The sequence below is a fragment of the Aurantiacibacter luteus genome, from assembly GCF_001010945.1.
In the GTDB taxonomy this organism is placed as follows: Bacteria; Pseudomonadota; Alphaproteobacteria; order Sphingomonadales; family Sphingomonadaceae; genus Alteraurantiacibacter; species Alteraurantiacibacter luteus.
In genome coordinates this window covers 1-113,420 of the sequence record NZ_LBHB01000003.1, presented here as the reverse complement: position 1 = coordinate 113,420, position 113,420 = coordinate 1, and the positions used below count along the sequence as shown (strand labels likewise).

Below are 113,420 nucleotides of genomic sequence, written 5' to 3'. Positions count from 1 at the left end.
CAGCAGGTATTCGCGCGCCTCGTCGCGGCTGACGGGTTCCAGCTCGCGGCCGGTGGCATCGATCAGCATCAGCCGGTCGGGACGGGCAAGCACGGCGTGGGGCTGGCGCTCGACGATATCGACGCGCAGGGTGGCGGGCAGCTGGCGCGAGACGCGCGCGTCCCTGACCCACGGCAGGGTCAGCAGCTCGCCGCGCAATCCTTCGAGATCGACGTGCGTCATGGCGAGATCCTGCTGGCCCAGGGCGCGTTCGTAGATAGTGGCGACGTTCATGCGCTCGACGCCGCTCGGCTGCACGTACTGCACCTTGAAGCCGGCATTGGCGGCCATCAGGCCCATGCGTTCCGACATCACCTCGGTCGCGCCGGAAACCTTTGCGACGACCACTGCCAGCACCAGCGCGCCGCCCAGGATCAGGACGACGAAGGTCTTTTGCAGCTGGTCCTCGGTAAAGGGCAGCAGGGCCAGCGCACTGCCGAGCAGCGAGCGGCCGCGGCTCCGCGCACCCGCCACCCGCCGCTGCGTGCCTTGCGCGCGGGCCTGCCGGCGCACGCCGGTCTGCTTGCGGGTGACCTTGCGCGCCACGTGACTAAAGCTTTCCGGCGCGGCGCAGCGCGTCCTCGACAATCATCTCGCACAGTTCCGGGTATTCGATGCCGCAATGCCGCGCCTGTTCGGGCACGAGGCTGAGTGGCGTCATGCCGGGCTGGGTGTTCGTCTCCAGCACGAACAGCCCGTCTTCGCCGCGCTCGTCGTCCCAGCGGAAATCCGTGCGGCTGGTGCCGTGGCAGCCCAGCACCTTGTGCGCGCGCACGGCGTAGCGGCGGCACAACGCGGCGATGTTGTCGGGAATGTCGGCGGGGAAGACGTGGGTGGTCTTGCCGTCGGTGTACTTGTGCTCGAAATCGTAGAAGCCGGTGTCGATGATGAGCTCGGTGACGCCGAGCGCGCGCACGCCCTCCTCGGTGTCGATCACGGCGGCGGTCAGCTCGCGCCCGCGGATGTAGGGTTCGGCGAGCAGGCGGTCGAACTGCTGCCACGGCCCCCTGGCATCGCGGGCGATGGGGTTGCCGACGTTGCTGTCCGCCGTCACGATGGCGACGCCCACGCTGCTGCCTTCGTTCACGGGTTTCAGCACATAGGGCCGCGCGATGGGGTCGGCTTCGTACAGCTCCTCGCTCGTCACGATGCGGCCGCCGGGCATGGGCACGCCGTGGGGGACGAGCGCCTGCTTGGTCAGCTCCTTGTCGATGGCGACGACCGAGGTGGCGAGGCCCGAATGGGTATAGGGCACGCCCATCAGGTCGAGCATGCCCTGCACCGTCCCGTCTTCTCCCGGCACGCCGTGGAGCGCGTTGAAGACGACGTCTGGCGCCGCCTCGGCGATGCGCGCGGCGACGTCGCGGTCCATGTCGAGCCGGGTGACTCGGTGGCCTGCGCTCTCCAGCGCATCGGCGACGCCGTTGCCGGACATGAGCGAGACCTCGCGCTCGTTCGCCCAGCCGCCCATGAGGACGAGGACGTGATATGCACGATCAAGCAACATTTAGAGATTTCCGCTCAGGCTGAGCTTGTCGAAGCCCTGCCGTTCTTTCTTGAGGTCACAACGCCATGCAAGAGAAAGGCAGCCCTCCGACAATTTCAGGGTAATCGGTTTCATTTTACCTACCATCAGGGCCGCCCCACCCGCTGGATTTCCCATTCGAGCGCGACGCCCGTCGCCTCGCTCACGCGGCGGCGGACTTCCTCGCCCAGCCCTTCGATGTCGCCGCTGGTCGCATCGCCCGTGTTGATGAGGAAATTGGCGTGCTTCTCGCTCACCTGCGCGTCACCTTTCTTCAGGCCCCGGCATCCGGCCGCATCGACCAGCTGCCACGCCTTTTGTCCCCCGGATGATTCAGGGGGTGGGTTCTTGAATGTGGAGCCGCCGGTCTTGGTGCGCAGCGGCTGGGAATTCTCGCGTGCTTCGGCGATCCGGTCCATTTCCGCGCCGATTTCCGCCGGATCGCCCTTCGTGCCCTGAAAACGGGCGGAAACGACGATTGCGCCCTCGGGCAGGCGCGAGTGGCGGTAGGTGTAGTCGAGGTCGCTGACGGGCAGGTTGATGGAGTTGCCATCGGGCAGCACCACGTCGCAGTCGATCAGCACGTCGGCGACCTCGCGCCCGTAGGCGCCGCCGTTCATGCGAACGAAGCCGCCGACCGTGCCGGGAATGCCGCGCAGGAACTCCAGCCCGGCGATGCCTGCGTCACGCGCCTGGCTGGCGACGAGGATGCCGGGCGCGCCGCCGCCGCATTCGATCACGCAGTCGCGCTTCACCTCGACGCCTGCAAAGGGCTTGCCCAGCCGCACCACCACGCCGGGCACGCCGCCGTCGCGGATGATGAGGTTGGAGCCGAGGCCCAGCGCCATCACCGGCGTGCCGGGCTCCAGCGCGGAGAGGAAGCTCGTCAGGTCCTCGATATCGGCGGGCTCGAACAGCCAGTCAGCCGCACCGCCGCTCTTGAACCAGACCAGCTTGGCGAGCGGGGCGTTGCGCGTGAGCGAGCCGCGCGCGCCCTGCGGTACCCAGCCGGAGGTGCCGGCGGGCTCCTCGTCGCTGCCGGGTGCTTCGGCCATCCATTGGTCGTCGTTCGGCTGATACGGCATCAGGCCGCTCCCGCCCGGCTGCGGAATTCGGTGACGTCGGCGGCGAGGGTTGCGGCCCACTTGGTGATATCGCCTGCGCCCAGGCACACGACCATGTCGCCCGGCGAGAGCGTTTCGCTCAGTTTCTCGGCAAGGTCTCCGGGGCCGCTCACGGCCTCGGCCCGGCGATGACCGCGCGCCTTCAGGCCGGAGACGAGCGAGTGCTCGTCCACGCCCTCGATCGGATCTTCCCCGGCAGGATAGACCGGCGCGGCATAGACGAGATCGGCGTCGGCAAAGGCGCCCTGGAAGTCCTCCAGCAGGTCGCGCAGGCGGGTGTAGCGGTGCGGCTGGACCACGGCGACGACCCTACCCTTGGCCGCATCGCGAGCGGCGGAGAGGACGGCGCGGATCTCCACCGGATGGTGGGCGTAGTCGTCGATCACCTCGACGCCCACCCCTTCGCCCATGTCGATCTGCCCGACGCGGGTGAAGCGGCGCTTGACCCCGCCGAAGCGGGCGAAGCCGGTGCGGATGGCATCGTGGTCGACGCCCATCTCCAGTGCCACGGCGATGGCGGCGCAGGCGTTCTGCACGTTGTGGCGGCCGGGCATGGGGAGCGCGATGTTGTCGATCCGGACCTCGCTGCAGTCGCGCGCGGTCTGCACCGCGTCGAAATGCGTGGTGCCGCCGTCAGGGGAGACGTTCTCGGCCCGCACGTCGGCATGGGGGGAGAAGCCGTAGGTGATGACGCGCCGGTCGCGCACCTTGGCGATGACGTTCCTGACCTCGTCATGGTCGAGGCACAGCACAGCCGCGCCGTAGAAGGGCACGTTTTCGATGAACTGGACGAAGGCATCCTTCACCGCGTCGAAGCTGCCGTAGTGGTCGAGATGTTCGGGATCGATATTGGTGACGACGGCGATGGTGCCGTCGAGGCGCAGGAAGCTGCCGTCGCTCTCGTCGGCCTCCACCACCATCCACTCGCTCGCGCCGAGCCGGGCGTTGGAGCCATAGCTCTCGATAATGCCGCCGTTGATGACCGTGGGATCGACCCCGCCCGCATCGAGCAGCGCGGCGACCATGCTGGTCGTCGTGGTCTTGCCGTGCGTGCCCGCGACCGCGACCGTCTGCTTGAGGCGCATGAGCTCGGCCAGCATTTCCGCGCGGCGCACCACGGGCACGCGCGCGTCGAGGGCGGCGGCTACTTCCGGGTTGGTGCGCTTGACCGCGGTGGAGGTGACGACGACCGCCGCATCGCCCAGGTTCTCGGCGGCATGGCCGATGGCGACGGGAATGCCCTGCGCGCGCAGGGCCTCGACCCGGGCGCTGGCACTCATGTCGGAGCCTTGCACGCTGTAGCCAAGATTGTGCATGACCTCGGCAATGCCGGACATGCCGATGCCGCCGATGCCGACGAAGTGGATCGTGCCGATCTCGGTGCCGATGGCTTTCATCGGGCGCTCTCCCTGGCAGCACCCTGCCCGACTTCCGCGCCCTGGCTGGCCCCGCGCGCATTGTTCGCGCCCACGCGGATGACCTCCATCATGTCCGCCCCGCCGAAGCTCTCGACGAGGTCGGCGAGGTCGCTGGCGGCCTGCGGACGGCCGCAGTTCCACGCGGCGTGGGCGGCGGTGGCGAGGGTGTCGGGGCGCAGCGCCATCGCGTTGATCTGCTTGGCCAGCTCCTTCGCCTCGAACCGCGACTGGCGGATCGAGCGCGCCCCGCCCGCCTTCACCATCTCGCGCGTGTTGGCGGCCTGGTGATCGTCGGTGGCGATGGGCAGCGGCACGAGGATGGCCGGGCGGCCGACGGCGGTCAGTTCCGCGATGGTCGAGGCTCCCGCGCGGCCGATGAACAGGTGCGCGTCCGCCAGCGTGGCGGCCATGTCCTCGAAATAGGTCGCGAGTTCGGCGGGGATGCCGTGGCTGGCATAGCGATTGCGGACCGCCTCGAGGTCTTCCGCGCGGCACTGCTGGGTGACCTGCAACCGGCTCCTGAGCGCGGGCGGGAGCATGGAGAGCCCGTCGGGCACCACCTCGCTCAGGACGCGCGCGCCCTGGCTGCCGCCGGTCACGAGCACGCGAAAGATGCCGTCTTCCATGAACGGCGGAAACGGCTCGTCGCGCAGCGCCAGAACGCCGGGGCGCACCGGGTTGCCGACGAGGTGGACCTTGGCACTGTGCTTCGTCTTCAGGCGGTCGACCTCGCCATAGGCGGTAGCTATCGCGTTCACGCGGCCCGCGAACAGGCGGTTGACCCGGCCCAGCACGGCGTTCTGTTCGTGGACGACGGTGGGAATGTCCATCGCCTGCGCGCCGAGCAGCGCGGGCACCGCAGGATAGCCGCCGAACCCGATGACGGCGCTGGGCTGCACCGTCTCGTAAAGCCGCTTCGCCATCGCCCGGCCCTTGAGCACGGCCATGATCGCCCTGGGCCAGCCGAGCGGATTCTTGCCGAAGCGGCCCGCCGGCAGGACGTGGGCAGTGAGGAAATCGGGCTTGCCGGGAATATTCGCCCCGCGCTCGTCGGTGACCAGCGCCACGTGGTGGCCGCGCCGCTCCAGCTCGTGCGCCAGCGCGAAGGCGGGCGTCAGGTGCCCGCCGGTGCCACCGGCTGCCAGCACGAAATGGCGCGAACTGCGAGGGACTTCGGCGCCGCTCATGCCTGTTCCTCCCGCTCGAAACCGGCGGCGAGGTCGAAGGGCTCGCGCTCCAGGTACGGGTTGCGCCGCGTCACCGCCAGCAGCATGCCCACGGTCAGGCAGATGGCGATGGTTGAGCTGCCGCCATAGCTCACCAGCGGCAGCGTCATGCCCTTACTGGGGAACAGCTGCAGGTTGACGAGGATGTTGATGAAGGCCTGCCCGCCGATCAGCGCGGTCAGGCCACTGGCGGCGAGGATCATGTAGAGCCGGTCCTCGTCGACCAGTCGCACCAGCACGCGCAGCACGATGGCGAGGTAGAGCACCACGATCAGACCGCAGGCGATCAGACCGAATTCCTCACCGATGACGGAAAAGATGTAGTCGGTATGGGCTTCGGGCAGGCGCAGCTTTTCCCGGCCCAGCCAGAAACCGGTGCCGAACCAGCCCCCGCCGCCCAGCGTGCGGCTGGCGAGATCGACATGGTCGTAGGCGGTCGGCCCGCCGAGGAAGGTGTCGATGCGGTTGCGGGCGTTGTCGTAGAACAGGTAGGCCAGCACCAGCAGCCCGACGCCCGCGCCCGAGAGGTAGCCAAGCCGTTGCAGCGGCAGCCCGGCGACCACCACCATCACCATCCAGCAGCCCGCGAACAGGATGGCCGAGCCGAGGTCGGGCTGCATCATCAGCAGCACCCCGATCAGGCCGACGAAGGCGGCGGTGATGGGCATTACAGGCAAGGTCTCGTCGCGCACCTTCCACGACAGCACCCAGGCGAGGATCAGCGCGAAGGCGGGCTTCAGGAACTCGCTCGGCTGGAGCGAGAAGCCGAGGTTGAGCCAGCGCCGCGCGCCGTTGATCTCGCTGCCCACGACGGGCACCAGCAGCAGGCCCACCAGCATGGCCGCGCCCAGCAGGATCGCACCGCGCCTGAGTTCGCGGCTGGCGACCATCGAGGTGCCGAACAGCACGATCAGCCCGACGAATTGCCAGCGCAGGTGCGCCCAGAAGAAGTAGAGCGCGGGCAGGGTCGTCTCGTCGGTGGACAGGCGGTGGGCGCTGGCGGGCGAGGCCGCGGCCACGGCCAGCGTGCCGGCCGCCATCAGCGCCAGCACCAGCCCCAACAGCCAATGGTCGATCTCGCGCCACCAGATCCTGAGGTCGCGGCGCCAGTCGCGGGCAAGGCGCGGCTGGCCGGAGGGGCCCTTGCGCTCGCCCGGACGGGGAATGAAGATCGGCCTGCCGCTCATGCACTTGCCCCTGTCGTCGCGGTGTCAAGCCCGCAGGCGGCGCGGTCGCCGCCGCAGCCGAGCTCGGCCACCAGCTCGCGGAATGTCTGCCCGCGTACCTCGAAGTCGCGGAACTGGTCGAAACTGGCGCAGGCGGGGCTGAGCATCACCACGTCGCCCGCCCTGGCCCTGCCCACCGCCCGGCGCACCGCCTCGGCGAGGAATTCGCAGCGTTCCACCTCGACACGCGGCTCGAGGATGCGCGCGAACATCTCCCCCGCCTCGCCGATGGTATAGACCGCCGCGACGTTGCCCAAGTAGGGCTGGCAGTCGTGGAGGTTGTCCTCCTTGGCGAGGCCGCCGGCGATCCAGTGAATGCGCGGGTGTCCGCCCTCCGGCGGAAAGGCGGCCAGCGCGGGCGCGGTGGAGGCGGGGTTGGTGGCCTTGCTGTCGTTGACGAACAAGATGCCGCGCGACGTCGCCACCCGCTCCATCCGGTGCGGCAGCCCGGCAAACGTCTTGAGACCCGCGTGGACCGCCTCGCGCGAGACGCCCATCTCCTGCACAAGCGCGGCGGCGATGGCGGCGTTCTGCAGGTTGTGCGGGCCCTGAAGGCTCGGCCAGTCCTTCTGCCAGGCGGACCAGGCCCAGCTGTCGACGCACACGGCGCGGCCCGGCGCGCGGCGCGCGGCTTCGGCCTGCTGCACGGCGCTGGTGGGGGCATCCTCGCAGCCGAACACGGCGAATTGCCCGCTGCCCTGCATCGCCATCAGCCGCCCCTTGGCAAAGGCATAGGCCGCGAAATCGTCGTAGCGGTCGAGGTGGTCGGGGGTGATGTTGATCAGCGCCGCCGCCTCGCAGGCGAGCGAGCGGGTGAGGTCGATCTGGTAGCTCGACAATTCGAGCACATAGACCCCGCCTTGCTCCAGCGGCTCCTCGCCGAGGATGGGCAGGCCGATGTTGCCGCCCAGCCGCGCGGGGACGCCCGCCTGCGCCAGCAGGTGATGGACAAGCGCGGTGGTGGTCGACTTGCCGTTGGTGCCGGTGATGCCGATCACCCGGTGCGGCGGCAGGTCAGGCCGGGCGAGCGCGAAGAGTTCGATATCGCCGACGATCGGCACGCCCGCGGCCGCCGCCCGCTCGCGAAGAGGATGAGTGTTGAGCGGCACGCCGGGAGAAACGACCACGCCGTCGAACCCGGCAAGGTCGATTTCCAACGGATCGGCCAGGGTGACGCGGCCAGCCAGCTCCTCTCGTGGCTCGACACGGCGATCCCAGGCGGTCACCTCGGCGCCGCTCGCCAGCAGGCTTTCTACCGCGGCCATGCCGGACCGCGCGAGGCCCAGCACGCAGTAGCGCTTCCCGGCAAAGGCGCTGCCGGTAATCACCGCAGCTTCAACGTGGCGAGGCCGAGCACGGCGAGCACGATGGCGATGATCCAGAAGCGGATCACCACCTTGCTCTCCGACCAGCCGAGCTGCTCGAAGTGGTGGTGGATCGGGGCCATGCGGAAGACGCGGCGGCCCGTGCGCTTGAACCAGAACACCTGAATGATGACGCTCGCGGCCTCGAGCACGAACAGGCCGCCGATGATGGCGAGCACGATCTCGTGGTGGCTGGCGACCGCGATGGCCCCCAGCGCGCCGCCGAGCGCGAGGCTACCGGTATCGCCCATGAACACGGCGGCGGGCGGGGCGTTGAACCACAGGAAGGCCAGGCCCGATCCCATGATCGCCGCGCACATGATGGCAAGCTCTCCCGCCATCGGCACGTGCGGGATGCCGAGGTATCCGGAAAAGTCGACGCGGCCGACGAGGTAGCAGATCAGCAAGAATGCGCCCGCCGCGATCACCACCGGCATGGTGGCAAGGCCGTCCAGCCCGTCCGTCAGGTTCACCGCGTTGCCCGCTCCCACGATCACGAAGGCGGCGAAGACGTAGTAGAACCAGCCCATCGGAATCGCCTCGTTGAACACGAAGGGGACGTAGAGGCTGGTGCTGATGTTGCTGACGATGAGGTAGCTGGCGACCCCCGCCACGGCGAATTCCAGCAGCAGGCGGACCTTGCCCGATACGCCGCGATGGCTGCGCTTGGTGACCTTGTCGTAATCGTCGAGGAAGCCGATGAGACCGAAGCCCATCGTCACGGCCAGGCAGGCCCAGACGAAGGGGCTGGCAAGGTCCATCCACAGCAGCATGGAAATCGTCAGCGCGGTCAGGATCATCAGCCCGCCCATGGTCGGCGTGCCGACCTTGGCGAGGTGGGTCTGCGGGCCGTCCGTGCGGATCGGCTGGCCCTTGCCCTGCCGCACGCGCAGGATGCGGATGAAGCGCGGACCGATGACGAGGCCGATGATCAGCGCCGTCATCATGGCGGCACCGGCGCGGAAGGTCTGATATCGGACGAGATTGAGGATACCCTCGAAATCCAGCATCTCGGCGAGGAAATAGAACATCGGCCCTGGGGTCAGCCTTCCCTGGCGGCAAAGTGGTCCACGACGCGCGAAAGCCCCACCGAATTCGATCCCTTGACGAGCACGACGTCTCCGCCGGCAAGGCCGAACTCCTGCAGTGCCGCAATGGCTTCGCCCGCGTTTTCGCAATGGGCGTAGGAAAAGCGATTGCCAAGCGTATCGCGGGGAAGTTTCCCCATCTCGCGTGCCAGCGCCAGCATCTCCGGGCCCACCAGCACCGCGTAGTCCACGCCCGCATCGGCCACGGGCGCAGCGAGCTGGGCGTGGAAGCGATCGGCGAAGTCGCCCAGCTCCTTCATGCTGCCGAGCACGGCGACGCGGCGGGTTGCGGGCGTCTGGCCGAGCTGCGCGAGCGTTGCGCGCATGGAGGCGGGGTTGGCGTTGTAGCTCTCGTCGATGACCAGCGCATGGCCGCCGGGAACCTTTGCACGCAGGCGCGCACCTCGTCCTTTCAGGCCGCCCATCTCGGCGAGCGCGAGGCCGGCAGCACCCAGGTCTCCGCCCGCGGCATGGACCGCGGCCATCACGCACAGCGAATTGTCGATCCAGTGCTCGCCCGGCTCGGCGACGGTGTAGCAAAGGCGAAGGTCGCCCATGGCGGCGGTGACCAGCGCCCCGCCCTCCACGCGCGGAATGGCATCGAGCAGGCGCATGTCGGCATGCGCGCCGCGTCCGAAGGCAACGACCTTGGCGCCCTGCGCCTTGGCCGCATCGCGCAGTCGCTCGAAATGCGGGCTGTCGGCGGGGATGACGGCCGTGCCGCCCTTCTGCAGCCCGGCGAAGATTTCCGCCTTGGCATCGGCGATCGCTTCCTCGCTGCCGAGGTTCTCGATGTGCGCGGGCGCGATGGTGGTGACGACGGCGACATGCGGGCGCACGTGGGCGGTCAGCCCGGCGATCTCGCCCGCGTGGTTCATCCCCATCTCGAACACGCCGAAGCGGCTCTTCGCGGGCATCCGCGACAGGCTGAGCGGCACGCCGACGTGGTTGTTGTAGCTGCGCACGCTGCGGTGCGCGGCGCCTCGGCTGGAACGCTCGAGCGCGGTGAAGATCGCCTCCTTGACCCCGGTCTTGCCCACCGAGCCCGTGACGCCGACGACGCGAGCCGTGGCCCTCTCGCGCGCGGCGCGGGCGAGCGCGTGGAGCGCTTCGGTCGTATCCTCTACGAGCACGTGCGGAAAGTCGACCGGGCGATCGACCAGCGCGGCGGCGGCGCCATTGGCAAAGGCCGTATCGACGAAGCGATGGCCGTCCATCGCCTCGCCCTTCAGCGCCACGAACAGGTCGCCCGCCACCACGTCGCGGCTGTCCATCTCCACGCCGCTAACCTGAAATTCACCATAAGCGGTGCCGCCGGTAGCGGCCGCGATCTCGGTGGAGGTCCAAAGGGCGAGGCGCTGCGCATCGTCGCGCTTGCGCGGCCAGCGCAGGGTCTTCGCGAGCGCGCTCATCGCTTCACCGCCAGTTCGGCGGCGCATTCGCGCGCCACGGTCACGTCATCGAAGGGCAAAACCCGCATATTCTCTCCCGAACCCACGATCTGTCCCTGTTCGTGTCCCTTACCCGCGACGAGCACGATGTCGTCTTTGCCCGCCTCGGCCACGGCGGCGGCGATGGCGGCGCGGCGGCCTTCGACCTCGCGCGCGCCCGCGGCGCCCTGCATCACGGCCCGGCGGATGGCGGCGGCGTCTTCGCCGCGCGGATTGTCGTCGGTAACGATGACGAGATCGCTGCCTGCCACGGCCGCCTCGCCCATCGGCGCGCGCTTGCCCTGGTCGCGGTCGCCGCCCGCGCCGAACACGGTAATGAGCCGGCCCGAGACGTGCGGGCGCAGCGCGGCGATGGCGGCAGCGAGCGCATCGGGCGTATGGGCGTAGTCAATGTAGACCGGCGCGCCGGCCTGGGTAATGACGGCCCGCTCCAGCCGCCCGCGAACGGGTTGCAGCCGGGCGACGGCGTCGAACACCTGCGCCGCGGGTGTGCCGGTGACGAGCGCGAGACCCGCGGCGACCAGCGCGTTCGCCACCTGGTAGGCGCCGATCAGCGGCAGTCGGATGGCGTGGGCCTGGCCGGCGTGGACGATCTTCAGCTCCTGCCCCAGAGGGCTGGGCGTACGGGCAATGAGATTGATCCCGCCCGCATCCGCGGCGCCCTTCGCGCCCACGGTGAACAGCCGGAGACCGCGCGTCTTCGCCACCTCGATGGCGCGGGCCGACCATTCGTCGTCGGCCCAGATCACCGCACTGCCGCCGTCGTCGACCACCTCGGAGAACAGCCGCATCTTGGCGGCGAAGTAGTCCTCCATGTCCTTGTGATAGTCGAGGTGATCGCGGGAAAGGTTGGTAAAGGCCCCGGCCATCACCGGCAGGCCCTCGTTGCGGTACTGGCTGAGGCCGTGGCTGCTGGCCTCGTAGGCGACGTGCGTCACACCCTCGCGCGCGAGGCCGGTGTTGTTGCCGAGGAAGGTGACGATGTCGGGCGTGGTGAGGCCGGTGGAAACGCTCTCGTCCGGCGTGGTGACGCCGAGCGTGCCGATGCTCGCCGCGCGTTCTCCCGCCATGCGCCAGATCTGCCGGGTCATCTCGACCGTGGAGGTCTTGCCGTTGGTGCCGGTGACCGCCACGACGACCTGCGGCGTCGGGCGGTAGAACCGGCTCGCGAGCCGCGCGAAGAGCTGGCGCGGGACTTCGCCCGCGAGGTGCAGCGCACCCTCGACCCTGGCTTCGGGCCGGGCGACCACGGCGACCGCGCCGCTGGCGACGGCGGCTTCGATGAAATCTTCCCCGTTCACCGCCGCGCCCTGGAAGGCACCGAACACGTTGCCGGGCGCGACCTTGCGGTGATCGATGGCGAAGCCGGTGATCGGCGTGTCGCCGCCCGGCCCCGCGTCGATCCCCAGCTCGCTGGCGAAATCGGCGAGGCGCATCAGTCGGTATCCCCGACGAGCGGCTTGAGATCGGTCAGGTCGATGTCGCGGTCGGCATCGGGAAGGACGCCGAGCTGCGGTCCGATGCGCGGCACGAGGCGGCCCACGATGGGCGCGGCGTTCCAGGCGGCGGTGCGCTGGAAGCTGCTGGCGACGGTGCCTTGGGGCTCGTCGAGCATGGCGATGACGACGTAGCGCGGATTGTCCATCGGGAAGGCCGCGGCAAAGGTGGAAACCAGCGAGGAGCGGGCATAGCCGCCGCTCGAGGGCTTTTCCGCGCTGCCCGTCTTGCCGCCGACGCGGAAGCCCGGCGCATCGGCATTGCGGCCCGTGCCGTAGACCGCGATCATCCGCAGCAGCTGGTTCATGCGGGCGCTGGTGCTGGCCTTGAACACCCGGCGGCCGCGCGGCGCCTCGCCCGGCGCAAGCTTGTGCAGCGTGGCCGGACGCCAGACGCCGCCGTTGACCATCGCGGCATAGGCGGATGCGAGGTGCAGCGGAGTTACCGCGATGCCGTGGCCGTAGCCCACCGTCATGGCGCGGATGCGCGGCCAGTCGCCGCTCGCCCAGATCGGGAAGCCGCGCGCGGGCAGCTCGATGTACGGCCGCTCGTTCATGCCGAGATCGACCATGTAGCGCCGCAGCGTCGCCGGGCCCATGTCGTCGACCACATGGGCGGTGCCGATGTTCGACGAGTGTATCAGGATTTCGGGAATGTTGAGCGACGCGCCGAGCGGGTGCGAATCGCGGATGGTGAAGCCCGCCACCGGCAGCGGTGCGGCGTTGTAGCGCTTGGCGAGGTTGGTCACCGCGCCGCTGTCGATGGCGGCGGCGACCGTCAGCGGCTTGAAGGTGGAGCCGAGCTCGTAGACTTGGTTGGTCACGCGGTTGAAGGCACGCGGTACCTCGCCCCTCGCGTGCTGCTCGTTCGTCACGCGCACGTCGGCGCTGGTAACGGCATTGGGATCGAATTCCGGCAGCGAGGCGAGCGCCAGCACTTCACCGGTATCGACGTCGAGCACGATGCCCGCAGCGCCCACCGCGTTGACCGAGCGCATCCCGCTCGCCAGCTCGTCCTCCAGCGCGCCCTGCACGCGCATGTCGATCGAGAGCGCGACCGGCTCGCCGCGCGTGGCGGGATTGCTCAGGCGCTCGTTCAGCACCTCTTCCATACCCACGCGGCCATTGTCGTCGGCGCCGACGTAGCCGAGCACGTGCGCGGCGAGCGAGCCCTGCGGATAATGCCGATCCTCTTCCTGCGGCAGCTCCAGCGCCAGCTCGCCGATGGCCATCACCTTGTTGGCATCCTCGGGCAGCACGCGGCGGCGGATGTAGCCCGCGCGTCCCGATGCGAGCTGCTGCGTCACCTCGTAGGTGTCGAGATCGGGGAAGATGGCGCGCAATTCGGTGGCGATCTGCTCGGGCGTCTTGACCAGCGGTGGGCCGCCGTCGCCACCCTCGCTCATGGCATCGGGGTTGAACCACAGCGCATAGGCAGGGAACGCACGCGCGAGCGGCACGCCGTTGCGGTCGGTGATCTCGCCGCGCGGGGGCAGCAGCGCATCGGCCATCGAGCGCACCTCGTGCCCGGGCTGCGCCACGCCGATCCAGGCGATCCGCACCAGCGCTATGAAGGCGACGAGCAGGAAGCCCGCCGCCACCATCAGCACGCGCAGGCGCGCCATCAGCAGCGAGCGGCGACGGAAGTCGAGCGTTCCGCCGGTGGCGGGAACGAGCGTGCTGGGGACGGCGAGACTGTTCACCGGGCGGCGACCTCCGTGACGGCGAAATGCGGGCCCACGATGGGCATCCGCAGCGGGCCGGGCGCGACGGTCACGGCGAGGTGGCTGCCGCCGTCCTCGTCCGCCTCGGTGCCGAGCACGTCCTCGTCGACCGGGCGGCCGGTCAGAGGCGAGACCAGCCGCGGGAATTCCGGCACATCCTCTCCCGAGCGCAGGCCGGCAAGGCGGATGGGTTCGGGCGCGTCGGCCCCGCGCGGCTTGCCGAAGCTGGCGAGCTGGCGGTTGTCTTCGATGAACTGGCCAGCCTCGGGCGACTGGAAGCCGAAGTCCACGCGGTTCCACGCCGCCAGCTGCAACTGGTTGGTGCGGGTCAGGAATTCCGTCTCGAGCAGCAGGTTGCTTTCCTCCAGCGCCACGATGCGCCGCTCGGCATTTACGACGTCGGCGCGCACCGCGTTCACCTTGACGTGCAACACCGTGTAGAGCGCCAGGCATACCGTGAGCACGGCGATCCAGCCGATGCGGCGAATGCGGGATGCGGGCGTCATGCGGCATACTCCTTGGAGGCGGCGGGGGCGGCGGTGCGGGTGGCGGCGCGCAGGGTGGAGGACCGCGCGCGCGGATTGCGCTCAATCTCGGCGGCGGAAGGGCGGATGGCCTTGGTCACGCTCTCGAAGCGCGCGGGCGTCGCGTCCTGCATCTCGGGCAGGTAGCGCGAAGCGCGCGGGTTCAGGTTCGCCGCGTCGCGAAAGAACTGCTTCACGATGCGGTCCTCCAGGCTGTGGAACGTCACCACGGCGAGACGGCCGCCGTCCTTCAGCAGTGCCTCGGCGGCGGACAGCCCGGTCTCGAGCTCGTCCAGCTCGCCGTTCACGTGGATGCGGATCGCCTGAAAGCTGCGGGTCGCGGGGTCCTTCTTGTCGCCGGGACGAAAGCCCAGCGCCTTCCTGACCACCTGCGCCAGTTCGCCCGTGGTCGCAAGCGGGCGCGCGGCGACGATGGCGCGGGCGACGCGGCGCGACTGCCGCTCCTCGCCGTAGCGGTAGAGGACGTCGGCAATCTCGTCGGCCTCGGCCTCGTTGACGAAGTCGGCCGCCGTGGGACCCGAGCGGCTCATCGTCATGTCGAGCGGGCCGTTCGAGGAAAAGGCGAAGCCGCGCTCTGCCTGGTCGAGCTGCATGGAGGACACGCCGATGTCCATCGCGATGCCGTCGACGCGGGCGATGCCGGCCTCGGCCATGCTGGCCACCATTTCGGAAAAGCGGCGCGGGTGGAGGACCAGGCGCGGGGATTCGCCCCTGGTCTCGGGCCACTCGCGGCCGGCGGCGATGGCGTCCGGATCGCGGTCGAAGGCATGGACCGTCGCCCCGGCATCGAGAAAGGCGCGGGTATAGCCGCCCGCGCCGAAGGTCGCGTCGATGACGACGTCGCCCGGCTGCGGAGACAGCGCGGCGACGACTTCACCCAGTAGGACGGGAATGTGCGGGACGGCGGCGGTCACTTGCCCTTCCCCTTCGCGCGGGCGGCGGTTTCCAGCGTGCGGCAATTGGCCTGCGCCTGTTCCCAGCCGGTGCCCATCTGCGCCAGCCGGTCGGGGTTCCACAGGGTGAGGAACGGCGTGCCGCCCTGGAAATACAGCGCATCGCCCACATCGCCGAGGTCGGCGATGTGCTCGGGCAGCACGAAGCGGCCGCTGGCATCGAAAGGCACCTCGACGAAGCCCCACAGCTGCATACCGCGCAGCTCGCGGTCGAAGTCCTGCTGGCGGCGCAGCGCGGCCTCTTCCTCGCGGTCGAGCATCTGTTCGAAGGTTTCGGTCAGCGAGAGGCTGAAGCCCTTGAGGCAGGGCCAGCGCTCATGCTTGGCGAGGCAGAGGACGCGGTCGTCGCCCTTGTCGGCGAAATCCTTGCGGAAGGCCGGGGGCAGGACGAAGCGATCCTTTTCGCCGCGAAGCGAAAAGCCCTGTCCTCCATATCCCGTAGGCCGCTGCGCCACCCGCCAAGTCCCCGCTTCGCACTTCCCCGTGAACACGCCTTCCCCGTCGCGAGCCGCGCGAATACGCGGCCCGGTCGCCTCGCATGGAGACGCGACCCGGCAGGCTTGTCCGATGAGTTAACGTCATAACCCCGCACAAAGCGGGATGGAAGGGGAATTTGCGGGAATTTATGGGATAACGTGGTAAATCGCTGTTTGTTTTTGCCTATCCCGGAGACCGTTTCCGTCCATCGACGCTTTCCCCGGCGTCGGAAATCGGCGGAATCTCGTCGTTTTCGCCGGCGCCTGCGGGCGTTTCCCCGGCCCGTCCCGCAATTTCCCCGGTATCGCTCGCAAGCGCGGGGAAGATGTGCCGCATCAGCGACTCGAGGGCGCTTGGCGCACCTGCTGGAGGCGAGGCGATGTCGAGCAGCGCGGCGTCGGCCACCAGCAGCGCTTCGCCCGTGCCGATGGCGCAATGGGCCAGCAGGCCGTCGCCTACCACAGCGCATTCCTCGTGCCCGTCGATCCCCGCAAAGGTCCCGCGCATGTTGACCGGGATCGTCTCGCCCAAGTGATCGACGCTGGCAGGGCCGTCGGGCTGCGAAGCGTCGAATCTCAGTTCCAGCCCCCAGTGTGTGAGGATCGGCGAAAGCAGCGTCACGTCCTGCGGCCTGCGCCGGTCGCCGAGGTGGAAGCGCGATTCGCCGGTCATCAGCGGGTCGGCGAACAGCAGCAGGCGACCGCCGCCTCTTACCCAGGCATCGAGCGCGACGTTCTCCTCCCCCGTAAGCCCGCGCGGCTGGGCCATGACGAGGTAGCGGTACGGCGCGAGCGCCTTCGCACTCAGGTAGTCGAGCGGGACCGGATGGCCGTGGCTCTCGATCACCGCGCGAGCCCAGTGGACCGGCGCGGTGCCGGTTAGCAGTTCGTCGAAATCCCCCGCCTCGCCCCAGTAGAGCGGAACGGTGCCCATCAGCGCGATTTCGGCGCGCCCGGGCTCGGCGGCAGGGCCTGCGTCCTGCGCGGCGGCGGGCACGCAGGCGAGCAGCGCGGCAGCCGCGGCGGCGAGCAGACTATTGCAACGGCGCATTCTGTCCCGTCCTCGGCACAGCCGGTGCGGGCGCGGCGGGCGCGGTACCCGGCTCGCCATCGGTCGCCGGCACTTCGGGCGCGACACCGGCATCGACGAGCGGGTCGCGCGGGATCGCCGTCTCCGTCGCCTCGACCGTGGGCGCGGCCTCGGGCACGGCGGCGGCTTCGGTCATGGCGAGGCGACTGGTGACCACGTCGGCCAAGCCCACCAGCAGGACCATGGCAAGGATACCGAACACGCCGATCTGCAGGCGCTGCAGGCGCTCGGCCCGCGTGCCGCCCAGCGGCGTGCTCGGCGTGGTTTCATCGTCGCCCGCGGCGCGCTTGAGGATTTCGAAGGGGTCGAGGGCCATGCGCGCAGGTCTAGTGGATCAGGATGAACGTAGCCAGTCGAAGACCGGCAGGCCCTTCTCGCGCAGCCACTCGGCGTTGTAGAGCGTGGAAAGGTAACGGAAGCCGGTGTCGCACAGGATCGTCGCCACGCGCGGATCCTCGCGCCCTTCGGCCACCAGTTGCCGCCCGAGCATCACGGCGCCCGCCACGTTGATGCCGCTCGACAGGCCCAGGCACAGCCCCTCCTCGCGCAGCAGCCGGGCGACCCATTGGAGCCCCTCCTCGTCGGAGACGCGGAACTGGGTGTCGACCTCCAGCCCTTCCAAGTTGGCGGTGATGCGGCCCTGCCCGATACCCTCGGCGACCGAGCTGCCCTCGGCCTTGAGCTCGCCGTGGGCATAGTAGTTGAACAGCGCCGCGCCGTAGGGGTCGGTCAGCGCGATGCGCACGTTCTCGTCCTTTTCGCGCAGGCCCATGCCCGTGCCCGCCAGCGTGCCGCCGGTGCCGACCGCGCAGGTGAAGCCGTCCACCCGGCCTTCCAGCTGCTCCCAGATTTCGGGCGCGGTGCTTTCGATATGGGCGCGGCGGTTGGCGACGTTGTCGAACTGGTTGGCCCAGATGGCGTTCTCGGTCTCTTCCGCGATGCGGCGACTGGTGTGGACGAAGTGCGCGGGATCGGCGAACTTGGTCGGCGGCACGGTGACGAGCTCCGCGCCCAGCGCCCGCAGGGTGGCCATCTTTTCCTGCGACTGGTTGTCCGGCATCACGATCACGCACTTGTAGCCGAGCGCGTTGGCCACCAACGCGATGCCGATGCCGGTGTTGCCCGCCGTGCCCTCCACCACGGTGCCGCCGGGTCGCAGCTCGCCGCGCTTCTCCGCGTCGCGCACGATCCACAGCGCCGCGCGGTCCTTCACCGATGCGCCGGGGTTGGCGAATTCGCACTTGCCCCAAATCTCGCACCCCGCCGCCTCGCTCGCGCCCTCGAGCAGGACGATGGGCGTATTGCCGATGAGATCGAGGGCACTGGCGCGGGCGGGAGGCGAGGTCATGGCGGCAGAGTTAGGAGCGGGCGATTCGCCGCGCAACCTAATCCTCCTTGGGCAGACCCCGCTGCCAGCTTTAGTCCTCTTCGGCGATCCGCACCTTCAGCCCGTCGAGGGCGTCGGTGAAGGGGATCTGGCACGACAGGCGGCTGGTCGCGTCGCGGTGGTCGCTGGAATCGAGCAGGTCGTCCTCGTCCTCGCTCATCGGCGGCAGGCGGTCGGCGAAGGCCGGATCGACATGGACGTGGCAGGTGGCGCACGAACAGCACCCGCCGCACAGCGCAAGCAGCTCGTCGAAGCCGTTGTCGCGGATGGCTTCCATTACGGTCAGGCCGCTGGCGACATCGAGCGTGGATTCCTCGCCTGCGCGGGTGACGACGGTGAGTTTGGGCATGGCAATTCCTCTGGCGCTGCTGTGAGCGGCTGCTAGGCAAGCGCGCCGCAGTTGGCAAGAAGGCGCGCATGGGTCTCACGGCAGAACAGATTCGCACCTCGCTGGATGAGGTCGCCGTGCGCGAGCCCGCCATCGCGCGCGCGCTGGCGCTGGCCGGATACCCCGAACCGCGCATCCGCCCGACCGGGTACATGACCATGCTGCGCACCATCGTCGGCCAGCAGGTGAGCGTGGCGGCGGCGGCGAGCATGTGGAACAAGCTGGAGGCGGAACTGGGCGCGGGTTTCGCGCCCGCCGCCCTGCTCGAACGCGATTTCGACACCTTGCGCGCCTGTGGCCTCTCGCGCCAGAAGCAGGGCTATGCACGCAGCCTGTGCGAGCTCGTCCACGCGGGCGAGGTCGATTTCGACGACCTGCCCGACGACGACGAGGAGGCCATTGCCGAGCTCGTGAAGATCAAGGGCATCGGCCGCTGGTCGGCGGAAATCTACCTGCTGTTCGCCGAGGGCCGCCCCGACATCTGGCCTGCCGGCGACCTGGCCGTAATGGCCGGGATCGGCCGCATTCTCGGCCTGCCGGATCGCCCCGACGAAAAGGCCACCCGTGCGCTGGCCGAACCGTGGCGGCCGCATCGCGGGGCCACCGCGATCTTCACCTGGCATTGCTACAACAACCCCGCGCTGTAGAACCCGCCCCATGCCCGCCACGATCACCATCGCCACCGGGGCGCCGCTGTGCCGCAATCCGCGCGTGGTGAAGGAGGCGGGCGCGCTGGCGGAGGCAGACTACCGCGTCACCGTGCTGCGCCCGGTATTGAGCGCCGACTGGGCCGCGCGCGATGCCGAGATCGCAGCGAGCGCAGCCTTTGGGGTCGTCACCACGGCGGACCTCACCTCTCCAGCGCCAGCCCCGCTGGCCTTTCGCGCCGAGCGGTTCGCGGCCATGCGCGGCTTTCGCCAACTGCCTGCGCTCGCGCCGCGCGCACTGGGTTATGGCGTGAAGCGGACGGTGCGACTGGCACGGCAGCTGGGTGCGGACCTCACCATCGGGCACCAGGAAGTGGGGCTCGCCGTCGCCGACGCCCTCGCCCGCGACGGTCTTCGCACGGGTGTCGATATCGAGGACTGGTATTCGCAGGACCTGCTCCCCGAAGCGCGCCTGCATCGCCCCGTCGGCTGGCTGGCGCGCGCGGAAAGGGCCGCCGTGCGCCGGGGCGGCATGGCGGTCACGACCTCGCAGGCGCTGGCAGGCGCGCTGGCCGAGGCGAGCGGCGGGCCGGTGCCGGGCGTGGTCTACAACGTCTTTCCCTGGTCCGACCGCGCGGCGCTCGACGGGCTGGCAAGGGACCGGGCGGAGGGTGACGGGCGCCTGCCCTCGCTCCACTGGGTCTCCCAGACCATAGGGCCCGGCCGCGGACTGGAGGCGCTGTGCGATGCGCTGGCGCTGGTCGTGACGCCGGTGGACCTGCACCTGCGCGGGGACGTATCCGCTGCCGACGAGGCCTGGCTGCGCGCCCGCTTCCCCGCCGCACGCGGCCACCGCCTCCACCTGCACGGCCTCGTCCCGCCCGGCGAACTGCTCAGCCGCATCGCCGAACACGACATCGGGCTGGCGCTGGAGGCGACCGACCCGCCCAGCCGCGACCTGACGGTGACCAACAAGCTGTTTCACTACCTGCTCGGCGGGCTGGCCGTCGTCGCCACGCGCACGGCCGGTCAGGCGGAGATCGCCAGCGCGGTGCCCGATGCCATCTCCACCTGCGAGCCGGACGATGCCGCCTCGCTCGCCGCCGCGATCGAGGGGCTGGTGCAGGACCCCGCCCGCCTCGCCGCCGCCCGCGCCGCCGCGCTAACCGCCGCGCGCAACACCTTTTGCTGGGAACGCCAGCAGGCGACCGTGCTGGACCGCGTCGCCGCCGCGCTCGCCGCGCCGCCGGTTGGAAACCGGCGCCACGCTTCCTAACTGTCCGGGCGGGACCAGCCCCACCGGGCCGACAGGGAGACCCCATGACCGATCTCGACACCACGCCGCTCATCCCCCGCGATCACCTGTTCGGCAATCCCAGCCGCTCCGGCGGCAAGATCAGCCCCGATGGCAAGTGGGTCAGCTGGATGGCCCCGTGGCAGGGGGTGATGAACGTGTTCATGGCGCCTTTCGATTCCATTGGCGCCGACGACGAGAGCGACGTGCGCCGCATGACCGCCGCCGAGGGCCGGCCCATCCCGCAGTATTTCTGGGCGCCCGACAGCGGCAGCCTGCTCTACATCCGCGACCGCGACGGGGACGAGAACTACCTGCTCTACCAGGTGGGCCTGGAAGGCATTGAGAACGGCGGCGAGGAAAAATGCCTGACCCCGTTCGAGAACACGCGCGTGCAGGTGGTCGGCGGATCGGAAACGCAGCGCGACAAGCTGCTGATCGGCCTCAACAACCGCGACCCTCGCTTTCACGACGTCCACCTTCTCGACTTGAACACCGGCGAGACCACGCTGGTCTTCGAGAACAACGAATGGGCCGGGTTCGAGGCGGACGACAGCCTGACGCTGCGCTGGGCCGTGCGCCAGAACGCGGCGGGCGGCAACGACATGCACGAGATCACAGGCGGCGTGGTGGCCGAGGAGCCCCGCGAGACGACCGGTCTCGAGGACGCGCTCATCACCGGCATGGCGGGTTACACCACCGACGGCAGCACGCTCTACTGGACCGACAGCCGCGGGCGCGACACCGCGGCGATCTATGCCGAGGATGTCGCCACCGGCACACGCACGCTGATCGCCGAGGACGCGCGCGCTGATATCGGCCATACCCTGCGCCATCCGAAGACCGGCGTGATCCAGGGCTGGACCGCCACCTATCTGCGTACCGAGCACCACTTTCTCGACGAGGACCTGAAGGCCGCCTTCGCCTTCCTGCGCGAACAGTTCGAGGGCGACTTCGGCGTGCAGTCGCGCACCGACGACGACCGCCGCTGGCTGGTCTGGAACGACCCGCTGACCGGCCCCATCGCCAGCTACCTGTTCGACCGCGACGCGATGAAGCTGACGAAATTCTACGTCACCAAGCCCGAACTGGAAGGCGCGCCGCTCCAACCCATGCACACGGTGGAGATCCCCGCGCGCGACGGGCTGACGCTGCCGAGCTACCTCACCCTGCCGCCCGGCTGCGATGCCGACGGCGACGGTGTGCCGGGTGCGCCCGTGCCCATGGTGCTGCTGGTCCACGGCGGGCCCTGGGCGCGCGACGGATATGGGTTCAACCGCCAGCACCAGTGGCTGGCCAACCGCGGCAACGCGGTGCTCAGCGTCAACTTCCGCGGCTCAATGGGCTTCGGCAAGGCTTTCGTGAACGCGGCCAATCTCGAATGGTCGGGCAAGATGCACGACGACCTGCTCGATGCCGTCGACTGGGCGGTGGAGCGCGGCGTGGCGAGCCGCGACAAGGTGGCAATCATGGGCGGCAGCTACGGCGGCTATGCCACGCTCGTTGGCCTCGCCATGACGCCCGAGGTCTTCGCCTGCGGGGTGGACATCGTCGGCCCCTCGAACCTCGAGACGCTGCTGGAAACCATCCCGCCCTACTGGGAGCCGCTGGTGAAGCAGTTCCACGAACGCATGGGCGACCCATCCACTCCCGAGGGCCTGCAGGCACTGAAGGACGCGAGCCCGCTCTACCGCGCCAAGGACATCGTGCGCCCGCTGCTGATCGGCCAGGGCGCCAACGACCCGCGGGTGAAGCAGGCGGAGAGCGACCAGATCGTCGAGGCCATGGAGCGCGACGGCGTGCCCGTCACCTACGTGCTGTTCCCCGACGAAGGCCACGGCTTCGCCCGCCCGGAAAACAACATCGCCTTCAACGCCATTACCGAGAACTTCCTCGCCGAGGTGCTGGGCGGCCGCGCCGAGCCGGTGGGCGACACGCTGGCAGCCTCCACGGCGGACATCCGCACGGGGCGGGAGTTCGTGAAGGGGTTGTAGAAAACCCAGCCGTCCGCCCTGCCCAGCTCACCCTAAGCCCCCACCCCGCTCACCCTAAGCCCCCAACCCGCTCACCCTGAGCTTGTCGAAGGGTCGTCCTTCTCCTTCGATGGACAAAAGAGGAAAGCAGTCCTTCGACAAGCTCAGGACGAGCGGGTAATGGGAATGCCGAGCGGGAGACTGGCATTGCAGCAAAAGAGCATCTTCATCACCGGCGGCGGATCCGGCATCGGGCGGGCCATCGCAATCAGGTTCGCCGCCGAGGGGTGGCTGGTCGGCATCGCGGATCGCAACCAGGCGGGGCTGGACGAGACGAAGGCCATGCTGCCCGAGGGTCGCTGCCACGCCTACCGCTTCGACGTCACCGACCGCCAAGGCTGGGACGAGGCGCTCGGCCAGTTCGCGGCGTTCAACGAGGGCCGCATCGATGTGGTCGCCAACAACGCCGGCCTGCCCTCGGGCGGCCCCTTGAGCGAGGTGACGCACGAGGAGCTCGACCTGTTGCTCGACGTCAATCTGCGCGCGGTGTTCTACGGCGCCAAGGCCGCCTTCCCATACCTGATGAAGGCCGCGCCCGGATCGTGCCTGCTCAATACCGCCAGCGCGGCGGCCATCCACGGCATGGCCAACCAGTCGATCTACGGTGCGACCAAGGCCGGGGTGCGCTCGATGACCGAAAGCCTCGATGCCGAATGGGCGCCCTACGGCATTCGCTCGCGCTCGTTGATGCCCAGCTTCATCGACACGCCGCTGCTGCAGGCCGCGCCCAACCGCAGCCGCAACACGCCGATCCGCGATGCCGTGGTGCAGGCGGGGCTGGAGTTCACGCCGGTGGAGGTGGTCGCGCAGGCGGCGTGGGACGCGGTGCACTCCGAGCGGCGCACGCATTTCCTCGTCGGCAAGACGGCGCGCAAGCTCGCCCGCGTTGCCAAGTGGATGCCTTGGCTCCTGCGCCGCCGCGCGCGCGCGCTGGCCGACGCGCACGAGCACAGCGAGGGGCGTGCCGCGAGCGGCTAGCCGCTCACCGCATCAGCGCATCGATGGCGCTCGCCAGTTCGAAGTCGCGGTGGGAAAGCCCGTCGCAGTCGTGCGTGGTCAGTTCGATCTCCACGCGGTTGTAGACGTTGGACCACTCGGGATGGTGGTCGGCTTTTTCCGCCAGCAGCGCCACGCGGTTCATGAAGCCCCAGGCCTCCACGAAGTCGGCGAACTTAAAGAAGCGGCGGATGGCCTCGCCTTCTCGGCTGAACTCCCAACCCTCGAGTGTCGCCATCTCGCCCTCGGCCTCGGCCCGGGTCAGCCTTGTCACGCTCATTGCAGGTCCTCCGCGTCGATCGCGCCGAAATGGGGCTCGCCGCTGGCCCGCGCAAGCAGAAGGTAGCCCGCCCACAGCGCGGCCGACAGCACGAAGCCGGCGAGCGAATACCACGGGTCCTGCGCGATGAAGATGACGAGCAGCGCCACCAGCACCAGCTGCGCCGCCCAGATGGAAACCGGGTAGAGCGGCACGCGGAACGGGCGCGGCAGGTCGGGCTCGCGGCGGCGAAGCGCGATGACCGCGGCGTTGACGAGGATGAAGACCACCAGCCACACCGTCTGCGCGAGGCTCACGAGCTCGCTGTAGCTGCCCGTCAGGATGAAGACCGACGCGGCGATGACCGGCAGCAGCATGGCGCGGATGGGGGTGCCATTGCGGCTCACCGTGGCGAGCGCGGCCGGCAGCAGGCCGGCTCTCGCAAAGGCATAGGTGAAGCGGGTGTAGTTCATCACCATCAGGTTGGTGATCGCCCCCACCGACAGCACGCCGAAGCAGGTCAGCGCGAAGTCCGCCTGCTCCCCGAACATTGCCCCCGCGGCATCGGCGGCGACGAGGGTGGAGCCGGCCATCTGCTCAGGCGTCAGGACGTGCAGCATGGCGAGGTTCACGAGGACGTAGATCACCGCCACACCCAGGATACCGCCGAACAGCGCGCGCGGGATGGTGCGGCCCGGGTCCTTCACTTCCTCGCCGTACATGACGACGTTCCACCAGCCGTCGTAAGTCGTCAGGATGACGAGCAGCGCCGTGCCGATGGGCAGCCAGCCGCCGCGCAGCACCTCGCCGCCCGCCTCCACCGTGGCACCGGGGCTGGCGAAGAGCACGATGACGAGGCCGATCAGCACGAGCCCCTTGACGGTCGAGAGCAGCACCTGGCTCGCCCCGCTGATGCGCGTGCCGAGCGCGTTGACCAGCGCGAACAGCGCCAGCGCGGCGATGCCGAACCACTGCGGCTCTATCGCGCCGCCGCCTACGCCGAGGCGGACGAGGAATTCTCCGACCACGAAGGCGAGGTAGGCGAGGCTGGAATAGAGCGCGACGAACATGATGCAGGCGACCAGCAGCGCGGTCTTCGGCCCGAAGGCGCGGCGCGCAAAGGCAAAGGGTCCGCCCGCCTGCGGTATGGCCGCGCCGAGCTCGGCGAAGCCCAGCGCCAGCAGGCAGTTGAGCAGCGCGCCCGCGATCCACAGCGCGACGATGAGCGTCTCAGACCCCGTCGCTTCCGCCACCACGCCGGGCGAGCGCAGGATGCCCTGCCCGATGACCGATCCGACCACGGCGGCAAGGCCGAAGACCACGCCCAGCACGCGCAGCAGGTGGCCTCTCGATCGCACGTTTTCGCCGATCGTCGTTGTTTCGTTGTCCATCGCGCCTTGGTGCGGCGCAGAGCGGGCTTTGGCAAGTAGGGTGTACTGGCACCGCTTGGCAGTTCGGGCGCGGCTCTCTATCGCTGCCGTGCATGGATGCCTGCCTTTCCGCGCTCGATCTCGCATGCCGCCGCGGCGACCGGGTGCTGTTTCGCGGGGTTTCGTTCGCGCTGGAAAGCGGCAAGGCACTGCACGTGACCGGACCCAACGGCTGCGGCAAGTCGAGCCTGATCCGCATCCTCGCCGGTCTCTTGCGGCCATTCGCTGGCAGCGTGGAGCGGGCGGGCGCGGCGGCGCTGGTCGACGGCCGCCTGGCTTTCGACGAGCACCTGCCGCTGGGACGGGCGCTGGCCTTCTGGGAGCGGCTCGACGGCGGCTCAGCGGACCTTGAGGCGCTCGGTCTTGCCGACCTCATCGACGTGCCGGTGCGCTACCTCTCCACAGGCCAGCGCAAACGCGCCGCGCTCGCCCGGCTGACCGGTCAGGGCGCACCCATCTGGCTGCTCGACGAGCCTCTCAACGGGCTCGACGCTGCCGGCGCGGCGCTGGTGGAAGCAATGGTGGCCGAGCACCTCGGCGCAGGCGGGGTGGCGGTGATCGCCAGCCACCAGCCCTTCGCCCTCGCCTCGGGCCGAACCTTCCACCTGCCGGACCACGCCGCATGACCACGGCGCTCACCCTGCTGCGCCGCGACCTCGTGCTGCTGCTGCCCGGCAGCGGGAGAGGGAGCACGCTGCTGCCGCTGCTGTTCTTCCTCGCCGTTGCCATGCTCTTCCCCTTCGCCGTGGGGCCGGATGCCGCTCTGCTGGCGCGCACCGGCGGCGGGGTGATCTGGGTCGCCGCGCTTCTCGCCGCAATCTTGCCGCTGGACCGCCTCTTCGCGCCCGACCTGGGGACCGGCTTCGTCGACCAGCTGGCCTTGCGCGGCATATCGGAGGAACTGGCGGTGGCGGTGCGGATGCTGGCCCACTGGCTCAGCTTCGGGCCCTTGCTCATGCTGGCGGCGCTCCCCGCAAGCGCCCTGCTCGGCCTCGATGGCGCGACGCTGCGCGTGCTCGAACTGGGCCTGCTGGCGGGCACCCCCGGCCTCGCTGCCATCGGCGTCATCATCGCCGCGCTGACCGTTGGCCTGCGCGGCGGGACGGCGCTCGCCGGGCTGCTGGTGATCCCGCTGGCGGTGCCGTTGCTGGTGTTCGGCGCAGGTGCGCTGGCGACCGGCGGCCAAGGTGGGCTGACGCTGTGCGCGGCGATCAGCCTGCTGCTCGCCGCCATCGCACCGTTTGCGGGCGGCGCGGCGATCCGTGCGGCGCGCGAGGGTTAGGCGGGGACTTCCTCTTCGCCGGTCGCCCGGCCCACCGCGACACCTGCGCTGAGGCCGTGGACGAAGGCGGAGACGACGATGGTAAAGGCCACCGTCGCCCATAGCGCGCCCTCGTCCACTAGCTCCACGTGGTGGCCAGCGTAGGCAAGGTAGTAGATCGAGCCGATGCCGCGGATGCCGTAAAGGGCCACGGTCCATCGCTCGCGCGTCTTGAGCCCCGCGCCCGCCAGCGACAGCCAGCCGAAAATCGGACGGATGACGAAGATAAGCGCCAGGCCGATCAGCGCGTGGCTCCAGTCGAGGTATGGCCACAGCAAGGGGATCGCCGCGCCCAGCGCGACGAGGATGATGGCGGTGAGCGTGTGTTCGAGCGCCTCGGAGAAGCTGTGCAGCCGCTCGTGGAAATGGTCCTCCGATTCCACCCGGCGCAGAACCAGTCCGGCCACGAAGGCGGCGATGAAGCCGTAGCCCTCGATCAGTTCGGTCATGCCGTAGGCGAAGATCACCCCGGCAAAGGCGATGACGCCCGATTGGGTCTGCGAGAGCGCGTTGGAGCGCGGCCAGAAGAACAGGATGCGGCCGAGCAACCAGCCCGCCGCCGCACCGCCCAGCGCGCCCACGGCGATGCGGTAGGCGACGTCGATCAGCGCCCATTCGGCCAGCAGCCCGCCGGTCACCGCGCCAGCGGTGGCGATCGCCACGCCGAGGTGGACGAACGGAAAGGCGAGCCCATCGTTGAGGCCCGCCTCGGTCGTCAGCGCATAGCGCACCGGATGCTCGCCGCCCTCGAGCGGGGGGCCGACCTGCACGTCGCCCGCCAGCACCGGGTCGGTCGGGGCGAGGATGGCGCCAAGCAGCAGCCCGCCTGCCAGCGTCATGCCCGCCGCCCACCATCCGAACAGCGCCAGCGAGATGATGGTGAGCGGCATGCCCAGTATTAACAGCCGCAGGGTTGGCGTCCACAGGCCGTGACCGAACAGCTTGTCGATCCTGAGGCCCACGCCGAACAGGCCGATGATGACGGCGAGTTCCGCCGTCACCTCCCACACGCGCGGGTTTTGCAGCGGGTCGATGGCAGCGGGCATTCCGGGTACGAACAGGAACAGCAGCAGGCCCGTCAGGATCAGCACGGGCGCGGCGGCCGGCTCACGCCCGGAAAAGAAGCGCGGCAGCCAGTAGGACGCGATGATGATCGCGCCGGCACCGGCCAGCAGAATGTGATAGCTGTCGAATTCGTACATGGAACCCGGTCAACGCCGGGCCCACGACTAAGTGCCGCGCGCGATCAATAAGGCGGCTGGTGCAGCCCCTTGGCGCTCTGCGTAAAGATCTCGCAGCCTTCGTCGGTGATGCCGATCGAGTGCTCGAACTGGGCCGACAGGCTCTTGTCGCGGGTCACCGCGGTCCAGCCGTCGTTGAGCAGCTTCACCGCCGGGCGGCCGAGATTGATCATCGGCTCGATGGTCATGAACATGCCGGGCTTCAGTTCGGGCCCCGTTCCCGCGCGGGCGGCGTGGACCACCTCGGGCGCGTCGTGGAACAGGCGGCCGAGGCCATGGCCGCAGAAATCGCGCACGACGCCGTAGCGTTGGCGCTCGGCATGGGCCTGGATCGCCGCGCCGATATTGCCCAGCCGCGCCCCCGGCTTCGCCTCGGCGATACCGATCATCAAGCATTCGTAGGTCACCTCGACCAGCCGCTTCGCCTTGATCGAGGGCTCGCCAGCGAAATACATGCGGCTGGTATCGCCGTGCCAGCCGTCGAGCAGCGGGGTCACGTCGATGTTGACGATGTCGCCGTCCTTCAGCCGCTTGTCGCTGGGGATGCCGTGGCAGACCACGTGGTTGATGCTGATGCAGCACGAGTGGGTGTAGCCACGGTAGCCGAGCGTCGCGGGCACGGCGCCGCCATCGAGCGTCATCTCGCGCACCTTGCGGTCCAGCTCCTCGGTGCTGACGCCGGGCTGCACCATGCCGGCCATCTCGTCGAGGATGGCGGCGGCGAGCTGGCCGGCCTTCCTCATCCCCTCGAACCCCTCGGGCCCGTGGAGCTTGATGGTGCCGTCGCGGTAGATGGAGGTGTCGGCGGTCACGTGCTGGTATTGCGTCATGCCCGCCCATGTAGGGCAAGAACGCGGGAAATGCGAGTGGCGCCGGAAGAGCGGCTCAATTGCGCTGGGCGAAGGCCTCGCGGTATTCGGGTCGCACGATGGCAAGGATATCGTCGTCGACATCGAAGCTGAAGTCGTAAGTGCCCTCGGCCCAGGGGCCGGCGATATAGGGCGCGATCTGGATGCCGATGCGGTCGAATTTCTCGCCGCTTTCGGACCCGAGCAGCACGTTCGTCTCGTCGGGGGTGACGCAGGCATTGAACAGGTCGTCCGTCCCCTCGGGCACGGCATCGCGGCGACGCCGGGCGCGCTCGGCGTTCAGTTCCTCGCACAATCGCTCGCCCAGAACTCCGTCGAGCGCCTCGGCGGAGGTGAAGAAGCCGATCGGCTCCAGCGCCACGTTGCGGGTCTTGTCCCATACCATCGTGTCATAACCGAAATTGCCGTGCGCCCCGCCCTCGTAGCTGGACAGTTCGGCCGACATGCTAAGCCAGCCGGGAATATCGGCCACCACGGTCCACTTCGTGTCGGAGGAATACTGGTTGAACGGGAAACCGTTGCCGCGCGCCGCCTCGCGCCCGCGCCGCGCGTCGTTTGCCAGCTGTTCGCGCTTCCGGTCGAGCCTAGTCTGCAGCCACTGTGCCAGCGCCGGGATTTCGCCCGCCTCGGTCGGCCAGGAATATTCGAACAGGAAGGTGTCGGTTTCCTCGCGCACCTGCTTGGCACCGTCGACGCTGGCGGTCGCGGCGGCGGAAGCGGAGGGTGTGGGCGCGGCGCTGGGAGAGGGCGTGGCGACGGGATCGGGCGCGGTGCCGAACAACCGGTCGCAGCCACCCAGCGAGGCGGCAATGGCCAGCAACGGGGGAACCGCCAGCCAGGTGAATCGTCGCGAGGTCACGTCCGCACCCTTTCCAAAGCGCAAGGAAAACGGCAAGCGATATTCCATGAGCCGAGACACCGACCTGATCCAGCCCGACCGTGGGCAGGACGCCATCGCCATCCACCTCGTCAACAAGGACAGCTTCGATGCCTTCGCCAAGGGCCTGAGCGGGCCGCAGCGCGCGGCACTGGCGGCGCAGAAGTTCAACGGCGGCGGCTACCAGGTCGGCATCGTGCCCGAGGGAGAGGGCTGGTTCGCGGTCGGCGGCGTCGCCAATCCGGACGAGCTTTCCAGCTGGTGCCTCGCCCGCCTGGCGGAAGAGCTGCCCGCAGGTACCTACCGCCTCGAAGGCACCCAGCCCGGCCCCGGCCTGTTCGGCTGGCAGACGGCGCAATACCGCTTCACCCCTTACCGCAAGGACGAGGAAGCCGAGGGTCCGCGCGTGCTGCTGACGCAGGACGTGGCAAAGATCGCGCTAATGCAGGCGGAGGCGCGCGCCGCCATGCTCGTCGCCGATCTCGTCAACACCCCCGCCGAAGACATGGGCCCCGCCGCGCTGGAGGAAGAGGCCGGGCGCATCGCCAAGGCGCACGGCGCGAAGCTGGAGGTGGTGCAGGGCGACGCGCTGGAAACGGGTTTCCCCATGGTCCACGCCGTCGGCCGCGCCGCCGCGCGCAAGCACGCCCCGCGCCTCATCCACTTCGAATGGGGCGACCCCGCCCACCCGCGCGTGGCGATCGTCGGCAAGGGCGTGACCTTCGATTCGGGCGGGCTCGACATCAAGAGCTCTACCGGGATGCTGCTGATGAAGAAGGACATGGGCGGCGCGGCGCACGCGCTGGCGCTCAGCGAGCTCATCATGCAGACCGGCCTCAAGGTGCGGCTGCATTGCGTCGTGCCCGCGGTGGAGAACGCCATCTCCTCCAACGCCTTTCGCCCCGGCGACGTGCTGGACAGCCGCAAGGGGCTGACGGTGGAGATCGGCAATACCGATGCCGAGGGGCGGCTCATCCTCGGCGACGCGCTCACCCTCGCCAGCGAGAGCGACCCCGACCTCATCATCGACTTCGCCACGCTGACCGGCGCCGCTCGCGTGGCCGTGGGGCCTGACCTGCCCGCCCTCTTCGCCCGCCGCGACCAGACCGCCGACCAGCTCCTCGAAGCGGGCGGGGCCCACGACGATGCGCCCTGGCGGCTGCCGATCCACGAAGGCTATGCCGAGTGGCTCAAGTCCGACATCGCCGATACCTCCAACGCCCACACCAACGCCTTTGCCGGGGCGAGCGTGGCGGCGAGCTTCCTCGACAGGTTCGTGGGCGAGGGGATTGACTGGGCGCACTTCGATACCTTTGCCTGGCGGCCCTTCCCCAAGCCCGGCAGGCCCAAGGGTGGCGCGGCGCTGGGGCTGCGCGCCGCCTTCCACATGCTGCGCGGCCGCTACGGCTGAAGCGCGACGTAGAGCGCCAGCGCGACCAGCACGAAAAGTCCCATATTCACGGTAAAGGCGGCGGCCGAGGCGATGTCCTTGGTCGCGCCTATGCCGGGGTGGTGTTCGGGGTGCAGCGTATCGCACAGCGCCTCGATCGCGGCGTTGAGCAGTTCCACCGCCCAGCACGCGGCGACGGCGAAGGCGACCACGGCCAGCCACCACGCGCTCGCCCCCGCCATGGCCAGCGCGGCCATCGCGACGAGCGAGACGGCGACGTGCAGGCGCAGGCTCCCCTCGCTGCGCCATGCGGTGCTCCAGCCATTGAGGCTGAACCGCGTGCGGCCCAGCAGCGAGGAATTCTTCATGCGGGCCTGACCTCATTCGGCGCATTCGCAGGCCGGACCATCCGGCTCTCCAGCGTGATCGCCGGATCAGTGATGAAACGCAACAGCAGCGCGCTCCACGAGCGGTGGGCGTACAGCCCATCGTAGAATTCGCTGGCGGTGACGCGCAGGCGCGGCAGCCGGTTCCACGGGATGCGGGGCATGTCGTGATGCTCGACGTGGTAGCCGGCGTTGAAAACCGCGCGATTCATCGGCCCGTAGTAGGAGAACGTCTCCTGCCCCGGCGCAAGCGCATAGTGCTCCTGGATCCAGCGCCCGCCGAGCGGGTGCAGCCCCAGGGCGAAGCAATTGGCCAGAAACAGGTAAGCGAGCGCCTGCCAGCCGAGCAGCGCGACCACGGCAAGGTCGAATACCAGTTGCGCCAGAAGGTTGGTCACCATGGCGCGGTCGGCCAGCGGAACCCCTGTCATCCGCCCGGGCCGCAAGGACTGCATGAGGGGCCCTGCCATCAGCCACAGCGCCTTGCGCCACGCACTGTTGCCGACCAGCCGGCACTCCCAAGCGCTCGCCACGTCACCGTCGAGGACGGGGTCGCCCGGGTGGCGGTGATGCAGGAGGTGATACTTGCGGAAACTCTCGGCCACCGGCAGCACCAGCGGCAGCGAGGCGACAAGGCCCAGCATCCGGTTCGCGCGCACCGTGCCGAACACCAGGTCGTGCGTGCATTCGTGCAGCAGCGTCCATAGCGCCAGCGCGACGACCGCGCCCACGCAGTAGGCGGCGAGCACCATGGCCCAGACCGGAAGTTGCGCAGCCAGCGCGGCGGCGGCCATCTGCGCCAGCCACACCAGCGCGATGCACCAAAAGGTGCGCGGCTCGGGCCCCAGCAAGTCGCGAATCTCGGGATGGGCGCGAAGTATGGCGCGGCGCCTTTCGGCATGGGGCTCGTGTCCCTCGGCAAGCAGGTAGGCCATCGGCATATCCCCCCCAAGTCACCATACATTTTCATCATGTTACAATCTGGAGACATCCGCCGCAACGGCAAAGGCCGTGTGGCGAGCCTCCCGGCGGCATGGGTTGCCCCGCCGCAATCCACGGTCTAAGCGCCGCTTGGACGGGGCAACAGAGTTGATGTGAGCGGCGCTTGAGCCAGACCGACAATCCGACCAGCGACGCCGGGCTCGCGCCCTCGCACCCGCATGGGCCCTACACACTCGCCGGGCCGCAGGCGCGCGTCGATCCGCGGCGGGTACCGCTGCGCGGCGACCTTGCGCACGTCGGCCTCGTCGGCACGCATTTTGTCCCCCACTACGCCGTACCCCAGCCGCGGACCGTCATGCCCGGCGGGGCGCCGCTGCTGGCCGATGCGCGTGATGGCGCCGAGGAACTGTGCACGCTGATGGAAGGCGACAGCTTCGAGGTGCTCGACGTGGCGGGCAAGTGGGCCTGGGGCTGCCTGTCGCTGGAAGGCCCGGTGGGATACGTGCGGGCGGACCGGCTCGAAATGCTGGGCTGATGGCCTATAACCTATTCATCGACGGTGCCGAGGGCACCACCGGCATCGAGATCCGCGAGCGGCTGGCGGGGCGCGACGAGTTCGAGCTGATCCAGCTATCCGATGCCGAGCGCAAGGATCCCGCCTGCCGCAAGTCAGCGCTCGACTTTGCCGATTTCGCCATCCTGTGCCTGCCCGACGAAGCCGCGCGCGAGGCTGTGGCCATGCTCGCGCCCGATGCCGGCACGCGCATCATCGATGCCTCCAGCGCGCACCGCACCGCGCCGGGGTGGATTTACGGCTTTCCCGAGATCGTCGGCCCCGGCGTGGTGGCGCAGGCCAGCCGGGTATCGAACCCCGGGTGCTATCCAACCGGGTTCATAGCGCTGATGGCCCCGCTGGTGCGCGCCGGGCTGCTGCCGCGCGACTGGCCCTACACCGTCAACGCCGTCTCCGGCTATTCGGGCGGCGGCAAGAGCCTGATCGCGCGCTACGGCGAGGAAGACGATCTCGCCTTCCGTACCTACGCCCTCTCCCTCGACCACAAGCACCTGCCCGAGATGCAGGCCAAGTCGGGCGTCAACCACACCCCGGTCTTCGCGCCCTCGGTGGTCCCGGCCTTCCGCGGGATGCTGGTGGAGGTGCCGCTGCCGGTTTCGGCCATGCGCACCGCCGCCGCGCCCGACCGCCTGCGCGCCGAACTCGCCCGCTATTACGAGGCCTCGCGCCTCGTCACCGTGCACGAGGGCGCGCCGTCGGAACTGGTGCTGCGCGAAGGTGTGCCGCCGTCCGATCGCCTCGACCTGTGGGTGCTGGGCAGTGCCGACGGCAGCCGCGCGCGGCTCGTCGCCATGCTCGACAATCTCGGCAAGGGCGCGAGCGGGGCTGCGGTGCAGTGCCTGAACCTGATGGCGGGAACGGACGAACTCGCCGGCCTCCGGGTCTGACCCCTGCCCAAGGTTTGGGCAGCACTGCACGTCGATTGCCCACGCCTTTCGCCGAGCGTCAGGCAGCTGCGCACGAATCTTCCGCCGACTGCGGTAAATCGGGGCGAATGTTGCGAATGGGCCCTTTCGCACGCGGCCTCGATTGTCTAACCCGTTCGCCGACGCGCTGGCACGATTCTTGAACTGCTTCGAGCGCGCGCTCGCCGATTGCAGCTCGCTGACAGGGACGGGACCGTTGAAGAAGATCGAAGCCATCATCAAGCCGTTCAAGCTGGACGAGGTGAAGGACGCGCTGCACGAGGTCGGCGTGTCCGGCATCACGGTGACCGAGGCCAAAGGCTTCGGCCGCCAGAAGGGCCACACCGAGCTTTATCGCGGGGCCGAATACGTCGTCGACTTCCTGCCCAAGGTGAAGCTGGAAATCGTCGTGCCCGACACCCTGGCAGAGGCGACCGTCGAGGCCATCGCCGCCTCGGCGCAGACCGGGCGCATCGGCGACGGCAAGATCTTCGTCTCCGACATCCAGACCGCCATCCGCATCCGCACCGGCGAACAGGACGACGCGGCGCTCTGAGAGCGCCCCACCCCAATCATCGAACACCCATCTGAAGGAATACGACATGTCCAAGGCATCCGACATCATCAAGCGCATCAAGGACGAGGAGATCGAGTGGGTCGACCTTCGCTTCACCGATCCCAAGGGCAAGTGGCAGCACCTCTCGATGGTCGCGAGCGCGCTCGACGAGGACCAGCTTGAAGAAGGCCTGATGTTCGACGGCTCCTCCATCGCCGGGTGGAAGGCCATCAACGAGAGCGACATGATCCTGAAGCCCGACCTCGAGGAGGTGTGGATGGACCCGTTCAGCGCCACCCCGATGATGATCGTCAACTGCGACATCGTGGAGCCGAGCACGGGCGAAGGCTACGGCCGCGACCCGCGCACCACAGCCAAGCGTGCCGAGGCCTACCTCAAGTCCACCGGCATCGGCGACACCGTCTATGTCGGCCCGGAAGCCGAGTTCTTCATGTTCGACGACGTCCGCTTCGAGGACGGCTATGCCGGTTCGGGCTTCCAGATCGATGACGTGGAACTGCCGACCAATACCGGCACCGACTACGACAGCGGCAACATGGCGCATCGCCCGCGCGTGAAGGGCGGCTATTTCCCCGTCGCCCCGATCGACAGCGCCGTCGACATTCGCGGCGAGATGGTCTCGACCATGCTGGAAATGGGCCTGCCCTGCGACAAGCACCACCACGAGGTGGCCGCCGCGCAGCACGAGCTCGGCCTCACCTTCGGCACCCTGGTGCAGACCGCCGACCGCATGCAGATCTACAAGTACGTCGTGCACCAGGTCGCCCACGCCTACGGCAAGACGGCGACCTTCATGCCCAAGCCGATCAAGGACGACAACGGCAGCGGCATGCACACCCACATGTCGATCTGGGACGGCGGCAAGCCGACCTTTGCCGGCAACGGCTATGCCGGGCTGTCGGACAACTGCCTCTACTACATCGGCGGCGTCATCAAGCACGCCAAGGCGCTGAACGCCTTCACCAACCCCACCACCAACAGCTACAAGCGGCTGGTTCCGGGGTTCGAGGCGCCGGTACTGCTCGCCTACTCGGCGCGCAACCGCTCGGCATCGTGCCGCATTCCCTACGGTTCGGGCGAAAAGGCCAAGCGCGTGGAGTTCCGCTTCCCCGACGCGATGGCCAACCCCTACCTCGCCTATGCCGCGCTGCTGATGGCGGGTCTCGACGGCATCCAGAACAAGATCCATCCCGGCGAGGCGATGGACAAGAACCTCTACGACCTGCCGCCCGAGGAGTTGAAGGAAGTGCCGACCGTGTGCGGCAGCTTGCGCGAGGCGCTGACCGAGCTGGAAAAGGACCACGAGTTCCTGCTCGCCGGCGACGTCTTCACCAAGGACCAGATCGACGCCTACATCGAGCTCAAGTGGGAAGAGGTCATGCGCGTCGAGACGACGCCGAGCGCGGTGGAGTTCGACCTCTACTACAGCATGTAACCTGCGCTGCCGGTAACCGGATCAGGAGGGTCGCTCGGGAAACCGGGCGGCCCTTTCGCTTCTCGCTAGAAGGGCACAGGTATCCGCAATTCCAGCCGCGCGGGCGCAGTCAGATCGTCGGCCAAGCGCAGCCGTGTCCCCGGCCGCAACGCGTACCACCATTCCGCCCCTTCACGTCCGATCACCAGCGGCGCCGTCTGACGAGCCATGGAAATGGCTGCCTGCGGCCTCGTGCAGATGTCGGAGCCAGAGGTGTCACCACACTCCAACGCGCGCTCTTGCGATCGCCACTCGGCGAGATGTGCCAGTCCCGCCATAGCCTGTTCTGGAGATATGCCGCTAACCCTGACGAAATCGGCAAACAAACATGGACGGTCCGGTGAATATGCGACACGCTTTGCGCTTCTGCGGCCTGCGAGGGCCATTTGACGATGCCGCTCCGAAACGTCGGGCGCGTCCAGTAGGGTGACATCCCACACCGTCCTCACGCATCCCACCTCCCCCAATCGCTTGGGCAGTTCGTGAAGCAAGACGCGATGCTCGCCTTGGGCAGTCAAGGCGGCCCTGTTCACCTCGATCGCTACGATCTCTTCATGGTCGAGCCCGGCAAGCGCCCGGTCACCGATCTGCGCCGGAGTAAGGCCGTCGAGATCCCGCCAGGAAAGATCCACATCCTGCGCCGCGGCGCCTCGCGCCAAGGCCAGCAAAATGATGCCGGTAGTCAGGGTCCGCAGTATCATGGCCAAAAATCTGGTCGCGTCAGCGGTGCCTGTCAACGCATGCCCACGATGCCCCTCCTAGCCACCACGATGAAAGCGGCGCGCAATCAGCGACCAGAGCATCGCCAAGGACCAGATCGACGCGTACATCGTGCTGAAGTGGGAAGAGGTCATGCGCGTCGAAACCACCCCGAGCGCGGTGGAATTCGATCTCTATTACAGCATGTAACCAGCGCTACCGGTAACCGGATCAAGAGGGCCGCCCGGGAAACCGGGCGGCCTTTTTTTCGTCAGAATACCGCGGGAACCCGGCGCACGACGGCGATCGGAGATCCCTCGTCGTCGGGCACGCGGACCTCGGTGAAGGGCTCGCCGAACCAGACCACCGTGCTGTCGCCGTCGCGCGCGATGCGGGTGGCGGTCAGGTAGCGCAGTTGCAGGCGGAGGTAGTTGTCGGTGCGGCAGAGGTCCGATGCGGTCTCGTCGCCGCATTCCAGCGGACGGCCGGTTTCGTGCAGCGCGCTCGCCATGCGCAACAATTCAACGCCCTGCTCGTCCTCGATCCCATCTGCGAGGGTCGCATAGTCGGCAAATTCGCAAGGGTCGGCAGGCGCAAGTGCGACCTGGCGACGGGCATAGGCCGAGCGGGTCGAAAGGCCATCGGAAATCCCCGCCGTCACGTCCCAGCGCACGCGCTGGCAGGCATCGCCCATCCGCACGGGACGCTCCAACAAGGCGTAGTCGCGCATTCCCGGGGGCGTCATGCCCATCGTCCGGTCGACGATCTCGACGATCTCGGCATGGTCGCGCTCTCCCAGCAGGACCAGGCCCATTTCGGCAGGCGCGCGCCCCTCGAGGGTGGAAACCCACTCCGCATCCTGCGCGGCGACGGGCGCGGCGGGAATGCAAATGGCGGCGAGCGCGGCGCCGGCGAATGTCCTGTTCATGTGTGGTCCCCTGAAAACCTGACCCCAATCCTTGCGCCCGCGCATGAACGCCCGATTAAGTTTCAACGCATTACCATCATGCCCTTCTGCGCCACCACGATGAACGCGGCGAGCAGCATCAGCGACCAGATCATCGTCAGCCAGTCGAGGGGCGCGGGAGCGGCCACGAAGCCGAGGTGGGCGAGCATGGCCCAAGTGCCGCCGATCAGCGCCAGCAGGTAGAAGGCGACCATACCGGTCTGCCGGCCGACGGCGCGCATCAGTTCGTCCTGCAGCTTCAAGGTCTTCACCGAGAGCACGACGGCAGCAACGCTCAATACGGCGTACAGGGCCACGGCAGTGCCCGGCGCTATCGCGCCGTCGGCACCGCCAAGCGCCACCACCGCAAGCGCCGCGCCCATCAGGGTCATGCCGAGCCCGCTCATGGTCAGCATGGCGCGCTGTTCGCGGAGTTCGTCGGCATCCTCGACATTGAGGAACGTCGCTCCGGCGCGCGGGAAGGCGATACCGGCGAGTATGCCGAGCCCGGTAATGGCGTAGAGGATGGCCACCAGCAGCGCGATTTCGCGCGAGGGATCGAAGGCGCCAAAAGCTCCGCTGTCGGCCAGTTCCATCCCCGCCATCGCGCCGAGAAAGCCGACGACGCCGCCCAGAAAGAGGGCAAAGGCGGTCTTCTTCAGGCGGCGCTTGCGGTCGGCGGCTTCGATGTTGGTCGTCGTGTCGGTCATGCCTCGGGCTCCCACTCGTCGATGAAAAGGTCCGGAACGGCAACGGCGAACAGCTTCGCCATGCGCAGCGCCAGCGGCAGGCTGGGATCGTACTTGTCGGTCTCCACCGCGTTGATCGTCTGCCGCGACACGCCGAGCCGCCGGGCGAGTTCGCCCTGGCTCCAGCCCGCCCGCTCGCGGTGTTCCTTCACGCGGTTCTTCACCGAATCTCCAACCTGCCTGTAAAGAGCTCTTTACTGTAAAGACCTCTTGTCAGTCAAGAGCTCTTTACAAGTACCGCAAGCTCCTTTCCTACAGCTGTGCTTGCTGCCTAGCCCCGCCGCCCCACATCGCATTCCAGGAGCTCACCATGCGCCGCAAGCCCGTGTTTGACATCATCCGCCGCCTTCTCGGCCGCCCGCTGCGCCAGCGCGAGGTCAATGCCATCGACGCCGCGCTCGACGGGCTGAGCCGGTCGGACGAGGGCGCCGCGTCTGCTCCCCCGTGGCAAATCGGGCCCGAAGGCGTGGCTCTCATCAAGCGGTTCGAGGGCTGCGCGAGGCGGCGCGCGGACGGCGCTTTCGAAGCCTATCCCGACCCCGGCACCGGCGGCGCGCCATGGACGATCGGCTGGGGCGCGACGGGACGTGACCACGTACACGGCGGGCGCATCGCCCAGGGCACCGTGTGGAGTGCGGCGGAGTGCGAAGCGCGCCTCGAAAGCGATCTCGCCCGTTATGCCGCCGAGGTCGCGGCGGCCATCGGCGACGCGCCGACCACCCAGAGCCAGTTCGATGCCATGGTCAGTTTCCATTATAACACCGGTGCGATCGCCCGCGCCACGCTTACCCGCAGGCACAGGGCGGGCGACCATGCGGGCGCGTCGCGTGAGTTCGATCGCTGGTGCTTCGCTGGCGGCCGCGTCATGAAAGGCCTTGTCCGCCGACGTGCCGCCGAAGCAGCGCTCTATCGCAAACCCGGGTAGACTCGTCGCGGGTTGCCGGAGGTTAACCTTCGGTCGGAACTTACCACCATTGTATCGTGTTTCATGGGGCAAAGGAGTTCTAACCATGAAATTCTGGATAGCAACAGTCTCGGCACTGGCGATGGCGGCAACGCCCGCTCTCGCGCAGGGCAACGGAAACGGAAACGGCAACGGCCAGGGTCGCGGCAACGGCCAGCAGGCCCAAGGCAACGGCGGCGGCGGCAACGGCAACGCCCAGCGCGACAATCGCGGGGGCGGGCAGGAGATGCGCGGCAACCGTGGCAACGGCAACGGCAACGGCAATCGCGGTGGCGGCGGTCAGGACATGCGCGGCAACGGCAATCGCGGTGGCGGGCATGATGCGCGCGGCAACGGCAACGGCGGTGGCAACGGCCAGGCCATGCGTCCGCAAACGCGTGGGAATGCCGGGAATGGCAACGGCAACGGAAACGCCGACCGCGCCGTCCGCGTGGAAACGCGCGGCAACGACGGCTACCGAGTCGACACGCGCGACGGTCGCTACGCCGATTACGGCCGCGACTATCGCGACTGGAACCGCGACCGCGACGGCGATTTCTTCGATTACGTCAACACCCGCAACTACGCCCCGCTCGACGGGTGCCCGCCGGGTCTCGCGCGCAAGAACAACGGCTGTAACCCTCCCGGCCAGCTGCGCCAGAGCGGCGACTGGGACCGCTATAGCGACCGCTACTCGCGTTACTCGCCCGACTGGTGGGGCCTGTCGCGCTACGACAGTGGCAACTACTACTACAACGACGGTTACCTGATGCGGTACGACGGCAACCGCGTGGGCGGCTACATCCCGCTGTTCGGCGGTGCGCTGTCGGTCGGCAACCCGTGGCCGTCGAATTACGGCTACAACTCGATGCCGCGGTACTATTCGGACTATTACGGTTTCGGCAACGATTACCGCTATGCCGACAACGTGGTCTACCGCCTCGACCCGCAGACCTCGGCGATCCAGTCGATCGCGGCGCTGCTGACGGGCAACGACTTCGTGGTGGGCCAGCCAATGCCGCGCGGTTATGATGCCTACAACGTGCCTTACAGCTACCGTGACCAGTATTACGATACGCCGGACAGCTATTACCGTTACAACAACGGTTACGTGTACCAGGTCGACCCAACGACGCAGCTCGTCCAGGCCGCTATCGAGTTGCTGCTGTGAGGGGCGCGATGATGGGCAAGGCCCGCTTCCTCGCACTCGCTTCGGCCCTCGCGCTCGGCCTTTCCGCCTGCTCCTACGATCCGGTGGACGAGGAAGCGGCGGCAACCGGTGAAGGCGCGGAGATGAGTTCGGAGACGCTCTCGGCGCTGATCGCCTCGGGCGATGGGCTCGACACGGTGAAGGACCTGATGAACGATGCCGGCCTCGCCGACGCTTTCGACGGGAACGCGCCCTATACCGTCTTCGCCCCGACCGACGAGGCAATGGCTGCGCTCGGCCCCGATTTCGAGGGCGAGGAAGCGCGTCCGGCGCTGCTCGCCGTGCTGCGCGACCACATCGTGCCCGGCTATATGACGATCGAGGACATCACTGCCGCGCTCGAGCGGGGCGACGGTTCGGTGGAAATGCAGACGATGGGCGAGCGCACGCTGACCTTCACGCAGGACGGCGATGCCGTGACCGTGAAGCAGACGGACGGCGACCAGGTGGCGACGCTTGGTCAATCGATGCAAGGCACCAACGGCGTAGTCTATCCTGTCGATACCGTGCTGACGGATTTTGATCCCGAAGGCTGACCGTAAAGGCAACGACAAAGGGGAGCCGCCCGCCGGGCCGCTCCCCTTTTTCGTGCCTGCTCGGCACGGGTCCGTTCAGTAATCGCGCCGGTATTCGGCCGCCACGCTGTGCCGCCCGATGGTGCTGATCGTCGCCAGCAGGTTGAGCCAGCTGGTCACTCGGAACTCGCCGTTGGTGGCCGAATAGCCAGCGCCGTCGGTGATGATCTCGACGTAGAAGCGGCGGCCGAAGTTCTTGCCCAGCGCGATGGCCGTGCCGCGGTCCAGCGCCGGGTCGGCGGGGACGATGCGCAGCCGGTCGAGACCGATGGCATCGCGCAACTGGTTGATCGGGCCGACTCCGCTTCCACCGCGTAAGGAAGCCACCGCCGCGCCCAATTGCAGGGCATCGGTGGCCGAGAGGTTGGTGATCGATCCGCCGAACAGCAGCCGCGCCAGCAGCTCTTCCTCCGGCAGGGCCGGGATGGAGGAGAAGGTGATGTCGGGCTGGCTGGCGTTGCCGCGCACCGCGACCGAGACGCTGAGGTTGTCCACCTCGGTTTCCGCCAGAAGGTCGATGCGCGGATCGATCGGCACGTTCTGGTCGAAGAAGATTTCGCCCCGGGTCAGCTCGAAGCGGACCCCGGCGAAGGAGTAGCTGCCCTGCCGCGGCACGACCTCGACGTTTCCATCGAGCCGCGGATCGTCGGTGGTGCCGCGGATCTGCAGGTTGTCGGTGCGCCACTCGCTCTCCAGCCCCATGCCGTCGACCATGATGCCGCCGGGCGCGTTCACGTCGATGAGGTAGCGCCACGGCGCGCTGGCGGCGCGGGCGGGGGCCCGGTCGGCAGGAGCGTTGATTTCGCGGGTGCGGACACGCGGCAGCGAGGCGATGGCTTCCGCCGCGCCGCCCAGCCGCCAGCGCGCCTCGTTCGCGCGCAGCCGCCCGGCGATGGTGCCGCCCACGCCGCTCGAAACGATGCGCATCGGGCCCGTCACCGTCGCGCCCATGTTGGCCAGGTCCATGATCTCGGCGTTCACCGCGGCGAGGCGAATGTCCATCTGCGGCCCGCGCTCGGCGGTGATGCCGCCGAGGTCCACGAAACCGCTGCCCGACACCCGCCCGCCATTGGGCGCGGTGCCGGCAAAGCTGGTGAGGTTGAAGCGCGGCCCGGTGAAGCGCCCGCGCGCCCGCACCCCGGTCACGTCGGTGCCGGTCAGCGCGCTCCTGACCCGCAGGGCATCGCCTTGCAGCGAGCCGCGCAGCTGCGGATCGCCCAGCGTGCCGGTCACGTCGGCAGCCACGGTGAGCGGACCGGTGATATCGAGCAGGTCGATGGCCGCCAGTCGCCACAGTGCGGAGGCATCGCCGTTGTAGCGCAGCTGGCCCACCAGGTTGCCGCGATAGAGCCGCTCGGTCAGCGCGCCCGACTGCGGCAGGTTGGCGATGCGCGCCTGCAGCCGCCCCTGCGCGCCCTGCCCGTCGGACAGGACGGCGCGCGCCTGAAGCTGGGTTTCCGACAGGTTCGCCACCAGCGCCACGTCGAGCGGGCGCGAGGAGAGGAGCGCGCTCGAGCGGGTGAAGTCATCGATCCGCAGCCGCGCCTCGCCCGTCGGCAGGCCGTTCGCTCCGCCGGCGAAGTCGATCGTGCCCGACATGGTGCCGCCCACGCCCAGCTCACCCGCCAGCACGTCGGAGATGTCGAGCGGCAGGTTCGCGAGGCTGACGTTGCCCTGCGCCGGCTGGCTGCCACCGAAGCGGCCGCTGGCCTGCACGAAGCCGTCGCCGAAGCCGATCTGCGTGCGCTGCAGCTCCCACCCGCCGTCGGCGAGCCTGGTCAGCACCGCGCGGCGCGGCATGGTGATGTCGCGCCCGTCGTAGGAACCGTCGAGCGCCACCGCGATCCGGTCGGGCGTTGCATCGCCGTTGACGAGCAGTTCGAACCGGCTGCCGCGCCGCCCGGTCAGCGCAGCGTCGAAGTGGCCGGTGCCGTTGACGACCTCGGCGCGCGCGGCAAGGCGGCCGATGAAGATCTGGCCGTACTGCAGCCCCTGTAGGCTGGCGTTGCCGGTGACGGTGGTGTTGCCCTCGGCGATGACCCCGCTTGCATCGAGCCGGCCGCGCGCGATGATGAGCGGGGTCGCGCCACCGAAGCGCGCGTCCTGCGCGGTCAGGTCGATGTCGAAGCCTTGCCCGCCGCCGCGCACGGCGAGCGCGATGGTGCCGTCGATACCGCCGCGCGAGAGGGCGAGATCGCCCGCCACGCCGCCCTCGACCAGCCGCAGCAGGCCCTCCACCCGCGTCTCGGCCACATCGAGGCGCGAGATGTCGATGGTGGTGTCGCCATTGGCGGCGATGTTCAGGTAGAGCAGCCCGTCGAACGGCCCGAGCAGCGATCCGCCGCTGGTCTCGATCTCGAACCCGTTGTCGGTCGGCGCGAGGGTGACGCGCACGTTGGAGAGGCCTGCGGACGGCAGCGGATCGGCGAAGACCAGCGTGGCGCGGGGGCCGTCGGCGGCGATGGCGGCCTCGACCGTGAAGGGGCCGTAATCGACGTGCCGGCCGGAGCCCGCGAGCGTGGTGCGGCCTTCCTCCACCCGCCCGTCCAGCCGCGCCGTCAGCTTGCTGGCGTTGACGTTGAAGTTGCGGAACGCGAGCGGGCTCGTCCCGCCCAGCGACAGCCCGCCGTCGAAGCGGATGTTGCTGCCCGCGAGGTTGGTCAGCGTCTCGTTGGTAACCCGGTCGAGCCTGCCCATGACCTCGGCATCGAGCCGCCAGGGCGCACCGCCGCCGATGGCGAAGTCGATCCGCGCGCCTGCGTCCACCGTGCCGAAACCGTCGAACGGCAGGTCGGCGATGTTGATCGGCCCGGTCACGCGGGTGAGCCCGGTCTCGAGATTGCTGTTTAGCCCCAACCGGCCTTGCAATCCCTGGAAGCGGACGGCGAGATTGTCCGACAGGATCTCGCTGCCGGCATAGACGAGCGTGCCCGCGATGGTGCCGTTGACGAGGCGCGGATCGAACAGCTCGTTGCCGCTGACCACGCGGCCGACCGTCGCATCGACCGGCACCACGAAGCGCGTGCCGTCGTAGGTCAGCGTGCCGCGCTGGGCGACATCGGTCAAAATCGTGCCGCCCGCGTCTATTTCCGCCACGCGCAGGGTGTGGGGGATCACCAGTTCGCGGAACGGCCCGTCGAGCGTGAGGTCGATCTCCGCGCCGCTGAGCGACACGTCCTCGGAGAACAGGGTTTCGTCGAGCAATTGCGCGCGCAGCTCGACGCCATCGAAGGCGTTGTCGGCTAGGTCGATGGCGCCGGAACCGTCGGCATTCACGCCCTGCCCGCGCAGGGTGAATTCGCCTTCCAGCACGCTGGCCTCCAGCGTCCCGGTCGCGCTCAGCTGGACGAGTTCTCCAAGCGCGCGGGCGGGCAGGCCCTCGACGAAGCCGCCGGGCCGCGCGCTACCGACGATGCGGTAGGTGCCGCTCTCGTTATAGACGTCGAAGTCGGCGATACGGCTGGTGCCGCCCTGCACAGCGAGGAAGTCGCCCGCCCAGGAGGTCCAGGTGCCGTCGCCTTTCAGCGTGACGGCGAGGCTTTCCTCGGCCCCCACCATCGTCGCAAGGAAACCGCCTGCAGGCGCGCGCCAGTCGAAATCGAGGTCGAAGCGATTGCCGTCGGGCTCGGCGTTGACCAGCGCGGTAAAGGCGTCGCCGCCCTCGAACACGCCCTGCGAATCGAGGAAGACCAGCCCGTCGCGGATCTGCGCCTCGGCGGAGAAGTCGATCGTCCGCTCCTCGCCCAGCAATCCTTCGGCCACGGTCATGTTGTCGATCACGAACCGATCCACGCTGATGTCGAAATCGGGCAGGATCGGCGCGTCGGGATCGCCCGGAGTCAGCTCCGGGATGGCGTAGAGAACCGCGTCGGTGGCGACGAGGTGGCGCACGTCGAGCCCGCCGAAGAACCAGTTGATGGGTCGCCAGTTGAGGTCAACCGTGGGGATTTCGAGGAACAGCGTGCCGTTGGCATCGCGCAGCTTCACGTCGTGCAAGGTGGAACTCCACAGCACCGAGCCCTCGATGCTGCCCACCTCGACGCTGAGGCCCGATGCGGGTGCGACCTTGGCGATCTCGTCGACAATGAACTGGCGGCCGGGCGGGGTGTGGAGAAATGCGACGGCGAGCACGAACACGCCGACGATCCCGAGCAGAATCCAGCCCACGGTCTTGGCGATGATGCGCGGCACGCTGCGGCGGCGATGCGCCGGAGCATCCTCCACCACCACCGTCTCGTCCGCTGTCGCCTCGCCTGCCATCAGAAGGCCTGCCCCAGCGCGACGTAGACCGCCACCCAGCTGTCGTTGGGGCCTCGGTTCAGCGGCACCGCGACATCGAGGCGCAGCGGGCCGAAGCCGGTGGCATAGCGCACGCCCACGCCCGCGCCGATCTTGATGGTACCAAAGTCCGGCGTCTGCCCCTCGCTGACCGAGCCCGCATCGATGAAGGGCACCACGCTGACCGCGCCGTCGAGGAAGCCGGTGCGGATGCGCGCCTCGGCGCTCAGTTCGACCAGGCTGCGACCGCCCGTGGGAATGCCGAAGTCGTTGACCGGGCCAATCGAGCGATAACCATAGCCGCGCACCGACCCCCCGCCACCCGCATAAAGCCTGCGCGAAGGGGCGATGCCTTCAAGCTCTGCGCCCGGAATGCTTGCGAGGCGCACACGGCCCGCTAGCACGGTGCTCTCGCCGATGGACTGGTAGTAGCTCGCGTCCGCCTGGCTGCGGACGTAGAAGCTCTGCACGCCCTCGTTGTCCGATGCCTCTGGCGAGAGGCGCAGCGATGCGCGGAAGCCGCGCGTCGGGTCGAGCAGATCGTCCGACTGGTCGATCTGCGCGAAGAGCGGCAGGGCGGCGACGAAGTAGGTCTCGCGCCGCAGCGGATTGCCGTCGATATCGACTTCGCTCTCCTGCGAGGCGACGAGTTCGAGGCCGGCCGACCAGCTGAATTCCTTCTGGAACAACAACGTACTAAGCCGCTCGAAATTGGCCACCAGCGAGACGGTGCGCGCATCGTAAAGGTCGTAGTCGATAGTGCTGGCAAAGGCGTCGACCGTCAGGATGCGGTCGCGCCCGCCGAAGTTGTTCTTGCGGAAGGTAATGCCGGCGAGCTGTTCCTGCGTGCCGGCGATGCCACGCAGGCGCAGCAGCCCTTCGGGCGGGAACAGGTTGCGGTGTTCCCACATCGCCTCGACGCGGATGCCTTCCTCGGTGCCGAAGCCGATGTTGCCTGCCAGCGTGCGCAGCGGCGCCTCAGTCAGTTCGGCGGCGATGTTGACCGTGCCCGGCTGGTCGCCGACCGGCTCCTCCACCACCACCGGGGTCAGCTGCACGGAGCCGACGATGCCGGTCGCCAGAATCGCCCGGCGCAGGTCCATCTCGTCGCTGCGCTGGTAGATGTCGCCGGGATCCCAGCGCGCGATGTCGCTAAGGTGATCGCCGGAGAGGAAGTCCGGCAGGTTCGAAGTAACGACGCCGAAGTTGTACTGCCCGCCCGGCTCCACTGCCATGGTGAGGTCGCCCTCCACCCGCGCGTGGTCGACGAGCAGTTCGGGCTCCTCGATGGCGGCGAAGGGGAAACCGTTTTCGCCCAGCGCCACGTCGAGATCCGCCTGCTCGGTCTTGATGTCGTCGAGCGAGATCGGGTCGCCGGGAAAGACCTCGAAGGTCTGCCGCAGCATCTCGTAGTCGTCGCCCGCCGCGGCGAGATTGCCGAGGTCCACCGCGCCGATGGTGTAACGTGCGCCGGGGATGACATCGAAGCGCGCCGCCGGACGCTCGAGGTCCTGCTCTTCCTCCGCCACGACGTTGCCGACGGAACGGATGACCTGCGCGTCATAATAGCCGTAGACGCGCAACATCTCTTCCAAAAGCGCCTGGTCGCTGCGCGCCTGCACGGCGAGGCGGGCGATGTTGTCGTCGTCGTCGAGGTCCTCGATGGTCGAGAGCGCCTTGAACCTGTCGAGGAACTCGTCGCGTTCGGGGAACAGCGAATTTTCGCTCGGGAATACCAGGATCAGCTCGTCCGATATGCGCTCCTCGCTGCCCATCGGGAGCGGCGGGATTTCCTCCTCGAAGGTGACGAACTCGACCGGCTCGGCATCGGGCTCCAGCGGCCCGAGTTCGGGCAGGTCGATCTGCTCGGGCCAGGGGATGGATACCAGGTTCTCGTCGAGCGGCGCGTCGGGATCGAGCGGCAGCGCGGTATCTTCCTCGGCCTGCGCCTCGGCGGAGGTGCCCTGCGCCGCCCATGCCTCGGGGTCTTCGACCGCGCTATCGGGGATCAGGTCCTCGAGGCTCGGCGTGTCCTGCCGGTCCTGCGCGCGGGCCGTCTCAACCAGCAGCGGCTGGGCGGCGAGCGCCAGCGCGGCGGCGAGCGCGGTGGAGCGGCAGGCCAAGGCGCGGATGGCGTCAGGTGAGCTTGTATTCGGCCTGCAAACCGGGGGTGTTGTCCTTCGATCCGCCGTCGGGCGCAGGGACGCGTTCCACCCCGTCGCGGGCTGCGGCTCGGCGGATGAGGGCATCCTGTTCGGCATCGGACATGCGCCGCCAGCCGTCGGGTCCGAGCCTTTCGAGCGGGCGGAAGCGGACCTTGTACTGCATCCGCTCGGCCCCCTCGACCCAATAGCCGAGATAGACATAGGGCAGCGCGGCCGCACCAGCGCGGCGAATATGGTCGAGAATGACGTAGGTCCCAAGCCCGCTACGATCCTTACACTCCGGGTCGTAGAACGAGTATATCATCGACAACCCGTCACCCTGCCGGTCCATCAGACACGCCGCGACCAGACGACCCGCCCCACCATTGCCAGAACTTTCCCGATATTCAACGACAAAGCTCGATACGCTGGTGTGTTCGACCATGTCGGCGAAATCGACCTCGTCCATCGCCGCCATGCCCCCGCCGGGATGGCGCGCTTCGAGATATTTCTGCAACAGTTCGAACTGTTCCGCCGTGGCCCAGGGTCGGCATTCCGCGCTGACGAGATCGTCGTTGCGCTTGAGGTTGCGCTTCTGCGAGCTGGAAGGGCGGAAATCGCGCACCGCCACGCGCACCGACACGCAGGCCCGGCAATCGGCGCACGAGGGGCGATAGGCAACGGTCTGGCTGCGGCGAAAACCGATGCGGCCGAGCGCATCGTTCAGCTGCTCTGCATGAGGGCCGCGCAGTTCGGTGAACACCTTGCGCTCCGTCTTGCCCGGAAGATAGGGGCACGGCGCAGGGCTCGTCACGAAGAACCGGGGAAAACGAACGGGAGCCGTCACTGCGCTGGGCGATCCTCTGTCTCTGTCAGGCGTCCGGAACGGACACGCCCTCATGGCACGAGGGAATCGTCCGGTTGAACCATGTTAACCACAAAAGATGCGGCAATTGGAGAATATTTCCACAAGTGGCTGCCGCGATGGAAGTTAATGGGCCAAAGCGGGTCAGTTGAGTTCGACCGCGCTCACCTGGTAGCCCTTCGCGGCCAGCGAGGCGATCAGCGCTTCGATCTGCCCACGGTCGCGCGCCTCGCACTCGATGTCGGTCACCAGCCCCTTGGCAGGCAGGTGGGTAAAGATACGCTGGTGGTAGATCTCGATGATGTTGACACCGTGGCGGTCGAACTCGGCCATCACCTTGAACAGCGCGCCGGGGCGATCCTGCAGGGTGATCCTGAGCCGCGCCAGCCGGCCAGAACGCGCCAGGTCGCGCAACAGCACGTTGGCCAGCAGCCGGGTATCGATGTTGCCGCCGCACAGCACCAGGCCGACGGACTTGCCCGCGAACCGCTCGGGATAGGCAAGCACCGCCGCCAGCCCCGCCGCCCCCGCACCTTCCACTACGGTCTTCTCGATCTGCAACAGCAGGCTGACCGCGGTTTCCAGTCGCGGTTCGTCGACCAGCAGGATGTCGTCCACCACGGCGTCGATCACTGCCTGGGTGAACTTGCCCGGCTCCTTCACCGCGATGCCCTCTGCCAGCGTGTCGCCGCCGAAGGGCAGGTCCTCGCCGTGAAAGGCGTTATAGGAGCTGGGAAACAGCCGCGCTTCGACCCCGACCACTTCGACCGGCGACGCCTGTGCCTTGGCCACCGTCGCCATGCCGCTGATGAGCCCGCCGCCGCCGATCGGCACCACGATGCAGTCGAGATGCGGTGCGTCCTCGAACAGTTCGAGCGCCACGGTGCCCTGCCCGGCGGCCACGTGCGGATCGTCGAACGGGTGGACGAAGGTGAGGCCCATCTCCGCCTCCAGCTTGCGCGCGTGGGCGCTGGCCTCGTCGAAGGTCTCCCCCTCCAGCACCACCTGCCCGCCGACCGCCTCGGTTTGCATGATCTTCACCGCGGGGGTGGTGCGCGGCATGACGATGTGGACGGGCACGCCGAGCCGGGTGCCGTGGTAGCTGAGGCCCTGCGAATGGTTGCCCGCCGAGGCCGCGATAACACCGCGCGCGCGCTGCTCGTCGGACAGCTGCAACAGGGCGTTGAGCGCGCCGCGCTCCTTGTAGGCGGCGGTGAACTGCTGATTTTCGAATTTCAGCCAGATATCGGCGCCGGTGATCTTCGACAGCGTGATCGAATGCATGGTCGGCGTGCGGACAACGGCGCCGGCAATGCGGTCCGCCGCCGCGCGGATGGTGGCGAGATCGAGCTGCGGGGCGAGGCTGGTCGGTTGGTCCATAACGCCCGGGGGCCTAGCGCGGGGGGCCGGGCATAGGAATAGCCATTGCCTACGCCGCGGCAAAGATTGCCTTTGGCGCGCTTTGTCGGCATCGACCCGCCCTATGAGCAAGATCGCATTTCTTGGCTTGGGCGTAATGGGTGCGCCGATGGCCGGCCACCTCGCCAGAGCGGGTCACGAAGTCACCGGTTACAACCGCACCGCCTGCCGGGCCGAAGCCTGGCAGGCCAGGCTGGCGGACGAGGGATTGGACGTCGCCATCGCCCCCACTGTGCGAAAGGCGGTCGCCGGATGCGACGTGGTGATGGCCTGTCTCGGCAACGACGACGATGTGGCGGAGGTCATGCTGGGCGAGAACGGCGCGCTGATGGCGATGGGCGATCCCGCGCTGTTCATCGACCACACCACCGTCTCCCCCGCCCTCGCCCGCGAATTGCACGATGCCGCGATCCAGCAGAATGTCGATTTCGTCGATGCCCCGGTCAGCGGCGGGCAGGCGGGCGCGGAAAATGGCAAGCTCGCCATCATGTGCGGCGGCTCCAAGCAGGCGATGGAGACCGCGACCCCGATCCTGCAGGCCTACGCCGCGCGGATCGTGCACATCGGCGAGGCGGGCGCGGGGCAGACCTGCAAGGCGGTTAACCAGCTGTGCATCGCGGGCGTGCTTGCAGGGCTTTCGGAAGGCGTGCGGCTGGCGCAGGCGAGCGGCGTCGATACCGACAAGGTGCTCGAGGCGATCTCGGGCGGCGCGGCGCAGAGCTGGCAGATGGAGAACCGGTGGCAGACGATGGTGAGGGGCGAATTCGATTTCGGCTTCGCCATCGACTGGATGCGCAAGGACCTCGCCATCGCGCTCGCCGAGGGGCGCGACCTCGGCCTCTCGCTGCCGACCGCGGCGCTCGTCGACCAGTTCTATGCCCAGGTGCAGGCCATGGGCGGAGCGCGGCAGGATACCAGCGCGCTGATCCGACATCTCCCGGAAGGAAAATCGCAGTGAAATTCGCCCTGTTCGCCGGCGCCGCAGCGCTGCTCGCCCTCCCCGGTGCCGCGCTGGCCGATACCTGGATCGACAACGTCGAGGGCATCTCCATAGACGCCGAGGGCCGCGTCGACCGCTTTGCCGGGCTTGTGGTGGACGAGCAGGGGCGCATCTCGGAACTGCTTGACCGTGGCGACCGGCCCACGCGCGAGATCGACTACCGCGTCGATGGCGAGGGCCGCGTCATGGTGCCGGGCTTCATCGACGCGCACATGCACGTCATGGGCCTCGGCCTCGGCACGCTGACGCTCGACCTGTCCGAGACCAACACTCTCGAAGACGCGCTGGTGCGCATCGCCACCTATGCCGCCGCCAACCCGGAGCGGCCTTGGATCATCGGGCGCGGCTGGAACCAGGAGCGCTGGGGTCTCGACCGCTTCCCCACCGCCGCCGAGCTCGACGCCGTCGTCTCCGACCGGCCGGTCTGGCTGGAACGGGTGGACGGCCACGCGGGCTGGGCCAACTCGCTCGCTCTTACGGCGGGAAATGTCGTCGCCGCCACGCCCGACCCGGCAGGCGGCCGCATCGAACGCCGTGCCGGGGGCCGCGCGCCCGCGGGCGTGCTGGTCGACGGGGCGATGAGCCTCGTCGCCGATGCCGTGCCGCCGCCGCTGCCCGAAGACCGCGACCTCGCGCTCTACAACGCTCAGGCCATCCTGCTGGAAAACGGCGTGACCGCGGTGGCCGACATGGGCACCACCATCGACGACTGGATGAGCTTCCGCCGCGCGGGCGATGCCGGGTGGCTCAGGATGCGGATCATGTCCTACGCCGATTCGGTGCCCTCGATGCTCACCATCGGCGGGCCGGGGCCGACCCAGTGGCTCTACGACGACCGGCTGCGACTGAACGGGGTCAAACTCTATCTCGACGGCGCGCTCGGCTCGCGCGGGGCGCTGCTGAAGGCCGACTATGCCGACGCGCGCGGCAATCGCGGCCTCGCGCTGATGAACGGCACGCAACTGCGCAACCTCATCAGCCGCGCTGCGCTCGACGATTTCCAGGTCGCCATCCACGCCATCGGCGATGCCGCCAATGCCGAGGCGCTCGACGCCATCGAGGAGCTGTCGGGCGACTACGGCGGCGACCGGCGCTGGCGCATCGAGCACGCGCAGGTCGTCGATCCGGCGGACCTGCCGCGGTTCGGCCGCCACGACATCGTCGCCTCGATGCAGCCCGTCCACCAGACCTCCGACCGCACGATGGCCGAGGCGCGGCTGGGCGAGGAGCGCCTGGCGGGCGCCTATGCCTGGCGCACCATGCTGCAGAACGGCGCGCATCTCGCCTTCGGCACCGATTCGCCGGTAGAGCCTGTCGATCCGCTCGCCGGGCTCGCAGCCGCGATCAGCCGTACCGATGCCGCGGGCGAGCCCTTCGGCGGCTGGCACCCGGAACAGACCGTCACCCGCGAACAGGCGCTGGCCGCCTATACCGCCGGTGCCGCATGGGCGGGCTTCGCGGACGGGCGCTTCGGTCGCCTTGTCCCGGGTGAGCGCGCGGACTTCGTGCTGCTTTCCGCCGACCCGCTGAACGGCAGCCCGGAACAACTGCGCCAGATCCGTGTTCTGGAGACTTGGATTGCCGGTCAAAGGGTCTATGACTCTGAAATCGCCAGTCCACTGGTGGATAGACCTGTCGGTCGCTAACGAATTTTTAGTTCGCAATTGTCATTGGCCTGCGATAGGGCTAACCGACGATTACGATTCAAATGGGAAGGTGCAGATGATGAAGAAGACGATGACCGCGCTTGCCGCAGCCAGCGCGCTGGTGGCGACGCCCGTCCTGGCGCAATCGGTCGACGCTACGCGCGCTCCGGCCCAGGTCGAACAGAATGCCGAGCAGATGCGTGGCGGCAATGGCGGCGGTGTGCTCATCGGCCTGCTTGCGCTGGCCGCGATCATCGCCGGTATCATCATCGCTGTCGGCGGTGACGACAATGAGGATCTGCCGACCAGCCCGTAACAGGTTGGCGACAAGCCGAATTTGAAAACGGGGTCCTTCGGGTCCCCGTTTTTTTTTGGCTTGTCGCGGGGCTTCGAAGTTATTCGGTCGGTTCCGACGCGGAAACGACGGCCGACGTTTCACCGCCAGTCCCGTTCTCTTGCTCCGCGCGTCCGTCCGCCGCGCGCTTTTCCTCGCGTTTCATCAGCAGCAGCGATCCCTCGAACAGGACGAGCAGCGGCACTGCGAGCATGATCTGGGAGATGACGTCTGGCGGGGTGATGACGGCCGCCACGGCGAAGATCGCTACGATGACATAGCGCCGCGCGGACACGAGCTGCTCCCGGCTGACCAGCCCCGCGCGGTTGAGCAGCAACAGCAGCACAGGGAGCAGGAAACTCACCCCGAAGGCGAGAATGAAGCGCATCACCAGGTCGAGGTAATCGCCCATCGCCGGCAGCGCCTGCGCCTGCAACCCGCCCGCCTCGCCCTGGAAGCCGAGGAACCAGGTAAAGGCCAGCGGCATGACCACGAAATAGGCCAGCGCCCCGCCCATCGTAAACAGCACCGGCGTCGCGATCAGGAATGGCAGGAAGGCGCGCTTTTCCTTGGCATAGAGGCCCGGCGCGACGAAGGCCCAAAGCTGGTTGGCGATGATCGGAAAGGCGAGGAAGAAGGCCGCGAACAGTGCCACCTTCACCTCGACGAAAAACGCCTCGTAAAGCCGCGTGTAGATCAGCTGGCCCTGTCCCGCAGGAAACGCCTGCGTCAGCGGGCGCACCAGCCAGCCGAAGATGATGTCGGCAAAATAGAAGCAGATGGCGAAGGCGACGAGGAAGGCGAGCACGGCCTTCACCAGCCTTCCGCGCAGCTCGATCAGGTGATCGAGCAGCGGCGACTGTGTGTCGTCGAGGTCGGAAATCTTGAACGCCATCAGTCGGGCTTGTCCGATGCCTCGGCAGGCGGTGTGGCGGTCGAATTGGCTGGCGACAGGCCCGGCGCCTCAACCATGGCCGCCATCCGCGCCTCATCCTCGGCGGCAGCCGCCTTCTTTGCCGCGATAATCTCCGCGTCGCGCTCGCTCATCTCCTGCAGCGCGGCGGCGCGTGCGGGAGGATAGGCGCCGGTCGGCTCCATGGCCGCGGCTTCGGCAGGGGCGCCATCGGGATGTTCGCGCATGATCTTCTCGTTCTGCGCCTTCCACTTCTTCTCCATGTCCTCCAGCTCGGCCTCGCGCACCATCGCGTCGAGACCGGAGCGGAAGTGACCGGAGAGCTTGCGCATCTTGCCGATCCAGCGGCCCGCGGTCCGCAGCGCCAGCGGCATGTCCTTGGGCCCGATCACCAGGACCGCGACCACCGCCACGAGGAGGATCTCGGTCCAGCCGATGTCGAACATTGCTGGGCCCCCGAGGCGGGATCAATTGGCGGTACGGTCGACCGGCGAGACTTCGCCGCTTTCGGTCGAGGCGGGCGCAGCCGACGAGGCTGGCGCCGAGGCCGGCGGCTCGATCCGGGCGCTGCTCTCGGAGGGCTTGCGCGTCTCCTCGTTCATGCCCTGCTTGAAGCTGCTGATGCCCTTGCCGAAGTCTCCCATCATCTCGGAGATGCGCCCGCGCCCGAACAGGACGAGGACGACGATGGCGACGATCAGGATCTGCCAGATACCGGGCTGCATGGGATGTTCCTCGAATTGCCTTGATGGACCGATCTAGGCGCTGTTGTCGGGATTTTCCAGCGCTTGTACGCCAGCGGACTCATACAGTCGTTCCTCCGCCTCGGCTACGTCCGCCGCTGCATCGGCCTCGGCAGCGGCGGCGGCGGCGAGCTGATCTTCCTTTTGCGCCACCATCTCGTCGTAGGCATCGTCGACGGGATCGAGCAGGCCGGCGGCCTTGAGTTCGTCGAGCCCCGGCAGGTCCTTGCGCGATTCGAGGCCGAAGTGGACGAGGAAATCGGGCGTGGTGGCGTAGATCACGGGGCGGCCGGGCACCTCGCGGCGGCCCGCGGCGCGCACCCAGCCCGCCTCCATCAGCACGTCGAGCGTGCCCGCGCTGGTCTGCACGCCGCGGATCGCCTCGATCTCGGCGCGGCTGACGGGTTCGTGATAGGCGATGATCGCGAGCACTTCCGTCGCCGCGCGCGACAGGCGGCGGGCCTGTTCCTTCTCGCGCCGCAGCAGGTGGGCGAGATCGGGCGCGGTGCGGAAATGCCAGCGCTTGCCGTGCTCGATCAGTTCGATGCCGCGCCCGGCATAGGCGGCGCGCAGCTCGGCCAGCGCCTCGGCAACGTCGGCATCGCCGAGATGCGCGGATATCTGCTCGCGCGTCATCGGCTCCTCGGCGGCGAAAAGGCAGGCCTCCACCGCCCGCGCGAGATCGGAGACGCGGCTCGTCAAGCCGCCACCCGCCGCAGTTCGAGCGGGCCGAACACCTCGTCCTGGCGTATCTCCGCCTTGCCCAGCCGCGCCAGTTCGAGCGCGGCGAGGAAGCTGGAGGCGAGTGCGCTCTTCCTGAGGCGCGGGTCGGCATCGGCGGGCAGGAAGCGGCGAATGTCCAGCCATTCCACCGTCACGCCGAGCATGGCGGAGACGCGCTGGATTGCTGAATCGAGCGTCATCACCGGCCGGTCGGCGACCATGTGAACCACCGGCTCGGTCCGCAGCTTGACCTGCCCGTAGGCGCGCACGAGCTGGTACCAGTCGCACTGCCACTGGTTCTTGCGCAGCACCTTCAGCCCCTCGGGCGCGCCGCGCGAAAAGACGTCGCGGCCCAGCCGGTCGCGGCCCATCAGCCGGGCACCCGCCTCGCGCATGGCGCCGAGGCGTTGCAGCCGCAGTTGCAGGCGCAGGGCCAGTTCCTCGGGGCTCGGATCCTCCTGCTCCTCGCGCGGGAGCAGCAGCGCGGACTTGAGGTAGGCGAGCCAGGCCGCCATCACCAGGTAATCGGCGGCAACCTCCAGCCGAAGCGCTTCGGCTCGCTCTATATAGGCGATATACTGGTCGACCAGCGCGAGGATGGAGATCTCGCGCAGGTCCACCTTCTGCCGCCGCGCGAGGTCGAGCAGCAGGTCGAGCGGCCCCTCCCATCCGTCGAGTTCGAGGTAGAGGGCGGCATCGTCGGGCGGCGCGCCGGCAGGGCCGGTCCATTCGTCGCCATCGGCCCCGGCGGCACCGACGAGGTCAGCCTCGTTCACGCCGCTGCCCTGGCGGCTTCGAGCAGGGCATCGCGCTTCGCCACTAGCTCGGCGCGCGGCGGGCCATCGGCGACCTTGCCCGCCCCCTGCATCGCCCGGTCGAGCCGCATGGCGGCCGCCCCGGTGATGACGGGCAGGCGTTCGGCGGTCGCCGCCATGTCGTCAATCCGGGCCCAGCAGTTTAGCACCAGGTCGCAGCCCGCGGCAATCGCCCGCTCCGAACGCTCGGCGATGCTGCCGTCGAGCGCTTCCATGTCGATATCGTCGGTGAGTAGAAGGCCGCCGAACCCGATGCGCTTGCGGATGATCTCGCCGATGACCTTTTCGGACAGCGTGGCGGGGTTGTCGGCATCCCAGGCGGTGAAGCGGATGTGCGCGCTCATCGCCATCGGGGCATCGGCCAGGCGCTGGAAGGGCGCGATGTCCGCGGCCAGCTCATCGTCGCTCGCCTCGACCAGCGGCAGGCTCTTGTGGCTGTCGACCGTCGCGCGGCCGTGGCCCGGCATGTGCTTGATGCAGCCGACCACGCCGCCGCGCGCGAGGCCATCGAGCACCGCGCGCCCCAGCGCGGCCACCTGCATCGGCTCGCGGCCCAGCGCGCGGTCGCCGATCACGTCGTGCGCGCCCTCCACCGGCAGGTCGAGCAACGGCAGATAGTCGACGGTGATGCCGACCTCGGCGAGGTCGAGGGCGATGGCCTGTGCGTTGCAGCGCGCCGCCTCGATGGCACTGGCGGGGGCGATGTCGTAGAGCGCGGCGAACTGGCCCTGCGGCGGATAGCTGTCCCACACGGGCGGCTTCATGCGCGAGACGCGCCCGCCCTCCTGGTCGATCGAGATGAGCAGGTCGCTGCGCCCGTGCAGGTCGCGCAGGGAATCGGTCAGCGCGCGCAGCTGCTCGCGGTCCTCGATATTGCGGCCGAACAGGATGTAGCCCGCCGGGTCGGCGCGCCGGAACAGCGCACGCTCCTTCGCGGTCAGCTTGGGTCCGGAAAGGCTGAAGATCGCGGGCGTCATCGGACTGAGAGGATTCGCACAAGTCCCGAGCCGCGGGCAAGGGTTTGCGCCCTGCCCGCGGGGGAAAACGCCCCGGCCACGCGGCGAGCCGAGTCGCCCGCACCCGGACTAGCGGATGTAGCAGTCTCCGCCCGCGTTGCGGATCGAGCGACAGGTCGCTTCGCCCGCGTCGCGGCTGGCGGCCACGGCCTGCAGGCGGAACACCGTCGCGCCGTTGACCTCGCCCTCGAGCACACGGTGGCGCATGCCCGACAGCGCGGGATAGCGCGAGGTGGCCGTGGCCCATGCTGCATCGGCATCGGCGCGGCTGCCGAAGGCGCCGATCTGCACGTAGACCTCGCTGCCGGAAGCAGTCGCCGTGGCACTGGCGTCGGGTGCCGGGGCATCCTCCCCCTGGTCGCGGTCGATCGAGGGGCGAACCTCGCCCTCGTCGCCGATGATGCCGCGGGTCGACTGGCCCTCGGCCACCTCGAAGGCTTGGTCGCCGGTGCCGGCCACCTCGGCCCCACCGGGATTCTCGGGCCGTTCCTTGTACGCCTCCTCGGGCGCCTCGATGGTGCTGCCGTCGGGCATCAGCTCGGGATCGGCCTTGTCGCGGGTGAAGTACCACACCGCGCCCAGCAAGAGGGCCACCACGGCGAGGCCGAACAGCGCATAGACGACGATGCGCCAGTCGAAGCCGCCCTCGTCCTCGTAATCGTCGGCTTCGAGCCAGGGGAGCTGTTCGTCATCGTCGGCGAGCGCGAGCTGGCCGTCGTCGTCCCACTCGGTCCCGGCATCGGCGAAGTCGCCTTCCCCGAGGGACCCCTCGTCGTGGTCCAGCGGCGGAAAGTCGTCCTTGTCGCCCGGGTTCGTCATAGCTCTACAGTTCCTCGACCGCCTCGACCCCCAATAGCGCGAGGCCGTTACGAATTACCTGCCCGATCCGGGCCGCGAGGAAAAGTCTCGCCCCGGTCAGGGCGGCGTCCTGTGCCACGATGAACCGCTTTTGCGTGTCGGCGTTACCGAGGTTCCAGAAGGCGTGGAGGTCGCCCGCGAGGTCGGCGAGGTAGAAGGCGATGCGATGCGGCTCGCGCGTGCGGGCGGCCATCTCCACCTCGCGCGGGAACTGCGCCGCGCGCTTGACCAGCGCCATGTCGTCCTCGCCCAGCAGGCCCAGGTTGTCGGCCGACGGCGCGAAGCCTTCTTCCGCGCCCTTGCGCAGGATCGAGCTGATCCGCGCGTGGGCATACTGGACGTAGAAGACCGGGTTGTCCTTGCTCTCCTCCACCACCTTGGCGAAGTCGAAGTCCATCTGCGCTTCCGGCTTGCGGGTCAGCATGGAGAAGCGGACGACGTCCTTGCCCACTTCCTCCACCATGTCGGCGATGGTGACGAAGTTGCCGCTGCGCTTGGACATCTTGGCCGGCTCGCCGTCGCGCAGCAGTTGCACCATCTGCACCAGCTTCACGTCGAACGGGATTGCCTTGCCTTCCCCCTCGGAAAGCGCGGCGACGGCGGCCTTGATGCGCTTGACCGTGCCGGCATGGTCCGCGCCCCAGATGTCGATCAGCTCGTCCGCGCCTTCGGCCTTTTGCATGTGGTAGGCAAGGTCGGCACCGAAATAGGTCCACTTGCCGTCAGACTTGCGGATCGGGCGATCCTGGTCGTCGCCGAATCTCGTGCTGCGGAACAGCGGCAGCTGGGTCGGCTCCCAGTCCTCCGGCGGCTCCTTGCCCTTGGGCGCTTCGAGCACGCCGTCGTAGACGAGGTCGTGCGCGCGCAGCCAGGCCTCGGCGGCCTCGGGCTTGCCCGCCGCCTGCAAAGCGGCCTCGGAGGAGAAGACGTCGTGCTCGATGCCGAGCAGCTTCAGGTCGGCGCGGATCATGTCCATCATGCGCTCGACGGCAAAGGCGCGGAAGATCGGCAGCCATTCGGCCTCGGGCGCGGCCTGGAAGCGGTCGCCGAATTCTTCCGCCGCCGCCTTGCCCACGGGCACGAGGTAGTCGCCGGGATAATAGCCCTCGGGGATGGCGCCCACGTCCTCGCCCAGCGCCTCGCGGTAGCGCAGGTGCGCCGAGCGGGCGAGCGTGTCGACCTGTCCGCCGGCATCGTTGACGTAGTATTCGCGCACCACCTCGTGGCCCGCGTATTCGAGCAGGCTGGCCAGCGCGTCGCCCACCACGGCGCCGCGGCAGTGACCCATGTGCATCGGGCCGGTGGGGTTGGCGGAGACGTACTCGATGTTCACGCGCCGGCCCTCGCCCATGCCGGATTTGCCGTAATCCGCGCCCATCTCGGCGATGGCGTGCAGTTCGTTCGTCCAGTTGCCCGGTGCGAGACGCAGGTTGATGAAGCCGGGGCCGGCGATCTCGGCGCCGGCGATCAGCGGGTCCTTTTCGAGGTGGCCGACGATCTTTCCCGCCAGTGCGCGCGGATTGGTGGCGGCGGGCTTGGCCAGCACCATGGCGGCGTTGGTGGCGAGATCGCCGTGGGCCGGGTCGCGCGGCGGCTCCACGCTGACGTTGCCGCGCGGCGTACCGGGCGGCAGCACGCCCTCGTGCTCGAGGGCGGTCAGGACGGCGTCGATCCGGTCGGCAAAGGCGGCGTAGAGGGTGTGGTGCTGAGGCATGGGCGCGCGGTTAGCGCGTTTGCCGCCGTTGCGAAAGCGCCCTTGGCTGGCCCGGCCTACCGCGTCGCGTTGTAGCGCAGCTGGTCCTCGGTCAGCTGGAAGCCGATCAGCAGGTCGAAGGTCGCTCGCGCCACGGCGGCGCGCACGTCGGGCTGGGTCAGCGGATCGATCGCCGCCGTCTCGTCACCCGCGCGGCGGCGCGCGGTGATGCGCTGGCGGATATCCTCGGGGATCGTCGCCTCGGCCCGGTCGACGTAGGATCCCGCGCGGCCGCTCGCCTGCGCGCGCGCCTGGCCGTCGGCGAAGTTCAGCGTGACGGTGCCCACCCGCTTGGCGACCACGGTGTTCCCGCCCCGCATCACGGTCGAGAAATAGGGCAGCTGCACGGTGCGCGCGCCCGCGGTGTTGCGGCGCACGCCGACGACGTCGAACGTGGCGTCGGTATAGACCAGCGCGCCCTGGTCGTTGCAGGTGGAGCGCACGTTGGTGATCGCGGCGGTCACGTCCAGCGCATCGGCCGTGCGCGCGTCGGCGGGGGAGAAGGTGGTCACGTCGCCGGTGTAATCGGCAATGCCGACCGCCGGGCAGACCGAACGCAGCGCGGTGATGCCCACGCCCTGGTCGACCACGATATCGCCGTCCTTCTTGCATCCGGCCAGAAGAGCGGCACTGCCGAGGGCAGCCATCATTGCAATCCGCGCGTTCATTCCCATTCCTTGATCCACATGGAAGAGCAGCCCCTAGCCCTTTCGCCCAGCGGCCACAACAGCTAGAGAGGCCCGCATGAACGCCCCCTTTCAGGACCCTGCCGCAGGCCAGCGCAAGCTGCCGCTGACCGTGCTGATCGCCGCGCCGCGCGGTTTCTGCGCGGGAGTGGACCGTGCCATCGAGATCGTCGAGCGCGCGCTCGAACGCTACGGCGCGCCGGTCTACGTGCGGCACGAAATCGTGCACAACCGCTTCGTGGTCGACGGATTGCGGGCCAAGGGTGCAATCTTCGTCGAGGAGCTCGACGAGGTGCCCGCCGACGCGCCGGTCGTGTTCAGCGCACACGGCGTGCCCAAGTCCGTGCCGGCCGAGGCGGAGCGGCGCGAGATGATCTATCTCGATGCCACCTGCCCGCTCGTCAGCAAGGTCCACCGCCAGGCCGAACGCCAGATCGAGAAGGGGCAGCACATCCTGTTCATTGGCCACGATGGCCATCCCGAGGTCATCGGCACGATGGGCCAGGTGCCCGAGGGGCACATCACGCTGGTCGAGACGGTCGAGGACGTGGCCCGGCTGCCATTCACGCAGGACGACGAACTCTCGTTCCTTACCCAGACCACCCTCTCGGTCGACGATACCGCCGAGATCGTTGCCGCGCTGATGGCGCGTTATCCGCAGATCGTCGCGCCCAAGGCCGAGGACATCTGCTACGCGACGTCCAACCGCCAGGCCGCCGTCAAGGCGATGGCGGGAAGCTGCGACCTGCTGCTGGTGATCGGCGCGCCCAACTCGTCGAATTCGCTGCGACTGGTCGAGGTGGCCGAGCGCATGGGCACCGATGCCAGGCTCATCCAGCGTGCCAGCGAGATCGACCCGGCTTGGCTCGATGGCCTGGGCACGGTGGGCGTCACCGCCGGAGCCTCCGCGCCCGAGGTACTGGTGCGCGAGGTGATCGACCGGCTCGCCGAATGGCGCGCCATCGACGAGCAAACGGTGGTCACCACCGAGGAAAAGATGGTTTTTAAGCTGCCCCGCCAGCTGACCGAATAGGCAGCGCCGGTGGCGGTCTATACCCGGCTCTCGGCGGAAACGCTGGCCGCGCTCGTCGCGCAGTACGATGTCGGCGACCTCGTCAGCGCCAAGGGCATCGCCGAGGGCGTGTCCAATTCCAACTGGCTGGTCGAGACCACCGGCGGGGCCGAGGGCAACCGCTTCATCCTGACCATGTACGAACGGCGGATCGACGTGGGCGAACTGCCGTTTTTTCTCGGCCTGCTCGACCACCTGTCCGCCGCCGGCCTGCCCGTGCCGCGCACCATCCACGACCGCGCGGGCGCTGCCTCGCGCGAGATCGATGGCAAGGCGGTGGCGCTGATCGAGTTCCTGCCCGGCGTCTCGGTCGGCAGCCCGACCCCGGCGCAGGCCCGTGCGATCGGGGCGGTGCTGGCGCGGATGCACCTTGCCACGCGCTCCTACGGACAGAGCCGCGCCAACGATCTCGGCCCGGACGCCTCCGCCCGGGTGCTTTCGGGCCACAGTGAGGGCTCGCTCGGGGGGATCGGCGAAGGCCTGCCCGCAATGATGGACGAGGCGGCTCGGGTCGCCGCCGAGTGGCCGCAGGGGCTGCCGCGCGGCGTGATCCATTCCGATCTGTTTCCCGACAACGTCCTGATGCTCGGCGACGAGGTGAGCGGGCTGATCGACTTCTACTTCGCCTGCGAGGACGCGATGGCCTACGATCTTGCCGTTACACACGCCGCCTGGAGCTTTGCCGACGAGGGGGCGACCTACCGCGCCGAGGTGGGCGATGCCCTCATGGCCGGGTACGAGAGCGTGCGCCCGCTCGAACCCGCCGAGCGAGCGGCCCTGCCGCTGCTGGCCGAGGGTGCGTGCCTGCGCTTCGTCTCCAGCCGCGCGCACGACTGGCTCGACACTCCGGCGGACGCCCTCGTCACCCGCAAGGATCCGATGGATTTCGTGCGCCGGTTCGAAACCTATCGCAGCGGCGGCGCGGGGCTATTCGCATGAAGCAGGTGGAGATCTTCACCGACGGCGCCTGCAAGGGCAATCCCGGCCCCGGCGGCTGGGGCGCGCTGCTGCGCATGGGTCGGCACGAGAAGGAGCTGTCGGGCGGCGAGGGCGAGACGACCAACAACCGCATGGAAATGACCGCGGCGATCCGCGCGCTGGGCGCGCTGATCGAGCCCTGCGAGGTCGCGCTCTACACCGACAGCCGATACCTTATCGACGGCATGACCAAGTGGATCCACGGCTGGCAGAAGAAGGGCTGGATCAACGCCAGCAAGAAGCCGGTCCGCAATGCCGATCTCTGGCACGACCTGATCGAGGTCGCACGCCCGCACACCGTGCACTGGCACTGGGTGAAGGGCCATTCCGGCCATCCCGAGAACGAGCGCGTCGACCGGCTGGCGAGCGACGCGGCGGAGGCTGCGGCCTAACCCGCAAAGCGCTGCGGCGTATAAAGGCGCGGGTCGAGACGCTCGGTCATCGCGTCGCGCGGCAGGCCGAGCAGCAATTGCGCGCCCAGCCGGGCTGCGGCGGGCGCGGTCTGGATGCCGTAGCCGCCCTGCCCGGCAAACCAGAAGAAGTCCGGCACCGCCGCGTCGAAGCCGTAGACCGGCAGGCGGTCGGGCGCGAAGCTGCGCAGGCCGGCCCACTTGTGCTCGAGCGCCGCGATCCGCCAGTCGACCACCTGCTCGAAGCGGTCGATGGCCAGCGCCACGTCGATCTCCTCGGGCGCGGCATCGCATGGGTCGGAGGGTATCTCGTCGTGCGGGCTCAGCCACAGGCGGCCATTCTCGGGTCGGAAATAGAATTCGCCGCCGAGGTCGAGAACCAGGGGCAGGTCGGCGGGGGGCAGGGGATCGGTGCGCAGTTGCATCACCGTGCGGCGATAGGGCTGCACGCCGAGCGCCTGCGCGCCCGCCATTTGCGCCACGTGATCCGCCCAAGCTCCCGCAGCATCGACGAGTACGGCCGCGCGCACCTCTCCCGCAGGACCGAAATCCAGCCGCCACCCGTCGCCCTCGCGCTCCGCTGCCGCGAGCCGGTGATTGGTGCGCAGCATTGCTCCGCCCCTGCGCGCGGCGGCGAGGTAGTGCTGGTGCAGGCCGCCCACGTCGATATCGGCGCAATGCGGCTGGAGCAGGCCCTGTGTCCAGTCGGCCCGCACGCCGGGAAGCCTGGCCTCGAGCGCGTCGCGGTCAAGCCGCTCGAGGGTAACGCCGGCGTCGGCGAAGCGGGCGAGGAAGTCGTCGACCGCCTGTCCCTGCCCGGCACGCGCGACATAGAGCCCGGCGCGAGGCGAGAGGAAGCCGTGCTCGCGCAGGTACGGCCCGCTCGCCAGCGTCAGCGGCACCACGTCGGGGCCGCCGTAGCATTCCTCGTAGAACGCCGCCGAGCGGCCGGTGGTGTGATAACCCGGCTGGCTCTCCGCCTCGACGATCAGCACGCCGGCATGGGGCGCGAGCTCGGCGGCCAAGCTCGCGCCCGCCATCCCGGCGCCCACGATCACCACGTCGAAGCGCTCCGCCATCAACCCAGCCGCGCGGTCAGGAAAGCGTCAATCGCCGCCAGCGCCCGGTCGCGCACGGGGTCGACCTCGCGCAGCACCTCGTGCCGCGCCTCGGCGCCGAAGATCAGCGCCTCGGCATCGGGCAGGCGCGCAAGCGCCGCGCGAATGGCAGACGGGCTGACCAGCCGGTCGGCATCGGTGGCGACGATGAAGACGGGCAGGTCGACCGATTCCAGCGCCCCGCGCCGGAACATCGCGCTGCTGCTGGTCGCCGCACTCCGCACCCAGCCCCAGCTACCGGGGCCGAGCCTTAATTCCGGCCGCGCCTCGCGCCACCACAGCTCGTCCTCGTAACGCGCGTCGTCGTGGGTGAGCAGCGTACGACGCATCCCGGCGCGGGTGCCGGGGCGCTCGGAGATCTTCCATGCCGGACGCCGCGGATCGCCGAGCCGCGTCATCAGCCACGAGAAGCCCCGCTTGAGCGGCAGCGGCAGCATCTCGGGAAAGGTGTCGAGCATGGGGGCGGAAAGCACCAGCGCATCGGGCCGGGGCGTCAGCACCTTTTCGATCGCCGCGCGCATGACCAGGTGGCCGCCCATCGAGTGGCCCACCAGCACCAGCGGCCCTTCGCCCTGCTCGGCCCATTCCGACCAGAAACCGGCAAGGTCGGCGATCCATTCGGCAAAATTGCCGATATGACCCGTCGTGTCGTCCGTGCCGAAACGGCCGGATCCGCCCTGTCCGCGCCAGTCCGCCGCGCTGACCCGCCAGCCCTGCTGTCGCCAGTGCTCCAGCGTCTCCAGGTACTTCTCGTAGGCATCGCCGCGCCCGGCCATGAACAGCAGCGAACCGCGCACGGGCGTGCCTGCGGTCGGCCCGGGCCAGTCGATACGGCGAACCGCGTGCCCGTCGGCGGCGATCCATTTACCCTCCACGGCATCCGCCGGGATGGCACGCCGGTCGAAAGAGGCCTGCCCGGCTTCGGTGTGTTGGCTAATTTCAACCTCCTGCCAGTGGTTACTTTTTGGTAAGCCATCCGCGCTAGCACGGAGCCTCAAAGGGAATTTGGGGGCTACATGCTGGACGATCCGATCAGATACGGTCTGCTTGCCGCGCTTGCAATCGCGCTGCTGGTGGCGGCCTTCACCGACCTGCGCTCTCGCCGCATCGCCAACTGGCTGAACGGCGCCATCGCGCTGGGCGCTCCGCTGTTCTGGTGGGCGAGCGACCTGTCGCTGTGGCCCGATGTCGCCATGCAACTGGGCGTGGCCGTGGCCACCTTCGCCGTGCTGTCCGTGCTGTTTGCCCTGCGCGCGATGGGCGGCGGGGACGTGAAACTGCTTACCGCGCTCGCCCTGTGGATCCAGCCCGCGCTGTTCCTCAAGCTCGTCGTGATGATGGCGCTCTTGGGCGGCGTGCTGACGCTGGTCTTCGCCGCCTGGCACGTGATGCGGCGGCAGAAGGACAGGCTCGCCATTCCCTACGGCGTCGCCATCGCGATGGCGGGCCTGTGGGTCATCGTCAGCTTCTATTTCCCCGACCCGGCGAACGCCGCCTCGATCACGCACTACGCGGGGTGAACCCGATTTTAACCATTTCCGCCGTATCCGGCAGAAACATTAAGCCAAGACACTTTTGAGGGGGCTTTGAGCACCATGGACAAGAAGAAGCTCATCCTGCTGGTAGGCGCGCTGATCATCGCGATCGGCACCGCGCTTGCCGCCCGGAGCATGTTCGCCGGAGCCGCGGCTCCCCAGGCCGAGGCCGCGCCGGTCGAGCCGCAGGGACCCAAGGTCCTCGTGGCCAAGCGCAGCCTGCCGGTCGGCACGATCATCACCGCCGACGCCGTGGCCTACCAGCTGTGGCCGCAGGAACTGGTGCAGGATGCCTACTTCATCGACGGCGAGGCCGACATGGAGCAGCTGCTCGGCACCGTGGTGCGCCATCCGATCACCGCCGGCGAGCCGGTCACCCAGGGTTCGCTCGTCTCGCCCGGCGATCGCGGCTTCCTCGCCGCGGCGCTCGGCCCGGGCATGCGTGCCGTTACCGTTCCCGTTTCCGCGCGGACCGGTGTGGGTGGCTTCGTCTTCCCCGGCGACCGTGTCGACATGGTGCTGACCCAGACCCTCGGCGCCGAGGACGGCGGCGAGGACCTGCGTACCTCCGAGACCATCCTTACCAACCTGCGCGTGCTGGCGACCGACCAGTCGACCGAGACCTCCACCACCGAGGACGGCCGCACCGTGGTCCGCGCCTTCCGCACGGTGACGATGGAAGTCACCCCGCGCATCGCCGAGAAGATCGCCGTTGCCCAGACCATCGGCACGATCAGCCTGGTGCTGCGCTCCATCGCCGACAACCAGACCGAGCTGGAGCGGGCCATTGCCGCCGGGTCGGTGGACCTGCCCGACAACGCCTCGGCGGAGGAAGAGGAAGCCCTGCTGCGCCGCGCCGTGTCGCGTCCGCAGGACGGTGCCACCACCTTCACCACCGGCGGCGACGTGTCGCGCTTCCAGCGCAGCTCGGTGCCCCGTGCCGCTCCGCCGCCCGCCGCTCCCCAGCCGCAGGTCCAGGGCGCGCCGCAAGTGATCTACAGCGGGCCCTCCGCTCCCGCCGCTCCCTCGGGACCGACGGTGCGCGTCAGCCGCCGCCAGAACGTGACGGTGGAAACCGTCGACCGCGGCGCCGGCGCCATGCTCGACCGGCAGGCCGGCGGCATGAACCGCATGGCCCGCACCGTGGGCGGGCAGTGATCGCCATGACCATCGCTGACCGCACACCCGCCCGCATTCCCAACGGAACCGCTCCGAAAGGCAAGACAATGACCAGCCGTCTCGTCAAGACCGTCCTCAGCGCCGCCGTGGCCCTCGCGCCGCTCGCCGTGCTGCCGGCCGCCACCCCGGCGCAGGCCCAGTCCATCGCTCCCGCCCAGGATCTCGTGATCTCGATCGGCCGCGGCGAGCTGGTGACCGTGCCCGGCAACATGGCCGACATCTTCGTCGCCAACGAATCCGTCGCCGACGTCCAGGTGAAGTCGCAGCGCCAGCTTTACGTCTTCGGCCTCTCGGGCGGCGAGACCACCATCTACGCCAGCAACGCGGCGGGCGACATCATCTGGTCGGCCAACGTGCGCGTGGGATCGAACATCGACAGCGTCGACCAGATGCTTTCGCTGGCGATGCCCGAGGCAAACATCTCGGTCGCCACGATGGGATCGAACACCGTGCTGCTGACCGGCACCGTGGGCGCCCCCGAGGATGCCTCGGAAGCCGAGCGGCTGGTGCAGGCCTTCGTCGGCCCCGAAGCGAACGTGATCTCGCGCCTGCGCATGGCGACACCGCTGCAGGTGATGCTGCGGGTGCGTTTTGCCGAGGTCAGTCGTTCGCTGGTGCGCAACATCAGCTCGAACTTTGCCACCATCGACACCACGGACGGGTTCCAGTTCGGACTGGCGCAGGGCCGTCCGCCCAGCGTGTTCAGCCCAGGGCGCCCGCTCGCCACGGGTCCGGATTCGCTCATGACGACGATCCCGAACCCCAACTTCAACCCGGCCTTCCCGATCTCCGACGCCAACCCGCCGCGTATCCCGGCGGAAGGCTCGGCCATCACCGGCGCCAATCTGGGCAGCACGCTCGGCCTGTTCGGCGAGTTTCTCGGCCTCGACATCGGCGCTGCGCTCGACCTTGGCGAACGCCGCGGCCTGGTCACGACGCTGTCCGAACCGACGCTGGTGGCGCTCTCGGGCGAGACCGCGGAGTTCCTCGCCGGCGGCGAATTCCCGATCCCGCTCAGCCAGGGCCTTGGTACCACCACGGTGCAGTACAAGAACTACGGCGTCAGCCTCGCATATTCGCCGGTGGTGCTGTCGAACGGCCGCATCTCGCTGCGGGTTCGCCCGGAGGTGTCGGAACTCTCGACGCAAGGATCGGTCGTGCTCAACGGCTTCCAGATCCCGGCGCTGACCATCCGCCGCGCGGAAACCTCGATCGAGCTCGGCTCGGGCGAGAGCTTCATGATCGCCGGCCTGCTGCAGAACAACTCGCAGCAGGTCGTCGACCAGCTTCCCGGCGTGGGCGACCTGCCCATCGTGGGCAGCCTGTTCCGCTCCAGCGAGTTCCGCCGCGGTGAGACCGAACTGGTGATCGTCGTCACCCCGTACCTGGTGCGCCCGGTGAACGATCGCGACATCATGCTGCCGACCGACGGCTTCGGCGTTGCGGCCTCGGGCGAGCAGTACCTGCTCGGCCGCGAGACCGCGGGCCAGACGGGCGGCCGCCGCCCGATGCCGCGCGCCGCCGGCGAAGCGCCTGCCGGTCCCGCCGTCAGCGCCGCCGACCAGAGCGCCCAGGCGCTCGCCGCGGGCCAGACGCCGGAAGGCGCCCCCGCCCGCTCAGCCAGCGCCGCCGCGCTGCCCGGCTTCAGCTTCGACAACGGAGAGTAAAGCACATGACCTACCGCACCAAACGCACCTGTGCATCGGCCCTTGCGCTCGCGCTCGGCCTTGCCCTCTCCGCCTGCGGCACGATGACCGCCGGTGACAACAACATGTCGCTCGACAGCACCAACCAACCGGTGGTGGAGCGCGCCAACTACGCGCTCGACCTCGCCACCAGCGATGCCGGCCTCAGCGTGCCCGAGCAGGCCCGTCTGGCGGACTGGTTCGAGACGCTGGACCTGCGCTACGGCGACCGCGTGTCGATCGACGATCCGGTCGGCAACCCGGCGACCCGCAACGCCGTGGCCGCCGTCGCCAGCCGCTTCGGCCTCCTGCTGGCCGATTCCGCCCCCGTCACCGAGGGCTACGTCAGCCCCGGCAACGTGCGCGTCGTGGTGACCCGCTCCATCGCCTACGTGCCCGGCTGCCCGATCTGGGACGACGAGTACGGCTTCGAACGCGGCAACCAGACCTCCACCGGCTACGGCTGCGCGGTCAACACCAACGTGGCGGCGATGATCGCCAATCCGGAAGACCTGCTGGAAGGCCAGCACGGCACGGGCGAGACGGTCATCATGACGTCCAACCGCGCGATCAACGCCTATCGCAACGCCACCCCCACCGGCAACGGCGGCGGCGCGCTGCCCGAAGTCGCATCCACCGAAGGAGGTAGCTAAGTCATGAACGCACAGTGGAAACCCGGCCCGCTCGGCAATCGCGAGCCGTTCAGCGCCTTCATCTGCGACGACAGCGCGCTGGACGTGCTGCGCCCGGTCGTGATCGAGATGGGCTGGCAGCCGGAGAAGTGCAACAAGGGCGGCCTGCGCAATGCCATCCAGTCGCTCTCGATCTCGGCCAGCCCGGCGATCCTGATGGTCGACCTGTCGGAAAGCGGCGACCCGCTGAACGACATCAACGCCCTTGCCGAGGTCTGCGAACCCGGCACGGTGGTGATCGCGGTCGGCCAAGTGAACGACGTCCGCCTCTACCGCGACCTGCTCTCGAGCGGCATCCACGACTACCTGCTCAAGCCCCTGTCGGCGAGCCAGCTGCGCGATGCGCTGACCAACGCGCAGGCGGTGTTCGCCAACCCGCGCGGCGGTGACGGCGGCGACCACGAGCACGAGCACATCGCCACGGCCGTGGTCGGCACCCGCGGGGGCGTCGGCGCCTCCACGCTGGCGACCTCGCTGGCATGGCTGTTCTCGATCGAGCACGAGCGGTCTACCGCGCTGCTCGACCTCGACGTGCACTTCGGCACCGGCGCGCTCAGCCTCGACCTCGAGCCCGGCCGCGGCCTGACCGATGCCATCGAGAACCCGAGCCGCATCGACGGCCTGTTCATCGAACGCGCCATGATCCGCGCCAACGACAACCTGGCGATCATGTCGGCCGAGGCGCCGATCAACTCCCCGCTGATGACGGATGGCACCGCCTTCCTTCAGCTGGAGGAGGAGTTCCGGCAGGCCTTCGACATGACGGTGATCGACCTGCCGCGCAACATGCTGATCAACTTCCCGCACCTCTTGACGGACGTGAACGTGGTGACGCTGGTCACCGAGCTCACGCTGGCCTCGGCGCGCGACACGATCCGCATTCTTTCCTGGCTCAAGGCCAATGCCCCCGGCGCGCACCCGATGATCGTGTGCAACAAGATGCAGGCGGGTGCGGCCGAGATCAGCAAGGCGGACTTCGAAGCCTCGATCGAGCGCAAGATCAACTTCCAGATCGCGCTCGACCAGAAGGCCGCGGCCAATGCCGCCAAGCTGGGCCAGACCTTCATCGAGGCCAACAAAGGTTCGAAGACGGTCGCTCCGATCCGCGAGATCGGAAAGACCATCGTGGGCGTTAGCGACGACGGCGGAGCCTCCCTCGCGGACAGCGGCAAGAAGGGCGGCGGCCTCGGCAAATTCGACCTGAAGTCGCTGCTGAGCGGCGCGGTCAAGAAGTCGACCCCCGAGACGGCCCCCGAACCCGCCGAGTAAGGGCGGCAGCGCGCGCGGCCCTTTGCCGCGCGCCACTTCCCCACCTCTCGCGATTGAACCCAGGTAGTTAGAAAAGGCGGATCATGACAATCATCCAACTCCTCCTAGTGGCCGGTGGCCTGATGGGATTGATGATCCTCGGCTATCTGGCAATGACGGGGAAAAGCCCGACCAAGGAAGGTCAGCGGCGCTTGCAATCGGTTCGCTACCGCCATTCCGAAAGCACCACCGACAGAGTCGAAAGCCAGCTGAAAAAGGCCATCGCGTCGCGCAAGCCCAAGCAGTTCAGGGCGGCGGGCTCCGGCTCGCGGCTGGAAGCGCTGCAGGTTCGGTTGAATCGCACGGGCAAGAAGTGGACGCTGTCGCAGTATATCTACGCGTCGACGGGTCTCGCGGTCGTGGTTACGCTGCTGCTCTACCTCAAGACCGGCGCCCCCGCGCTGGCGCTGGGCATTGGCATACTGGTGGGTGCCGGACTGCCGCACATGGTGGTGAGCAATTTCATCAAGCGCCGCACCGCGCAGTTCAACGCCAAGTTTCCCGATGCCATCGAGCTGCTCGTGCGCGGTCTGCGCTCCGGCCTGCCGGTCGCCGAGACGCTGAGCGTCGTCGGGCAGGAATTGCCCGGCCCGGTCGGCCAGGAATTCCGCGCCGCGGTCGAACGCATCCGTATCGGCCGCACGATGGAGGAATCGCTGCAGGAAACCGCCGACAAACTCGGCACACCGGAGTTTCAATTCTTCGTCATCACGCTCGCCATCCAGCGCGAGACGGGCGGCAACCTGGCCGAAACCCTTTCCAACCTCGCCGACGTGCTGCGCAAGCGCGCGCAGATGAAGTTGAAGATCCGCGCCATGAGCTCGGAATCCAAGGCTTCGGCCTACATCGTGGGCGCCCTGCCCTTCATCGTCTTCGGCATGATCTACTGGATCAATCCGGAATACGTCGGCGGCTTCTTTACCGACGATCGCCTGATCGTGACGGGGCTGGGCGGCCTGGTGTGGATGAGCATCGGCGCCTTCATCATGGCCAAGATGGTCAGCTTCGAGATCTGACGGGGGACTGGACGAAATGTTGCTTATGACTCCCTCCACCGGACCCACGCTGCTCGGCGTCGATGTCCTGCTCGTGGGCTCGATCCTGGCCGGGATCGCGGCGCTGGCGATGGTATTTGCCATCTATGCCGCGGTAACCGTGAAGGACCCGATGGCCAAGCGCGTAAAGGCTCTGAACGCCCGCCGCGCCGAACTCAAGACCGGCATGATCACCAGTTCGGCCAGGAAGCGCCAGAGCTTGGTGCGCAAGACCGACACGACCGAAAAGATGAAGGACACGCTGCAGGGCATGAAGGTCCTGCAGGAAAGCCAGGTCAAGGACGTGCAGCAGAAGCTGGCGCAGGCCGGATATCGCAACAAGGAGATGGCGGTCGTCATCATCTTCGCGCGCATGGTGCTGCCCGTCGTTTTCGGCCTTATCGGCGTCGTGCTGTTCTATTGGACCGACACGTTCCCCGACTGGGGCAGCACCAAGCGTTTCATGGGTTTTGCTGCACTGGTTATCGCCGGGTACAAAGGCCCGGAAACCTACCTCAAGAACATCGCCAACAAGCGCACCAAGGCGATCCAGAAAGGCCTGCCCGACGCACTCGACCTGCTGGTGATCTGCGCCGAGGCCGGCCTGACCGTGGACGCCGCCTTCAACCGCGTCGCCCGCGAGCTGGGCCGTGCTTACCCTGAGCTGGGTGACGAGTTCGCGCTGACGGCTATCGAACTGTCGTTCCTGACCGAACGTCGCCAGGCCTTCGAGAATCTCGCTTACCGCGTGGATCTCGATGCCGTGCGTGGGGTGGTGACGACTATGATCCAGACCGAGCGTTACGGCACGCCGCTGGCCTCCGCCCTGCGCGTGCTCTCCGCGGAATTCCGCAACGAGCGCATGATGCGCGCCGAGGAAAAGGCTGCGCGCCTGCCCGCCATCATGACCGTGCCGCTGATCCTGTTCATCCTACCGGTGCTGTTCATCGTCATTCTCGGCCCTGCGGCCTGCTCGATTTCGGATGCCTTTTCGGGCGACGGTCCGGGCAGCAACAGCGGCGGCTGAGCCGGAACCGAGCAATCGAAAGGCCCCGCCGGTGCGCACCGCGCGGGGCCTTTTCAATTCAAGTGTTCCGCCCTTGTTGCCGCCGCAGTCGCCCCCTAACTGACGCCGGTGCTCTCGCTTTTGCGCCTCGTCCTTTTTCGCTTCTGCCTGCTGACCCTGATCTGTGCAGCGCTGCTTCAGGCCACGCCCAGTCGGCCTTTTATCGACGATGATCGCCGCGGCTCCGCCTTCGATGCGACGACGATCGAAGTGGCAGTGCTCGCCCCGCGATTATCCACGGATCACGGTCTGCCCGTGCAGCCCTTCGATCCTCCCACGCCCGCTCTGCTGCCGCCGACAGCCCTTGCCGCCGTAGCCGGCAGTTTCGAGGCCCCTCCGCGGCAAACCGGACCGCCTCCCGCGAGTCCGCGCGACCTTACCCCTCCATCACGGGCGCCCCCGAAAAACACCTGAACATGAGGCCCGCGCCGCGGGCCGATTTTCCTATCAATTCAGGTGAACCAAATGACCAATATCCAGGCAGATTCTGCCAACTCTTCCGCGCGTTACGACGAGATCGAGCGTCTGCTCAATCGCTATCCAGATGTCGACGATACGGAGCTTGGCAAACTCAAGCACTGGTTCGTACGGGAAGCGAGCGCCTTCGATGTCGCCAGCCTGGCAAGCCGGCACCCGAGGGGCTATGAGCAGTTCCGGAGCGATATCGACGGGTTCAAGCCCAAGGATTACGCGTTGCTCGCGGCGATCGTCGGTATCGTTGGCGCCCTGTTACTACTCGCCTTGTAGCCAACACCTGCGACGAACTTGTCCGGTTGCCTCGGTCAGCCCTCTGCGCTCATGGAGCACACGGGCTGGCCGGGGCGTGCCAAGCGATCGTAGCTACTTGATGCCGTAACCGCCGCCCGAGAGATCATCGTCCAACAGTCCGTCCGCCTGGTGGCGCGCGCGGTCGAGCAGGGCGCGAAAGAGGTCGAGCTCGTCGCCGCTGAAACCCTCGAAAAGCTGCCGCTCCATCTCCAGCGCGAGGGGCATGATCTCCGAATGCATGGCGTGACCTTCCGCCGTCAAGTCGAGCAGGTGCGAGCGACCGTCCTGCTCGTTCGGCGTGCGCGCCGCCAGGCCGCGTTCCTCCAGCACCTTGCAGGCGCGGTTGACCGCCACCTTGTCCATCAGCGTGCGCCGGGTGAGGTCGCGCTGGGTCAGCGCGCCGGCATCGCCGAGCACCGCCATCACCCGCCATTCCGGGATCGAGAGACCCCAGCGCTGGCGATACTCCATCGCGATCCGCCCGCTCACGGCGTTGGATGCCAGCGAGAGCTGATAGGGCAGGAATCGGGCGAGCGCGCTGTTCGGTTGCATACGCAACTACAAAGGCAATTTTGCGCCCCAATGCAAGCGCGCACGAAAGCGCGCCGTTTCGGGCGATTTACGCCTTGCCTTCGCCGAGAAGGCCGACGAGCCGTCCCGCGACCGCGTCGAGCCGGGCGCTCGCGGCCACCGGCCAAGCATCGCGCGGCGTGACGATGGCGGCATCGAGTACGGTGTCGATCGGGCTGGCCTCGCGCTCGGCAGGCAGGGCCGCGCCCAGTTCCGCCAGCAATGCTCGGGCATTGTCGGCATTGGCGGCCATCGTGCGCATGATCTCGGCAACTTCGACATCGGCGCCGGCATCGCGCCAGCAATCGTAGTCGGTGACCATGCCGACCAGCGCATAGGGAAGTTCGGCCTCTCGCGCGAGGCGGGCTTCGGGCATGGCGGTCATCCCGATGACGTGTGCGCCCCAGTCGCGGTAGAGCAGGCTCTCGGCCCGGGTGGAGAACTGCGGGCCCTCGATGGCGACGTAGGTGCCGCCCTGGTGTACCGTGGCCCCCGCCTTGTCCGCCGCGCCGGCCGCCATCGCGGAAAGCCGGGGGCATACCGGGTCGGCGAGCGGCACGTGGGCGACGATGCCGTCGCCGAAGAAGCTGCGTTCGCGCAGGCCGGAGGTGCGGTCGATCAGCTGGTCGACCACCACGAAGTGGCCCGGTGCGAACTCTTCCCTGAGGCTACCGATGGCCGAGATCGCCAGCACGTCCGTCACCCCGCAGCGCTTGAGCACATCGATGTTGGCGCGGTAGTCGACCCTGCTCGGCGAGAGGCGGTGGCCCGCCCCGTGGCGCGCGATGAAGGTGAACCGGCGGCCCCCTATCCTGCCTGTCACGACCGGGCCCGACGGTTCGCCAAAGGCGCTCTTGACGGCGATCTCCTGCGCATCCTCCAGCGCGCCGGGCTCGTATAGCCCGGACCCGCCGATCACGCCGATGTGCCAGTCGTCGCCTGCCTTTGCCATCGTTCGCGCCCTACTTCGGCGGCATCCGGATCGCGCCGTCGAGGCGCACGCACTCGCCGTTGAAATAGCCGGTCTCTACCATGAAGCACACGAGGCTGGCATATTCCGCCGGATCGCCGAGCCGCTTGGGGAAGGGCACCGCCTCGGCCAGCGCGGCCTGCGCCTTTTCGGGCAGGCCCGCAAGCATGGGCGTGCGGAAGATGCCGGGGAGGATGGCATTGACGCGGATGCCCTCGCCCATCAGGTCGCGTGCGACGGGCAGGGTCATGCCCTTCACGGCCGCCTTGCTGCTGGCGTAGGCGACCTGACCGATCTGCCCGTCCTCGGCCGCGACCGAGGCGGTGTTCACGATGGCGCCGCGTTCGCCGTGTTCGCCGACCGGGTCCAGCGTCATCATGCCGCTCGCCGCTTTGGCCATGCAGATGAAGGTGCCAACGAGATTAATTTCGATGGTCTTGCGGTAGAGGTCGACCGGGTGGTGGCTGATGGCGCCGGTTTCGCGGTCGCGCTTCACCAGCTTGCCCACCGTGCCGATCCCTGCACAGTTGACCAGTACGCGCTCCTGCCCGTGCGCCGCGCGCGCGCGGGCGAAGCCTGCATCGACGGAAGCCTCGTCGGAGACATCGACCTTGCAGAAGACCCCTTCGATGTCTGCGGCGACTGCCTCGCCGGCGTCCGCATTCATGTCGAAGATCGCCACCTTCGCGCCCTTTGCCGCCAGTGCGCGCGCCGTAGCTTCGCCGAGGCCGGAGGCACCGCCGGTAACGACGGCGGCAAGGGTGGTGTCGATCTGCATGGTGGACGCTGCTCCTCTCGTGCGCGGCGAGGCGCGCTGACTGTACACGGTCCTAGATGCGCTTACCGGGCGGGTAAAGGCGGCCTTCGAGAATTGCAGCGCCCCGCAAAGCGAAGGGCCCCGCGATCGCAGCGATCGCGGGGCCCCTCAATTGCCCTTTCGGACGGTCAGGCGCGCTTAGAAGCGGACGCTGATCGAGCCGAAGAACTCGCGGCCGTCGAGGTCGTAGCCGTTACCGATCGGAACGTTCGACACACCGAACACCTCGTTGGTGTCGATCAGCGGCGGAGCTTCGTCAAACACGTTGTTCACGCCGGCGCGCAGAACGATGCGGTCGTTGAAGTCATACCGCAGCGACGCGGTGTGGACGAAGTAATCGTCCGCGTAACCGATGTCGCGGCAGAACACGCCGTCACCCGGGACGATGCCGTTCGGGGTGAAGACACCCGTGGCAGCATTGAAGGTACCCGAACCGTTGCCGAGGCAGGTGTCGCCGACGAAGCCGGTCGGACGACCGTCCGGGCCACGACCGAAGGCGTCGCTCAGAAGGTCGATGCCGTCGGCCTGCTGCTCGGTCTCACCGATCCAGCGCGTCTGCCAGGTGAAGGTCACCGGGCCATAGGCGATGGTCGCACGGGCGCGGCCCGTCCATTCGGGGAAACCGAACTCGCCGGTATCGTCGTCGAAATCGACTTCCTCGTCTTCCACGATGAAGAGGGTGCTACGCTCCAGCAGGTGGTTGGCCTGCAGGTAGAGACCCAGCGACAGCGTATCGCCGCCAACGAGGAAATCGTAGCCCATGGTCGCGTTCAGATCGATACCGCGAACCGTTTCCTTGTCTTGGTTGAGGAAGGTCGGGAAGGCCTGGTTGATCAGGAAGCGATCGCCCCGGGCAAAACCGATCTGGTCGCAGAACACGCTACGCACGTTGTCTTCGTCGAGGAAACACTCGTTGATCGCGAACTGCGCCGAGAGTTCCGAGATCGAGTCCTCGAGAATGATCGAGTAGTAGTTGAAGTTGAACGAGAGGTCGAAGTTGCCGTAGCTCTCCGATACCGCGATGCCCGTGGTGAACGAACGCGAGGTCTCGGGATCGAGCAGCAGCGTACCCTGGTTCGCCACCTCGATGCTGGCCGTGGTGATCGTGTTCGTGCCGCCCGGGTTGATACCCACGGTGAAGGGATTACGACCTTCGCGCTGGCAGTTGGCAATCACGTTGGGATCACGGGTGTCGAGGTCGGCCTGGTAGCCGGCCGGACGGGTCGGGCTGGCAAGAGCCTGGAAGGCTGCCAGCGGCACGGCGCATGGATCGGAGATCGTGGTGAAGCCGGTGATACCGCCCAGGAAGTTCTCGCGCAGGTTCGGCGCGCGGAACGACGTGCCGTAGCTCGCCTTCAGCAGAACCTGCTCGACGGGACGCCAGCCACCCTTGATGGAGTAGGTGAAGGCGGTGCCGTAGAACTCCTCTTCCGTGACGCGGCCAGAGGCATTGAGCTCGAGGTCGCCGAAATAGGTGTCGCGGAAAACCGGGATGTTCACCTCGCCGAAGCCCTCAAGGAGGTACTTCGAGCCACGCGTGCCCAGATCGCGGAAGAAGCCGAAGAACAGGCCGTTGGAAGCCTGGAAGTTCGGCGTCGTGTCGATGCTGTCCTCGCGGAACTCGGCGCCGACCACGATCGACAGCGGACCGGCGGGGAGCTCGACCACATCGCCGGTGGCGTAGGCCGAGACCACGACCTGCTCGTAGGTCGTGTCGACCACGCGCTCGTCGAACAGGTAGTCGCGCTCCGCCTGCGTGGCGAAATCACCGATCGTCGCACCCAGAACGCTGGGCGCGAACAGGTTCACCGGAACGCAGCCCTGCACCAGGTCGGGCGCGGCCAGGTTCGGGTTCGCCAGCGTACCGCACGGGCCGATGTAGCGCGTGTCGCCGCCGACGAAGGTGCCGCGACCCGGACGGCTGTCGCCGATGTTCACGATCGGGCCGGCAAAGATATCGACGTTGTTGTTGTAGTCGTCGGCGATGCCGTCGCCGTTGTTGTCGATCACGCCGTCGTTGTTGAAGTCACGAGTCGGGTCGATACCGAGGGCGTAGGCCAGCCGATCCTCGCGGATACCACGGCGGATCGAGAGACCTTCCGAGCGCGAGTAGACGCCCGATGCCTCGAAGGTCCAGGTGTCGTTGATGAAGGGCAGGTCGCCGCGCACACCGAGCACGCCTCGATACTGTTCCTGCGTCACGTCGGAGTTGTTGCGATCGCCGCGGATGGCGACGATCGGCTGCACCGGAAGCGAGATGCCGAAATTGCCGCGGCTGAAAGCCACACCCGGAGCCTGATAGACCGGGAACCCGCCGGCCAGCGCGTTGTCGGTCAGGCGGCAGTCGGTTCCGTTCGGATTGTTACCCGAGATGTTGCAGGGGTTGAACGGATTGAGGTTCGGCACCGAGGGGAAGAGCTGCGGCACGCCGGTGTTTTCCGAGGTGATCTCGGCCCGGCTGTACAGCGCTTCGAAGAACGGCGTGATGTTCATCGCACCGCCCAGCGAATATTCGCCGTAGGCCATGACGTTGTACAGCTTCTGCTGCGAGATGAACGTCTGGTCGAGGTTCTTGCCGTTGGTGTTGAAGTTCTGGAAATCGACGTCACGCACGCCGTCGCCGTTGCTGTCGATGTTGTCACCGAAGGCGTTCGACGAATCGGCGAAGGGGAAACGCGGGAAACCCGGGAAGTTGCCGTTGCCCTCGCCCACGAAGTAGACGGAACCGCCGAAGTTGTAGGGGTTGAAGATACGGCCCGAGAGACCGCCCTGCTTACAGGCGTTCTCCGACACAGTGATCCTGCCGCCGCTCGCCTGACGAACCAACGCATTGTCGACGAGACCGACGGTCAGGATGTTGCCGTTCTGGTCGACCTCGTAGTTGGTGTCGCAGCCGGCCAGGAAGTCGCGATCGCGCAGGCGGACCTCGTCGCGGAAGGCGTATTCGGCACCGATGCCGAAGAAGCCGCGATCGAAGGTGGTGCCCCAGGCGCCGCTGACGGTATAATCCTCGCCACGACCCATCGGATTGATGTTGCCCGAAGCGAAGAGTTCGAAACCGTCGATGTCGTTGCGCAGGACGATGTTGCCCACGCCCGCGACGGCGTCAGAGCCGTAGACCGAGGAGGCACCGTCGAGCAGCAGGTCGTAACGCGCGATCAGCGAAGTCGGCAGCAGGTTGATCGAGGGGCTGGTCGGCGCGCCTTCCACACCGGCGGGCGCCAGGCGGCGGCCGTTGATCAGAAGCAGGGTGCGGTCGGCACCCAAGCCGCGCAGGTTCAGCGTTTGCGAACCCGGGCCGTTGTTCAGCACGAAGCCCTGGAAGGTCGCGTCGATCTGCTGGCCGGAAGCGGCTTCCGAGCGCTGCAGGATCTGCGCGGCATCGAATTCACCCACGTCGCGCGAGGCCTCGGTGGAGAGGACCTGCAGCGGCGAGATGCTGGTGTAGGTGTCCTGGCGGATACGCGAACCGGTAACGACGATGGCCGCGTCCGAATCGGTCGCGTCGGCATCGTTCACATTGACCGGCTGGTCGACCTGGGCGTCAGTCGTCACGCCGCTCGCGGGCTGGTTGGCCACACAGGTACCGGCGCCATTGAGCACACCGGCCACGCCGCCGATCTGGCACGCATCGCCAGCTTGGCCCGTGGTCTGCTGCGCATAGGCAGGCGCGCCGGCCAGGATGGCCGCGGCGGAAACGGACACGGCGAGGCCCGTCAGGTAAGTCTTGTTAAGCTTTGTCATGGTTACTCCAGCCCATAAGTCTCGGAGGAACCGGCGAAATCACAACAGCTTACGAAGCGCTTGGAAGCCCCGTCGATGCTGAACCCCTGCGATAGCCCGGTCCCACGCGGAGACGGATGGTTGCAACAGTAACGGGCCCCTTGTCAAAGGGCGTTGGTAACCTTTTGCCAGCCTGTGGCGCAAATCACACAGGGACTGGCGTTAAGTTTCAACATTCACCCTCGAGACACAACAAACCGTAACTCGCCGTCGCCTTCGTCGATGGCAACCGAGCTGCCGTCGGGCACCTCGCCGGCGAGAATCTTCTCGGCCAGCGGGTCCTGCAGGTAGCGTTGCACCGCCCGCTTGAGCGGCCGTGCGCCGTAGACCGGATCGTACCCTACGCGGCCCAGCCAGCGGCGCGCGCCGTCGGTGAGGTCGAGCACGATCTTGCGGTCGCGCAGCAGCTTCTGCACGCGGGCCACCTGGATATCGACGATAGGCGCCATGTGCTCCTGCGCCAGCCGGTGGAACAGGATGATCTCGTCCAGCCGGTTGAGAAATTCGGGCCGGAAATGCCCGCGCACAACGTCCATCACCTGGTCCTCTACGTCCTCCACCTTCTGGCCCTCGGTGAGGTTGGAAAGGTACTGACTGCCGAGGTTGCTGGTGAGGATGATGAGGGTGTTGGAAAAGTCCACGCGCCGCCCCTGCCCGTCGGTCAGGTGCCCGTCGTCGAGCACCTGCAGCAGCACGTTGAAAACGTCGGCGTGGGCTTTCTCCACCTCGTCGAACAGCACCACCTGGTAGGGGCGGCGGCGCACGGCCTCGGTCAGCACGCCGCCCTCGTCGTAGCCGACATAGCCGGGCGGCGCGCCGATCAGGCGGCTGACGGCGTGCTTTTCCATGAATTCGCTCATGTCGATGCGGACCATCGCCTGGTCGTCGTCGAACAGGAAGGCGGCCAGCGCCTTGGTCAATTCGGTCTTGCCGACGCCGGTGGGGCCGAGGAACAGGAAGCTGCCGAGCGGGCGGCCCGGGTCCTGCAGGCCGGCACGCGCGCGGCGCACGGCCTTGGAGACGGCGATCACGGCCTTTTCCTGCCCGATCACGCGCTTGCCGATCTCCTGCTCCATGCGCAGCAGCTTGTCGCGCTCGCCCTCCATCATCTTTTCCACCGGAACACCGGTCCAGCGGCTGACGACGGAGGCGATGTCGTCCTCGGTCACCTCCTCGCGCAGCAGCGCGTTCTGCGTGCCCTCGCCCGCCTCGGCGAGGCGCTTCTCGAGTGTGGGGATGGTGCCGTATTGCAGCTCGCCCGCCTTGGCGAGATCGCCGGTGCGCTGGGCCTGCTCAAGCTCGATGCGCGCGGCGTCGAGCTCTTCCTTGACGCGGGCCTCGGCGTGGATCTTGTCGCGCTCGTTCTGCCAGCGGGTGGTGAGCTCGGCGCTCTGCTGCTCGAGGTTCGCGAGTTCGTCGCGCAGGGCGGCGAGGCGGTCCTTGCTGGCCGCGTCGCTCTCCTTGCCGAGCGCCTGCTCCTCGATCTTGAGCTGGATGATGCGCCTGTCGAGCCCCTCGATTTCCTCGGGCTTGCTCTCCACCTCCATGCGGATGCGGCTGGCGGCCTCGTCCATCAGGTCGATCGCCTTGTCGGGCAGGAAGCGGTCGGCGATGTAGCGTTCGGAAAGCTGCGCCGCGGCGACGATGGCGGCATCGGTGATCCGCACGCCGTGATGCAGTTCGTACTTCTCCTTGATGCCGCGCAAAATGGAGATGGTGTCCTCCACGCTCGGCTCGTCCACGAACACGGGCTGGAAGCGGCGCTGAAGCGCGGCGTCCTTCTCGACGTACTTTTGGTACTCGTCGAGCGTGGTCGCGCCGATGCAATGCAGCTCGCCGCGCGCGAGGGCGGGCTTGAGCAGGTTGCTGGCATCCATGCTGCCTTCGCTCGCGCCGGCACCGATCAGGGTGTGCATCTCGTCGATAAACAGGATGATGTCGCCGCCCGCGCCCTTCACCTCGTCGAGCACGGTCTTCAGGCGCTCCTCGAACTCGCCGCGATACTTCGCGCCGGCGATGAGGCTGCCCATGTCGAGCGCCATCAGCGTGCGGCCCTTCAGGCTATCGGGCACGTCGCCGTTGGCGATGCGCAGCGCGAGGCCTTCGGCAATAGCGGTCTTGCCGGTGCCGGGCTCGCCGATGACGACCGGGTTGTTCTTGGTCCGCCGGGCGAGGATCTGCACCACGCGGCGGATCTCCTCGTCGCGCCCGATGACCGGGTCGAGCTTCCCGTCGCGCGCCTTTTGCGTCAGGTCCTGCGCGTATTTCTTCATCGCGTCGTAGGCGGCCTCGGCATTGGCGCTGTCGGCGCTCTTGCCCTTGCGAAGCTCGTTGATTGCGGTGTTGAGCGTCTGCGGATCGAGGCCCGCGGCGGCCAGCGCCTGCCCGGCCTTGGTGGTCGTCGCCAGGGCAAGCGCCATCAGCAGCCGCTCCACGGTGACGTAGCTGTCGCCCGCCTTCTCGGAAATCTGCTCGGCCTGGTCGAGCACGCGCACGGCATCGTTGTCGAGGCCCGGCGTTTGCTGCGCCCCGCCCCCGCTCACCGCCGGGATCTTCGCCAACTGCGTGTCCACTTCCTGCACCGCGCGGCCCGGGTTTGCCCCGGCGCGCTGCATCAGGCCCGCGGCCATGCCCTCCTCGTCCTCCAGCAGCGCCTTGAGGATATGCTCGGGGCTGATGCGCTGGTGCGAGTTGCGGATGGCGACGGTCTGCGCAGCTTGCAGGAAGCCCCGCGCGCGGTCGGTGAACTTGTCGAGATTCATCGGTGTGCTTTCCCCACTGGTCGTAAGCGCAAGATAGTGTGACAAATGCGCCACACAAGTGCACCGGACGGCAATTGTCATACGCCGGTCGAGCCAACTTGTGCCGGGCGCACCGCACTGCCACAGGGGCACGATGCGCAAGTGGTTCAAACGTCTCGGCATCCTCCTGATCGTCCTGCTGGTCGCCGCCCTCGTCTTCCTGCTGGTGTGGGAACCGATGGCCGCGCGCGAGGGGCAGGCACCGGTGGCGGATCGCCAGTACCAGGCCGAGATCGTGCGCGACGAGTACGGTGTTCCGCACATCTACGGCGCCACCGACCCGGACGTCGCATTCGGCGTCGCCGTGGCCCATGCCGAGGACGATTTCTCCACCCTGCAGGACGTTATGGCGATGGCCCGGGGCCGCTACGGCGCGATCGCGGGAGAGGACGGCGCGGCCGTCGATTTCGCCTACCACCTGCTCGATGCGCGCGGCACAGCGGAGCGGCAGTTCCCCGCCCTGCCCGCCGACACCCGCGCCCTGTTCGATGCCTATGCCAGCGGCCTCAACGCGTATGCGCAGGAGCATCCCGAGGAGCTGAAGCTCTCCAAGCTGTTCCCGGTCAACGGCACCGATGTCGCCGCCGGGTTCGCGCTGCGCCAGCCGTTCTTCTTCGGCCTCGGCAACACCGTCGCCGCGCTGGTCTCGGGCGAGCCGCTGGACCCGGAGCCCGGCCCGCCGCTGGTGCTGCCGCAGGGGCAGGAAGCGGCCATGTCGGGCTCCAACGCCTTCGCCATCGCTCCGGAGAAATCAGGCGACGGCGTCACCCGCCTCGTCAGCAACGCGCACCAGCCGTTCCGCGGCGGGGTGGCCTGGTACGAGCTGGTCGTCGAGAGCGGCGAGGGCTGGCACTTCGCCGGGGCCAACTTCCCCGGCAGCCCCTTCCCCTTCCTCGGCCACAACGAGCACCTGGGCTGGACCAACACGGTCAACCAGCCCGACATGACCGACATCTACCGCCTCGTGGTGAACGAGGACACGATGCAGTACCGGCTCGACGGGCAGTGGCACGACCTGGAAAGCCGGCAGGTCTGGCTGCCGGTGAAGCTGGGCCCGCTTACACTGGCCATCCCGCGCACGATCTATCGCAGCGTCCACGGCCCGGTGATCCACAACGACGATGGCTGGTTTGCCGTGCGCTACGGCGGGATCGACAATCTCGGCAACCTCGACGAGTACTATCGTCTCAATAAGGCGACCTCCTTCGACGAGTGGCGACAGATCGTCTCGCGGCTGGATGTGCCGTCGACGAACTTCATCTACGCCGACGAGGCCGGGACCATCGCCTATTTCTACAACGCCGCCATCCCCGACCGGGTGGAAGGGCCCGACTGGCGCGGGATCCTGCCCGGCGACGACAGCCGCCTGATCTGGAGCGGGCCGGTCGAGGCGGACGAACTGCCGTGGGTGGTCAACCCCGCGAGCGGATGGCTGTTCAACGCCAACAACACGCCCTTCAGCGCCGCCGGGCCGGGCAGCGACCTCGATCCTGCCGATTTCAGCCCCGTGCTTGGCATCGAGACGCGGATGACCAACCGCGCCCGCCGTGCCGCGCAACTGCTTGGCGAGTCCGGCCCCATCGACCGCGCCCGGCTGGAGGCGATCAAGTACGACACCGGGTACCTGCGCGAAGGCTACATCGCCACCATGCTGGACAGCGTCGCCGCGCTCGATGTCTCGGACGATCCGCTGCTCGAACGCGCGCAGGCCCTGCTCGCGCGCTGGGATCTCACCGCCGACAACCGCGGTCCCGCCGATGCGCTGGCGCTGCTGATGGTGCGGCCCTTCATGGGCTCCGACTACAACCGCGAGGCCATGCCCGATCCGCGCGAAGAGCTGGAACGCTCGGCCAATCACCTGATGGACACCTTCGGCCGCCTCGACGTGCCGATGAGCGACCTCCTGCGCCTGCGCCAGGGCGATGTCGACCTGCCGCTCGACGGTGGGTCGGACACGCTGCGCGCCAGCACCCTGTGGGACGTCGATGAGGACGGCCGCCTCTCGCTGCGCCACGGCGACAGCTTCATCATGTTCGTGGAGTGGGAGCCGGGGATGCAGGTGCGTTCGCAATCGATCCAGCCGTTCGGCTCCGCCACCACGCGCCCCGACAGCCCGCACTATACCGACCAGATGCGCCTCTACGCAGCGCATCGTCTGAAGCCCGTCCATTTCTGGCGCGAGGCGGTGATGGCCCATGCGAGCAGCCGCAGGCAGGTTTTCTCGCCCGCGCCCTGACCCGCGTTTAGCACCTTCCATCGCGCGCGCGGCGTGCTAACAGGTTGCGCATGAAATCAGCCTTCATGCTTCGCCCGCTCTTCCCCGCGCTCGCCGCCTTCGCGCTGGCCGGGTGCGCCACCGTGCCCGCCGCCACGACCGAACAGGCCGTCGCGGCCAACACCGCCACGCAGACGGCATCGCTGCAGGAAATCGTTTCCGCGGTCGAGATTCCCTACGAAACCTTCACCCTCGACAACGGGTTGCAGGTCGTCGTCCACACCGACCGCAAGAGCCCGCTGGTCGGCGTCACCACCTACTACCGCGTCGGCAGCAAGAGCGAACCGCGCGGCCGCACCGGCTTTGCCCACCTGTTCGAGCACCTGATGTTCGGCGGCAGCGAGAACGTTGAGAATTTCGACGTCCCGCTCGAGGCCGCGGGCTCCACCGGCACCAACGGCTCCACCTGGTACGACCGCACCAATTACGTTGAGGTGGTGCCGACCGGCGCGCTGGACCTGGCGCTGATGATGGAATCGGATCGCATGGGCTACCTGCTCGGCGCGGTGAGCCAGGAAAAGCTCGATAACCAGCGCATGGTGGTACAGAACGAGAAGCGGCAGGGCGACAACCAGCCCTACGGCCTTACGGAATACGTGATGGCGGAAGGGTTGCTCCCGGTGGGCCACCCCTATCGCCACTCCACCATCGGCTCGATGGCCGACCTGCAGGCCGCCAGCCTCGCCGACGTGCAGAGCTGGTTCCGCGACAATTACGGCCCCAACAACGTCGTCCTCGCGCTGACCGGCGACATCGACGCCGCCACCGTGCGCCCGATGGTCGAACGCTGGTTCGGCGACATTCCGCGCGGCCCCGACGTGGTGCAGCAGGAGGCCGGCCCCGTCACCCTCGCCGCCCCCGTCAGCCGCACGATCACCGACCAGGTGCCGCAGGTGCGCATCACCCGCGCCTGGACGGGGCCGGGCATGGAACACCCCGACGCCGTGCCGCTGCAGGTGGGCATGTACATCCTCGGCGGCCTCGCCTCCTCGCGGCTCGACAACGCCATGGTCCGCGGCGACGAACTGGCGACCAGCGTATCCGCCTCGGCGCAGCAGTTCGAACAGCTCAGCCAGATCGAGGCGACGGTGAACGTGAAGGACGGCGTCGACCAGTCCACCGCGCTCGCGCTGCTCGAAAGCGAAATCGCCCGGATGCTGGCCGACGGGCCGACACAGGACGAAATCAACCGCGCCGTGACGCAGATCGCTTCCGCGCAGATCAGCGGGTTGCAGAGCGTGGGCAACTTCGGCGGCAAGGGCATGATCCTCGCCGAAGGGCTGCTCTACACCGGCGATGCCGGGTTCTACCGCACCGAGCTCGATCGCATGGCCTCGCTCACCCCCGCAGAGGTACAGGGCGCGATGCAGCGCTGGCTGGGCCGCCCCGCCTTCACCCTCACCGTCGAGCCCGGCGAGCGCACGCTCGATGGCGGCACGATGGGCGGCTGGGGTGACGAGGACACGATGCCCGCCCCCGCCGCGGATACCGGGGCGCAGGTCGAAGTCACCCGCACCGGGCCGGAACGCGCCTATCCCCCGGTCGCCCCGGTCGGCGCGCTGACCTTCCCCACCGTCGAGCAGGCAACGCTGTCGAACGGCATGCGCGTGACCCTCGCCCGGCGCACCGTGGTGCCGCAGGTTACGCTCGCCATGAGCTTTGCCGCCGGCTCGATCGTCGATCCCGTGGGCCGCGCGGGCGTGCACCAGACGATGGTGAGCCTCTTGACCGAGGGCACGACCACCCGCAGCGCGGAAGAGATCGCCATCGAGGAGGAATCGCTGGGTGCCTCGCTCAGCGCGGGTGCCGGGGCCGAACGTTCGGTCGTCTCGATGACCGCGTTGACCGCCAATCTCGAACCCTCGCTCGACCTGATGGCCGACGTGGTCCGCAACCCGGCCTTCGCGCCTGATGCCGTCGAGCGGGTGAAGCAGCAGCGCGTCGCGGGCATCGCCCAGCAGCTCGCCAACCCCGGCGGCCTTGCCAGCCGGGCCTTCAACACCGTCGTCTACGGCGAGGCCAACCCCTATGCCTACGCTTCCTCCGGGGGCGATGCCGAGGTCGTCGCCAGCCTCGATCCCGCGGCTCTGCAAGCCGAACACGACAAGTGGTTCCGGCCCGATCTTGCCACCATCACCGTGGTCGGCGACGTGACGATGGCGGAGCTGACCGCGGCGCTGGAGCAGGCCTTCGGCGACTGGCGCGCGCCCGCCACGCCCGCCCCGGTCAACACCGTCACCGCCGCCTCGCCCGCTCCCGCAGCGCGGCTGGTGGTGGTGGACCGGCCGAACTCGCCTTCCAGCTTCCTCACCATCGGCCGCCTCGTGCCGTTTGCGGGCTGGCAGCCGGGCATGGAGCCGCTCGACCTCGCCAACGAGGTGCTGGGCGGCGGCTTCCTCTCGCGGCTGAACCAGGACCTGCGCGAAACGCGCGGATGGACCTACGGCATCGGCTCGGGCATCCCCGCTGCACAGGGCCAGCGCGTGCTGCGCGTGGCGACGCAGGTGCAGGCGGACCGCACCGCCGATTCGATCCGCGTCATCCTCGACCAGATGGCCGCTTTCTCCGCCGATCGCCCGATCGACGCGGGCGAGCTGCAGCGCGTGACCGAGGGCAACGTGCGCAACCTGCCCAACCGCTACGAGACCAACGGACAGGTGCTGGGCGCGCTCCTTACCAACCAGTTGCTCGGCCGCGACCTGCGTTACGATGCGACCCTGCCCTCGCTCTACGGCGCGATCGATGCCGCTGCGATCGACCGGGCGGCGGCGCAGTACCTGCAGCCCGACGACCTCGTCATCGTGGTGGTCGGCGACCGCAGCGTGATCGACCCCCAGCTGGAGACGCTGGGCATGGATATCCAGTACCTGGAGGCGAGCGAACTGTGAGCGACTTGTCCGGAACCTACGACTTTACCGTCGACAGCCCGATGGGCCAGCAGTCGGGCACGATGACCGTCGTGCCCGACGGTGCCGGCGGCTTTTCCGGATCGCTCTCCGGCTCGCTCGGCAGCATGGACATCGACAATGGCAGCATCGACGGCGAAACGCTGCGCTGGACCATGAAGATGACGAGCCCCATGCCCATGAAGCTCGACTGCGAGGCCACGGTGGACGAAGGCGGCGAGGCGACCGGCACGGTCGACGCCGGCCTGTTCGGCAAGATGCCCTTCCGCGCGACGAAGCGCGCCGCGAACTAGGACGCGGTCAGATCCGGCCGCGCAGCGCCTGGTAGGCGGCTGCCGTCACCGTGTTGGCGAGGTTGAGCGAGCGGATGTGCTCGCTGCGCATCGGCAGTTTGACCAAAGCGTCGCGGTGCGCCTCGACTATCGCTGACGGCAGGCCCTTGGTCTCCTGCCCGAACACCAGCAGGGCGTCCTCCGGGTAAGCAATGTCGTAGAACGAGGTCTCGGCATATTCCTCGAACAGGAAAAGCTGGTCGGCGCGCGGGCTACGCTCGGCCAGAAACGTCTCCCAGCTTTCGAACTCCGCCAGCCGCACGTGTTGCCAGTAATCGAGCCCGGCGCGCTTCAGCCGCGCGTCGGTGATGGTGAAGCCGTAAGGGCGGATCAGCACCAGTTCCATGTCCAGCGCCACGCAGGTCCGCCCGACGGCACCGGTATTCCCGGCGATTTCGGGATGGACGAGGACAATCGAGGACAAGGCCTTTGCGCCTATCCCAGCTTGTCCTTCAGCAACTGGTTCACGACCGCCGGGTTGGCCTTGCCCTGCATAGCCTTCATCGTCTGGCCGACGAAGAAGCCGAACAGCTTGTCCTTGCCGCCGCGGTATTCCTCGACCTTGTCCTGATTGGCTGCGATGATCTTGTCGATCTCGGCCTCGATCGCGCCGGTGTCGCTGACCTGCTTGAGGCCTTCGGTGGCGGCGATCTCCTCGGGTTCGCGGCCTTCGCGCAGCACGCGCTCGAAGATTTCCTTCGCCTGTCCGCCGCTGATCTCGCCCGCGTCCTGCATCTTGAGGATGGCGGCCTGACGCGCGGCCGTGGCATGGGCGGCATCGCCCTCGTCGCCGAGCGACTTCATCACCCCGGGCGCGACCGAGAGCGACCAGTTGGCGACCTGCGTGGCGACATCGGCTTCGTTCTTGTCCAGCGCCTTGGCCGTTTCCGCGAGCAGCGTCTCGAACCGGGCGAATGTCTCGACCTCTGCGGTCAGCTCGCGCGCGTTGTAGGGGGTGAGGCCAAGCTCGCCCTCGTACCGCGCGCGCTTGGCGTCGGGCAGCTCGGGCAAGGACGCGCGGCATTCGGCGAGGAAGGCCTCGTCCAGCTCCAGCGGCAGCAGGTCGGGATCGGGGAAGTAGCGATAATCGTGCGCGTCCTCCTTCGACCGCATCGAGCGGGTGGTGCCGGTGTTCGGGTCGAACAGCCGCGTTTCCTGCACCACCGTGCCGCCGTCCTCGATCAGGTCGACCTGCCGCCGCGCCTCGTGCTCGATCGCCTGCATGACGAAGCGCACGGAATTGACGTTCTTGGTCTCGGTCCGCGTGCCGAACTCCTCACCCGGCTTGCGCACGGAGACGTTGACGTCGGCGCGCATGGAGCCTTCCTCCATGTTGCCGTCGCAGCTGCCGACATAGCGCAGGATGCTCCGCAGCTTGCGGACATAGGCCCCCGCCTCGGCGGGCGAGCGCATGTCCGGGCGGCTGACGATCTCCATCAGCGCCACGCCTGTGCGGTTGAGGTCGACGTAGCTCATCGTCGGGTGCTGGTCGTGCATCAGCTTGCCCGCGTCCTGCTCGACGTGGATGCGCTCGATGCCGATGACCTTGTCCTCGGGGATGCCGGCCTTCTCGTCCGCCTCGATGGTCAGCGAGCCCTCGCCCACGATAGGGTGGTAGAGCTGGCTAATCTGGTAGCCCTGCGGCAGGTCGGCGTAGAAGTAGTTCTTGCGGTCGAAACGGCTCCAGGCGTTGATCTCGGCCTCGATCGCCATGCCGGTGCGCACGGCCTGGCGGATGCACTCGCGGTTGGGCACGGGCAGCATTCCCGGCATGGCCGCGTCGACGAGGCTGACCTGGCTGTTGGGTTCCGCCCCGAAGGCGGTGCTGGCGCCGCTGAACAGCTTGGCGTTGGTGGAAACCTGCGCGTGGACCTCGAGGCCGATCACGACCTCCCATTCGCCAGTGGCGCCGTGGATGCGATAGGTGCTCATGTCTGTTCCCGATAAAGCCTGCGGCGACGTGCGCAAGGGTGTCAGATGGTCGTGAGGTGACGATCGCGATAATGCGGACGCACTGCGATCTGGCTTCCAGCGCGCCCCGTGCTGGCGTTGTACTATCGGCGCGCGTGGTCAAGCCTCCGCAGACGGGGCGACAGGTTCGGGCTGGCAAGTCATCGACATGGCTTATCGATAGGCAATTTTCTGGGTTGGCAAAAGGCCCGTGCCCCTGCCCGCGAAATGGCTGAGCGGTGCCGACCGCCACGGACTCACGTCGGACCAGCGCCCGCCCGCGCGGCAAGCCGGCGGTAGAGTGCCTGTGCCGCGGCGAGCAATGCCGGGTCCATAGCAGGCAATCCACCGGCGCCTCGCGGCTCTCGCGCGGCATGGGGAAAACCGGTATCGTACATCCTCGCGGTGATCCGGGCGAACAGGGCGTCATCGGTCGGTCCGAAGGCGAATTCCGTGCCGAACCGTTCGTTGACCCGCTTAACGACGCTGCCGAAATCGCCGGTCGCCTGGGCAAATGTCGCCACCACGACCTTGTCGATTACCTGCTCCGCCGCGCGGTAGAAGGCGATCCAGCGGCGCAGGCCCCAGTCAAGGTTCGTCCCGTCCAGTTCATTCAGGCTGCGCACGGCGTCGGCGGGATCGCGCAGCAGCAGGATGACGGGCATGCCGCGTGCGACGCCCGCCAGAACCTGCGCCTCCGAATGCTGGTGGTGGGCGATCCGCAACCTGCGCGGCCTCTGCCAATGCGCGAACACACGCACCGACCAGCTGTTGGCCGAGCGAGGAAAGCCCTCGATCACGATGTCGGTATCCGCGGCCAGCAGGCTGCGCTTTTGCCGGCCGCTGCCGCGCCATTTCTGCACGGCCAGAAAGATTCGCGGATACCGCCCCAGCCACGCACGCACTTGCCGCCGGAGACGGTGCAGCGGAGCCGATCGGGTTGCGACCGGCTCCCGCGCTCTCACCACCAGCGGTCGGGGCGCGCGGTAAATCCGGCGCGCTGCTCGATCGCGAGCCCGGCGTTGAGTACGCCCTGCTCGTCCATCGCCGGCCCCACGATCTGCAGGCCCAGCGGCAGACCTTCTGCCGTGAGAGTGGCGGGCACGCTCATCGCGGGAAGGCCCGCGAGGCTGGCGGGAACGGCGAAGACATCATTCAGGTACATGGTCAGCGGGTCGTTGTTCAGCGAATCCAGCGGGAAGCTGGCGGTCGGCGTGGTCGGTGCAAGGATCACGTCGCAGGCCTCGAAGGCGGCCTCGAAATCGCGCTGCACCAAGGTGCGGATCTTCTGCGCCTGCGTGTAATAGGCGTCGTAGAAGCCGGCACTGAGGACGTAGGTGCCGAGCATGATGCGGCGCTTCACCTCGTCGCCGAAACCGTCCGCGCGGGTGGCGGCGTACATGTCCTGCAAACCGGCGCCCTCGGGCAGGTCGCGCAGGCCGTAGCGCACGCCGTCGTAACGAGCGAGGTTGCTCGATGCCTCGGCGGGGGCGACGATGTAGTAGGCGGGCAGCGCGTATTTCGTGTGAGGCAGGCTGACCTCGACGATCTCGGCCCCGGCGTCGCGCAGCCACTGCGCACCCATATCCCAGCTGTCGAGGATGGCCTGGTCGGTGCCGTCCATGCGGTATTCGCGCGGGATGCCGACGCGCTTGCCGCGCAGGTCCGCATCGAGATTGCCGAACCAGTCGGGCACGGAGGCATCGAGGCTGGTGGAATCCTTGGGATCGAACCCGGCCATCGCGCCCAGCATGATGGCGCAATCCTCGACGCTGCGCGCCATCGGCCCGGCCTGGTCGAGCGAGGAGGCAAAGGCCACCACGCCCCAGCGCGAACAGCGGCCGTAGGTGGGCTTGATGCCGCAGATGCCGGTGAAGGCGGCGGGCTGGCGGATGGAGCCGCCGGTGTCGGTGCCGGTCGCCGCCGGGCACAGCCGCGCGGCGATGGCGGCCGAAGTGCCGCCCGACGAACCGCCGGGGCTCATCGCCGCGTTCGACCCTGCCTTGCGCCAGGGCGAGGCGACGTTGCCGAAATAGCTCGTCTCGTTGGACGAGCCCATCGCGAACTGGTCCATGTTAAGCTTGCCGAGCATGGCCGCACCGGCATCCCACAGCTTCTGGCTGACCGTGCTCTCGTAGGGCGGCACGAAGCCTTCTAGGATGTGGCTGGCCGCCGTTGTCTGCACGCCCTTGGTGGCGAACAGGTCCTTCATGCCGATGGGCACGCCCGCCATCGGGCCGAGCGCATCGCCCTTCGCGCGCGCCGCATCGACCGCGTTGGCGGCCTCGAGCGCTTTTTCCGGGGTGGCGACGATGAAGGCGTTGAGCGCCTCGGCAGAGGCGACGGCGGCGTTGCAGGCCTCGGCCACCTCGCGCGCGGAAAAGTCTCCGGCAGCCACGCCGTCGCGGATTTCGCGCACGCCGAGATCGGTCAGGGAATTCGCGTCAGTCGGCATTATTCGATCACCTTGGGCACGCCGTAGAAGCCGTGTTCGGCCACGGGTGCATTTGCCAGAACGTCGTCGCGGCGGCCGCCGGCGGTCAGCGGATCGGCATCGACCACGTCGTCGCGCAGGCGCAGCTTCTGGGGGATGACGGCGGTCATCGGCTCTACGCCGCTGGTATCGACCTCGCCCAGTTGTTCGACCCATTCGAGGATCTTGTTGAATTCCGGCACCAGCTTGTCGAGGTCGCCCTCGGCCATGCGGATGCGCGCAAGCGAGGCGATTTTCGCCACTTCTTCACGGGTCACGGACATGCCCCGCGCCCTAGCGAGGGCGGGGGCGGGCTTCAAGCTATTCGAAGGGCTCGCCCACCGGCACGCCGCCCACGTAGATCTGTCGGCCCGCGTAGGGGCGAACCTCGACATCGCTGGGAGCGATGTCCGCGTCGGGAACGGGCGGTGCCGGGACTGGTACGGGCGGATCGGGAACGCCGTCTTCGCGGAAGGCCACGATCTCGCGCGAGCCGCCGGTTACGATCGCCACGCGGCGGCGGTCGCCGTCCCGGCCGAGGTCGAGCGCGACGCAGGCCGGAGCGCAGGTCCACGGATTGTCGCCGACATAACCGCGCACCCATCCGTGCAGGCGCTCGTCCTCGAAGGCGAAACGCAGCGTGCCGCTGTCGCGGGGTCGGCGCACGTCGGGATAGCGCTCCGAGCGCTTGAGGGCATCGGCGGCAAGCTCCGCCACCTCGCCCTCCCCCGCGGCAAGTCGGTCCAGCGCGCGGCGTCCGGCATCGCCGAAGTCCCAGCGCAGCGCCTCGAAATCGAAATCGGCGAGCGCCACCTTGCCGCGCTCCAGCCGGGCGACCTGGTTGGCGGCGCTGATGCCGCCGAAATCGAGCAGCGGAAAGGCCAGCACCAGCGCCACCACGCAGCTGCCCACGGCGAGGTGGAGGTTGGCGCGGCGCAAATGCTCGGCCCATCCGGCGCGCCGTCCCCGCGCGAGCGCCACCCAATAGGCCACGCCATAGGCGCAGGCGACGGCGATGGCGACGAGCGCCCACATTCGCTCCGGGCTGAGGCCGTGCTGGCCGATCCGCACGCCCATGCTGATAGCGGCGAACACCGTCAGCGGCAGGATGGCCAGCGCCAACACCAGCGCGGCGGCCTGCATCACCCGGTTGCCGCTACGGCTCGCATCGTCGTCGCGCACGACCAAGTTGGCGAGAACGAAGCAGCCGATGGCGCAGGCGAGCAGCACCGGCGTGGCGCTGTCGGTTGCCTGCCACAGCGCCTGCCCGCCGGTTACCACCAGCATGGCGAGGAAGGCGAGAATGCCGAGGGCAAAGGGCACGGCGAGCAGCGACAGTACCAGCATGACCGTGCGTTGCAGGGTGCCAAGGATGGCGAGCTGGTTGCGCAGCACGCCGAGCGCCGCGCCGAAGCTGGCACCCACGAACAGCCCCGCAAACCAGTCGGTGCGCAGCAGGCTCTCGACGAAGTTCAGCCCGACGAGGCCGAGCAGGGCGTCGAGCAGCCACAGCAGCGCATAGGCGAGCAGCGTGAAGGCGAAGGCCCCGCCCGCGCTGACCGCGTCGGTCCAGACGAAGAAGTGCGTCTCGGCATAGGGGGTCGCCCAGCGGCGACGATGGAAATCCGACTGGAACAACGGGATCGCCAGCAGGCTGAAGAACACGCCGGCGGCAAAGGCATAGCCCTGGCCGGCGCGGCTATCGTCGGCGGCGACGGCGAGCCATGCGATCGATGCCATGACCGTGCCGAGGCCGAGCGCGAAGACCAGCACCTCGGCCAGCCGCTCGCGCCGCAGGGTGAAACCGAGCGCGAAGGCGGCGAAGAACACGAAGGAGGCGGCTGCGGCGGCTGCGGCCGATTCGTCGTCGAACGAGCCGATCAGTTGCAGCGCCAGTCCGGCCACTCCGCCGATGGCCGCCAGCAGCCATGGCCGCGCGGGCCAGTCCGCGCCGGACGTATCGGCCGGGGGTGCGGGGATGTCGTTCACGCTGTACGTCCTTTCGCTCGGATCGCGACAGACCTGTCCGGGAAGGGAACGCCTGTCATGAGCGAAAGATGAGCAATGCGCCCCTGCCCCTTATTGCGGCGGGCCGTCCTCGCCGGCGGGGGGAACGGGAGCCGCGGGTGCGCCGCCCTGGCCGCCTTCGCCGCCCTGCATCTGCTGCTGCATCATCATTTGCTGCAGCGTCTGCAGGCGCTGGTCGAAATCGGCGCGGGTCATGAAATCCACCACCTCGACATCGAAGGTCAGGTCGGAATTCGGCGGGATCGGGCCGCCCGGCGGCACGTCGGCACCGAAGGCGAGGTCGGACGGAATGAAGATGGTGTACTGCCCGCCCTTCTGCGTCTGCACCATGGCCTGGGTGAAGCCGGGAACCATGTCGCTGAGCGGCAGCGGTGTGCCCTCGGGGAAGATGCCCGGCACCGGCAGGTTGGTCGGCTGCGAGCGGTCGAACACGGTGCCGTCGGCCAGGCGGCCGGTGTAGTTGACGAAGACCACGTCCTCGGCGGTGGGGTTGGGCCCCTCGCCCGCGCGCACTGTATCGACGCTCACGCCCGGGGGCATGGCGAGCCAGGCGACCCCCGCGGCCAGCACGATCGCGGCGAGGACACCGAGCCAGAGCTTGGCAAGCGATCCCTTGGCGATCGGCTGCAAGGGCACGCGGGTGACTTCGGTCATGGGAATGTCGTCCTGTCAGGGAGGGCGCAAACGAAAAGGGCGCGGAAGATGAGTTCCACGCCCTTTTGGCTTAGCTGGTAAAAGCAATCAAGCTTACTTGATGCCGTCACGCTCCATACGCTTGCGCTCCAGCTTGCGGGCGCGGCGCACGGCGGCGGCCTTTTCGCGGGCGCGCTTCTCACTTGGCTTCTCGTAGTGGCGGCGCAGCTTCATCTCGCGATACACCCCCTCGCGCTGCAGCTTCTTCTTGAGCGCACGGAGAGCCTGTTCGACGTTGTTATCGCGGACGACGATCTGCATAAAACCTAAGCCACCTTTCAAAACCGATACCGGGAGAGCCCGCGAGCGATCGGCGCGGGTTGCACCATTTGCATAACCAATGAGCATCGGACCGATTCCGTTCCGGATCGGCGATACGTGCCGGGCCATTAGGCGAGCCTTCGCGCGAAAGCAAGCTTTCTCAGCCTCCGCGCTTCCCCCATTGCCGTGGGCTGGCTAAGGGGTGTGCCATGTCCACCCCCCTCCCCCAGATCTGGGCCTCGCTCATGGTCGCGCTCGGCGGCGGTATCGGCGCGCTCGCCCGCTACCAGCTCGGCCGGGCGATGACCTGGTGGCTCGGCCCGCCGGCCGTCGGCCTGTTTCCCTTCCCGACCCTCGCCGTCAACACCATCGGCAGCCTGCTGATGGGCCTGCTCGCCGGCTGGCTGGTGAAGAGCAGCCCCGAAAATTCCGAACAGCTGCGCCTGCTGCTCGGCGTCGGACTGCTCGGCGGTTTCACGACCTTCTCGGCCTTCAGCCTGGAACTCGCCCTGCTGATCGAGCGCCAGCAGGTGGGCCTCGCGGCGATCTACCTGATGCTCTCGGTCGGGCTCGGCGTGACCGGGTTCGTCTTCGGCCTCTTCCTCACGCGGCTGCTCGCCTGATGGCCGGGCGCGACACGCAGGCCGAGGTGCGGCAGTTCACCGTCGGCGCGGACGACGACGGCATGCGGCTCGACCGCTGGTTCAAGCGCCATCTGCCACAGGTCGGCTTCGGCACCGTCAGCCGCTGGGCGCGCACCGGGCAGCTCAGGGTGGACGGCAAGCGGGTGAAGCCGGAGGACCGCCTTGTCGCAGGACAAATGCTGCGCGTGCCGCCGGGCGGCGAGGACAAGGATGCGGCCAAGCGCCAGCGCCGCGCCCTCAGCGCCGAGGAGGAGGCGGAGGCCGAGGCCATGCTCATCACTCGCACGAAGACCGCGCTGGTGCTGAACAAGCCGCCTGGCCTCGCCACGCAGGGCGGCACCAAAACCACGCGCCACGTCGACGGCCTGCTTGATGCCTACGCGGGCGAGGACGAACCGCGCCCGCGCCTCGTCCACCGGCTCGACAAGGATACCTCGGGCGTCCTGCTCGTCGCCCGCACGCCGGGCAGCGCGGCATCCTATTCCAAGCGGTTCTCCAGCCGCAGCGCGAAAAAGATCTACTGGGCGCTGGTGGTCGGCGTGCCCGAGGTGCGCGAGGGCACGGTCGAGGCCGCGCTCGCCAAGCAGCCCGGCACCGGCGGCGAAAAGATGCACATCGACGAGGAAAACGGTCAGCCCGCGCGCACCGCCTACCGCGTGGTCGACCGCGCCGGCACCCGCGCCGCGTGGGTCGAGCTGCAACCCTTCACCGGCCGCACCCACCAGCTGCGCGTCCACATGGCCGCCATCGGCCATCCCATCGTGGGCGACGGCAAATACGGCGGGCAAGATGCCTACCTGACCGGCTCGATCAGCCGCAAGATGCACCTCCACGCCCGCCGCCTCATCATCGACGGGCCCGGTGGCGAAGAGATCGATGCCGTCGCTTCGCTGCCCGAACACTTCGCGGCGAGCATGGAGCAGCTGGGCTTCGACGAGGGGCTAAGCGATGCAGGCCCCGTCGCCGCCCCGCCGCCCGAGCGCAGCCGCGAGGAGAAGAAGCAGGCGGCCAAGGCCCACGCCAAGCAGTACCGCAAGGCCCGCCGCGGCGAGCGCGGCTCTCGCCGGTCGGGCGATGCGGGCATGAAGCCTGTCGGACGCAAGCCTTCCGGGAAGGGCGGCAATACGAAGCCCGGCGCGAAACCCGCTGGCCGCCCGGGCAAGCCGAAAGGCCGCTGACCCCCATGAAGCTTGCGGTATTCGATTGCGACGGGACGCTGAGCGACGGTCAGGCGGGCGTGGTCTCGGCTATGCAACGCGCCTTCGCCGCCATCGGCGAGCCTCCGCCCGACCCCGCCGCCATCCGCCGCATTGTCGGCCTGAGCCTGCCCGCCGCGGTGCGCCAGCTGATGATGGACGGCGAGGAAGCGCAGCGCCTGCAGGTGGTCGAAGCCTACAAGCGCGAATTCCGTGCCGCCCGCGAGGAAGGTCGGCTGCGCGAACCACTGTTCGAGGGCATGGCGGACCTGCTGCGCCGCCTGCACGGCAATGGCTGGACGCTGGGCGTTGCCACGGGCAAGTCCGACCGGGGCCTTGCCGCGACGCTAGCCGCCAACGACCTGGGCGACCTCTTCGCCACGCTCCAGACCGCCGACCGCCACCCGTCCAAGCCGCATCCCGCGATGTTGCAGGCTGCGATGGATGAGGCGCTGGCCGCGCCCGAGGACACGGTGATGATCGGCGATACCATCTACGATATCGCGATGGCGGTCGCCGCGGGCACGCGTGCGCTGGGCGTCGCCTGGGGCTATCACAAGGGCGAGGAACTGCTCGCCGCCGGGGCCGAGGCGGTGGCGCGCGATGCGGGGCAATTGCAGGAGTTGCTGGGTGACTGAACAACCGAAGGATGTCGGTCCGAAGGATGTCGGTCCGAAGGATCCCGCCGCGGCGCGGTTCTGGATGCTGCAACTGATGCGGCTGGGCGGCGTGCTGCTGGTGGTGGGCGCGGTGCTGATCCTGTCGGGCACGGTGCCGGGGCCGGACCTGCTGGGCTATGGCCTGCTGGCATTCGGCCTGTTCGAATTCTTCTGGCTACCCCTGGTGCTGGCCCGGCGATGGAAGTCGCCCGAATGAAACGCTTTTACGCGGACGTCGCCGTCGAGGAGGCCGAGGGCGGCTGGCGCATCTCCCTCGACGGGCGGCCCATCCGCACGCAGCGTGGCGGCGCGCAGGTCGTGCCCACGCGCGCGGTGGCGGAACTGCTGGCGGCCGAATGGCGCGCGCAGGGCGAAACCATCGATCCGCGCGGCTTCGTGTTCCGCGACATGGCAGACCTAGCCATCGACGTGATCCGGCCCGATCGCGAGGCGACTATCGCCAAGCTGCTGGGCTACGCCGAGACCGACACCCTGTGCTACCGCGCCGAGCCCGACGAACCGCTGTGGCACCGCCAGCAGGCGCTGTGGGAGCCGCTCTTGACCGCCTGCGAGGCGCGCCACGGCGTGCGGTTCGAGCGTACCAGCGGGATCGTGCACAAGGCGCATGGCGAGGCCAGCATGGCCACCCTGCGCGCGCGGCTGGAGGGAGAGGACGACTTCACCCTCGCCGCGCTGCTGACGCTGACCTCGCTGGCGGCATCGCTGGTGGTGGGGCTTGCGGCCCTCGAGCCGCAAGCGGATCCTGCCGCGCTCTATGCCGCCGCCAATGCCGAGGAAGACTGGCAGGCCGAGCTGTGGGGCTGGGACCACGAGGCCGAAGCCGCGCGGGCGATCAGGCTGGCGGCGTTCGAAAAGGCGGCGGAGTTTGCCGCGGCGGTGCGCGGCTAGCCCACCCACTCCGCCACGCGGTCGGCCACGGTGTTCGCCGCCTGGTTCAGCGCCGCACCGACGGCGGTCGCCTCGGGCAGGACGCCGGAGACGCGCTCCTCAAAGCGCTGGGTCGTCACCTGCCCGCCCTGCCGTTCGAGCACGGCGTCGTAACGCACCACCACGCTCGAGGTGACGGCATCGTAGTCCATCGCCACCAGCGTGCCCGACAGGCGGGTGCTGGCGGCAAAGGCCAGCTCGTCGTCCGCCACGACCAGCCGGTTGCCCTTGGCGCGGATGGTTTCGGACAAGACGTTGCGGAAAAGCTCGGCGGGCTTTTCCACCCACACCGCGTCGGCGAGATAGGCGAGCGTGCTGTCCGACGTGGTCACCGGAATGCGCGGCACGTTGAGCCGCTGGGCGACGGTGGGGGTTTCCACCGACAGCGCGTTCGCCGCCTGCCCTTCCGACGAATAGCCGGCGGGCACGGTGGAGGCAGGCGTCAGCGTCAGCAGCTGCTCGGGCGCGTCGGGCCCGAAGCTGATGCAGCCCGACAGCGCGAGGCTGGCCAGCGCGGCGGCGGCAAAGGCGGATTTCAACGTGGTCATGCGATACCCTCTCGCGCTGTCGCTCATGTCAGTTGGGCTCGTAATCCGGCAGCGCGGGGCCGCCGATCAGGCCGCCCGCGCCCTCGTTCTCGATGCGCTCGGTGATCTGGCGCAGGCTGGAGCTGGTCGCGCGAATGTCGCGCAAGGCGGCATTGGCGGCGGGCAGCGTGTCCTGCGAAAGCTGGCGGGTCAGCGGCTCGACGTTGGCCATCGCCTGCTCGAGCGCTGCGGCGGCGTCGCGCGCGGAGGCGAGCGTCTGGCGCATGTCGGCGCTGATCGCCTGACCGTCACGCTCGACCAGCGTGTTCACCGAGCCCAGCGTGCGGTCGAAGCTCGCCAGCGTCTCGGTCGATTGCGCCAAGGTGCCTTGCAATTCGACGAGCGTGCGCTGCACCTCGGGCGAGGCGGCGCGGAACTCGGCGCTCATGGCGTCGGTGTTGCGCAGGATGCCGGCGATGGAATTCTGGTTGTCGTCGTCGAGCACGCGGGTCAGCCGCTCGGTCAGCGTCGCCAGCCGTTCGAGCAGCAGCGGGGCGCTGGCGAGGATTTCGCCGAGCGCGCCGGGCGCGGGCGGGATGACCGGCACGCCCTCGGGGCAATCGGTGGTCTCGCAGCTTATGGGCGGCTGGTTGCTCTGCCCGCCGGTCAGCGAGATGTTGGACGATCCGGTAAAGCTGGAGGATACGCTCGCCTCGGTCCCGATCAGGATCGGAGTCGAGTTCTTGAGCTCGATGCGAACTTTCACGAACTCGGGATCCTTGTCCCAGATCGAGATGTCCGTCACCTTGCCCACGGGTACGCCGTTGTAGGTGACGCCCGATCCTTCCGCGACGCCGCCGACCGACTGCTCGAAGAAGATGTCGTATTCCTTGTTGTCGCGGTTCGACAGGCCCGCGAGCCATACGAAAAAGACCGCCGCGCCGGCCAGCAGCAGCAGCGTGATCGTTCCGACCCAGACGTGATTGGCACGAGTTTCCATGCGCTTGTCCCTATGCCTGTGCGCCCTGCGGCTTGTCCAATGCTTTCCCGCTCCCCTCGGCGGCGGCATCTGACTGGCGTTCGTTGGTGGCGGCTGCCGCGCGGCTGCGCGGGCCGTTGAAATATTCCTGTATCCACGGATGCTCGGTCTCGAGCAATTCGGGGATCGTGCCCACGGCTACAACATGCTTGTCAGCCAGCACGGCGACCCGGTCGCAGATGGCGTAGAGCGTGTCGAGATCGTGGGTGATGAGGAAGACGGTGAGGCCCAGCGTATCGGTCAGCTCGCGCAGCAGCTCGTCGAACTTGGCCGCGCCGATGGGATCGAGACCAGCCGTCGGCTCGTCCAGGAACAGCAGCTCGGGATCGAGTGCCAGCGCGCGGGCAAGGCCGGCACGCTTCCTCATGCCGCCCGACAGCTCGTTGGGGAACTTGGCTGCGGCCTCTTCCGGCAGGCCGGTCATCACCACCTTGTAGCGGCTGATCTCGTTCAGCAGTTTCTGGCTGAGTTCCGGGTAGTACTGCTTGAGCGGCACCTGCACGTTCTCGCCCACGGTCAGCGTGGAGAAAAGCGCGCCGCCCTGGAACAGCACGCCCCAGCGGTTGCGCACGCCGATGACCTCGTCGGGTTCGGCCGCGGTGATATCGTTGCCGAACACCTCGATGGTGCCGTCATCGGGGATCTGCAGGCCGATGATGGAGCGCATCAGCACGCTCTTGCCAGTGCCCGATCCGCCCACCACGCCCAGGATCTCGCCGCGGTTCACGTCGAGATCGAGGTCCTCGTGGATGGTCTGCTCGCCGAAGCAATTCTTCAGCCCGCGGATGCTGATGGGGTGGTCGCCGGTGAAGCGTTCCGGGATGTCGTCGTGCGCCTCGTCCAGCAGGGCCTCGTCGCTGTCGTTTTGCGGATCGTCCTCGGCCATCAGATCCACCCGATGCTGGAGAAGAATACGGCGAAGAAGGCGTCGAGCACGATCACCATGAAGATCGCCTGCACCACCGCGGCGGTAGTCCTGAGGCCCACCTCCTCGGCGTTACCCTCCACCTGCATGCCCTGATAGCAGCCGGCGAGCGCGATGATCAGTCCAAAGACGGGCGCCTTGACCACGCCAACCCAGAAGTCCGTCGCGGGGACGACTTCCTGGATGCGCGCGAGGAAGGTGAGGAAGGGGATGTCGAGCAGCACGTCGCCGATCACCGCGCCGCCGATCACCGCGCACACGCAGGCGTAGAAGCCCAGCAGTGGCATCATGATGACGGCGGCGAGGATGCGTGGAATGACCAGCGCTTCCATCGGGCTGACGCCGATCGTGCGCATGGCGTCGATTTCCTCGGTCAGCTTCATGGTGCCCAGCTGCGCGGCAAAGGCGCTGCCCGACCGGCCCGCGACCATGATCGCGGTCATCAGCACGCCCAGTTCGCGCAGGGTGATGCGGCCGACGAGGTTGACCGTCAGCGTCTCCGCCCCGAACTGTTGCAACTGCACCGCGCCCTGCTGGGCGATGACGATGCCGATGAGGAAGCTCATCAGGCCGACGATGGGCAGGCTGGATACGCCCACCTGCTCCATCTGGCGGACCAGCGCCTTGGTGCGGAACCGTCGCGGGTGGAGCAGCAGGGCGCCCATCGACGCGATGATCGCACCGAGGAAGCCGATGTTGTGGCGCACGCCGTTTCCGAATTCATAGACCTTGGCGCCCACGTGCTCGGTCACGCGGCCGAAGATCTTGCTGCGCGGCGGAACGACCGGCGCGTCGCTGGTGCTGCGCTCTACCGTCTCGAGCAGGACTTCCGCCGTCTCGTCAGCGCCGGTTATGTCGGCGCCCTTGTCCTCGGCGAAGCGATGGACGACCCACGCGCCCACGGTATCGACCCGGGTCACGCCCGAGATATCGACGAACTGCACGCTGTCGGTAATCTTGCGGAGTTCGGGATCGAGCCGGCCGATGCCCGAGACCGTCAATGGCCCGGTGATGGTGACGGTCGCCCGTCCCCCGCTCTCCTCCAGGCTGTACTCTGCCCATTCCCTCATCGTTTCAGGCCTATGCGTCCAAATCCGCGGCCTAGCAACCGTTTCGCGTGTTGAACTGGGGCAAATGCGATGGCAGGGGCCAAGCCATGACGAGCGAACTGTCCAAGACCTTCGACCCCGCCGCAATCGAGGCGAAATGGTATGCCCACTGGGAGGCGAACGGCCTGTTCCGGCCCGATCGCCCGGACGCCGAGCCCTTCACCATCGTCAACCCGCCGCCCAACGTGACGGGCAGCCTCCACATCGGCCACGCGCTCGACAATACGTTGCAGGACATCGTGATCCGTTACGAGCGCATGCGCGGCAAGGATGCGCTGTGGGTCGTGGGCACCGACCATGCCGGCATCGCCACGCAGATGGTGGTCGAGCGGCAGCTCGAGGCCGCGGGCGACAAGCGCACCAACCATACGCGCGAGGATTTCGTGCAAAAGGTGTGGGAGTGGAAGGAGGAGAGCGGCGGCACAATCACGCGCCAGCTGCGCCGCCTCGGCTGCTCGATGGACTGGGGCCGCGAGCAGTTCACCATGGACGAGCATTTCACCAAGGCCGTGCTCAAGGTCTTCGTCGACCTCTACAACGACGGCCTCATCTACCGCGACAAGCGGCTGGTAAACTGGGACCCCAAGCTGAAGACCGCCATCTCCGATCTCGAGGTGGAGACCCGCGACGTGAAGGGCAGTTTCTGGCGCCTGCGCTATCCGCTGGCCGACGGCGCGACGATGCCCGATGGCAGCGCCTACATAGAGGTCGCGACCACCCGGCCCGAGACCATGCTCGCCGACATGGCCGTCGCTGTGCACCCCACCGACGAGCGCTATGCCGCGCTTGTGGGCAAGCACGTCGAGCTGCCGATCACCGGGCGCAGCATTTCCATCGTCGCCGACGAGCACGCCGATCCCGAGCTGGGCAGCGGCGCGGTGAAGATCACGCCGGGGCACGACTTCAACGACTTCGAGGTGGGCAAGCGCGCCGGCATCGCGGCTGCCGACATGCTCAACATGCTCGATGCCGAGGGCCGCGTCTGCCAAACCGCCGACGGACTGATCCCGGCCGAGCTCGTCGGCATGGACCGCTTCGACGCCCGCGCCCGCGTGGTCGAGATGCTGAAGGCGAGCGGCCACCTCGTGCCGCACGTCGTCGAAAAGGATGGCGAGGTCACCGAGCACGACGCCGAGCCGCGCACCATCCCCACCCCCTTCGGCGACCGCGGCGGTGTGGTGATCGAACCCTGGCTGACCGACCAGTGGTACGTCGATGCCGCAAAGCTCGCCGAAAAGCCGATCCAGGCCGTGCGTGAGGGCGAGATCGAGATCGTCCCGAAGACCTGGGAAAAGACTTTCTTCAACTGGATGGAGAACATTCAGCCGTGGTGTGTTTCCCGGCAGCTGTGGTGGGGGCACCGGATACCGGCGTGGTACGATGCCGAGGGCAAGCCCTACGTCGCGCTGACCGAGACCGAAGCGCAGGCGCAGGCGGGCGAAGGCGTGGCCCTGACACAGGACGAGGACGTCCTCGATACCTGGTTCTCCAGCGCGCTCTGGCCCTTCGCCACCCTCGGCTGGCCCGAGCGGACCGATCTCGTCGAGAAGCACTACCCGAACGACCTGCTGATCTCCGGCTTCGACATCCTGTTCTTCTGGGACGCGCGGATGATGATGGCGGGGTATTACAACATGGGCGAGCGCCCGTGGGACAAGCTCTACCTCCACGGCCTCGTGCGCGCGGCGGACGGCGCGAAGATGTCCAAGTCCAAGGGCAACGTCGTCGATCCGCTCGGCCTTATCGACCGGTACGGCGCGGATGCGCTGCGCTTCTTCATGGCGGCGATGGAGAGCCAGGGCCGGGACATCAAGATGGACGAGAAGCGAGTCGAGGGATACCGCAACTTCGCCACTAAGCTGTGGAACGCCACCCGTTTTTGCCAAGCGAACGGCATCGGAGCCTCCGACACCATCAAGGCACCGCCCGCGCGGCTTGCGGCGAACCAGTGGATCATCGGCGAGGTCCAGCAGACCGTCGCCAGGCTCGACGAGGCAATGGCCGACTTGCGCTTCGACGCGGCGGCCAACACCGTCTACCACTTCGCCTGGGACCGCTTCTGCGACTGGTATCTCGAGTTGATTAAACCTGTGTTCGCCGAGGGCGCCAGCGCCGAAGCCGCCGCCGAGACGCGCGCGGTGGCCGGCTGGGCGCTCGACCAGATCCTTGTCATGCTGCACCCCTTCATGCCCTTCGTTACCGAGGAGCTGTGGCACGCGCAGGGCGAGCGGCCTTACGAACTCATCCTCGCGAAGTGGGCCGCGCCCGAGGCCGAGGTCAGCAGCCGCGCGACCGACGCCATCGACTGGACCATCGCGCTCACCACCGCCACCCGCGCGGCGCGTAACGAGCTCGGCATCTCGCCCGGTGAGAAGCTGCCCGCCTTCATCGCCAGCCCGTCGGCCACCGGCGCGGCCGTGCTGGATCGCAGTGCGGCGGCCATCGAGCGGCTGGCGCGCCTCGCCCCCGTCACCGTGGGCGAGGCCCCGGCGGGCGCGGCCATGCAGGTGACCGCGGGCGAGGACGTCTTCGTCATCCCGCTCGAAGGCGTGATCGACGTCGCCGCCGAACGCGCGCGGCTGGAAAAGGCACTGGCGGCCTCGCAGAAGGAAGCAAAATCGCTCGAAGGGCGGCTGGGCAATCCCGCGTTCGTGGAAAAGGCCAAGCCCGAAGCCGTCGAAAAGGCCCGGGCCGACCATGCCCACCACGCGGCAGAGGCGGAACGGCTGACAGCGGCTCTGGCAAGGTTGGGATAAGCAATTCGTCTCTGCTCCGCTCATGCTGAGCTTGTCGAAGCATTGCTTTTCCGCCTAGCGCAGCGCCTGAAGTCGAAGACGACCCTTCGACAAGCTCTGGGTGAGCGGGATTGTGACACTGGTCTTGGCCACGCAAGCTCCGGGCGAGCCGGAGATTTTTGCCTCCCCGCAAGGCGAAGGCCCTTCCGCCGGAATCCCGGTCGCCTTCGTGCGCTTGTCGCGGTGTAACCTCGCCTGCCTGTGGTGCGATACCCCCTACACCTGGCATTTCGACGGCGACGCGCGACCGCACCGCTCAGGGGAGACTTTCCCCCGCCACCCCAACCAGATCGCGCTCGATGAGGCAGAGGTCGCCGCGCGGGTGGCCGCATTCGGGCGCGACCGGCTCGTCATCACCGGGGGCGAACCCTTGATGCAGGGGGCGCAGCTGGCGCGGATGCTCGAACACCTGCCGGGCATGGCGGTCGAGATCGAGACCAACGGCACCGTCGCTCCGCAGCCTGCGCTCGATGCGCGGGTGACGCAGTACAACGTCAGCCCCAAGCTCGCGCATTCGGGTAACGCGGCGGAACTGGCGCTGAAGCCTCACATGCTGGCACGCTGGGCGACGGACGAGCGGGCGTTCTTCAAGTTCGTAATCGCCCGGCCCGGGGACGTGGACGAGGTCCGCGCCCTCGTCTCCGCGCACCAAATTCCTCCCGACCGCGTCTACCTCATGCCCGAAGGCACCGACAGCGAGACCCTGCGCGACCGGCTCGATTGGCTTGCCCCGCTGGCGAAGGCGGAGGGCTGGCGCATCACGGACAGGCTGCACATCCACCTGTTCGGCGATACACGCGGGACATGAACGACGATTCGGCCCCGGCGGCCAACCCTCCGCAAGCCCGGATGCGCGGCGACCTGACCGAGGGGCCGGTCATGCGGACGCTGCTGATGTTTGCCGTGCCCACGCTCGCCTCCAACATCCTCCAGTCGCTGAACGGCACGATCAACTCGATCTGGGTCGGGCGGCTGATCGGGGAGCAGGCGCTGGCGGCCACGGCAAACGCCAACATCGTGATGTTCCTCGTCGCCAGTGCCGCCTTCGGCTTCGGCATGGCGGGCACGGTGCTGATCGGCCAGCGCTTCGGCGCGCGCGACGTGGACGGAGCCCGCCGCGCATTCGGCAGCGCGGTCGGGTTTGCCGCCACGCTGATGATCGCCATCGCCGCGCTGGGCTTCTGGCTCGCGCCCGAGCTGCTTTCGCTGATGGCGACGCCGGGAAGCGCCTTTGATCTCGCCCTCACCTACATCCGCCTGATGTTCGTCTCGATGCCCTTCGGCATGGCCTCGGTGATCCTCGCCATGGGCCTGCGCGGCACCGGCGATTCGCGGACGCCGCTGATCTTCATGGGGATGATGGTCGCAATCGACGTGGTGCTGAACCCGCTGTTGATCGCGGGCTACGGCCCCTTCCCCGCGCTCGGAATTGCGGGATCGGCGATCTCGACGATCATCGCCAGTCTCGCCTCGTTCTTCGGCACCATCGCCTACGTCTATGCGAAGGACCTGCCCTTGCGACTGCGCGGGCCCGAGCTCGCCTACCTGAAACCCCGGCGCGTAGAGCTCGACTTCATCGTGAAGAAGGGCCTGCCGATGGGCGCGCAGATGCTGGTGATGAGCGCGGCGGGCATCATCGCCGTCGGCCTCGTCAACCGCGAAGGGCTGCTGATGACCGCGGCATATGGCGCGGCGATGCAGCTGTTCACCTACCTGCAGATGCCGGCGATGGCGATCGGCGGTGCGGTTTCCGCGATGGCGGCGCAGTACATCGGCGCGCGGCGATGGGACCGGATCGACGAAATCAGCCGCGCGGGCGTGATCGTCAACCTCGCCATGACCGGCTTGCTGACGGCGCTGCTGCTGCTGTTCGACCGGCCGGTGCTCGGCCTGTTCCTCGGGCCGGACAGCCCCGCCGTCCCGCTCGCCCGGCACATCCAGTTCATCTCGGTATGGAGCTTCATGCTGTTCGGCGTGACGATGATCTATTCCGCCACCATGCGCGCCGGCGGCGCGGTGATGGTGCCGCTGCTGATCGTGGCGGTGGCGCTCTACCCGGTGCGGCTTGGGTTCTACTACGCCACCTACGACTGGCTGGGATCGGACGCCATCTGGTGGTCGTTCCCGGTCGGATCGGTGGCGGGCGTGGTGCTGGCCTACTGGTTCTACCACTACTCCGGCTGGCGCACGAAGGCGCAGGCAGAACGCCCGCGCATGGCCGACGAGCAGGTGCAGGCGGACGGAATGGCTGCGGGCAGGATGACGCCGGAGATCTAAGGCGCCGCCGCGGGACTTGGCGAAGATGTAGTCGGCGAGCTGGCGAAACCCGCTTTGCAGCGCGCTGTCACGGCCCCCGCGTAACCCGCACCGGGGCGGTCAGGAGGGAGGATTGCTCGCCCCGGTGCCGCGTTGCTCGCGCACCCTAGAGATGGATTTTGGCGAGGATGGGTTGGAACCCGACCCTTCCCCCGACCCGGTGCGGTATGGTTTCTACAGGGTCGATTTCAGCCCCGTGGCGTGTGACTTCGCTCGCGAAGGCTGCCTTATGAGGTCGCCGTCGCAACGGAAGTTCGCGCATCACTGAATGGTCCAATATTATTCAAGCAAACGCTATCAGCGCCATCCAAATCGACCACACACGGAGCGGTCCAGTCCTTCTTTTCAATATCCATAAAAACACCTTTTCTTTTTGAGCCATGGATTTCGTATGTTCCTTGCAAATACCTGTCAAATGCTCGCGGGGTCACGCGACCTCCTCCTCTTGCCGCATCGTGGGCGCACCCGCTCGATTTTCACTGAGGGTGAACGCCCGCGCCAGTGGTCGTGCTCAAGTCCCGCGCGAGATGGGTTCTACAAGAGCCTGCCGACGCGCTTTGCCGAGAGTGCGGAGATTCGCTATGCGAGCCACAGGCATGGCTATCAGGCGAGCAATCGTGCCGCGATGCGCTTTGCACGGGATTGGGACGCTTTCGTGCGTGAACGGATTTTGGAGGCGTGATGACATGCGGACTAGGCATGGGGCGGAACTCTCGAGGGGTACTCGCTCACCGCAAAATTACCTTCAGCGCGGATGACCTGGTAATCGGTCTGCTCGATGCGTTTCTCATTATAGACATAGGCGCCTCAGCCCGCGGTCAGCAGGACGGCGGCACCGCCGGCGATCTTGAGGGCGTCACGCATTGCAGTCTCCGGCAGGAATCATGCCAGTCCAACCGCCGCCTATGACGCGCGTTCCCTTCCCTCCGCCGGGCCGAGGGCCCGCAAGGCCGACTGGCCGCCCGCAGCGGGCACGCAGCGCAGCGGAGTGCGTATAGCGAGGACGAAGGCGCGGAGGCGCTTTCGCAAAACAGGTTACGCCCCCTGCGCGCGCCAGCGTTGCACGGTGCGGTGGACCATGTCCTCCTCGCCGCCGCCCTTGTTCCACAGCTCGACGAAGCTCGGGTCCTCGGACGCGGGTCGCTTGGCCTCGTCGAGGTTGTCGAAGCTGACGCGGATCGGGATCGACACGCCCTCGCCGCAGATGATGCACTCGCGGTTGCGCAGCGCCGGGATGGAATCGAGGAAGCCGCGCGCGCCCTCGGGCATGGCGGCCTTCACGAAGGCCTGGTCGCGGTCGTTGTTGAGGCGCATCGAAATGATCGTGCCGCATTGCGACAGCACGCCTTCGGCAAGGTCGGACGGGCGCTGGGTGATGAGGCCGAGCGAAATTCCGTACTTGCGGCCTTCCTTGGCGATGCGGCTGAGCACGCGGCCGACCGAGTTGCCGTCGGCGTTGCGCTCGTTGGGGACGTAGCGGTGGGCCTCTTCGCACACCAGCAGGATCGGGCTCGTCGCCTCGTTCCGGCTCCAGATGGCGAAGTCGAACACCAGGCGGCTGAGCACAGCGACCACGGTGCTGGTGATGTCGCTGGGCACGCCCGAGACGTCGATGATGGCGATCGGGCTGCCGTCGGACGGCATGCGGAAGATCTTGCCGATGAAGTCGCCCATGGTGTCGCCCACCAGCATGCCCGAGAACATGAACTGGTAGCGCGGATCCTGCTTCAGCTCGTCGATCTTGGTCTTGATGCGCATGTAGGGAGCGGTGTTGGTCGCCTTGTCGAGCTTGCCCATCTCGTCCTGCACCAGGTTGGTGAGGTCGGAGAGGAGGTAGGGAATGGGCGAATCGACGGTGATCTTGCCCATCGTCTCGGCCAGGCGGTTCTTCTGCCGCGCCATCAGCAGGCACTTGGCAAGGATGTCTCGGTCGTTCTGCAGGTCGTTGCCGGTGGACTTGATGATGACCTCGCAGTGCTCCTCGAAGTTCATCAGCCAGTAGGGCATTTGCAGGTTGCTGACGTCGAAGATGCGGCCCGTGTTGCGGAAAGCGGCGGAATATTCGCCGTGCGGGTCGATCATCAGGATATGGCCCTGCGGCGCAGCCTCGCAGATGCGGTGCAGGATCAGCGCCGCGCTGGTCGACTTGCCGGTGCCGGTGGAGCCGAGCAGGGCGAAATGCTTGCCGAGCATGGCATCGATATACATGCCCGCGCGAATATCGTTCGTGGGATAGACCGTGCCGATCTGGATCGCGCTGCGCCCGTCGCTGGAATAGATTTGCCTGAGGTCCTCGGTCGTCGCCGGGTAACACAGCGCGCCGGGGATGGGATAGCGGGTGACGCCGCGGCGGAAACCGTGGATTTTGCCGGTCAGCCGCTCTTCCTTGCCCTCGCCCATGAAATCGATGTTGGCGACCACCGCGTTGCCGTCGCCGCGCCGGTCCTGCCGCTGGTTGCGCACGCTGGCGAGCAGCCAGCCGTCCTGCGTCTTGATCTTGATCTGGCTGCCGACCTGTCCGGCAAGCGCGATCGAGGGATCGGCATCCTCCATGCACTCGTTGAGGCGCAAGAGGTCGAGCGCGATCTGTGAGCCGGAGCCGGCGATTTCCAGCACCACGCCGATCGGCTGGCCGGCATTGTCGGCGCTGCGCGTGGCCCTGATCTCGGCCTCGGTCGGGCCGACGGGCGTGGCGTTGGCAAACTGGTTACCGGGCATGGCGGTCATCGTCGATTGTGTCCAAGCTGTTGCGATCCGCGCCCTGCCTAGGATCGCGAGGTTAAGATCGCGTCAATTCCGCCCGGCGGCGCGCGGTTTAAACCAGCGTAAACAGGCGGCTGGCGGCCCAGCCCATGAACAGCGAGAGGCCGATGGCGAACAGGCCGTAGAAGAACGAGGCATCCTCCGCCTCGGTGGCGATGCGGCCGGAGACGCCTTCCTTCACCACCTCGACCTCGGACGTGGCGCTGGTCACCACGCGGCCATCGATGATGGCAAAGGTTTCCGCCACGTAGCGGCCCGGGATCACGTTCGAGGGAATCGGCAGGCGCGCGCGGTAAAGCACCCCCTCGGACACCTCGACCCCGCCTTCGTACTGGGCATAGAGACCCTGCCGCTCGCGCAGGTCGACGAGCCCTGCCGAGAAGCGCGCCTGCTCTTCCGGCTCGATCGAGCCGGTGGGCGAAAGCTGCAGCCAAGGCAGCCCGAGCTCGTAGATCGCCGCCGTGCGCTCGTCGACGATGTCGGCCACGGGGCGCGAACTGGCGAGGGCGTAGAACGAGGGGACCGAGCGGTAGGCGGTGCTGTCGGCATTGATCCAGATGCCGAACCAGCGTTCCTTTTCGCGCAGGCGAATGGGCTGGGCCGGACCTTTGAGGACCACCACGATGTCGTAGTCGCCCCGCGCACGTCCGCCCGCCGGGTCGAGCAGCGCGCCGAACAGCAGCAGGTCCGCCCCGGTAAAGCCCTGCCGCAGCACGATCCGGTGCTCGGAAACGTCGGGCACCAGCACCGGGTCGCGCCCTTGCGCCGCGCAGGGCACCGCCACCAGCAGCGCCATCAAGAAGGCGAGAGCGGAACGCATTACAGGGCGGGTCACAGGGGCACCACCGAATAGACCTCACTCGGCTGCACGGCGAGGCCGTAGACCATCACCAGAGCGATGGAGAGCACGACCAGCGCCAGCGAGAGACGCAGGTGTTCGGGCTTGGCGAACTGCGCCACCCGCGTGCCGAGCTGCGCGCCGGTGACCGAACCGATCAGCAGAAGCCCCGCCAGCACGATGTCCACCGCGCGCGTGGTCAGCGCATGGACCATCGTCACCAGCATCGTGATGAACAGGATGTTGAACAGGCTCGTCCCCACCACGACCTTGGCGCTCATGCCGAGGATGTAGAGCATGGCCGGCACCATGATGAACCCGCCGCCCACGCCCATCAGCATGGTGAGCGTGCCCACCACGATCCCCAGGATCAGCGGCGCGATGGGCGAGATGTAGAGGCCCGAGGCATAGAAGCGCCAGCGATAGGGCAGCGCGGCGATCCACGGGTGGTGGCGCCTGAGTGCGCGGCCGGAGGCCTTCGGCACCAGCCCCAGCGACTGCAGCGCCTCGCGCAGCATCAGCGAGCCGATGGTGCCGAGCAGGATGACATAGAGGATGTTGATGACGGTATCGATCTGGCCGACCGATCGCAGCAGGGTGAACAGCCCCGCGCCCAGCAATGCGCCCAGCATGCCGCCCGCCACGATCACGAGGCCGATCTGGTAATCCACCCCCTTGTTGCGCCCGTGCGCCATCACGCCCGACACGCTGGCACCGGTCACTTGCGTGGCGGCGGATGCGGCGGCGACGGTGGGCGGGATGCCGTAGAAGATCAGCAGCGGCGTCGTCAGAAACCCGCCGCCGACCCCGAAGATGCCCGACAGGATGCCCGTCACCAGCCCGAGCAGGACGATCACCAGCCCGTTGACCGCAAGGTTCGCGATGGGGAGGTAGACGTCCATGGCTCGCGCCTAGTGCATCGCGCGGATGGATTGAAGGTGAATGACGGGCTGTGCCTAAAATCCGGCGGACAGTGTGAGCGCGGGGCCACTCGCGGGCTCGGCATCGCCCGCCACGCGGAAGCGATAGTCGGCGGAAAGGCGCGCGTTGACGCGGCCGAGGGGCACGGTAATCGATGCCGTTGGGCCGATATCCAGCCGTCCTGTACCCTCCTGCGCGCCGCCCCACGCGCCTGCACCCGCTTCGAGACGATACCCTCGACCTTGTTTGAACGGGCGGCTGACACGCATTTGCCCATCGACGAAGGGGGTAGCGAATTCGCCTGTCACGTACCCTGTCTGCGCGTAGGTCTCGGCACTGAAGCCACCGGGCAATTCGGCCATAGGCAGTTCCGTCACGACAAAGGCGGCAGCGCGCGTTTCCGTGCCGAACTGCGTATCGAATATCCGCCCTTCCACGTGCGCCCGCATTGGCACCGAGCCGAAGGGACGGGTGGAAAGGCCCGCAGCCAGTTCACGCTGTTTCGGGCCGGCCAGAGCGGTCGTGGCCCGCGCATAGGCCTGTGGGCGCCGCGAAGAGCCCTGACCAAGATCGTATCGCAGCACCGCGCCCGCCTGACTGCGTCCGTAGCTTGGGCGGAGAGCCGACAGCGCTGAATCCGATCCTTGTCGGAAAAGCGCCCAGGAATCGCCCGACCAGCGACTTGGCGCTGACTGCCGAAATTCTGCGGCACTCTGCAGAGGAGGTGCTTGCGCTGATGAACTGGCAATTCGCGGCGCGCCCGCTGCTGAAGGCAATACCGGATTTGACATGCCAAACCCCGCAGTCGGATAGAGCGCATTTGCCTCTGCGCCAGCGCCGCTGTCCTCCATCGAAGGACGGCCTCGGATAGCATTCGTCGAACCAGTGCGTCCGAGGGGCTTTGCGCCGCGATTCGCGATTGGAGCGGCGCTAGAAGCGGTCCGCACTAGCGAGACGCCCGGATACACGCCGAAGATCGACGGATCCACGTCCGGCATCGCAATCTGCATATCCGACTCATGCGGTGCTGCCCTTCCCACGATCAGAGGAGGTGTCGGAGGCTGGCCGACGCTCGCTGGCCGCGCACTTTCAAACCCAGTCGCTTCCCAAGCAATGACACGGTAGGTGACCCATACGCCGATTACCGTCGCCAGCATCATCAGAGGGGCGCCCCGACGCGCATGGTCCGCACGCCTCATTGCACCGCTCCCGGACGAAGAACCATTGCGGCAGGATGATCGTTATGTTCCGTCTTGTCCCATTTCGCCGGTTCGCCGCGAAGGGCGCGAATGTAGGAAACGATCCCGCGGCGTGCGGCCATCATGGCGATGATGTTCGAGATCGGCAGCCGCACCACCCCCCAGAGCCCCTCGATCACGCCGTATTCGCGAGCCGTGAAGGCGAAGCGCATCACGACACGCCAGGCCAGACTGACGAGGTTCGCCATAAGAATGAGATTGAGGACAGCAGTGCTTTTCCAGGGAATGTCGTATCCCAGCCAGTTCAAAAGGATATGCAGGACGACGAGGATGAGCAGGATGTAACCGGCGAAAAGCACGATAGCCGACAGCGGTCCGCGCCGATCGCGCATGCGCATCCATCTCTCTCCAAGGCCGCCATTCCAGCCGAGACGATCCCAGCCCTGGAAGGCGATTCCATGCAGCCAACGCGCCTTTTGCCTGACAGCATGGGAAAGCGAAGAAGGAAAATAAGCCCTCGTGGCGACGAGTTCGCCGTCTTCCCCGCGGGCCCTCAGCAAGGTCGATCGCCCACCGATGCTGGCTACCTTGATTCCGAGTTCGTAATCCTCCGTCAGCGTTTCGTGCGAGAAAGGACCGAGATCCTCACTACGTCGCGCCATCGTTTCCAGCGTGCCCCTGCCAAAGGCACAGCCAACGCCCGCAGCCGGAATGCCCGCGCCGATGAGAGAGCGCACGACCAGTGTCTTGCCGTGCGATTCCTCGAATTGCCCGTTATCGTAAGCAG

At 68.0% G+C, this 113,420-nt stretch carries 106 protein-coding genes (1 of these 106 running past the window's edge); 39 read left to right on the top strand and 67 right to left on the bottom strand.

From position 1 onward, the window contains the following. The 18 genes from AAW00_RS12225 to AAW00_RS12140 all read right to left on the bottom strand — a co-directional run. Window positions 1-585: the 5' portion of a cell division protein FtsQ/DivIB gene (locus AAW00_RS12225; protein ID WP_047004721.1), read on the bottom strand. It extends 327 nt beyond the left edge of the window; the window shows 585 of its 912 coding nt (coding positions 1-585); it begins with the start codon at window positions 583-585; its stop codon lies beyond the left edge, outside the window. A 4-nt stretch (window positions 586-589) separates the two neighbouring features. Beyond that, window positions 590-1,546: a D-alanine--D-alanine ligase gene (locus tag AAW00_RS12220; RefSeq protein ID WP_047004720.1), complete on the bottom strand. Its 957-nt coding sequence runs from the start codon at window positions 1,544-1,546 to the stop codon at window positions 590-592. 125 nt (window positions 1,547-1,671) lie between these two features. Next, entirely contained in the window at window positions 1,672-2,619 is a 948-nt protein-coding gene (gene murB, locus AAW00_RS12215; protein WP_047004831.1) for a UDP-N-acetylmuramate dehydrogenase, read from the bottom strand. A 29-nt stretch (window positions 2,620-2,648) separates the two neighbouring features. Then, window positions 2,649-4,085 (bottom strand): UDP-N-acetylmuramate--L-alanine ligase, encoded by a 1,437-nt coding sequence (gene murC / locus AAW00_RS12210; protein WP_047004719.1) that lies wholly within the window; start codon window positions 4,083-4,085, stop codon window positions 2,649-2,651. After that, on the bottom strand, window positions 4,082-5,293 hold the full coding sequence (gene murG / locus AAW00_RS12205) for an undecaprenyldiphospho-muramoylpentapeptide beta-N-acetylglucosaminyltransferase (RefSeq protein WP_047004718.1): 1,212 nt from the start codon (window positions 5,291-5,293) through the stop codon (window positions 4,082-4,084). The genes murC and murG overlap by 4 nt, the downstream gene beginning before the upstream one ends. Then, on the bottom strand, window positions 5,290-6,519 hold the full coding sequence (locus AAW00_RS12200; protein ID WP_082125066.1) for an FtsW/RodA/SpoVE family cell cycle protein: 1,230 nt from the start codon (window positions 6,517-6,519) through the stop codon (window positions 5,290-5,292). The genes murG and AAW00_RS12200 overlap by 4 nt, the downstream gene beginning before the upstream one ends. Next, window positions 6,516-7,886, bottom strand: a complete 1,371-nt coding sequence (gene murD / locus AAW00_RS12195; RefSeq protein ID WP_047004717.1) for a UDP-N-acetylmuramoyl-L-alanine--D-glutamate ligase — start codon at window positions 7,884-7,886, stop codon at window positions 6,516-6,518. Before murD ends, AAW00_RS12200 begins: the two co-directional genes overlap by 4 nt. After that, window positions 7,883-8,953 (bottom strand): phospho-N-acetylmuramoyl-pentapeptide-transferase, encoded by a 1,071-nt coding sequence (gene mraY / locus AAW00_RS12190; protein ID WP_047004716.1) that lies wholly within the window; start codon window positions 8,951-8,953, stop codon window positions 7,883-7,885. Before mraY ends, murD begins: the two co-directional genes overlap by 4 nt. Window positions 8,954-8,964: 11 nt before the next feature. Then, complete coding sequence (locus AAW00_RS12185; protein ID WP_047004715.1) at window positions 8,965-10,422, bottom strand: UDP-N-acetylmuramoyl-tripeptide--D-alanyl-D-alanine ligase; 1,458 nt, start codon at window positions 10,420-10,422, stop codon at window positions 8,965-8,967. Beyond that, entirely contained in the window at window positions 10,419-11,897 is a 1,479-nt protein-coding gene (locus AAW00_RS12180) for a UDP-N-acetylmuramoyl-L-alanyl-D-glutamate--2,6-diaminopimelate ligase (RefSeq protein WP_047004714.1), read from the bottom strand. The genes AAW00_RS12185 and AAW00_RS12180 overlap by 4 nt, the downstream gene beginning before the upstream one ends. After that, window positions 11,897-13,660 (bottom strand): peptidoglycan D,D-transpeptidase FtsI family protein, encoded by a 1,764-nt coding sequence (locus AAW00_RS12175; RefSeq protein WP_047004713.1) that lies wholly within the window; start codon window positions 13,658-13,660, stop codon window positions 11,897-11,899. Before AAW00_RS12175 ends, AAW00_RS12180 begins: the two co-directional genes overlap by 1 nt. Next, window positions 13,657-14,187 carry a hypothetical protein gene (locus AAW00_RS14325; protein WP_052761934.1) on the bottom strand — a complete coding sequence of 177 codons (531 nt, stop codon included), beginning with the start codon at window positions 14,185-14,187 and terminating at the stop codon, window positions 13,657-13,659. The genes AAW00_RS12175 and AAW00_RS14325 overlap by 4 nt, the downstream gene beginning before the upstream one ends. Continuing rightward, window positions 14,184-15,140, bottom strand: coding sequence for a 16S rRNA (cytosine(1402)-N(4))-methyltransferase RsmH (rsmH, locus tag AAW00_RS12165; RefSeq protein WP_047004712.1), 957 nt, complete (start codon window positions 15,138-15,140; stop codon window positions 14,184-14,186). The genes AAW00_RS14325 and rsmH overlap by 4 nt, the downstream gene beginning before the upstream one ends. Then, window positions 15,137-15,634 (bottom strand): division/cell wall cluster transcriptional repressor MraZ, encoded by a 498-nt coding sequence (locus tag AAW00_RS12160; RefSeq protein WP_047004711.1) that lies wholly within the window; start codon window positions 15,632-15,634, stop codon window positions 15,137-15,139. Before AAW00_RS12160 ends, rsmH begins: the two co-directional genes overlap by 4 nt. Before the next feature lie 205 nt (window positions 15,635-15,839). Next, on the bottom strand, window positions 15,840-16,706 hold the full coding sequence (locus AAW00_RS12155) for a motility-associated ABC transporter substrate-binding family protein (protein WP_052761933.1): 867 nt from the start codon (window positions 16,704-16,706) through the stop codon (window positions 15,840-15,842). Beyond that, window positions 16,690-17,061, bottom strand: coding sequence for a hypothetical protein (locus AAW00_RS12150; RefSeq protein WP_052761932.1), 372 nt, complete (start codon window positions 17,059-17,061; stop codon window positions 16,690-16,692). Before AAW00_RS12150 ends, AAW00_RS12155 begins: the two co-directional genes overlap by 17 nt. Window positions 17,062-17,079: 18 nt before the next feature. Next, entirely contained in the window at window positions 17,080-18,093 is a 1,014-nt protein-coding gene (locus tag AAW00_RS12145; protein ID WP_047004710.1) for a cysteine synthase A, read from the bottom strand. A 70-nt stretch (window positions 18,094-18,163) separates the two neighbouring features. Next, the gene (locus tag AAW00_RS12140; RefSeq protein WP_047004709.1) at window positions 18,164-18,481 is read right to left on the bottom strand and encodes a 2Fe-2S iron-sulfur cluster-binding protein; all 318 of its coding nucleotides are present in this window, start codon (window positions 18,479-18,481) and stop codon (window positions 18,164-18,166) included. A gap of 68 nt (window positions 18,482-18,549) precedes the next feature. Between AAW00_RS12140 and AAW00_RS12135 the strand changes: the two genes are divergently transcribed. The 4 genes from AAW00_RS12135 (at window position 18,550) to AAW00_RS12120 (ending at window position 23,472) form a co-directional block, all read left to right on the top strand. Next, on the top strand, window positions 18,550-19,167 hold the full coding sequence (locus tag AAW00_RS12135) for a DNA-3-methyladenine glycosylase family protein (protein WP_047004708.1): 618 nt from the start codon (window positions 18,550-18,552) through the stop codon (window positions 19,165-19,167). 10 nt (window positions 19,168-19,177) lie between these two features. Then, window positions 19,178-20,443, top strand: coding sequence for a glycosyltransferase (locus tag AAW00_RS12130; protein WP_047004707.1), 1,266 nt, complete (start codon window positions 19,178-19,180; stop codon window positions 20,441-20,443). Window positions 20,444-20,487: 44 nt separating this feature from the next. Then, window positions 20,488-22,455, top strand: coding sequence for a S9 family peptidase (locus tag AAW00_RS12125; RefSeq protein ID WP_047004706.1), 1,968 nt, complete (start codon window positions 20,488-20,490; stop codon window positions 22,453-22,455). A gap of 159 nt (window positions 22,456-22,614) precedes the next feature. After that, window positions 22,615-23,472, top strand: a complete 858-nt coding sequence (locus AAW00_RS12120) for an SDR family oxidoreductase (protein ID WP_241461733.1) — start codon at window positions 22,615-22,617, stop codon at window positions 23,470-23,472. Window positions 23,473-23,476: 4 nt separating this feature from the next. Here AAW00_RS12120 and AAW00_RS12115 read toward each other — a convergent pair whose 3' ends face one another. Further along, window positions 23,477-23,770, bottom strand: coding sequence for a 4a-hydroxytetrahydrobiopterin dehydratase (locus AAW00_RS12115; protein WP_047004704.1), 294 nt, complete (start codon window positions 23,768-23,770; stop codon window positions 23,477-23,479). After that, window positions 23,767-25,140 carry an APC family permease gene (locus tag AAW00_RS12110; RefSeq protein ID WP_047004703.1) on the bottom strand — a complete coding sequence of 458 codons (1,374 nt, stop codon included), beginning with the start codon at window positions 25,138-25,140 and terminating at the stop codon, window positions 23,767-23,769. Before AAW00_RS12110 ends, AAW00_RS12115 begins: the two co-directional genes overlap by 4 nt. 92 nt (window positions 25,141-25,232) lie before the next feature. On the opposite strand from AAW00_RS12110, the gene ccmA reads away from it, so the two are divergent. Together ccmA and AAW00_RS12100 are read left to right on the top strand one after the other, a co-directional pair. Continuing rightward, window positions 25,233-25,805 carry a heme ABC exporter ATP-binding protein CcmA gene (ccmA, locus tag AAW00_RS12105; protein WP_047004702.1) on the top strand — a complete coding sequence of 191 codons (573 nt, stop codon included), beginning with the start codon at window positions 25,233-25,235 and terminating at the stop codon, window positions 25,803-25,805. Next, complete coding sequence (locus AAW00_RS12100) at window positions 25,802-26,461, top strand: heme exporter protein CcmB (RefSeq protein WP_047004701.1); 660 nt, start codon at window positions 25,802-25,804, stop codon at window positions 26,459-26,461. The genes ccmA and AAW00_RS12100 overlap by 4 nt, the downstream gene beginning before the upstream one ends. On the opposite strand, the gene AAW00_RS12095 is transcribed toward AAW00_RS12100, so the two are convergent. From AAW00_RS12095 to AAW00_RS12085, 3 genes are read right to left on the bottom strand one after another with little or no spacing between them, the layout of a single operon-like run. Then, on the bottom strand, window positions 26,458-27,702 hold the full coding sequence (locus tag AAW00_RS12095) for a cation:proton antiporter (protein WP_047004700.1): 1,245 nt from the start codon (window positions 27,700-27,702) through the stop codon (window positions 26,458-26,460). The two genes, AAW00_RS12100 and AAW00_RS12095, sit on opposite strands and share 4 nt — an antisense overlap. Before the next feature lie 44 nt (window positions 27,703-27,746). Further along, window positions 27,747-28,571: a type I methionyl aminopeptidase gene (gene map, locus AAW00_RS12090; protein ID WP_047004699.1), complete on the bottom strand. Its 825-nt coding sequence runs from the start codon at window positions 28,569-28,571 to the stop codon at window positions 27,747-27,749. Window positions 28,572-28,626: 55 nt separating this feature from the next. Then, on the bottom strand, window positions 28,627-29,469 hold the full coding sequence (locus AAW00_RS12085; RefSeq protein WP_052761931.1) for a DUF4163 domain-containing protein: 843 nt from the start codon (window positions 29,467-29,469) through the stop codon (window positions 28,627-28,629). Between the two features lie 46 nt (window positions 29,470-29,515). Here AAW00_RS12085 and AAW00_RS12080 point away from each other — a divergent pair, with 46 nt between their 5' ends. Beyond that, window positions 29,516-30,898 carry a leucyl aminopeptidase family protein gene (locus AAW00_RS12080; RefSeq protein ID WP_047004698.1) on the top strand — a complete coding sequence of 461 codons (1,383 nt, stop codon included), beginning with the start codon at window positions 29,516-29,518 and terminating at the stop codon, window positions 30,896-30,898. Here AAW00_RS12080 and AAW00_RS12075 read toward each other — a convergent pair. After that, entirely contained in the window at window positions 30,889-31,245 is a 357-nt protein-coding gene (locus tag AAW00_RS12075; RefSeq protein ID WP_052761930.1) for a diacylglycerol kinase, read from the bottom strand. The genes AAW00_RS12080 and AAW00_RS12075 overlap by 10 nt on opposite strands. Then, window positions 31,242-32,198 carry a fatty acid desaturase gene (locus AAW00_RS12070; protein ID WP_206539332.1) on the bottom strand — a complete coding sequence of 319 codons (957 nt, stop codon included), beginning with the start codon at window positions 32,196-32,198 and terminating at the stop codon, window positions 31,242-31,244. The genes AAW00_RS12075 and AAW00_RS12070 overlap by 4 nt, the downstream gene beginning before the upstream one ends. A 170-nt stretch (window positions 32,199-32,368) precedes the next feature. Here AAW00_RS12070 and AAW00_RS12065 point away from each other — a divergent pair, with 170 nt between their 5' ends. The 4 genes from AAW00_RS12065 to glnA all read left to right on the top strand — a co-directional run bounded on the left by AAW00_RS12065 (window position 32,369) and on the right by glnA (window position 35,696). Further along, entirely contained in the window at window positions 32,369-32,740 is a 372-nt protein-coding gene (locus AAW00_RS12065) for an SH3 domain-containing protein (RefSeq protein WP_241461732.1), read from the top strand. Further along, the gene (gene argC, locus AAW00_RS12060; protein WP_047004696.1) at window positions 32,740-33,666 is read left to right on the top strand and encodes an N-acetyl-gamma-glutamyl-phosphate reductase; all 927 of its coding nucleotides are present in this window, start codon (window positions 32,740-32,742) and stop codon (window positions 33,664-33,666) included. Before AAW00_RS12065 ends, argC begins: the two co-directional genes overlap by 1 nt. Before the next feature lie 235 nt (window positions 33,667-33,901). Continuing rightward, on the top strand, window positions 33,902-34,240 hold the full coding sequence (locus tag AAW00_RS12055) for a P-II family nitrogen regulator (RefSeq protein ID WP_047004823.1): 339 nt from the start codon (window positions 33,902-33,904) through the stop codon (window positions 34,238-34,240). Between the two features lie 46 nt (window positions 34,241-34,286). Beyond that, window positions 34,287-35,696, top strand: coding sequence for a type I glutamate--ammonia ligase (gene glnA / locus AAW00_RS12050; RefSeq protein ID WP_047004695.1), 1,410 nt, complete (start codon window positions 34,287-34,289; stop codon window positions 35,694-35,696). A 65-nt stretch (window positions 35,697-35,761) separates the two neighbouring features. Here glnA and AAW00_RS12045 read toward each other — a convergent pair whose 3' ends face one another. The 5 genes from AAW00_RS12045 to AAW00_RS15540 form a co-directional block, all read right to left on the bottom strand. Continuing rightward, window positions 35,762-36,436 carry a hypothetical protein gene (locus AAW00_RS12045; protein WP_047004694.1) on the bottom strand — a complete coding sequence of 225 codons (675 nt, stop codon included), beginning with the start codon at window positions 36,434-36,436 and terminating at the stop codon, window positions 35,762-35,764. Between the two features lie 269 nt (window positions 36,437-36,705). Continuing rightward, complete coding sequence (locus tag AAW00_RS12040; RefSeq protein ID WP_047004693.1) at window positions 36,706-37,362, bottom strand: hypothetical protein; 657 nt, start codon at window positions 37,360-37,362, stop codon at window positions 36,706-36,708. Window positions 37,363-37,424: 62 nt separating this feature from the next. Beyond that, complete coding sequence (locus AAW00_RS12035; protein ID WP_047004692.1) at window positions 37,425-38,090, bottom strand: hypothetical protein; 666 nt, start codon at window positions 38,088-38,090, stop codon at window positions 37,425-37,427. After that, window positions 38,087-38,293, bottom strand: a complete 207-nt coding sequence (locus AAW00_RS12030; RefSeq protein ID WP_047004691.1) for a helix-turn-helix transcriptional regulator — start codon at window positions 38,291-38,293, stop codon at window positions 38,087-38,089. Before AAW00_RS12030 ends, AAW00_RS12035 begins: the two co-directional genes overlap by 4 nt. Before the next feature lie 30 nt (window positions 38,294-38,323). Continuing rightward, the gene (locus AAW00_RS15540) at window positions 38,324-38,425 is read right to left on the bottom strand and encodes a 2Fe-2S iron-sulfur cluster-binding protein (protein WP_156170066.1); all 102 of its coding nucleotides are present in this window, start codon (window positions 38,423-38,425) and stop codon (window positions 38,324-38,326) included. Between the two features lie 14 nt (window positions 38,426-38,439). Between AAW00_RS15540 and AAW00_RS12025 the strand changes: the two genes are divergently transcribed. From AAW00_RS12025 to AAW00_RS12015, 3 genes are all read left to right on the top strand, one after another. Further along, complete coding sequence (locus AAW00_RS12025) at window positions 38,440-39,054, top strand: lysozyme (protein WP_047004690.1); 615 nt, start codon at window positions 38,440-38,442, stop codon at window positions 39,052-39,054. 85 nt (window positions 39,055-39,139) lie between these two features. Beyond that, a complete protein-coding gene (locus AAW00_RS12020; RefSeq protein WP_156170065.1) occupies window positions 39,140-40,243 on the top strand; it encodes a hypothetical protein in 1,104 nt (367 codons plus the stop codon). Window positions 40,244-40,251: 8 nt separating this feature from the next. Next, on the top strand, window positions 40,252-40,818 hold the full coding sequence (locus AAW00_RS12015) for a fasciclin domain-containing protein (protein WP_052761929.1): 567 nt from the start codon (window positions 40,252-40,254) through the stop codon (window positions 40,816-40,818). 75 nt (window positions 40,819-40,893) lie between these two features. On the opposite strand, the gene AAW00_RS12010 is transcribed toward AAW00_RS12015, so the two are convergent. The 4 genes from AAW00_RS12010 to AAW00_RS11995 form a co-directional block, all read right to left on the bottom strand. Then, on the bottom strand, window positions 40,894-45,117 hold the full coding sequence (locus AAW00_RS12010) for a translocation/assembly module TamB domain-containing protein (RefSeq protein WP_052761928.1): 4,224 nt from the start codon (window positions 45,115-45,117) through the stop codon (window positions 40,894-40,896). Further along, window positions 45,117-47,258, bottom strand: coding sequence for an autotransporter assembly complex protein TamA (locus AAW00_RS12005; RefSeq protein WP_241461731.1), 2,142 nt, complete (start codon window positions 47,256-47,258; stop codon window positions 45,117-45,119). The genes AAW00_RS12010 and AAW00_RS12005 overlap by 1 nt, the downstream gene beginning before the upstream one ends. 13 nt (window positions 47,259-47,271) lie before the next feature. After that, window positions 47,272-48,126 carry an arginyltransferase gene (locus AAW00_RS12000; RefSeq protein ID WP_047004688.1) on the bottom strand — a complete coding sequence of 285 codons (855 nt, stop codon included), beginning with the start codon at window positions 48,124-48,126 and terminating at the stop codon, window positions 47,272-47,274. 162 nt (window positions 48,127-48,288) lie between these two features. Then, a complete protein-coding gene (locus tag AAW00_RS11995) occupies window positions 48,289-49,524 on the bottom strand; it encodes a threonine ammonia-lyase (RefSeq protein ID WP_047004687.1) in 1,236 nt (411 codons plus the stop codon). Between the two features lie 103 nt (window positions 49,525-49,627). Between AAW00_RS11995 and AAW00_RS11990 the strand changes: the two genes are divergently transcribed. From AAW00_RS11990 to AAW00_RS11980, 3 genes are all read left to right on the top strand, one after another. Continuing rightward, on the top strand, window positions 49,628-50,521 hold the full coding sequence (locus AAW00_RS11990; RefSeq protein WP_047004686.1) for an NAD(P)-dependent oxidoreductase: 894 nt from the start codon (window positions 49,628-49,630) through the stop codon (window positions 50,519-50,521). Next, on the top strand, window positions 50,518-52,209 hold the full coding sequence (locus tag AAW00_RS11985; protein WP_241461730.1) for an amidohydrolase: 1,692 nt from the start codon (window positions 50,518-50,520) through the stop codon (window positions 52,207-52,209). The genes AAW00_RS11990 and AAW00_RS11985 overlap by 4 nt, the downstream gene beginning before the upstream one ends. 76 nt (window positions 52,210-52,285) lie before the next feature. Further along, window positions 52,286-52,525 carry a hypothetical protein gene (locus AAW00_RS11980; RefSeq protein WP_047004685.1) on the top strand — a complete coding sequence of 80 codons (240 nt, stop codon included), beginning with the start codon at window positions 52,286-52,288 and terminating at the stop codon, window positions 52,523-52,525. A 79-nt stretch (window positions 52,526-52,604) separates the two neighbouring features. On the opposite strand, the gene tatC is transcribed toward AAW00_RS11980, so the two are convergent. The 9 genes from tatC to AAW00_RS11935 form a co-directional block, all read right to left on the bottom strand. Continuing rightward, the gene (gene tatC, locus AAW00_RS11975; RefSeq protein ID WP_047004684.1) at window positions 52,605-53,438 is read right to left on the bottom strand and encodes a twin-arginine translocase subunit TatC; all 834 of its coding nucleotides are present in this window, start codon (window positions 53,436-53,438) and stop codon (window positions 52,605-52,607) included. Next, window positions 53,438-53,902 (bottom strand): Sec-independent protein translocase protein TatB, encoded by a 465-nt coding sequence (tatB, locus tag AAW00_RS14690; RefSeq protein ID WP_082125061.1) that lies wholly within the window; start codon window positions 53,900-53,902, stop codon window positions 53,438-53,440. Before tatB ends, tatC begins: the two co-directional genes overlap by 1 nt. 21 nt (window positions 53,903-53,923) lie before the next feature. Beyond that, window positions 53,924-54,181, bottom strand: a complete 258-nt coding sequence (gene tatA / locus AAW00_RS11965) for a twin-arginine translocase TatA/TatE family subunit (RefSeq protein WP_047004683.1) — start codon at window positions 54,179-54,181, stop codon at window positions 53,924-53,926. A 33-nt stretch (window positions 54,182-54,214) separates the two neighbouring features. Then, on the bottom strand, window positions 54,215-54,901 hold the full coding sequence (gene scpB / locus AAW00_RS11960; protein WP_047004682.1) for an SMC-Scp complex subunit ScpB: 687 nt from the start codon (window positions 54,899-54,901) through the stop codon (window positions 54,215-54,217). Continuing rightward, window positions 54,898-55,698: a segregation and condensation protein A gene (locus tag AAW00_RS11955; RefSeq protein ID WP_047004681.1), complete on the bottom strand. Its 801-nt coding sequence runs from the start codon at window positions 55,696-55,698 to the stop codon at window positions 54,898-54,900. Before AAW00_RS11955 ends, scpB begins: the two co-directional genes overlap by 4 nt. Next, window positions 55,695-56,714, bottom strand: coding sequence for a beta-N-acetylhexosaminidase (nagZ, locus tag AAW00_RS11950; RefSeq protein ID WP_047004680.1), 1,020 nt, complete (start codon window positions 56,712-56,714; stop codon window positions 55,695-55,697). The genes AAW00_RS11955 and nagZ overlap by 4 nt, the downstream gene beginning before the upstream one ends. A 108-nt stretch (window positions 56,715-56,822) precedes the next feature. Next, a complete protein-coding gene (locus AAW00_RS11945; protein WP_052761927.1) occupies window positions 56,823-57,572 on the bottom strand; it encodes an SPOR domain-containing protein in 750 nt (249 codons plus the stop codon). A 4-nt stretch (window positions 57,573-57,576) separates the two neighbouring features. After that, window positions 57,577-59,325, bottom strand: a complete 1,749-nt coding sequence (argS, locus tag AAW00_RS11940) for an arginine--tRNA ligase (protein ID WP_047004679.1) — start codon at window positions 59,323-59,325, stop codon at window positions 57,577-57,579. Between the two features lie 56 nt (window positions 59,326-59,381). After that, window positions 59,382-60,032 (bottom strand): hypothetical protein, encoded by a 651-nt coding sequence (locus AAW00_RS11935; RefSeq protein WP_047004678.1) that lies wholly within the window; start codon window positions 60,030-60,032, stop codon window positions 59,382-59,384. Between the two features lie 76 nt (window positions 60,033-60,108). Between AAW00_RS11935 and ispH the strand changes: the two genes are divergently transcribed. The 3 genes from ispH to rnhA are packed head-to-tail and all read left to right on the top strand — an operon-like array spanning window position 60,109 to window position 62,492. After that, window positions 60,109-61,083, top strand: a complete 975-nt coding sequence (gene ispH / locus AAW00_RS11930) for a 4-hydroxy-3-methylbut-2-enyl diphosphate reductase (protein WP_047004677.1) — start codon at window positions 60,109-60,111, stop codon at window positions 61,081-61,083. A gap of 9 nt (window positions 61,084-61,092) precedes the next feature. Then, a complete protein-coding gene (thrB, locus tag AAW00_RS11925) occupies window positions 61,093-62,061 on the top strand; it encodes a homoserine kinase (protein WP_047004676.1) in 969 nt (322 codons plus the stop codon). Beyond that, a complete protein-coding gene (gene rnhA, locus AAW00_RS11920) occupies window positions 62,058-62,492 on the top strand; it encodes a ribonuclease HI (protein ID WP_047004675.1) in 435 nt (144 codons plus the stop codon). The genes thrB and rnhA overlap by 4 nt, the downstream gene beginning before the upstream one ends. On the opposite strand, the gene AAW00_RS11915 is transcribed toward rnhA, so the two are convergent. Both AAW00_RS11915 and AAW00_RS11910 read right to left on the bottom strand, forming a co-directional pair. After that, window positions 62,489-63,589 carry an NAD(P)/FAD-dependent oxidoreductase gene (locus AAW00_RS11915; RefSeq protein ID WP_047004674.1) on the bottom strand — a complete coding sequence of 367 codons (1,101 nt, stop codon included), beginning with the start codon at window positions 63,587-63,589 and terminating at the stop codon, window positions 62,489-62,491. The two genes, rnhA and AAW00_RS11915, sit on opposite strands and share 4 nt — an antisense overlap. Then, window positions 63,589-64,503, bottom strand: a complete 915-nt coding sequence (locus tag AAW00_RS11910; RefSeq protein ID WP_241461729.1) for an alpha/beta fold hydrolase — start codon at window positions 64,501-64,503, stop codon at window positions 63,589-63,591. Before AAW00_RS11910 ends, AAW00_RS11915 begins: the two co-directional genes overlap by 1 nt. A gap of 141 nt (window positions 64,504-64,644) precedes the next feature. On the opposite strand from AAW00_RS11910, the gene AAW00_RS11905 reads away from it, so the two are divergent. From AAW00_RS11905 to AAW00_RS11870, 8 genes are all read left to right on the top strand, one after another. Continuing rightward, window positions 64,645-65,148: an A24 family peptidase gene (locus AAW00_RS11905; RefSeq protein WP_047004673.1), complete on the top strand. Its 504-nt coding sequence runs from the start codon at window positions 64,645-64,647 to the stop codon at window positions 65,146-65,148. A gap of 75 nt (window positions 65,149-65,223) precedes the next feature. Continuing rightward, window positions 65,224-66,321 (top strand): Flp pilus assembly protein CpaB, encoded by a 1,098-nt coding sequence (gene cpaB / locus AAW00_RS11900; protein WP_047004672.1) that lies wholly within the window; start codon window positions 65,224-65,226, stop codon window positions 66,319-66,321. A gap of 68 nt (window positions 66,322-66,389) precedes the next feature. Continuing rightward, window positions 66,390-68,009 (top strand): type II and III secretion system protein family protein, encoded by a 1,620-nt coding sequence (locus tag AAW00_RS11895; protein WP_082125060.1) that lies wholly within the window; start codon window positions 66,390-66,392, stop codon window positions 68,007-68,009. 5 nt (window positions 68,010-68,014) lie between these two features. Next, window positions 68,015-68,680 carry a CpaD family pilus assembly protein gene (locus tag AAW00_RS11890; RefSeq protein ID WP_047004671.1) on the top strand — a complete coding sequence of 222 codons (666 nt, stop codon included), beginning with the start codon at window positions 68,015-68,017 and terminating at the stop codon, window positions 68,678-68,680. Window positions 68,681-68,683: 3 nt separating this feature from the next. Further along, window positions 68,684-69,988, top strand: a complete 1,305-nt coding sequence (locus AAW00_RS11885) for a pilus assembly protein CpaE (protein ID WP_047004670.1) — start codon at window positions 68,684-68,686, stop codon at window positions 69,986-69,988. Between the two features lie 83 nt (window positions 69,989-70,071). Further along, window positions 70,072-71,043 (top strand): type II secretion system F family protein, encoded by a 972-nt coding sequence (locus AAW00_RS11880; protein WP_047004669.1) that lies wholly within the window; start codon window positions 70,072-70,074, stop codon window positions 71,041-71,043. 25 nt (window positions 71,044-71,068) lie between these two features. After that, window positions 71,069-72,088: a type II secretion system F family protein gene (locus tag AAW00_RS11875; RefSeq protein ID WP_187331022.1), complete on the top strand. Its 1,020-nt coding sequence runs from the start codon at window positions 71,069-71,071 to the stop codon at window positions 72,086-72,088. Between the two features lie 504 nt (window positions 72,089-72,592). After that, complete coding sequence (locus AAW00_RS11870; RefSeq protein ID WP_047004667.1) at window positions 72,593-72,874, top strand: hypothetical protein; 282 nt, start codon at window positions 72,593-72,595, stop codon at window positions 72,872-72,874. A gap of 93 nt (window positions 72,875-72,967) precedes the next feature. Here the strand turns inward: AAW00_RS11870 and AAW00_RS11865 are convergent, their stop codons facing one another. The 5 genes from AAW00_RS11865 to clpB form a co-directional block, all read right to left on the bottom strand. Next, window positions 72,968-73,447: a MarR family winged helix-turn-helix transcriptional regulator gene (locus AAW00_RS11865; RefSeq protein ID WP_047004666.1), complete on the bottom strand. Its 480-nt coding sequence runs from the start codon at window positions 73,445-73,447 to the stop codon at window positions 72,968-72,970. 67 nt (window positions 73,448-73,514) lie between these two features. Further along, window positions 73,515-74,417: an S-methyl-5'-thioadenosine phosphorylase gene (mtnP, locus tag AAW00_RS11860; protein ID WP_047004665.1), complete on the bottom strand. Its 903-nt coding sequence runs from the start codon at window positions 74,415-74,417 to the stop codon at window positions 73,515-73,517. 10 nt (window positions 74,418-74,427) lie between these two features. Then, the gene (locus AAW00_RS11855) at window positions 74,428-75,213 is read right to left on the bottom strand and encodes an SDR family NAD(P)-dependent oxidoreductase (RefSeq protein WP_047004664.1); all 786 of its coding nucleotides are present in this window, start codon (window positions 75,211-75,213) and stop codon (window positions 74,428-74,430) included. 177 nt (window positions 75,214-75,390) lie between these two features. Beyond that, complete coding sequence (locus tag AAW00_RS11850) at window positions 75,391-78,996, bottom strand: TonB-dependent receptor domain-containing protein (RefSeq protein WP_047004663.1); 3,606 nt, start codon at window positions 78,994-78,996, stop codon at window positions 75,391-75,393. 215 nt (window positions 78,997-79,211) lie between these two features. Then, entirely contained in the window at window positions 79,212-81,797 is a 2,586-nt protein-coding gene (gene clpB / locus AAW00_RS11845) for an ATP-dependent chaperone ClpB (RefSeq protein WP_047004662.1), read from the bottom strand. Window positions 81,798-81,930: 133 nt separating this feature from the next. Here clpB and AAW00_RS11840 point away from each other — a divergent pair, with 133 nt between their 5' ends. Genes AAW00_RS11840 through AAW00_RS11830 form a run of 3 tightly spaced genes read left to right on the top strand, consistent with a single transcriptional unit; the run spans window position 81,931 to window position 87,310 of the window. Then, window positions 81,931-84,072, top strand: coding sequence for an acylase (locus AAW00_RS11840; RefSeq protein ID WP_047004661.1), 2,142 nt, complete (start codon window positions 81,931-81,933; stop codon window positions 84,070-84,072). Window positions 84,073-84,122: 50 nt separating this feature from the next. Continuing rightward, window positions 84,123-86,999 (top strand): M16 family metallopeptidase, encoded by a 2,877-nt coding sequence (locus AAW00_RS11835; protein ID WP_052761926.1) that lies wholly within the window; start codon window positions 84,123-84,125, stop codon window positions 86,997-86,999. Further along, window positions 86,996-87,310 carry a hypothetical protein gene (locus AAW00_RS11830; RefSeq protein ID WP_420911631.1) on the top strand — a complete coding sequence of 105 codons (315 nt, stop codon included), beginning with the start codon at window positions 86,996-86,998 and terminating at the stop codon, window positions 87,308-87,310. Before AAW00_RS11835 ends, AAW00_RS11830 begins: the two co-directional genes overlap by 4 nt. Before the next feature lie 7 nt (window positions 87,311-87,317). Here the strand turns inward: AAW00_RS11830 and AAW00_RS11825 are convergent, their stop codons facing one another. The 8 genes from AAW00_RS11825 to rpsU all read right to left on the bottom strand — a co-directional run bounded on the left by AAW00_RS11825 (window position 87,318) and on the right by rpsU (window position 94,754). Further along, window positions 87,318-87,773 carry a tRNA (cytidine(34)-2'-O)-methyltransferase gene (locus tag AAW00_RS11825; protein ID WP_047004659.1) on the bottom strand — a complete coding sequence of 152 codons (456 nt, stop codon included), beginning with the start codon at window positions 87,771-87,773 and terminating at the stop codon, window positions 87,318-87,320. An 11-nt stretch (window positions 87,774-87,784) separates the two neighbouring features. Continuing rightward, window positions 87,785-89,281: an Asp-tRNA(Asn)/Glu-tRNA(Gln) amidotransferase subunit GatB gene (gatB, locus tag AAW00_RS11820; protein WP_047004658.1), complete on the bottom strand. Its 1,497-nt coding sequence runs from the start codon at window positions 89,279-89,281 to the stop codon at window positions 87,785-87,787. 275 nt (window positions 89,282-89,556) lie between these two features. Then, window positions 89,557-90,162: a hypothetical protein gene (locus tag AAW00_RS11815; protein ID WP_047004657.1), complete on the bottom strand. Its 606-nt coding sequence runs from the start codon at window positions 90,160-90,162 to the stop codon at window positions 89,557-89,559. 98 nt (window positions 90,163-90,260) lie between these two features. Beyond that, a complete protein-coding gene (gene gatA / locus AAW00_RS11810) occupies window positions 90,261-91,754 on the bottom strand; it encodes an Asp-tRNA(Asn)/Glu-tRNA(Gln) amidotransferase subunit GatA (RefSeq protein ID WP_047004656.1) in 1,494 nt (497 codons plus the stop codon). After that, entirely contained in the window at window positions 91,754-92,056 is a 303-nt protein-coding gene (gene gatC / locus AAW00_RS11805; protein WP_047004655.1) for an Asp-tRNA(Asn)/Glu-tRNA(Gln) amidotransferase subunit GatC, read from the bottom strand. Before gatC ends, gatA begins: the two co-directional genes overlap by 1 nt. Window positions 92,057-92,093: 37 nt before the next feature. Next, window positions 92,094-93,761, bottom strand: a complete 1,668-nt coding sequence (locus AAW00_RS11800) for a DUF4153 domain-containing protein (RefSeq protein WP_047004654.1) — start codon at window positions 93,759-93,761, stop codon at window positions 92,094-92,096. A gap of 90 nt (window positions 93,762-93,851) precedes the next feature. After that, window positions 93,852-94,454, bottom strand: coding sequence for an FKBP-type peptidyl-prolyl cis-trans isomerase (locus AAW00_RS11795; RefSeq protein WP_047004653.1), 603 nt, complete (start codon window positions 94,452-94,454; stop codon window positions 93,852-93,854). Window positions 94,455-94,547: 93 nt separating this feature from the next. After that, window positions 94,548-94,754 (bottom strand): 30S ribosomal protein S21, encoded by a 207-nt coding sequence (rpsU, locus tag AAW00_RS11790; protein WP_047004652.1) that lies wholly within the window; start codon window positions 94,752-94,754, stop codon window positions 94,548-94,550. A 209-nt stretch (window positions 94,755-94,963) separates the two neighbouring features. On the opposite strand from rpsU, the gene crcB reads away from it, so the two are divergent. From crcB to AAW00_RS11765, 5 genes are read left to right on the top strand one after another with little or no spacing between them, the layout of a single operon-like run. Then, window positions 94,964-95,377, top strand: coding sequence for a fluoride efflux transporter CrcB (gene crcB / locus AAW00_RS11785; protein WP_047004651.1), 414 nt, complete (start codon window positions 94,964-94,966; stop codon window positions 95,375-95,377). Beyond that, window positions 95,377-96,576, top strand: coding sequence for an RluA family pseudouridine synthase (locus tag AAW00_RS11780; RefSeq protein WP_047004650.1), 1,200 nt, complete (start codon window positions 95,377-95,379; stop codon window positions 96,574-96,576). The genes crcB and AAW00_RS11780 overlap by 1 nt, the downstream gene beginning before the upstream one ends. Before the next feature lie 5 nt (window positions 96,577-96,581). Then, window positions 96,582-97,232, top strand: coding sequence for an HAD-IA family hydrolase (locus AAW00_RS11775; protein WP_047004649.1), 651 nt, complete (start codon window positions 96,582-96,584; stop codon window positions 97,230-97,232). Then, on the top strand, window positions 97,225-97,470 hold the full coding sequence (locus tag AAW00_RS11770) for a hypothetical protein (protein ID WP_047004648.1): 246 nt from the start codon (window positions 97,225-97,227) through the stop codon (window positions 97,468-97,470). Before AAW00_RS11775 ends, AAW00_RS11770 begins: the two co-directional genes overlap by 8 nt. Then, complete coding sequence (locus AAW00_RS11765; protein ID WP_047004647.1) at window positions 97,467-98,162, top strand: ATP12 family protein; 696 nt, start codon at window positions 97,467-97,469, stop codon at window positions 98,160-98,162. The genes AAW00_RS11770 and AAW00_RS11765 overlap by 4 nt, the downstream gene beginning before the upstream one ends. Here AAW00_RS11765 and AAW00_RS11760 read toward each other — a convergent pair. The 4 genes from AAW00_RS11760 to AAW00_RS11745 are packed head-to-tail and all read right to left on the bottom strand — an operon-like array spanning window position 98,159 to window position 101,762. After that, window positions 98,159-98,749: an ABC-type transport auxiliary lipoprotein family protein gene (locus tag AAW00_RS11760; RefSeq protein WP_047004646.1), complete on the bottom strand. Its 591-nt coding sequence runs from the start codon at window positions 98,747-98,749 to the stop codon at window positions 98,159-98,161. The genes AAW00_RS11765 and AAW00_RS11760 overlap by 4 nt on opposite strands. A 28-nt stretch (window positions 98,750-98,777) precedes the next feature. Further along, window positions 98,778-99,728 (bottom strand): MlaD family protein, encoded by a 951-nt coding sequence (locus AAW00_RS11755; RefSeq protein ID WP_047004645.1) that lies wholly within the window; start codon window positions 99,726-99,728, stop codon window positions 98,778-98,780. Between the two features lie 10 nt (window positions 99,729-99,738). Then, window positions 99,739-100,653: an ABC transporter ATP-binding protein gene (locus tag AAW00_RS11750; protein WP_082125059.1), complete on the bottom strand. Its 915-nt coding sequence runs from the start codon at window positions 100,651-100,653 to the stop codon at window positions 99,739-99,741. Continuing rightward, window positions 100,653-101,762, bottom strand: coding sequence for an ABC transporter permease (locus tag AAW00_RS11745; RefSeq protein ID WP_047004644.1), 1,110 nt, complete (start codon window positions 101,760-101,762; stop codon window positions 100,653-100,655). The genes AAW00_RS11750 and AAW00_RS11745 overlap by 1 nt, the downstream gene beginning before the upstream one ends. Window positions 101,763-101,848: 86 nt before the next feature. Here AAW00_RS11745 and AAW00_RS11740 point away from each other — a divergent pair, with 86 nt between their 5' ends. From AAW00_RS11740 to AAW00_RS11730, 3 genes are all read left to right on the top strand, one after another. Beyond that, entirely contained in the window at window positions 101,849-104,557 is a 2,709-nt protein-coding gene (locus tag AAW00_RS11740) for a valine--tRNA ligase (RefSeq protein ID WP_047004643.1), read from the top strand. A gap of 112 nt (window positions 104,558-104,669) precedes the next feature. Then, window positions 104,670-105,404 carry a 7-carboxy-7-deazaguanine synthase QueE gene (locus tag AAW00_RS11735; RefSeq protein WP_047004642.1) on the top strand — a complete coding sequence of 245 codons (735 nt, stop codon included), beginning with the start codon at window positions 104,670-104,672 and terminating at the stop codon, window positions 105,402-105,404. Continuing rightward, window positions 105,401-106,873 carry an MATE family efflux transporter gene (locus AAW00_RS11730; protein ID WP_047004641.1) on the top strand — a complete coding sequence of 491 codons (1,473 nt, stop codon included), beginning with the start codon at window positions 105,401-105,403 and terminating at the stop codon, window positions 106,871-106,873. Before AAW00_RS11735 ends, AAW00_RS11730 begins: the two co-directional genes overlap by 4 nt. A gap of 1,074 nt (window positions 106,874-107,947) precedes the next feature. Here the strand turns inward: AAW00_RS11730 and AAW00_RS11715 are convergent. From AAW00_RS11715 to AAW00_RS11695, 5 genes are all read right to left on the bottom strand, one after another. Further along, on the bottom strand, window positions 107,948-109,639 hold the full coding sequence (locus tag AAW00_RS11715) for an ATP-binding protein (RefSeq protein WP_047004638.1): 1,692 nt from the start codon (window positions 109,637-109,639) through the stop codon (window positions 107,948-107,950). An 88-nt stretch (window positions 109,640-109,727) separates the two neighbouring features. Beyond that, window positions 109,728-110,471, bottom strand: coding sequence for a TIGR02186 family protein (locus AAW00_RS11710; protein ID WP_241461735.1), 744 nt, complete (start codon window positions 110,469-110,471; stop codon window positions 109,728-109,730). Window positions 110,472-110,506: 35 nt separating this feature from the next. After that, on the bottom strand, window positions 110,507-111,415 hold the full coding sequence (locus tag AAW00_RS11705; RefSeq protein ID WP_047004636.1) for a sulfite exporter TauE/SafE family protein: 909 nt from the start codon (window positions 111,413-111,415) through the stop codon (window positions 110,507-110,509). Window positions 111,416-111,469: 54 nt separating this feature from the next. Continuing rightward, window positions 111,470-112,018 carry a hypothetical protein gene (locus AAW00_RS14685; protein ID WP_156170064.1) on the bottom strand — a complete coding sequence of 183 codons (549 nt, stop codon included), beginning with the start codon at window positions 112,016-112,018 and terminating at the stop codon, window positions 111,470-111,472. A gap of 611 nt (window positions 112,019-112,629) precedes the next feature. Then, window positions 112,630-113,420: glycosyltransferase family 2 protein (locus AAW00_RS11695; RefSeq protein ID WP_047004635.1), on the bottom strand; the 791-nt coding region annotated here is incomplete at its 5' end.

Coding starts and splice junctions, on each gene's coding strand:
- AAW00_RS12220 (WP_047004720.1), bottom strand. CDS start 1,546: ATGTTGCTTGATCGTGCATATCACGTCCTCGTCCTCATGGGCGGCTGG.
- murB (WP_047004831.1), bottom strand. CDS start 2,619: ATGGCCGAAGCACCCGGCAGCGACGAGGAGCCCGCCGGCACCTCCGGC.
- murC (WP_047004719.1), bottom strand. CDS start 4,085: ATGAAAGCCATCGGCACCGAGATCGGCACGATCCACTTCGTCGGCATC.
- murG (WP_047004718.1), bottom strand. CDS start 5,293: ATGAGCGGCGCCGAAGTCCCTCGCAGTTCGCGCCATTTCGTGCTGGCA.
- AAW00_RS12200 (WP_082125066.1), bottom strand. CDS start 6,519: ATGAGCGGCAGGCCGATCTTCATTCCCCGTCCGGGCGAGCGCAAGGGC.
- mraY (WP_047004716.1), bottom strand. CDS start 8,953: ATGTTCTATTTCCTCGCCGAGATGCTGGATTTCGAGGGTATCCTCAAT.
- AAW00_RS12185 (WP_047004715.1), bottom strand. CDS start 10,422: ATGAGCGCGCTCGCGAAGACCCTGCGCTGGCCGCGCAAGCGCGACGAT.
- AAW00_RS12180 (WP_047004714.1), bottom strand. CDS start 11,897: ATGCGCCTCGCCGATTTCGCCAGCGAGCTGGGGATCGACGCGGGGCCG.
- AAW00_RS14325 (WP_052761934.1), bottom strand. CDS start 14,187: ATGACGCCCGCATCCCGCATTCGCCGCATCGGCTGGATCGCCGTGCTC.
- AAW00_RS12155 (WP_052761933.1), bottom strand. CDS start 16,706: ATGCGCCGTTGCAATAGTCTGCTCGCCGCCGCGGCTGCCGCGCTGCTC.
- AAW00_RS12150 (WP_052761932.1), bottom strand. CDS start 17,061: ATGGCCCTCGACCCCTTCGAAATCCTCAAGCGCGCCGCGGGCGACGAT.
- AAW00_RS12145 (WP_047004710.1), bottom strand. CDS start 18,093: ATGACCTCGCCTCCCGCCCGCGCCAGTGCCCTCGATCTCATCGGCAAT.
- AAW00_RS12140 (WP_047004709.1), bottom strand. CDS start 18,481: ATGCCCAAACTCACCGTCGTCACCCGCGCAGGCGAGGAATCCACGCTC.
- AAW00_RS12135 (WP_047004708.1), top strand. CDS start 18,550: ATGGGTCTCACGGCAGAACAGATTCGCACCTCGCTGGATGAGGTCGCC.
- AAW00_RS12130 (WP_047004707.1), top strand. CDS start 19,178: ATGCCCGCCACGATCACCATCGCCACCGGGGCGCCGCTGTGCCGCAAT.
- AAW00_RS12125 (WP_047004706.1), top strand. CDS start 20,488: ATGACCGATCTCGACACCACGCCGCTCATCCCCCGCGATCACCTGTTC.
- AAW00_RS12120 (WP_241461733.1), top strand. CDS start 22,615: ATGGGAATGCCGAGCGGGAGACTGGCATTGCAGCAAAAGAGCATCTTC.
- AAW00_RS12115 (WP_047004704.1), bottom strand. CDS start 23,770: ATGAGCGTGACAAGGCTGACCCGGGCCGAGGCCGAGGGCGAGATGGCG.
- AAW00_RS12110 (WP_047004703.1), bottom strand. CDS start 25,140: ATGGACAACGAAACAACGACGATCGGCGAAAACGTGCGATCGAGAGGC.
- ccmA (WP_047004702.1), top strand. CDS start 25,233: ATGGATGCCTGCCTTTCCGCGCTCGATCTCGCATGCCGCCGCGGCGAC.
- AAW00_RS12100 (WP_047004701.1), top strand. CDS start 25,802: ATGACCACGGCGCTCACCCTGCTGCGCCGCGACCTCGTGCTGCTGCTG.
- AAW00_RS12095 (WP_047004700.1), bottom strand. CDS start 27,702: ATGTACGAATTCGACAGCTATCACATTCTGCTGGCCGGTGCCGGCGCG.
- map (WP_047004699.1), bottom strand. CDS start 28,571: ATGACGCAATACCAGCACGTGACCGCCGACACCTCCATCTACCGCGAC.
- AAW00_RS12080 (WP_047004698.1), top strand. CDS start 29,516: ATGAGCCGAGACACCGACCTGATCCAGCCCGACCGTGGGCAGGACGCC.
- AAW00_RS12075 (WP_052761930.1), bottom strand. CDS start 31,245: ATGAAGAATTCCTCGCTGCTGGGCCGCACGCGGTTCAGCCTCAATGGC.
- AAW00_RS12070 (WP_206539332.1), bottom strand. CDS start 32,198: ATGGCCTACCTGCTTGCCGAGGGACACGAGCCCCATGCCGAAAGGCGC.
- argC (WP_047004696.1), top strand. CDS start 32,740: ATGGCCTATAACCTATTCATCGACGGTGCCGAGGGCACCACCGGCATC.
- glnA (WP_047004695.1), top strand. CDS start 34,287: ATGTCCAAGGCATCCGACATCATCAAGCGCATCAAGGACGAGGAGATC.
- AAW00_RS12045 (WP_047004694.1), bottom strand. CDS start 36,436: ATGATACTGCGGACCCTGACTACCGGCATCATTTTGCTGGCCTTGGCG.
- AAW00_RS12040 (WP_047004693.1), bottom strand. CDS start 37,362: ATGAACAGGACATTCGCCGGCGCCGCGCTCGCCGCCATTTGCATTCCC.
- AAW00_RS12035 (WP_047004692.1), bottom strand. CDS start 38,090: ATGACCGACACGACGACCAACATCGAAGCCGCCGACCGCAAGCGCCGC.
- AAW00_RS15540 (WP_156170066.1), bottom strand. CDS start 38,425: ATGCGATGTGGGGCGGCGGGGCTAGGCAGCAAGCACAGCTGTAGGAAA.
- AAW00_RS12025 (WP_047004690.1), top strand. CDS start 38,440: ATGCGCCGCAAGCCCGTGTTTGACATCATCCGCCGCCTTCTCGGCCGC.
- AAW00_RS12020 (WP_156170065.1), top strand. CDS start 39,140: ATGAAATTCTGGATAGCAACAGTCTCGGCACTGGCGATGGCGGCAACG.
- AAW00_RS12015 (WP_052761929.1), top strand. CDS start 40,252: ATGATGGGCAAGGCCCGCTTCCTCGCACTCGCTTCGGCCCTCGCGCTC.
- AAW00_RS12010 (WP_052761928.1), bottom strand. CDS start 45,117: ATGGCAGGCGAGGCGACAGCGGACGAGACGGTGGTGGTGGAGGATGCT.
- AAW00_RS11995 (WP_047004687.1), bottom strand. CDS start 49,524: ATGGACCAACCGACCAGCCTCGCCCCGCAGCTCGATCTCGCCACCATC.
- AAW00_RS11990 (WP_047004686.1), top strand. CDS start 49,628: ATGAGCAAGATCGCATTTCTTGGCTTGGGCGTAATGGGTGCGCCGATG.
- AAW00_RS11980 (WP_047004685.1), top strand. CDS start 52,286: ATGATGAAGAAGACGATGACCGCGCTTGCCGCAGCCAGCGCGCTGGTG.
- tatC (WP_047004684.1), bottom strand. CDS start 53,438: ATGGCGTTCAAGATTTCCGACCTCGACGACACACAGTCGCCGCTGCTC.
- tatB (WP_082125061.1), bottom strand. CDS start 53,902: ATGTTCGACATCGGCTGGACCGAGATCCTCCTCGTGGCGGTGGTCGCG.
- tatA (WP_047004683.1), bottom strand. CDS start 54,181: ATGCAGCCCGGTATCTGGCAGATCCTGATCGTCGCCATCGTCGTCCTC.
- nagZ (WP_047004680.1), bottom strand. CDS start 56,714: ATGACGCCCGCGATCTTCAGCCTTTCCGGACCCAAGCTGACCGCGAAG.
- AAW00_RS11945 (WP_052761927.1), bottom strand. CDS start 57,572: ATGACGAACCCGGGCGACAAGGACGACTTTCCGCCGCTGGACCACGAC.
- argS (WP_047004679.1), bottom strand. CDS start 59,325: ATGCCTCAGCACCACACCCTCTACGCCGCCTTTGCCGACCGGATCGAC.
- AAW00_RS11935 (WP_047004678.1), bottom strand. CDS start 60,032: ATGAACGCGCGGATTGCAATGATGGCTGCCCTCGGCAGTGCCGCTCTT.
- ispH (WP_047004677.1), top strand. CDS start 60,109: ATGAACGCCCCCTTTCAGGACCCTGCCGCAGGCCAGCGCAAGCTGCCG.
- rnhA (WP_047004675.1), top strand. CDS start 62,058: ATGAAGCAGGTGGAGATCTTCACCGACGGCGCCTGCAAGGGCAATCCC.
- AAW00_RS11915 (WP_047004674.1), bottom strand. CDS start 63,589: ATGGCGGAGCGCTTCGACGTGGTGATCGTGGGCGCCGGGATGGCGGGC.
- AAW00_RS11905 (WP_047004673.1), top strand. CDS start 64,645: ATGCTGGACGATCCGATCAGATACGGTCTGCTTGCCGCGCTTGCAATC.
- cpaB (WP_047004672.1), top strand. CDS start 65,224: ATGGACAAGAAGAAGCTCATCCTGCTGGTAGGCGCGCTGATCATCGCG.
- AAW00_RS11895 (WP_082125060.1), top strand. CDS start 66,390: ATGACCAGCCGTCTCGTCAAGACCGTCCTCAGCGCCGCCGTGGCCCTC.
- AAW00_RS11890 (WP_047004671.1), top strand. CDS start 68,015: ATGACCTACCGCACCAAACGCACCTGTGCATCGGCCCTTGCGCTCGCG.
- AAW00_RS11885 (WP_047004670.1), top strand. CDS start 68,684: ATGAACGCACAGTGGAAACCCGGCCCGCTCGGCAATCGCGAGCCGTTC.
- AAW00_RS11880 (WP_047004669.1), top strand. CDS start 70,072: ATGACAATCATCCAACTCCTCCTAGTGGCCGGTGGCCTGATGGGATTG.
- AAW00_RS11875 (WP_187331022.1), top strand. CDS start 71,069: ATGACTCCCTCCACCGGACCCACGCTGCTCGGCGTCGATGTCCTGCTC.
- AAW00_RS11870 (WP_047004667.1), top strand. CDS start 72,593: ATGACCAATATCCAGGCAGATTCTGCCAACTCTTCCGCGCGTTACGAC.
- AAW00_RS11865 (WP_047004666.1), bottom strand. CDS start 73,447: ATGCAACCGAACAGCGCGCTCGCCCGATTCCTGCCCTATCAGCTCTCG.
- mtnP (WP_047004665.1), bottom strand. CDS start 74,417: ATGGCAAAGGCAGGCGACGACTGGCACATCGGCGTGATCGGCGGGTCC.
- AAW00_RS11855 (WP_047004664.1), bottom strand. CDS start 75,213: ATGCAGATCGACACCACCCTTGCCGCCGTCGTTACCGGCGGTGCCTCC.
- AAW00_RS11850 (WP_047004663.1), bottom strand. CDS start 78,996: ATGACAAAGCTTAACAAGACTTACCTGACGGGCCTCGCCGTGTCCGTT.
- clpB (WP_047004662.1), bottom strand. CDS start 81,797: ATGAATCTCGACAAGTTCACCGACCGCGCGCGGGGCTTCCTGCAAGCT.
- AAW00_RS11840 (WP_047004661.1), top strand. CDS start 81,931: ATGCGCAAGTGGTTCAAACGTCTCGGCATCCTCCTGATCGTCCTGCTG.
- AAW00_RS11835 (WP_052761926.1), top strand. CDS start 84,123: ATGAAATCAGCCTTCATGCTTCGCCCGCTCTTCCCCGCGCTCGCCGCC.
- gatB (WP_047004658.1), bottom strand. CDS start 89,281: ATGAGCACCTATCGCATCCACGGCGCCACTGGCGAATGGGAGGTCGTG.
- gatA (WP_047004656.1), bottom strand. CDS start 91,754: ATGCCGACTGACGCGAATTCCCTGACCGATCTCGGCGTGCGCGAAATC.
- gatC (WP_047004655.1), bottom strand. CDS start 92,056: ATGTCCGTGACCCGTGAAGAAGTGGCGAAAATCGCCTCGCTTGCGCGC.
- AAW00_RS11795 (WP_047004653.1), bottom strand. CDS start 94,454: ATGACCGAAGTCACCCGCGTGCCCTTGCAGCCGATCGCCAAGGGATCG.
- rpsU (WP_047004652.1), bottom strand. CDS start 94,754: ATGCAGATCGTCGTCCGCGATAACAACGTCGAACAGGCTCTCCGTGCG.
- crcB (WP_047004651.1), top strand. CDS start 94,964: ATGTCCACCCCCCTCCCCCAGATCTGGGCCTCGCTCATGGTCGCGCTC.
- AAW00_RS11780 (WP_047004650.1), top strand. CDS start 95,377: ATGGCCGGGCGCGACACGCAGGCCGAGGTGCGGCAGTTCACCGTCGGC.
- AAW00_RS11775 (WP_047004649.1), top strand. CDS start 96,582: ATGAAGCTTGCGGTATTCGATTGCGACGGGACGCTGAGCGACGGTCAG.
- AAW00_RS11765 (WP_047004647.1), top strand. CDS start 97,467: ATGAAACGCTTTTACGCGGACGTCGCCGTCGAGGAGGCCGAGGGCGGC.
- AAW00_RS11760 (WP_047004646.1), bottom strand. CDS start 98,749: ATGACCACGTTGAAATCCGCCTTTGCCGCCGCCGCGCTGGCCAGCCTC.
- AAW00_RS11755 (WP_047004645.1), bottom strand. CDS start 99,728: ATGGAAACTCGTGCCAATCACGTCTGGGTCGGAACGATCACGCTGCTG.
- AAW00_RS11750 (WP_082125059.1), bottom strand. CDS start 100,653: ATGGCCGAGGACGATCCGCAAAACGACAGCGACGAGGCCCTGCTGGAC.
- AAW00_RS11745 (WP_047004644.1), bottom strand. CDS start 101,762: ATGAGGGAATGGGCAGAGTACAGCCTGGAGGAGAGCGGGGGACGGGCG.
- AAW00_RS11740 (WP_047004643.1), top strand. CDS start 101,849: ATGACGAGCGAACTGTCCAAGACCTTCGACCCCGCCGCAATCGAGGCG.
- AAW00_RS11730 (WP_047004641.1), top strand. CDS start 105,401: ATGAACGACGATTCGGCCCCGGCGGCCAACCCTCCGCAAGCCCGGATG.
- AAW00_RS11715 (WP_047004638.1), bottom strand. CDS start 109,639: ATGACCGCCATGCCCGGTAACCAGTTTGCCAACGCCACGCCCGTCGGC.
- AAW00_RS11710 (WP_241461735.1), bottom strand. CDS start 110,471: ATGGCGCTGCTGGTGGCGGTGCCCTGCGCGGCGCAAGGGCGCGACCCG.
- AAW00_RS11705 (WP_047004636.1), bottom strand. CDS start 111,415: ATGGACGTCTACCTCCCCATCGCGAACCTTGCGGTCAACGGGCTGGTG.